Consider the following 95,768-nt stretch of genomic DNA (forward strand, 5'->3'; position numbering starts at 1 on the left):
CACAGCTACGAGCTGCAGAAAGATTGGGTGATAACAATTCGCGACCTGTTCGGCGAGGACGATGCCCGCAAGACGGCGATCGGGTTCGGTTGGCCCGTCGCAAAGAAGCGCCGTTCGCTCGTGAAGGTGACAGACGACGACATTCTGCTCGGCCAGCTGACGCGCGCGGCGATCCCCCTCGCCCGAGCCTCCCGCTATGGCTTCTCGCCCGACGAGCTTTGCCGTCGGGCCGATGTATCGCCCGCACGGATCACGCCGCGCATGTGGGAGAGCTTCGCCCTATGGGCGCAGGCCGCAGGCTTGCACCGCAGCCATGCGCGCCCCGGTGGGGGAATGCCGGTCGACGTGTGGCGGTTGCCGGCCGTTTGAATGCTTAGCGCCTAGCGTTCAGGCCACCCGTCGCGTATAGCGCACTGGCTGCTCCACCAATTCTAACCGGCGACGCCGGATGGTGGGGGCATGTCTGCATATCATGCTGATCGTTCGTTCGCCTCTGCGATGGGGGGCGAGGACGAATGAAGCTGTTCCGTGAAGTCGTGCAGGATCGGTTCGGCAATGTCCGCGCCCTCGTGCCCGTCGAAATCCGGCTGGCCGGCACGACGACGAAAGCCACGCTGTACGCGACCGATGACGTCGGGGGCGATGTTCTCGTCAATCCCCAGGCGACCGACAACAACGGCTATCTCGAGGCGTACATCGCCGACGGCACGTTCGACCTCGTGGTCGCGCCGGGTCAGCCCGGATCGTACACCATCCCAGACGTCCAGCACGCCGATCTGATCGGGCTGCGCTCGGCGGTGCTTGCTGACTATGAGGTTGCAGCAGCGAACGCAGCGGACAGCGTTGCCGGCAATCTGCAGCCAATCGTTGGTGAAGCACAGGCGGGTGCCGCGCAGGCGCAAGCGTGGGCGACGAGCGCGGGCGCGCCCGATCCTGCAACGCCGACGATCAAGTCTGCGCGGGGCTACGCGATCGAGGCTGACGCCAAGTCTCAAGCGGCCGGTGTCTCCGCTGCCGTGGCGTTGACCGCTGCTGGACCCAATTACGCCAACGCGGCGGCCGGTTTGGCAGCAACCAGCGTGGGCCAGTCGTTTGCCGTGTTCGACGGCATCAACACCGTGACGATCTATCGCCACGATGCCGGCCCGGTCGCAACGGTGCTTCGCCGCTATCCCTTCGATCTCGTCCCGCGTCTTGCCGATCAGGACCGCCGGATTGCCGCGACCATTTCGCCCACTGTGGCGGCCCTACGGCTCGGCTGGGAAGGCACCGCTGGCGCCGCTACGGCCGAGGCGAAGATCACCAGCTTTCAGCAGCCGATCGCGCACGCGACTGCTGTGACCGAGCGGTGGCGCGGTATGGTGCGGACTGCTGGCCTGCATTTCCATGCGCCGTACGACGCGACGACGATGCTGATCGACAACCCGGATACGGGGCAGTCGTGGCAGGTCGATTTCGGGCTAGAGCTCTCGGGCACGCAGAAGTTTCGCCAGCTCGTCGTCACGGATAGCGGGCTCATCATCTGCATCCCTTATTCGGCGACCTGGTTTCTGGTGATCGACCCGCGCACGATGGTCGATGGCGATCCGCGCACGATCAAGGGCTGGCGCGAAACCTTCGGCCTGCCGGCGGCGGCGCTATCGGGCGCGGGCAAATACGACGGCGGAACGCTGATCGGGGATACGCTGGTCTGCGCTCCCTTCAACGCAACGTCCGTCCCCTTCATCGACGTGAAGAACATGACGGGCCGGGTGCTGACCGCCACCCAGCTCGGCCTGACCTCGACCGCGCTCAACGGCTCGGCGAAGTATTCGGACGTCGTGAGCATCGGCAGCAAGGCGTATTGCGTCGCCTTCGGTGCAGCAAACTTCCTCGTCATCGACGTGCCCACCGAGACGGCAACGCAGCCGACCTTCGGTCTTACGCTGAGCGACGCCAACAAGTTCTCCAGCGCGATCGTCGTCGGCAAGCTGATCTATCTGTGCCCGTTCACGTCGGCCGATGTGGGCGTGCTCGATACGGTCGCCGGGACGGGAAGCCGGACCGCGATGGGCGCCAGTCTCACCGGCAACAACAAGTGGCGGAAGATCGTGCGCGTCAGCCGCAAGCTGGTGTGCGTCCCCGGCGACGCGAACGACTTCCTCGAGATCGACCTCGATAACACCAGCGGCAGCACATTCGGGACCGCGACGCGCAAGGCGTATAGCATCTATGACGTGCGCGTTCCGGGCACGACGGGCACGCTCCCCAACGGCACCAAATGGTCGGGCGCCCTCGCATATGGGGACGTCATCCATGGTTGCCCCTGCGGCACCACGCAGGCCGGGCAGGACATCCTGCTGCTCGACATGGCGGCGAACGCCGGCGCCGGGCAGGCGATGCACACCGACAGGCGCGTGTTTCTGCCAACGGGCGTTACGGGTAGCACCAAGTGGTTCGGAGCAAACGGCCACCCGAACGGCTGGAACTACTGCTGGCCGGCATCGGCGACCGACTTCCTGATCTTCCGCGATGACGATCCCGACAACGACTTCCCCGTCGCCGTGCGGCACAATCTCGGCCTCACGCTCACCGATGGCGACCAGAAGTTCCAGGGCGGCTTCCTCACCGGCGATCTCAAGCTCGGCTCGTTTCCGCGCAGTCAAGAGACGCGGATGTGCTTCATCGATCCGGCGGACAAGACCGCATCGCCCTACGGCACCGCGATCCTAACCGACTTCGGCGGCGCGACCGATCTTGATACCGGCGCGACGGGCGTTCCGCTCGGCACCGGAGCAGTCGACGAGCAAAAGTGGCATTCCAGCGACGTCGGCATGGACGGCTGCGCCTATGGCATTCCGTACAATGCCGAGAAGGTAATCATCTACGATTACCGCAATCCCGACGCCAGCAAGATCATGCTGACCAACTTCGGGCTCGATCTATCGGGGATCGATAAGTGGGTGGGTACCGTGCTGTACCCGAATGGCTGGCTGGTCTGCGCACCGCGCAGCCACTCCAAGATCCTCATCATCGACACCAATCCACAGTCGCCGACGTACCGGCAGGCGTGGCTCGTCGACTGCGGCAAGGACATCAACGCGCTCAGCCTCGCTGGTCAGACGACGCTGAAATACTCGTTTCCGCAGATCGGCGCGGACGGCCGCATCTATTTCATGCCGCGCACCGCGCGCAACGTGATGGTGCTCGATCCGTCCGACACTAGCGAGCACCCGTTCGGCAAGCTGACCTTCGAGACGGGCGGGCTCGACATGACGCCACTCGGGACGCTGGCTGGCTCGGGCTACACGATCGCCGCGAAAACCGGCCCTGACGGCGTGATCCTCGCAGCCGCGGTTGGCGGCACGCTGGCGGGCGTCGGGCACTTCCTGTTCATCAATACGATGACCGGTGTTTGGCGGTGGAGCGATCTCGGCCTTCAGAGCCAGCTCAACGCGTCGAACAAGGTTGCGGGATGCATGCACACGCTGGCGGGCAAGCTGATCTTCATCCCGCGCTCGGCCAATTTCGCGATCCAGGTGAAGCTCAAAGGCGTGCCACCGCTGCCGGCGGCGGCCGTGCTCGGGCCGTATCTCAACAAGTGCTGAGGCCGCTGTGATGTCGCTCCTCGACGCTATCCCCTCGATGCTCGGTGCCGGCGCCAGCGGCGGCCTGCTGACGGCGTGGTGGGCGCACCAGCGGCACAAGCGCCGGCAGAGCGATAGCGTCGCGCTCGACATGGTGGCGAAGCAGGACGCGCGCATAGCGGCGCTCGAAGCGCGCATCGCGTCCGATCGCAAGGCGGCCGAGGCGCGGGAGGAGCTGTGCGAGGCGCAGCTGTCGCTCGTCCGGCACGAGCTCAAGAACGTCGAGGGGGCGTTTGACGCGCTGTTGCTGGCGCTGCGTCACGCGCCGCCCGAGCGGTTCGCGGCGATCATCGACGAGGTGACGGAGATGCGTCGCGCGCGGCGCGTCGAGCAGGCCGAGCGACGGGGCGAGGTACGGCAAGAGGTTCAGGTCGAAGTGAGCGGGCGAAACCTGCGTGATCGCGCGCGGGCCGACCTGGAAACGTGATCGATTGGGAGTTGGACGCCCTCACGATGGGCGTCCTCTCCCTCGCACTGATTTACGAGGAGGCGGGGATGCAGCTGAGCAAGCACTTCAATCTGAGGGAGTTCACCCGGTCGCAGACGGCGGCGCGGCGGGACATTCCGAACGTGCCGGGCAAGGCCGAGACGGCGGCGCTCAAGCTGCTGTGCGAGAAGGTGCTCGAGCCGATCCGCGAGCAGTTCGGGCCGGTGATGATCTCGTCGGGCTATCGCTCGCCGCGGCTGAACGCGGCGATCGGCAGCGGGCCGATGTCGCAGCACACCAAGGGGCAGGCCGCCGACTTTGAGGTGCCCGGCGTCTCGAATTACGAGGTCGCGCGCTGGGTGCAGCGGAACCTCGCGTTCGACCAACTGATCTTGGAGATGTGGAAGAAGGGCGATCCGAACGCCGGCTGGATTCACGTCAGCTTCCGCGAGCCGAACCGCAACCAGGTGCTAACCTATGACGGCCGGGGCTACTCGACCGGGTTGCGTGCGGCGTGAGGTGGCTCCGCGCCTGCGTGCGCGCGCTGGGCGACCCTGAGGGACGTCGCGGGGCGGCGCTGATCTTCCTCGCGGCCGGCGGCGTCGCGATGACGGCATATGCGTCCTACGCGCTGTGGCTGGTGCGCGCGCGCCCCGACTTCGCGTTCTACCTCGGCGCCGGCGCGCTGATCCTGATCGCGATCGTCCTGACCGGGTTCGCGGGGCTGCTGGTGAAGCGCAGCGTCAAGGGCGGCATCGGTGTCGCCACGTTCGAGGTGACGGACCAACCGGGCGGCACGACGACGAGCGCCCGCATCGAGGGGGAAAGCGCATGAGGCTGTATCTGTGGCTGGGCGGCGCTGTCGTCGCCCTCGCGCTCATCATCGGCGCCTATGCCTATGGCGTCGGCGTCGGCCGCGATCGGCAACTGGCGGACGATCGCGCGGCGATGGATCGCGCCTCGACCGCCATGAAGCACGCCGGCGATGCCTATGCCCTGCGCGACGCCGCCGCTGCCAGCCGCGACGTCGAACGCGAAACCGTCTTTCGGGAGATTGTCCGTGAAGTACCGCGCATCATTGACCGCCATGTCTATCGCAACATCTGCGTTGATGCTGACGGGGTGCAGCTTCTTCGCGAAGCAACTGCCGCCGCAAACGGTGAGCCAGCGCCCCGCCGCTGATCTCATGGCCGAGCCGGGGAAGTTCGCGCCCCCGCCCGTCACCACCGATCCGGCGACCGGGGCGGCTGCGATGTCGGGCGCCGATGCGCTGCCGTGGGCGATCGACACGCTGCGCCTGGGCGGCGACATTCGCGCGCGGCTGATCCGCCTGCAGGACTATGTGCGAACGGCGGTTCTGGGCGAAACGTCTACCCCCGAGCCGCTAAGCGATTGATTCCCAATGGTACGATTTCGAGGCCCGAAGCGGTAAACGCCTCTGAAATTGCACGTCTTTCCGGCTCCACGGCTGAAGCACGGGTTCGATTCCCGTAGGGGTCACCATGGCCGTCCAAGTGGCGGAGTTTGCGGTTTTCTGTTCGTTTACGTCGCGGCGGGTACACCTGATGGGTACACCGGAGACGGACGGATGGCGAAGATCAAGGGGTGTTGGCAGGATCCGCGCAGCGGCATCTACTATATCAGGCGCGAGATTCCGGCGGCACTCAGGCCTTCATTCGCCTGCGGCGACTTCTACAAGGTATCGCTCGGCACCGGCGATCTGCGCGAGGCGGAGAAGCGCTTCGCTGTCGCGAACGGCGAGTATGAGCGCAAGGTTGCAGCCTTCCGCGAGGCGCTGACGAAGAGCGGTGAAGGTCGGCTCACGCTCGAGCAGGCGGCGGCATTCGTAAACCGGCACCTGACCTCACGCTCGCCATCCGGGTTCGCTTCGGGAGGAATGCAGGTCGCATTTATCCTGATCGAGCTCGACAGGGCTGTCGCGGATCTCGCCGGCGCCCATCTGCCAACCGCTCAATCGATGTCGGCGGAGGAATGGGCTGCCTACCGCAAACGATTGGCGGGCAGCGACATCGACGAAGAGTTCTCGCACGAGACTCTGGGGCGTATCGAGGCAGAGCGTGAGGCGCGCCACGCGCCGCCCGGTCACGCCTGGGTCGACCGACCCGTCGTTCCGCATCCGCGAGCGACGGACGGGATCGCTGGCAACGCCCGCGACGGGGCTGACCACGCGGCTCGACCTGACCGGACTGCCGGCCGGGCGCGAGGTCTTCTACCGGGTCGCCTTTGCCGATTTGGATGATCCGCGGCGCGTCAGCGACTGGACACGCGGACGATTGCGGATGCCGGGGCAGTCGACGCGCGCGGTACGCTTCACCTTTGCCGGTGACGAGGCCGGTCAGGGCTTCGGCATCAATCCGGACCTGGGCGGATATCGGCTGTACGAGGCGATGCGCCAGAAGCGGCCCGACTTCTTCATCCACCAGGGCGACCAGATCTATGCCGACGGTCCGCTGAAGGCGGAGGTGGCGCTGGCGGGCGGCGGCGTCTGGCGCAACCTGGTCACGCCCGCCAAGGACCATGTGGCAGAGACGCTCGACGATTTCCGCGGCGCCTATGCCTACAACCTTCAGGACGCGCACAAGCGGCGCTTCCTCGCCGGAGTGCCCATGCTGGTGCAATGGGACGACCATGAGGTGCGCAACAATTGGTGGCCCGGCAAGTCGCTGACGGGGGCGATCCCGATGGCGACGCTGGCGGCCAATGCGCGGCAGGCGCTGGGCGAATACAACCCGCTTCGCTCCATGCCCGGTGCGGCCGGCATCTACCGCAGCTTCAGCCAGGGGCCGTCGATCGAGGTGTTCCTGCTGGACGCGCGCAGCCGCCGCGGGGCGAACCTGCTCGCGGGCGGGCCTTTGCGGCGTGACGGTGACATGTTCGGGCGCGAGCAAATGGCGTGGCTGGAGCGCGCGTTGATGCGGTCTACCGCGACGTGGAAGGTGATCGCATCGGACATTCCGCTGTCGCTGACGGTGCCCGATCTCAACCGTGACGTGGCGAAGGGCGGCATCGAAGGCTTGGCCGACGGCGTGGCCGGCTCGCCCGGCGGACGCGAGCCCGAACTCGCCCGCCTGCTGTCCTTCATCCGGCGGCACCGCATTCGCAACACGGTCTGGCTAAGCGCCGACGTCCATTATGCTGCAGCCATCCGCTACGAACCGGGCCGTGCCGCCTTCACCGACTTCGATCCCTTCTGGGAATTCGTCGCCGGCCCGATCAACGCGGGTACCGGCACGTCGGCCGGCAACCCGTTTGACCCGACCTTCGGCCCGGCGCTCGTCTATGACAGCATGCCGGCGGCGCCCGCCGACCCAAGCCCACGCGGCGGCAATCAGTTCTTCGGGATGGGGGATGTCGATCCGGCGACCGGCGTGCTGACGATGTCGATCCATGACCTAAACGGCCGGGAGCGGTTCCGCATTCCGTTGGAACCCCAGCATTGAGATAGGCCTGATCGTCAGGGCACGTCGGCGGCTGCGAATGTCTCGGCAAGAGGCGTCCATTTCGCCATGCAGCCAGTCGACGAACCGATGCTGAAGCGCAGTCGCCGGACGTTCGGCGCGGTAGAGGCGATATGCTTCGCCGATGCGACGCCACCTGGCGATCGGGATCAGCTTGTGTTCTTTCAACGCTTGCTCGGAAAGCAGCGGAACCGCCAGCGTAGCGCCAAGTCCCGTCGCGGCGGTTTCATAAGCCTTGCGGACACTCGGAAGTTCTCGAACCGTCAGTGCAGGCGGGCGATAGCCACCCAGTGCGAACCAACGTTCCCAAAGGCCTGCCGGAGAGCCGACCCCGAGCAACGATAATCGTGCAAGTTCCTCCTCCCGGAGTGGGGTTTTACGTCCATCGATCGCGTCGGGAGAGGCGACGGGCAACGCGTCGACCTCGAACAGGACGTTCGAATTCAGGCCCGAAATCTCCCCCAATCCGCCCCACATCGCCAGATCGGTCTCACCGGCCCTCAACGCCGCCGGATCGCGCGACACCAGGATCTCGATATTCACGCCGCAGTGCAGGCGCGCAGCGGCGATCCGCGGCTCGAGCCAACAGGACGCCAGGCTGTCCGACGCGGCGATCCGCAACGCCGCGACGCCTTCCCCCGCGATCGTTCGCCCGGCATCGCGGATGGCGCTGATCGCGGGCTCGATCAGATCGAGATAGCGCCGCCCGGCCGCGTTCAGCGCCACCGACTGGCCGCAGCGATCGAACAGTTCGATGCCGAGCGACTGTTCGAGCCCAGCGATGCGCCTGCTTACCGCCGACGGACTCAGCGCCATCGATCGCGCAGCGGCGCGAAAGCTGCTCGTCCGCGCCACCACGACGAACATCTCGACCATCTCGAGCGGCGGGACCTTGCGCAGCATGACGCCGACCTAGCCATATTGTATTCCAAAACGGAGACAGCGCTGCGGGCAGGCTAAGCTACATCGATAATACGGTTACGATGCCTGCTGACACATGAGCCGGGGCAGACATCCGCTCGCCAATATGAACGAGCGTCCGGTACGGCGGATGGGGCGAAGCGGCGGGAACGTCGGCTTTTGGGTCAAAGCGGACCGGCCGCTTAGACCCAGATCCGGACGCTCGCGACCTCTTTTGGGCTACCGACGTTCGGACGTTCATTCACTGTGGCAAACTTAGACGGTTCGTTGCAAAAGCGTACGCAAATAACCCAGGTCATCGTCGCCGCTTTATATCAGCAGCGCCGATGGTGGGCTGGGCGTTACCGCCCGGCGATAGCGGTAGACCGTGTGCGACGAATGCGAACTTGATAGCGTATCGAAGGCGTCAGGCCGAGTACGGGGCACGAGGACTTCAAGCGTCCCTGCGCTATCTTTCCGGCACAAGTCGCCTATATTGGCGCGGCTCAACGTCGCCTGCGACGGATATCGGGCCGCTCAGGCTCCCCTTGTCCCTTTCTAGCCTCACGAAGCCGGGATGCGCCGCTGTCGACGCATGCCCGATGACCCATGGGACAAGGGATACCCATATGATTACCGGCACCGTCAAGTTCTTCAATGCCGACAAGGGCTATGGCTTCATCGCGCCCGAAGACGGCAGCACAGACGCCTTTGTCCATATCACCGCCGTCGAGCGCGCCGGGATGCGCACGCTAAACAAAGATGACCGCGTTTCCTACGAACTCGAGACGGATCGCCGCGGCAAGACGTCGGCGGTAAGCCTTCAGTTGGCCTGAGCCAAGTCGATCGGCGGATGCCCATTGGGGTCTCCGCCAGACCGTCCTTCTGCGCAGGAGCTGTCATGTCCTTACCACTTTTTCGAGACAAAGCTGCTCGTCAGCGGTTGGCCGCCGAGGCATCAACTTCCCAGAACGTGCGCGAGCGGTATGGACATGCAGGTCAGGCCTGGAATGCAGCGGTTCGCCGCCAACGGGGCGGCGCGATGCACATCGGGCCGTTGGCCGGCCTGAGTGAAAAGCAAAATCGCGGACTTGTCGCACCCGTATATCGTGACACTTGATGGCGGCGATTTTCGAAGCGGCAGTCCCCAGCCGCGCTGAAGAACGAGCGGGCTTGCTCGTCGACACGGCCGAGATACCCGGCGGCGGTGAACTACGACTGCTTCGACACGGCACCCATTTCGAGATCATGTTCGGCAACGAGCAGTTGATGGCCAGCTGGTCTTTTCGCTCGGAACAGGCTCTCGCGACGTTGGCGCTCGGCAGCTTGGGCGAACGGCCACGGATTTTAATCGGCGGGTTGGGCATGGGGTTCACCCTAGCGGCAGCGCTAGCGGCACTGTCTGATCATGCCAGCATCGTCGTAGCCGAGCTTGTGCCCAAGATCGTGACGTGGGCCGGCAGCCATCTGCGACATCTGTTCGGCGATTATCTCGAAGACCCAAGAGTTTCGATTGAGGTGAGAGACGTTCACGACCTGATCGTCGAGCAGACTGGCGGGTTCGACGCGATCCTGCTCGATGTCGACAACGGGCCGGACGGACTCATCAGCCTCGCTAATGAGCGGCTCTATTCCCCCTGGGGTTTGCGCGCAGCGCTTGCGGCGTTGCGGCCGGGAGGGGTACTCGCCATCTGGTCGGCGTATCCGGATCACAGTTTCTCCTATCGCCTGCGGGCTTCCGGCTTCGACGTCGAGGAGTTCAGGGTCGACACGGATCGGGACGAGGACAATCCGGATCACACGATTTGGCTCGCCACGGCTGGCTGATAAGGCGAAGCGGCCAGCGGCTTGGATGCCTTCCAACTCGGATTTATATGCAGACCGTTGCGGCAGCGCTTCACGGTCAGTGCGGAGAAGCAGTGCTGAATGTGGCTTTCTCTCAAAGACAAAAGTCAGAGTTCATCATCTCGATCACAACTTCCGTCGTTGATCGTAATTGCGCTGCTCTTTCCGTTGTCTGCGGCGATAGGAGCGTTCGCGTCCGTGATAAGCTCGATACCCGATCAGACCCATCGCGAAGGGCACCATGAATAGGATTATCCCATAGCCGATCATCAAGCGGGGTTCCAATATCGGTCCTTTCAAACAGCTGCAGCCATAGGGCTTGCAGATACGGTCACGTCGATCGTCATGCTTGATGGGGTATCGGCCGCACCAATGAAGCTTCCTTCGATGGGGCTGAGTTGGGCGATATCTCGTGCCACCGCGACGGGTATCAAATGGGCTTCGCCCAGTCGGCCGTTGGTCGGATCGAAGGCGATCCAACCAGCGCAGGGCCGATAAACCTCTGCCCAGGCGTGCGTCGCACCATGTTGCAAGTGGTCATCGCCGGCAGCGTCCGAAAGCGGCGGATCGAAGAGATAGCCCGACACCGCCCTGGCGCCGAACCCGAGATGCCGGACCGTGTCGATGAATAGCGTCGTCAGATCACGGCACGATCCGGCGCCTCGCTTCAGCGTGATCCGCGGCGACTGCGTGCCGAACGCATCACGACGCTCATAGGCGATACCGTTTCGAACGGCGGTGCTGATATCCTGCAGCAAGGATAACGTGTCGGTTTCGGTCGACAGGACAATTGCCTTCGCCCAATTGGACAGCGTGTCGCCGGGATCGGCATGGCCCGGCGTCAGGAAAGCCCCAAGGTCGATCCGGTCGTCGTTCGAATAGTCGAACGGATAGCGATGCGCGTGCGGAGCAATCTTGAAGACCGGCCATTCGGACGCTCGCTGCTCGACGAGGATCCGGTTGGTAATGATGAGCATTCGAGTTGACCCTACGAACGAAGCGGTCGCCACGAGATTGCCGAACACGTCCTGCGTCCATTCGATGCGCGCCGCAGGACGACATTCGAGATCAGAAGAGCGCGGATGAAGCGAATGCGAGCTGCGCGGACTTAGCATGATCCGATGCGGCGACAGTTCGACTGGAGCGCCATACCGATAGGTCGTCACATGTTCGATGTTCAGGCGCATGCAATCTTCGCCGATGGATCAGAAGTCATCAGCCGCCGTCCGCAAACCCGCGATCTGGATTCGCGCTAAGCTGGCGGTGATCGGCCGATGGCAGTTCGACGCGGACCCGCTTCGCTCTCGCCTCGCGGCCGGCTGCCGCCATGCCTTCCTTGGCCCAGGCAGCGGCTGCCGCATCAGCTACCCTGCGGACATTATCCAACGTCGCGGCTGCCGAAAGCTCGCGATGGTGGGCTTCGCGGGAGAGGCATAAGGTGAGCGTCGGGTGCACAGGGACCCCCTATTTTGAATGTGAATGGCGCGATCCGGCTTCGGACCCATCAGGCAAATCGTTTTGTGAAAAGCGAAAGCCTCACTCGTTGGAGAACAGGCGCATGATCACTGGGCTGGCGCCCGTCCTTCTTGATGGCGGTCGCTAATCGCTGTTTCGAACCGGCGAACCGTGAAGGGGATGATAGATTCATCAGACTGCTCCGCATCGGAGCGGGAGCATCAAGCTCTCAGTCGCGGCCATGCTCAAGCGGGCGAGCGCGATGGTAATCATGTGGGGTCGACGGGCGTGATCCGCCATATTTCTTTTTCAAAACAAAAATATGCTGTCGCGGCACTTGCACACGGACGCCTTGCTACCGAAATTGTGCAGCGCAGCATTTCGTTGCATGTCAGGGCAGTTGCCGTGGCTGGGAGAAGCCGTATGCGCAGCCTGAACGATACATTGAACCGCCTGTCAGCACTGAGAAGCAGGGCCGTAGAACTCGGCGGTTCGCCCGATGTCGATCGCCTATCGGATTTGCCTTCGTTCGGATCCAACCCGGGCGCCCTGCGCGCACGCTTCTATGTGCCGAAAGCATTGACCCCGGCACCGGCATTGGTCGTTGTACTCCATGGCTGCACACAGGATGCGACCGGTTACGATCATGGCTCGGGCTGGTCGCGATTGGCCGACGAACAGGGTTTCGCCCTGCTTTTTCCCGAACAGCAGCGCGCAAACAACGCCAATCTGTGCTTTAACTGGTTCAGTCCCGCCGACATCAAGCGTGATAGCGGTGAAGCATTGTCGATCCGCCAAATGGTCGCGTCGATGGTTGCCGAGCATGGCATCGATCCAACGCGCATCTTCGTAACCGGACTCTCCGCGGGTGGTGCGATGGCATCGGTAATGCTCGCGACCTATCCGGACGTGTTCGCGGGCGGTGCGATCATCGCGGGGCTGCCGTTCGGAACGGCAAGCACCGTGCCCGAAGCGTTCGACAGGATGCGTGCGCACGGCGGTCCGCCCGCCGGCAAACTCGCGAGCCTGGTAACCGCCGCTTCGCCTTACAGCGGGCCGTGGCCGACGATTTCGGTCTGGCATGGCGACCGCGATGCCACCGTCAGCCATGAAAATGCTCGACTGATTGTCGAGCAGTGGCGCGAGCTTCACGGCGCCGATGTCGAGCCGATCGAGACTGAAACGATCGATGGTCATCGCCGCCGCCGCTGGTGCGATCGAAACGGGCGGGCCGTGATCGAAGAGTATCACTTGGCCGGGCTTGGCCACGGGACGCCGCTGGCGACGACCGGTAGCGACGCGTGTGGCGCCGCCGGCGCGTATATGCTTGAGGCTGGGATTTCTTCCACCCGAAGGATTGCTGATTTTTGGCGCTTGGGCGACGCGCTCGTTGACCAAAAAGCACGTTTCCGCCCCGAAGGCATTCAAGGACCGTCGGCCAAACTGCTCAAACCGCCATCGCCCGCATCGGTGACCCACGAGAGCGAGCCAAAACGCAAGGGTCCTGCGCGCATCATCGAAGATGCGCTGCGCGTTGCAGGTCTGATGCGTTAGAGATCGCTCGGGCCGCCCGGCGGAACTAATCTTGCACTCGCGTTTAGGGGCAGCATATGGACCGGGTCAGCTGGAGACGCTCCAGCGAAGCTCGCCTTGACGATCTCGGGCCGCGTCATCGCGAGGCGCACGCAGGCGCGCGGCTTCGTTCGGCGTTGTCGATCGACCAACTTTATCCGCGCTGCTTAGTCAGTCCGCTGCGCCGGGACAGGTCCGAACCGTCCAGCCGCAGCCGACTTACTCCCTATTCTTTGTCGCCGACGACGCGAAGGTTGGGAAAGAGCATGCGCGAGCCATTCGCGCGGCGCCAGTCGGCGATCTCGCCAGCAACGTGTTCCACATCCCCTTTCACGAACAACGCTGCGCCCGAGCTTGCGTAGATTACCGTTATGGCCGGTCCGGCTTCGCGGATGTGCCAGATCGTATCCGGATTGACGAACAACCGCGAGCCATCCTGCGCGGCGAGTTCGAGCACTCAGTTAACGCTCAGCAGCGGCGCAGTGGACGCGCCGACCGCCGCACCGAATGCCGCGACGTCACGCGCATAGTCGGCGGCTGCCCGACGATGCATTCGGCGCGCATCATGACAGCGCGCCGCGTCGGCCCGCATGAGTGCGATCTGGTGACGGCGGAGAAGGTCGTTCAATGCCATATGGATTCCTCTAGATTTTACCAGCTCGCGATCAGGGCGATGGTTTCTTGCCGGCGATGTCGGTAGACGCTTTCATCGACGGCGCCGAAGCGTTCGTCTTTGGCGGTGCCGGCTTCTTCGGTTTACGTGCTTCGCGGTTCCCGCATTGCTGACCCTTCGCCATTAGACGATCCTTTCATGAGTTCGTTGGTCACGGTTTGCCGGCCCCATTTGATGCTGAGGCGCTGCCATTCGGCGAATGTCGGACAACGTGCGGCCCAGCGCCGTCGCGATCGCCGATATGTCTTCGACGGCGCGGGCACGTTCCCGCAACGCGGTGATGTCGGCTTGCTTCCAGCGCGGGGGCTGAATTTCGCCGGGGTCGATCAAGGCCGTGCCGGGTTTGCGGCACGCAAGGTCGACGCTCGCTCTACAATCGCTTCGCGAACGCGGCTGAACCCGCTTGCGCTCTGAGTGGCGATCGCCAAGGGACGGCCTTCGAGCGCATCGTTCGGAGCATTCAGGAACGACAGCGCGTGCGAGGAGCCAAGCGCGTCGATCGCCAGGCGAATGGCCGCGCCCTCTCGAGCCGCGGCATCGCCGGATAGGCGCGTCGAATCGTTGGCTGGGCGGAAAAAGCGGCGAACGGGCTTTGCCGGGACCGTGATATTGCCGCCTCGTCTATTACCGCTTTGACCAGTGCGGCTCGTCTGCCTGCTTCGAAAGACGCGAGGCCCTTACAGCGTAACCCTTTGCCAGCGCTGTGTGTGCGACACGCGCTTCGATCGAAGCGGCGCGCGCGGCATTGCCGATCGAAACATCGTGGCGGTTTTGAAGGTCAATAAGAGTCATATGAGGCTCCCTGTGCTGCAAGCGGGAGCGCAATTGTCTCTCAGCTGTCCGCGCTCGCATTCAGGATGCGGACAATGAATTCGATATGGGGCCAATGGTGCGCGCGCACAAGGCGGCCTCGAGTGCACTGCCAGCCCTTTTGACATGAACGAACGGCTGTTTGCGCTATCGGCCACCATTAAGCGGCCGTTCCGCTTTCCACCCAACCTCTCGCTCTCCCGCAAGAAACGAAAGATGGCTTTCGGAATGAGCTGCGATGTTACCGAACGTCCGGGATGTGCATGGACCAACTTCGATAGGTGGATCGAAGTTGACCTTCCTCATCCAATCGGATGCTCGGCCGGTCGAGCTGACCGGTGAACAGGCGGGCGGCTGCTTACTCGAAGCAAGTCGTATGGTCGAGATGGCCATTCCGCTTCATAGGCAGCCTTCGCCAAGTACGTCATTCATGGCGGCGCATGAAATGATGGCGGCTCGAATCATCGAAGCGGTTGTTCGTCGCTATCTGGCGGTGCCAGAAGCGCTTCGCGCTCGGCGCAGGCCCGGACGGCTGCCGCACGGCCGCCCCAGGTGTCATCTTTCCTCACCTTGCAGAAACAGGCGAGCTCATGGTCGAGATACCAGAGCGACGCGGGACAAGTGGCACACGCCGGTAATGGATCGAGCGTCTTGTGCCCGTTTACCGCTGCGACGAGCTCATCCAAGATGCCCGGGCGCTGCTCGAATGTGGCGAGGACGGCCGCCACATCAGCGTCATTCTCCCCCATTGTTTATCTCCTTCGGAATACACGTCTTGGAGCGAGCGGCAGTTTCGCTCATCATCGGCCCCTGCCCGCTGCTGCAGTGCCCGGATGATGCACTCGGGCTGAGGACTGCACGCGTTCGATGCCTTGCCGGCGGCGCTCCCCGCCAAGCTGCTCATCCTGCCGCACGCCGTGGCGGTAGTCGCGAGGATCCCAGTCATCGTCGGCCAGCAGGCGAGCGACGCGTGCCAGGATGGCGCGGCGCTGACGCTCCGGCAGCGGATTGGCGCTAGCGTGGCCTGACACGGCGGGCGCCCCCTCTACAGGCTGACCATGCTCAGTTGCGGTACTCGCAACCGCCGGCACCTTTTGCGGGTGACCGGCGGCAGCGTTCCATCGCCGAACCGTTTCTCGCCGTTGCCGAATTCGTGGTGATCTCTCGCGCGCGGGCTGAGCAGTCGTGATGGTAACACCTTTTTGAACCTCAATGCCAAGCTCCCGCCCCAGCCGCCGCGCCTGCGCCACGAAGGCGGGATCACCATGAGCGGCCACAACACCGTAGCGAGCTTGGGCAACGATCAGCGCGGCACGGACAGCATCATCAGCGCGGTCGTTGATCCAGATGCGGTCGTTGCGTTCGACAAAGGCTGGCGCCCTGCCGCGCAGGTCATCCCGCCAGTATTGTACCGACGCACCCACCGGAACGGCGACGACCCTGTCGGCGGGATGCCGATCGCCGGGCGCGCCGCCCAATCAATCACAAGCGAGCAGTCCGGAGCCGCGAGGTTGTCCAGCGCTTCGAGATTGAGATCGTCCGCTTCGTCAATCTCACCGCGCAACTGGCGAAGTGCCGCGATGCGGTCGTGATACTCGGCGTCAATTGCGCTGATCCTGCGGTGTATCAGCGCGGCGAGCCCTGTACGCAGCATCGCGAGATCGGAGGAATCGCCGGCCAGCCCGCCGAGTTCGGCCCGCTTCACGGCAAGGTCGGCCTTGAGGTCATTCAGCAGCGACTTGCGCTCGAGCCTTAGCCGATTAATCCTTCCCTGTACTGCCGCGTGCAGTGACTCGGCTTTCGCATCGCGCTCCACCCAGCGGCGCGCGCGCTCGAGATCGAGGATCCGGGGCTCGTAAGGCGTCGGCTCGCTGGTCGGCGGCGACCAGTCGCCCCAGCGCTGCGTCAGCTTCGCCCAGCTCAGCGCCCGATCGACCTTGGGCAGGTTTACGTGGTGGAGACCATCGCGGTTCGAAGTTGGCCGCCACTGCCGGTCTTGATGACCTGGGCGCCAAGCGGTGCGAGAAAGGCCTGCGCTTCATCCCAGGATGCCGCGCGCTCGAGTTGCGGCGCGAGCACCTCCTGTGCGTAACGCGTGAAGCTCTCGACACCCGTCTGTTCCTCCGATTGAAGAACATAAGGACCGATCGGCGCACGCTTCTTTGCGCGCGGCGGCATCGACGTGGCCCGCTCAACCCTACCGTCGCGAACCTGGTATCTGGCCTCTGCCTCACGCGCGAACCCATGCGCGTGCTCGACCCGGGCAATCGCCCGCTGCATCGCCTCGTGTGACCGGCCATCGCGGCCAAACGGGGTAGCCGCGCCATGCTCATCGAGCGTGAGGACCAGGAAATGGATGTGACGATTGTCGGTATCGCCGTGCAGCGCCCACATGATGATTCCGGCCTCGCAGCCAAGTTCATCGGCGAGGACCGCTGCCGTATCAGCGCACGCTTCCGGGGTGATGTCCTCCTCGGTATGGACCGATCCGACCAAATGTCGCGCCGGCTTTTTCGATCGGCTTGATCGCTTGGCCATGCGCTGCTTGAGCTGCATAAGCGCCGCATCCCAGGCGACCACCTGACCGCCGACGAGACCGCCGGTCGCCAGCACGCGCTCGGCGTCTCGATCCCGCGCAGCCTGCACGTCGGTCGCCATATAGCGCGACAGGGTCAGTCCATATTCTTCGGCGAGCGCGCCGCGTTTTGCAGTTTCCATGTAGCGAGCCAGCGATCGCACGTAGCGCGATGCATTACCTTCCGCTTCCTTTGCCGGCTTTTCGACGATGACCACGCGGGTAGACTAATCGCGTGCAATCGAGCGCGCAATGTGATCTTGCGTAAACTTAAATGACCCGGACGAACGGACCGGGACAGGCCGTAACATGCGCGACAGCGCGTAACCGGCTGCAAGAAGCGATAGTGCCGAGCGGCCGATCGATGGCTTCACCCTGGGTGAAGCCCCATCCTGTGTCAAAAATCTCCCCCTTAAGCGACTTTGCAGCACGTCATGTGATGCATGATGATCGAACGGCATGTAGCAAGACCGGCCCTCACCCGACATTGCCCGCGGCAACATGTCGTGACCCGACATAACAGCACGATACGCTATGTGTTCAGGTCGATCTCAAGGACCGGCTCCGCCGGTCGCAATGATGGCCGCAGCGCATTGGCCAACCGAGGTTGATTGAACTTTGCTGCGATCCTGTCCAGCCAGGGCGTCGCGTCTCTAGCCACGAGAAAGGCGAACATATCGTCAGAGTCTTCAAATCCAAGCGCCGTGGCATAACGCTCACCGACGCGGTCATGCCGGATGCCGAGGATTTTTGGATCGTAAAGGACGTGGCGCTCGAAATCGGTCAGCGTGGCAGTGCTGCAGCCAGCCTTTTCGGCGACCTGCCGGAGCTTCTGGCCCGAACCACGCCGCGCCAAACGAGCGAGAAAGCCCCACGGCAGGGCATCCCGCGCAGGGAGGTCCCAATCGAGGCCGGGCAAAGGGCCAAAAACAGACGGGTGTGTGAGCGCACGAACTAGCTGGACGCCTGGTTTGGTACGCCCTGCCTCAAGGCGAATAATTGTCTGGCGGGTTACGCCAACGCGGCGCGCAAGCCCCGTCCGCGTCCACTTCTTCGTCTTGCGAGCTCCCTTAACCGCCTCCCCAAATGAGGCGGCCACATCGGTTCGGGGGAAGCGCGTTGGGGGACATGGCATGACACTGCCATAACAGTGAACGTCGATTAATGTATCATATTTCTACGGTTTTGGATGGGCCGTCCCAAAACCTCGGGATGAGCAAACCTATTCAGTCTCCTCCCCCGCGATCGCATTTGTCGAAGCGCCGGCACCTCGATGGAACCGCGCTCAATGCCGCGCTGCGCGCCCAGCACCAACGCGATGCGACTGAGGAGCCGGCCTCGCTGCTCACAACGATGGACGCGGTCAGGCTGCTTAAGCCGCTCATCCTCGACCGGCGCACGCGCAAATGGACCGATCCGATGATCGCGGCATTGCTGGCCGAGCTCGGCGTCGAGATCAGCGCCGAGACCTTGCGGACCTACCGCAGTCGTCTCGCGCGCGAAGCTAGCGCCGATGAACCGGCAGTTGCGCCCTCCGGGCCCGCCGCGCCTGCCGAGATGCCTGCGCCCGCGACGCGATCGGCCACGCCGCTCCCTTCGGACTCATCTGCGCCGGTCATTGCGACGTCGGCGCCTTCCTCCTCGCTCACTCCGCCGCCGGTGAAAGCCGCGGCGGACGCCGAGACCGGCGCGACCCCGCGCCGGTTCAACGCCGCAGTCGATCTCGATGACTGCGTCTGCAAACCACAAGTAGAAGTACGTTGGTAAAATACGAACAGCGCAAGGCCATCATCGGCCTCAAGGACAAAGGCGGCGCGAAGCTGTCGACGGCACTCAACGCCATGGCGACGGTGCTCCGCGCCACCGCCGGCGACAAGTTCCGGGTTCACGTCATCGATGCTGACGGGTTTAACGCGACGCTCACCCAGCGGTTGGGCGAGCGCAATGAGGCAGGTCAGCTCCTGCCCGAGCAAGACGCTGTCCGCGGGGTACTGAAGGCCGATCTGTTCAAGCCCGAGGGCGTCGCACCGCTGTTCGGGGCCCTGGAATCCGACGCGCGCTTCGTCATGATTGACACCCCGGCTGGCGGCCTAACGAAAATCGATGAACTCAGCGAAAATCTCGGCGCCAGTCAGTTCATTCAGCACATCGTCGATTGCGGGCGGCAGCCGATCGTCATGGTACCGTTCTCGCCTGACGTCGCTTCCATCAGGGGCGTCGCCAAGGCGGTGGAGCGGTTCGGCGCCAGCGCGCCAATCATCGCAATGCGCAGCATGGTTGGCGTCAAAGAGAGCGACTACCGCCTGTGGTCCGCCGACAACTTCCAGGACCAGTACGGGCGCCAGGTGGGCGGCCATACCCGGGCGGCATTCGAAGCGGTCGGCGGGCGGATGATCGACATCCCCGCGCTGACGCCCGGCTCGAACGCCATGGCCGAGGCACTGAGCCTCATCTACGCACAGGCGGCCGCCTACATCGGTGCCAGCTGGCAGACCTATGACCGCCTGAATGTTCAGCAGTGGCTGCGCGCGTGGGTGTTTGAACTGCAGAAGGTCGCCGACCTCCTCGGGTTGGAAGACGCCGAATGGAGGGCGTTCTGATGAGCACGCTGAATCCCGACAGAGCCGACAACGATGCCGCCTCGGCTCGGGTGCTGCTCGAGCGCTACTGTTATGGGCACACGCCCGAGGTCGAAGCGATCCTGCGCTTCGCGCACGATCATCACCTCACGGAAGACAACCTCGTCTTCCTCTTGGTCGCCATCCTCAAGGTTAATGAGGGAATTGTCGGAAACCTGCTGACGGCGATTACCAGTGCTGATCGTGTGATCGACAATGCCAAACACGCAGGTCAGGCGCTGCGCACCCTTTCCCAGACCGAGATCGCGCAGATTGAGGCAGCGGGCATCCGAGCCGCCGGTCACCTCAATGTCGCCGCCGATCGCCTGATGCGAACGGCGGCCAAGGCTGAGGGGCTCTGCGCGCAGATGCTGGCGGCCAGTGGCGATCTCAAAGCGGCGCACGGCGCGTTCGAACACGCCGCCGAGCTTACCCATGGCCGTCGGGCACTCGACAGTATGATCGAGATGATCCGCAAACAGGCGCAGGCCGACCTCCGCGGATACCACGTCGAAGTTGTCGAAGGGCTGAAAAGCGAGGTGCGCCGGGAACTCCGGGGGACCCACGCCTACGGGTTGATCGGACTCGGCGGCTGGCTTGTCGCCATTGCCGTCTGGTTGTGGACGTAGCAGTCCGCCAAACCCGCGAGCCCGCGAAGCCCTCCCCGGCATCAGTCCAGCCACTCCTCGCACTTCGTCCCAGCCAAGGCCTGGGCGTGTGCACCTCAATTATCGAAACAATGCACATGACTGAACCATCCGTACGCAACGAGATCGACCCGGGAGCATCGTTCTCGCATGCCGAGACTTGCATCGGGCGGGCCGCGCGAGCAGCGATCAACGACAATCGCGCTGCGGACATTCTGCTAGATCAATATTATACTCGGCAGGTGGTCGCAAAGCACTACTACGATGTCTTTCAGCAGCATTTCGAGCCGGCGGCGTACATCATGGTCGAGCCAAGCGCCGGCACTGGATCGTTCTACCGGCTGCTGCCGCCGAGCCGTCTTGGCTATGATGTCGACCCCAAATATCCGGGCTTGGCGACGGCTGATTTTCTGACAGTCGAACTCCCACGCGATCGCCCGGCCGCGATCATCGGCAATCCGCCATTTGGCAAGAACGCCAGCATGGCTGTTCGCTTCTTTAAACATGCGGCTCGCCAATCGAATGTCATTGCCCTGATCCTGCCGCGGACGTTTCGAAAGGCCTCCATCGAAAATCGCTTGGATCGCGACTTCCACCTCGTTCGAGAGGAGTTGGTGCCCGACGACGCGTTCCTCTTCCGGTCCAAGCCCTACAATGTTCCCGCGATCTTCCAGATATGGGAACGGCGACCCGAGAAGCGCGAGCTGCGTGAGGTTGAACTCCAACATCCGGATTTTGACTTCGCCACAGTGCACCTCGCAGATTTTGCAATTCAGCGCGTCGGGGCGCGAGCAGGCCGAGTGCATCGCGATTTTAACGTCAGTCCGTCATCGCACTACTTTATCCGCGGCGACGTCGAACATATTATGGTCCAGCTTGATTTCTCCGCTGTGACGGGCAACGTCGCCGGCAACCCAAGCCTCTCGAAATCGGAGATCATTTCAGCTTATCGTGCCTTCACGGGCCGTTAGATTATGAGCGGTGCGCGGCCACGTGCATCGGGTAATCGTACGTCCGTCTCCGCAGCTGCCGACGTGACGGGCTTTACGCAGACCCAATGCTTGGCTTAGATGAGGCGTGCCCCAAGATAGTGGGTACACTCGCCGAGTACACCTGCGCCGATCAACGCCGCAGAGAATGGCGGAAAACCGTGGCCTTGAAGGCCTATCGACCCTTCCGGTAGGGGTCACCATCAGCAGAAATATACTGTCTGCGATCACACGTTTTGCGGCGATTGGCCCCACCGTGGCCTCGTCGCCTTGCGGCTAGCGGCGCGGGACCAGCTTCCAAACCTTGGGGCGGCCAGTGGGGCGCGGCGTGCCATCCAATCGCACCGCGCGGACGATGCGGATGGGTTTCAGGATCATCTGCCCGCGCATCGCGCCCGTTCCGCCGCCGGTCGGTACCGCAAGGATGCGCTTGACGGCATCCATCCCGCCGACGACGCGCCCGAAGGCGGCATAGCCCTGATAGCCGGGCCGCGCGTCCATCGCGGGAGCGGCGCCAGCGGTGATGAAGAAGTTGCCGCTAGCCGCCTCGGCACTCTGGCCTCGCGCCATCGAGATCGTGGCGTCGAGATGGCGGATGCCAGTCTTGTCGGTCGTCTCCAGCGGAAAGGGCGGCAGGATGCGCTTGGCGTCAGTGCGGATACCGCCCTGCACGAAGCCCGTCCCCGGCGTTCGCCGACTGCGCGCGGCGCGATAGAAGCTCGTGCCGTCGAGCCGCCCGTCATCGACATAGGCAAGGAAATTGGCGGTGGTCGCGGGCGCGCGCCGCGTATCGAGCGCGACAGTGATCGGCCCCGCGCTCGTTTCGATCCGGACGCGCACCACCGGCGGTTCGCGATTGGGCGGGCTAAATGCCGCTAGCGCGAGCGCGACGACCGAAAAAACTAAAATTGCACCTCACCTTGTTGTACGGTCAAACCCAAGCAAGATCCGACAGCGCTAGGCTGAACAATCACCCCAAAATTACCGCATTAGGTATCAAACGTTTGTCAGCCGACGCAGCGCCCGACGCGTCGATTCCGGGGTTAAGCCCCAACGCTGATCGTCCAGGATCGCCTGTTTCGTCGACCATGTGCCCGCTGAGGCATCAAAGATGTCAAGTCTTAGAACGGTTCGCCGAGGCCCGATCGACCGTTTGGCGCGCACCGCAACGAATGACACCGGTGACCGATCGCCGATACGCGCGGTCTCGACAAATTCAGCAACCGATGTTGTAGAGGCCTCCGCCTGAAGCTCATCGCCTACCTGGCGCCCCGTCACGCACGCGCCGCTGCCGTTGCAGATCGCATCCAGACCTGCGAGGCCCGCAATGATGAACGGTCCGCCGAGCCGACGTTCCAGACCCGTCACAAGCGCCCAACCGTCATCGCTGACCAGCGCGACTTCACCGGATCCGGCTTCGACACCAATCGTTTCGTTACCGGTGGAGGCCATAGAAAATAATGCAGCCAAGGTTACGGCAATCGCCTTACCGATCATGTAGCAGCCCTTCCAATAGCGCTCGGCCAGACTACCCCTTGCCCTCGCCAAGTCAAATTGGCGGATTGCTCAGCGCGCAATCCCTCCCGCAGCGAGTACCGCGAGTGTCACGAGTTCGCTTGCCGTTGCGGTCATCGGGGCGATCTGGACGTTCTTTTCCATGCCGATCAGCATCGGGCCGATCATCGCGTCGCCGCCTAGTTCGCGCAGCAGCTTTGCCGAGATGTTGGCCGATTGCAGACCCGGCATGATGAGCACGTTGGCGGGGCCTGAAAGGCGCGCGAACGGGTAATTCTTCAACTGCTTGGGATTGAGCGCCACGTCGGGCGCCATCTCGCCTTCGAACTCGAAGCCGACCTGCCGCTCGTCGAGCACCTTCACCGCGGCGCGGATATTGTCTAGCCAGCGGCCCTCGGGATTGCCGAAGGTCGAATAGCTCAGGAACGCGACGCGCGGCTCGTGGCCCATGCGGCGGGCTACCTGGGCGGTCTGCTCGGCGATCTCGGCCAGTTCCTGCGCGTCGGGGCGCTCGTTGACCGTCGTGTCGGCAATGAACACCGTGTGGCTCTGGCCGACGAGGATATGGATGCCGAAGGGCGTGCGGCCGGGCTCGGGATCGATCACGCGCTTCACTTCGCGGATCGACTGGGCATAGGCGCGCGTCACGCCGGTAATCATTGCGTCGCCCTCGCCCAGTTGCAGCAGCAGCGCGGCGAAGATGTTGCGGTCCTGGTTGACCATCCGCTCGCATTCGCGGCGCAGGAAGCCGCGGCGCTGCAGGCGCGCATAGAGGAAGTCGACCATGCGCGGCACCAGCGGCGAGTTGCGGCTGTTGTGCACCTCGAACCCCGAAGGATCCTCGATGCCGAGCGCCTTCAGACGGTCATACACGTCGTCGCGGCCGACGAGCACCGGCGTGCCATAACCGCCGTCGCGGAACGAGATCGCGGCGCGCAGCACCACTTCCTCCTCGCCCTCGGCGAAGATCACGCGCTTGGGCCGCGCGCGCGCGCCTTCATAGGCGAGGCTCAGCACCGAAGTGGTGGGATTGAGCCTCGCGCGCAGCGACTGGCGATAGGCCGCCATGTCGAGGATCGGCCGCGTCGCCACGCCCGAATCCATCGCCGCCTTGGCCACCGCCACCGACACCAGCTCCATCAGCCGCGGATCGAAGGGCGCGGGGATGATATAGTCGGGGCCGAAGCTGTGCTGCACGCCGTAGGCGAGCGCCACTTCCTCGGGCACGCGCTCGCGCGCCAGCTCGGCGATGGCGTTGGCAGCGGCGATCTTCATGGCGTCGTTTATCCCCGTCGCGCGCACGTCGAGCGCGCCGCGAAAGATGAACGGGAAGCCGAGCACGTTGTTAACCTGGTTGGGATAGTCCGAGCGGCCCGTGGCGATGATCGCGTCGGGGCGTGCGGCCTTCGCCAGTTCGGGGCGGATCTCGGGTTCGGGATTGGCCATCGCGAAGATGATCGGCGCGGGCGCCATGTCCTTGACCATCTCGGGTTGGAGCGCGCCGGCGGCCGAGAGGCCGAGGAACACATCGGCGCCGTGCAGCGCCTCGACCAGCGTGCGGCGATCAGTGACGGCGGCATGCGCAGACTGCCACTGGTTCACCCCCTCGCGGTCGCGGTGGATCACGCCCTTGCGATCGCACATCAGCACATTGTCCTGCCGCACGCCCATCGCCTTGATGAGCTCGGTGCAGGCGATGGCCGCCGCACCCGCGCCGTTCACCACCACCTTGATGTCGGCGAGCCGGCGACCGGTGAGCAGGCAGGCGTTGATGAGGCCTGCGGCGGTGATGATCGCGGTGCCGTGCTGATCGTCATGGAATACGGGGATGTTCATCCGCTCGCGCAGCGTCTGCTCGATGATGAAGCATTCGGGCGCCTTGATGTCTTCCAGGTTGATGCCGCCGAAGCTCGGCTCGAGCAGTGCCACGCAATTGATGAAGGCGTCGACATCCTCGGTCGCGACTTCGAGGTCGATCGAATCGACATCGGCGAAGCGCTTGAACAGCACCGCCTTGCCTTCCATCACCGGCTTGGAAGCAAGCGCGCCCAGATTGCCCATGCCGAGGATCGCGGTGCCGTTCGAGATGACCGCCACCAGATTGCCCTTGGCGGTATAGTCATAGGCGGTAGCCGGATCGTCGGCGATCGCCTTTACCGGCACGGCGACGCCGGGCGAATAGGCCAGCGCCAGGTCGCGCTGCGTCGTCAGCGGCTTCGAAGCGACGATCTCGATCTTGCCCGGACGTCCTTCCGAATGGAACAGCAGCGCCTCGCGCTCGGAAAACTGGACGCTCGATTCGTCGGACATGCGCTACTCCCGGGGGCAATACTGGCTTTGCTCTAGGGTCGCCCGGCGCACAGGGCAACGCCGGTCAGCCCGTGAGGCGCACCGCGTTGGCGGCGATCCAGCCGCTGGCGCAGGGTCCGGCATAGGTGCGCGGCCGATCGAGACGTGCGTCGACACCGCAGTCGACACCTTCTCGCGGCACCACCACGCCCAGCCAGCGCTGGTCGATAGTACGCGTGCATACGCGCAACGCCGCACCTTGCGGCAAGGCGACCACCATGGCGGCACCGTCGAACGGCGCATCGAGCATCGGCACGGCGCCTGCACCGGCCTGCGGCCCGTCCACGCGTGCCTGCGACTGGCACGCGGCGAAGCCCGGCCCACCCTCGCCCACGCGCACGCCGCGCGCACTGGGGGCGAGCGCTTCGGGCGTCTCCTGCGCATCGGGCGTCTGGACGTTCGATTCGACGGTCGCGAAGTTGCATCCCGCGAGCAGGAACGTGGCAAGTAGTATGCTGCGCATGGCGCGCATCTAGCCACTGTCGCCGATCTTTGCGAGCATCGACGCGCCGCTGCGCAACTCGTCGCTTGCGCCGAACGACTGATCCCGGAGTCGATTGCCGCCCCCTATCGGCCGCGGCGCGGGCATGCTCTGCACCATCGCACGAGTTTCAGGGCCTTGGGGGGTCTCATGCATTTGGGTCGTTTCGCAGCGCGTTTCGCGCTGGTGGTAAGCTGTTGCCTGCTGACTGCGCAACCCGCCTTCGCGCGCTTCTGGCAATGCGCGCCCTATGCTCGCGAGATTTCGGGCATCGCGATCTTCGGCAACGCCAATACCTGGTGGAGTCAGGCCGATGGCCGCTATGCTCGCGGCGCGACGCCGCGTGTTGGCGCGGTGCTGGCAATGGCGTCGAGCCGGCGGATGCCGATGGGCCACGTCGCGATGGTATCGAAGGTCGTGAGCGACCGCGAAGTGCTGCTCACCCACGCCAACTGGTCGCGTCGTGGCGGCATCGAGCGCGACGTGCGCGCGATCGACGTATCGGCGGCGGGCGACTGGAGCTCGGTGCGGGTATGGTACGGCCCGATCGGCGATCTGGGCACCAGTGCCAACCCAGCGCACGGCTTCATCTACCCCGACGACGCGCCGGCAGCGGCACCGCTTGACGCACCCGTGCTGATCGCCACCACCAGCCCGGCTCCCATCACGGCCGCCGCGCTTGCCGACTAGGTCGCGCTGAACGTCATCGCCGCACCGTTCATGCAATAGCGCTTTCCGGTCGGCGGCGGGCCGTCGTCGAACACATGCCCAAGATGGCCGCCGCAGCGGCGGCATAGGACTTCGGTCCGGCGCATTCCCAGACTGTTGTCGGCCTCGAGCGCGATCGCCTGCGGGCGCGGCGCGTAGAAGCTCGGCCAGCCGGTGCCGCTGTCGAACTTGGTGCGCGACAGGAACAGCGGATGATCGCAGCCGGCGCAGCGAAAAACGCCCTCGCGCTTCTCGCGATCGAGCGGCGAGCTGAACGGGCGCTCGGTTCCGCCTTCGCGCAGGACGCGATACTGCTCGGGCGTGAGCTTGCGCTTCCACGCGGCATCGCTCAGCCGATAGGGAAAGCGTTGCGCCGCCTCGGTTCGACCTGCGCCGCCAAATGCGAGTGCGACCAGCCCGCCGCCTGCAAGAAACAACAAATGGCGACGATCTGCGCGGGGGTTCGGCTGCTGCATTTCCACGATATAGGGCAACGCCACGCGCCATAAAGGGTCGCGTCGGGCGAGCGGCGGAACATCGTGCCGTTCCAAGCGGTTATGCCGAACCATACAGCAGGTGTTCCCATGGCATTCACGCAGCTCGACCCACCCCTGCCCGTTCATGTCATCGATCGCGGCGCGGGGCTTGCCTTTGCCGTCATCGACTATGGACCCGAGCACAATCTGATCTGGGTCACCGCGCTCGATGCCAATGGCGAAATCTGGTGCGCGCCCAATCCGAAAGTCAGGATGCAGGGCAACTGGACGATGGGGCGCGCAAGGGCGGCGGCAGTATCGAGCGAGCGCGACGCTTGCATGGGCGACAAGGCCGCCTGACACGCGCTCGGGTCAGCGCATGCTGCCGAGCGCCTCGATCCGCGCGCGCTCCGCCACCGGGACGAGCGCCTCGAGCACGGCCCAGAAGCCGCTGACCGCACCCTGCCCAGCCTGCGCATAGGCCGCCGAGAGTCGCTCGCGCAAACCATCGAACAACTGCGCTTCGAGCGCGGCGCCTTCGGTCGTCAGATGCAGCAGGCGCTGCCGGCGGTCGCGCTGGCCGACCCGTATCTCGACGAACCCGCGAGAGGTAAGGTCGCCCAGCACCCGGCCGAGCGACTGTTTGGTGATCGCCAGCAACGCCAGCAGATCGGACACGCTGAGTCCGGGGCTCCGCGCGACGAAGTACAGCGCGCGATGATGCGCGCGGCCGAGGCCATGCGCCGCCAGTTCGCCATCGATCGACCGCGTGAGATGGCTGTAGCCGAAATACAGCAACTCGATGCCGCGACGGATCTCGGGTTCGCGCAGGAACAGCGCCGAGGCGGTGCGTGGCGCGGAAGTGGTGGGCGTTGGGCCAGCCATGTTGACCTGTTTTGCAAGCGAACCTACCGTCACGCAACCCCTTCGACCCGCCGGAGCCATGATGACGCACGCCGACCAGCCGCCTGCCTTCCCCCTGACGACGCGCGCCGACCCGATGCCCGAGGATGCAAGGATGGCGCTGCTCGCCGATCCCGGCTTCGGGCGCGTGTTCAGCGATCACATGGCGATGGCGCGCTGGAGCACCGAAAAGGGCTGGCACGACATGGGCGTCGTGGCGCGCCGGCCCATCGAACTCGATCCGGCAACGTCGGTGCTGCATTACGCGCAGGAGATCTTCGAGGGGCTTAAGGCCTATCGCGCCGGCGATGGCGCGATCACGCTATTCCGCCCCGATGCGAATGCGCGGCGCTTCCGCCAATCGGCGGTGCGCATGGCGATGCCCGAACTGCCCGATGCGCTTTTCCTCGAATCGGTACGTGCGCTGGTCCGCGCCGATCGCGAGTGGCTGCCCGCGCTCGAGGGCGGGTCGCTGTACCTGCGCCCCTTCATGTTCGCGAGCGAAGTGTTTCTGGGCGTGAAGCCTTCGGCCGAATATCTCTATCTCGTCATTGCCTCGCCGGCGGGGGGCTATTTCAAGAGCGGTTCGCCGTCGATCAGTGTTTGGGTGTCCGAGGACTTCACGCGCGCCGCGCCCGGCGGCACCGGTGCCGCGAAGTGCGGCGGAAACTATGCCGCGAGCCTGCAGGCGCAGGCCGAGGCGATCCGCGAGGGCTGCGACCAGGTGGTGTTCCTCGACGCCGTCGAGCGCCGGCAGATCGAGGAGCTTGGTGGCATGAACCTGTTCTTCGTGTTCGACGACGGCAGCCTCGCCACGCCACCGCTGACCGGCACCATCCTGCCCGGCATCACGCGCGATTCGATCCTCACGCTCGCGCGCGACGAGGGCCTCGTGGTGCGCGAGGAGCATTACGCGATCGATGCGTGGGAAGCCGATGCGCGAAGCGGACGCCTGCGCGAGACCTTCGCCTGCGGCACTGCCGCGGTCGTGACGCCGGTAGGTCGCGTACGCGGCCGCACGCATGATTTCGCCATCGGCAATGGCGGCCCCGGCGAGATAACGAGCCGGCTGCGCGACCGCCTTGTTGCGATCCAGCGCGGCGAGGCGCCCGATACGCATGATTGGGTGCAACGGATCACCTGACCCCTTCCCTCGCGGGCAGTCGCCGCTATAAGCGCGCGTCTGCCCGCACGGGCAGCGCTGGGGCGTCGCCAAGTGGTAAGGCAGCGGCTTTTGGTGCCGCCATTCGCAGGTTCGAATCCTGCCGCCCCAGCCAGCTCATTTCGGTCACTCGGTATACGAGCGCGTTTCGAGCATCTGCCGAATGTGGCGTAGTGTCTCGGCGACTTCGTGGCTGAACGCCTCGTGCAGTTCTACCGGGAGGCCGCCCGCGTCCCCCGCCTGTTCGATCGCGCCCAGCGCCTGCGCCAGACCATGTGCCCCGACGCTCATCGCCGCGCCGCGCAGCGCGTGCGCTTCGCTCGCCAATGCCGCCGCATCGCGTTCCGCCATTGCGGTAGCGATGCGCGCCGCGCCGGTGGACAGATTCTCGACGAACATGCCAAGCAGCTTCGCGCGCGCGCCGTCGCCCAGCACCGACAGGGCTTCGAAATCGGAGCACACAGTTGCTCGTGGCGGTCGCTCGATGTTTGGCTGATTCGATCGGCCGCCGCGCAGCAGCCGATCGAGCGTCCGCAAGTCGACAGGCTTGGCTAGCACAGCGTCGAAACCGGCATCGGCTGCGCGCGCCATCTTCTCGGAACCCGTGCCGGCGGTCAGCGCATATACCGGCAACCGCCCCACAGGGCCAAGCGCGCGTACGCGGCGACATGCCTCGAATCCGTCCATCACCGGCATTCTGAGGTCGAGCAGCAGGCAGTCGACAGGCGTGGCCGTCGCCTCGCCGCGCAGAACCGCGTCGAGCGCCGCGGCGCCATCGGCGACGGTATCGACCCGGTGGCCGAGCGAACGGATCATCTCGGCGAGCAGGAACCGATTGGTGGGATTGTCCTCCGCCAGCACCACATGCAGCCCGCGGGGCGCGGCCGCGCCGGCTTCGTCCGCCGCAGCGACGGGGCGCAGGGGTAGCTTGAACCAGAAGCGCGACCCCCGGCCGGTCTCGCTTTCCAGCCCGATCGTGCCGCCCATCGCTTCTACCAGCCGGCGACAGATCGCAAGCCCCAAGCCCGACCCGCCATAGGTGACCGCGACGCGGGCGTCGGCCTGCGTGAACGGCTCGAAGATCGCCGCGGCGCGATCGGCAGCGATGCCGATGCCGCTGTCCTCGACGGTGAAGCGCAGCCTGCCTGCTTCAGGCTCGGTCGCGATGCCGATGCTGACCGAACCGCGATCGGTGAACTTGATCGCGTTGCCCACCAGGTTGGTCAGTACGCGCTCGACGCGGGCCGGGTCGCCGATCTGAAGCGGCATCGGGTGCGCATAGTCGGTGACGAGCGACAAACCGCGCTCGTCGGCAGCCTGCGCGAACATCGCGGCCACGGCCTCGACCACGGCTGCCGGTTCGAAAGGCCGCTCGTCGAGAACGAGACGGCCCTCGTCGAGCCGCGAGAACAGCAACACGTCGTCGACGATGTCGGCCAGCAACCGGCCTGCATGCTCGATGGTGGCGATGCCGCGTTCGATCGCCGCCTCGCCACGCGAGCGGCGGAGCAGCGCGACCGCACCGAGGATCGAGGTGAGCGGCGTGCGGATCTCGTGGCTGATCGTCGCGGTGAAGTTGGCCTTGGCCTCGAGCGCGCGTTCGGCCGTGCGGCGAGCCTCGCGCAGTTCGTCCATCGCTGCCACCTGCTCGGTGATGTCGTGCACGACGCCCCAAAGCCCCATGATCTTCCCGTTGGGCGCGCGCTCGGCCCGACCGCGGATCGACGCCCAGCGACCCGATCCGTCGGCATGGTTAAGGCGGGCTTCGCAGGCGAAAGGCACTCCCTCGGCCAGCGCCCGCTCGACATGCGCGCGCACCATCGCGCTATCCTCCGCGCGCATACGCGTGCCGAGCGTTTCGAGGCTGGGTTCGTAGGCCGTAGGCAACCCATAGATGCGATAGACCTGCGGGGACCAGAACAACTGCTTGCTCGCCGCATCGAGCCGCCAATGCCCCAGCCGCGCCACAGCTTCGGCCATCTCGAGCACCCGCTCGCGCTCGACGATCAACGCGGCCGAACGGATTGCCTGCTGCTCGGCGTCGCGCCGCTCGGAGATGTCGCGAATGTCGGCGATGATCTCGGGCGAGCCGTCGTCAGCTACGAACCGCAGGCTGGCCTCGACCCAGTAGTAGCGGTTGTCTGACGCCCGGACCCGATAGGCAGCTCCCGCTTCGCCCTGTTCGGCCAGCACCAAGCCGATGAGCGCGTCGACGCGCGGACGGTCGTCAGGATGCGCAAGCTCGGAGAATGGCAGCCCTTCGAGCGCAGCGGGCGCATGCCCGAGTACGCGCTGCATCGCCGGCGATATGTATCGCTGCGTGCCGTCGGCGGCGACGCGCACGATGATGTCGGAGGAATGCTCGGCGATCAGCCGGAAACCGCGGCGCGCGGCCTCGACCGCGCGCAGGCCCTCGCGCCATTGCTCGATCAGCATCGCGGCGGGGAATGCTGTGAGCGACACCACTCCGACGAACAGGTGCAGCGTCAGTATCTGATCGGCGCGTTCGCCCGCTATCGCGCCGATCGGGCCGCTGTCGTTGAAGGTGGCGATCGTAGCCACCGTCGCGATCGAGAGCGTCGACAGCGCGGCCCCGAGCGTCCGCAGCCGGAACGCCGCGAACACCCCAAGCGGTGTCAGGAGATAAAGCCCGTTCTGACGCTCGGTTGCGAATATGGCGAGCGCGAGCGCGGTCGTCAGCGCGACAATCCCGGCCCCGCGCGCGGCCACGGGGCGATGCCCCAAACGGGCAATATCGCTGCGCGAGACGGCCAGCAGGCCCGGTAGGATGATGACGGGACTCAGCAAGTCGACTATCAGCCATTTGACCGTGGCGCGCGACGTATCGATCGGCACGCCCGCCGCGATGGTCGCGATGGTCGCGAGCGCGGTGCTCGCGACGGCACTCGCCGTGACGCACGCGACGATGATCGCAAGCGCCCGCAGATCATGCGGCGGAGCCCCCCAACGCAGCAGCAACGCCGCGGCAATCGCGACCTCCACGCCATTGGCCGCTGCATAGGCTGCGGGAAGCACCGCCGCCTCGCCCAAAACGGCGAATGCCGCGCCGGCGGCGGCTGCGACGCCCGCGAAAATAGCTCGCGCCGGCGCCGATCCGTTGTGCACGAGAATTACGATCAGCAGCGCATTCGCGGGCCAGATCAGCGACAGTTCGCGCGCAGCCGGCGCGACGGCGATCATCGCCAGCGCGTTCAGAAAAGCGAGCAGCGCGACCAGCGCGCGATGGCCGCGCTCGCTCCGCCTCATGTTCACGCCCCAGGCCCCGCTCGGCATCGCGTGCTGCCCCACGGGCGCAGAATGCGCCCTGCCCAGGTCAGGCTATCACAGCAACGAGCGGTCCGTCACTCCACCGTCACGCTCTTGGCAAGGTTGCGCGGCTGATCGACATCGGTGCCCTTGGCGACCGCTACGTGATAGGCGAGCAGCTGCACCGGTACGGCATAGACGATGGGCGCAATCAGCGGGTGCACGCTCGGCATCTCGATGGTCGCGACGGCGTCTTCGCCCGCCTGCGCCAGCCCGGCAGCATCAGAGATCAGCACCACCTGCGCGCCGCGTGCCTGCGCTTCGGCCATGTTGCTCACCGTCTTGTCAAACAGCGGGCCCGACGGTGCGAGTACGATGAGCGGGACCTGATCGTCGATGAGCGCGATCGGCCCGTGCTTCATTTCGCCCGAGGCATAGCCTTCGGCGTGGATGTAGCTGATTTCCTTGAGCTTCAGCGCGCCTTCGAGCGCCAGCGGATAATCGGGACCGCGCCCGAGATACAGGACGTCGCGTGCGCCAGCGATGGTGCCCGCCATCTCGGCGATCTCGTCGTCATGCGCGAGAGCGGCATTGATCGCCGCCGGCACTTCGGTGAGGTGGCCGACGATCTCGCGCTCCTCTTCCGCATCCAGCTTGCCCTTGGCGCGCGCCAGATTGACCGCGAGGCATCCCATCACCGCTAGCTGGCAGGTGAAAGCCTTGGTCGAAGCGACGCCGATTTCGGGGCCGGCATGGGTGGAGAGCAGCAGGTCGACCTCGCGCGCCATCGAGCTTGTCGGAACGTTGATGATGCCCGCGGTCGTCACGCCATTGGCCTTCATGTGGCGCAAAGCCGCCAGCGTATCGGCGGTCTCGCCCGACTGGCTGACGACGACGCCGAGCGTATTGGGCAGCAGCACCGGATCGCGATAGCGGAATTCCGAGGCGACATCGACTTCGACCGGCAGCCGCGCGAAGCGTTCGATCCAGTATTTGCCGATCATCCCCACATAGCCGGCGGTGCCGCAGGCCACGATGGTGACGCGCTCGATGCGCGAAAGGTCGAAGTCCATGTCCGGCAGCGCGACCTGCTGCTCGATCGGGCGAAGATAGCTGCGCAGCGTCTGCGCCACCATCACCGGCTGCTCGTGAATTTCCTTGAGCATGAAGTGGCGATAATTGCCCTTGTCGATCAGTGCGGGCGACACGCCCGAGGGCACGATCGCACGCTCGACCGGTGCGTTGTCACGATCGAAGATGCGCACCGCTTCGCGGGTAAGCACCGCCCAGTCGCCTTCCTCGAGATAGGCGATGCGATCCGACAGGCCCGCCAGCGCATGTGCGTCAGAGCCCAGGTAATTCTCGCCGGTGCCATAGCCGATGGTGAGCGGCGCGCCGAGGCGAGCGGCGATCAGCATGTCGGGCGCACTGGCGAACAGGAAGGCGATCGCGAACGCGCCGTGCAGCCGCGGCAGCACCGCCTTTACCGCCGACTCGGGGGTGCGCCCGCGCTTCAATTCGCGATCGACCAGATGCGCGACGACTTCGGTATCGGTCTGGCTGAGGAACGTGCGGCCATCGGCGATCAGCTCGTCGCGCAGCGGCTTGAAATTCTCGATGATGCCGTTGTGGACGATGGTCACGTCGCCCACGATGTGCGGGTGCGCATTGTCTTCGGTCGGCGCGCCATGCGTCGCCCAGCGGGTATGCGCGATGCCGAGATGGCCCGGCAGCGGCGATTCGGCCAGGCGGGCGGCCAGATTGGAAAGCTTCCCCTGTGCGCGGCGCCGCTCGATCGCGCCATCGACCAGCGTGGCGATGCCCGCCGAATCATAGCCGCGATATTCGAGCCGCTTGAGCCCTTCGAACAGCCGCTCGGCGACGGGTGCGGCCCCGACGATGCCTACGATACCACACATGCTATTTCGTCGCCTTTCGTGCCTTCATGGTCGCGCGGAAGCGTGCCGCCCATCGCTCGCGCGTTTGCTGTTCGCCACGCGCCAGCGCAAGCGCATCAGGCGCGACGTCGCGCGTCACAACCGATCCCGCCCCCACGATCGCGCCGTCGCCGATCGTCACCGGCGCCACGAGCGCAGTGTTCGACCCGATGAACGCGCCAGCGCCGATATTCGTACGATATTTGAAGAAACCGTCGTAATTGCAGGTGATCGTGCCTGCGCCGATATTCGCGCCAGCCCCGACCTCGGCATCGCCCAGATAGGTGAGGTGGTTGGCCTTTGCGCCTTCCCCCAGCACCGCCTTCTTCATCTCGACGAAGTTGCCGACCTTGGCGCCGCGTTCGAGTACCGCGCCGGGGCGCAGCCGCGCATAGGGGCCTACTTCGCACCCCTCGCCTACGCTGGCGCCTTCCAGATGGCTGAACGCGCGGATCGTCGCGCCATTGGCGACGCGAACGCCGGGGCCGAACATCACGCTCGGCTCGATCGTCACGTCGCGGCCGAGCGCCGTGTCGTGCGCCAGCCAGACAGTTTCGGGCGCCACCATGCTGACGCCGGCGGCCATCGCCGCGGTGCGTGCGGAGACCTGCCAGCGTGCCTCGGCATAGGCCAGTTCGGCGCGGCTGTTGATGCCGATCACTTCGTCGGCCTCGGTTTCCACAACGATGGCGGTATCGCCGTCGGCCAAGGCCAGCATCACGATGTCGGGAAGATAATATTCGCCCGCCGCATTGGCGTTGCCGACGCGATCGAGCAATGGCCAGAGGTCGGTCGCGCGGACAGCGGTAACGCCCGAGTTGCAAAGGTTTATCGCCCGCTCTTCGTTCGTCGCGTCCTTGAACTCGACCATGCGGGCGATATGGCCATCGGCATCGGCGATGATCCGGCCATAGGTCTTGGCGTCGTCGGGCCGGAAGCCGAGCATGACGATGCGTGGCGTGTCGGCCGCGACCAGCCGATCGACCATCGCGGCGATCGTACCGGCCTTCAGAAACGGCGTGTCGCCGAAGCACACGATCGCCACACCGTCGAAGTCTGCGAGCGCCGATCGCGCCTGCAACGCCGCATGCGCCGTGCCGAGCTGCTCGGCCTGCAACGCCGTGCGAACACCGCGCGGGCGAACGGCGTCTTCCACCTGATCGGCGCCCGCGCCCACCACGACGACCGACTGTGCGGCCCCCGCCGCGTCGAGGCTGTCGAGGAGGTGGAACAGCATCGGTTGCCCGGCGATCGGGTGAAGCACCTTGTGCAGATCGGATTGCATCCGCGTGCCCTTGCCGGCGGCAAGCACGATGGCGGCGATCGGTGGCGTGGTCATGGCTCCCCTTCTTCGCGGCGCTCGTGCCATGAAAGCCTTGCCATTTCCATAGCGGCGCGATGCGCTTACCCGATGGGGCGGTAGCCCTTGCGCCATTTGGTCCACAGGTGCCGCGCCAACATGGGCGGCGGCATCCTGAGCAGGTGGCCACGCAAGTAGAAAGCCTGCTCGCTGGCCTTTCGGCGCTGCACGCCCCAGCCATCGCGCCCCGTCACGCGGCGTACGAACCATCGGTCGGCAGCGGTCAGCTTCGCGCCGGCGCCGTATAGCGCATCGCTGAGCCGCATTGCCCGCGCAATCGCTTCGCCAAGGCCGTGATGCCGCGCGCGTGTTGAGACGTGCTCGCGAAAGCCCGGCGCGTCCCATTCGTCGAGCAGGCAATGGATGTCCCACAGGTTGCGCAAGCCTCCCGCCAGATCGCCATCGGCAAAGAGGTGCGCGGCGGCATGCACAAGCATGTCCTCGCGGCTCAGCACGGACAGGCCATTGCCCAGCGGCATGGCGTCGGCGATCAGCAGCGCGGCGTCGGGCGTGGGGCGGGCAGTTCGCGGAAGGATCGTGTGGTGCACGTCGATCATGCGATCACGGCTGCGGTGGATGAGCGGCGGCAGCTCGTGCATCCAGCGCCGGTAATAGGCATCGTCATAGGGGTCGGGCTTCACCCATTCCCAGCCGGCGGCGAGCAGCGCGTGCTCGACGACATCGAGCACTGCGTGCGGTACGAGAATGTCGAGATCGCCAATCGAGCGGCCCGCGCCGGCCGACAGCCCCGCCGCGACGAACGCCGTGCCCTTGAGTAGCACCACCGGCACCCCCAACGGCGCAAGCGCGCGGCGGGCCATCTCGGCTTCCCACAAGGCGGCGATCCGCCCCTGCCCGGCAGAGGCGCGCGCATCGGCGAGAATGCGCGCCGCCGCCGCCGGCATCGCGAGGCCTTCGAGCCGATGCGCCAGATTGCCCAGCATCTGTTCGGCGCGCGCGGCGCCGATCAAGGCCGTCCAGCCCGCTGCGTCGAGCGTCGCGATCTGCGCGGGATTGCGCATCGTTCGTGCCAGCAGCACGCCGCTCATGCCGCAAATTCCTCGACCATCGCGCAGGCGGTGGCTGCATCGGGATAGTCGATCGCGGTTGCCGGCACGTCGCGCACCAACCGCGTCAGTGTATCGAAGCCCCGCTCGCCGAGCGCGACGTAGTTGGTTGAGGCCTGTGTCAGCCGCACGAAGCACTCGCCCGGCGCCACCTCGCGGCGATCGGGTGCATGGCCGTAGGCAGGGAACAGGATCGCGGCTGCGCGCGCGGGCTCGGCCATCGCCGCGATCGACGCGCCGTCGGGCACCAGATGGCGGATATCGCCCTTGGGCGTGTCGCGCTGCCACGGCCCGAACCGCGCGCCGCGCAGCGCTTCGCCCACTACCCCGACACTCTGGTTCTTGAGGCTGACGAGGCGCGGAAAGCTGTAGATAAGCCCCGTCTCGGGTTCGACGAGCGCGAACTCGTCGCCCATCAGCCGCCAGCCACGCGCCATCATCAATGCCGCAAGCGTCGATTTGCCCGCTCCCGATTCGCCGGTCATCAGGATCGCGCGCCCATCGCGCTCGATGCACGAGGCGTGGAGCAGCAGATAGCGGCGTTGCGCGAGTGCCATCTGGAGATTCATGCCCATCTCGGCGGCAAGCAGGCCCAGCGACAGCGGCAGCGGCGCGGCATCGGGAATGGTGTAATCGCCGCCGATCATCACCTGCGGACGCAGTACGCGTCGCCAGGGCCGCCGCGCGAACAGGCGCACGCTGAAATCGGGAATGCCGTCTTCGGGCGCGGGATAGTCGCGATACAGGTCGGCGAGCGTATCGATCGGCGCGCGCCAGTCGGAGCCGACGCGGAACCCGACGGGGCCGATGCGTACTGCGAAGACGTGGTTCACAGCTGTTCGACCAAACCGGTCGCGACGAGTTCTTCCAGCCGCTCGCCAAGCGCCGCAGCATCACCCTCGATCGCATAATCGCGCGCGAGACGGTCGAGCAGCGCCACCTCGTCGAGCGGCTCATCGGCCAGTGCCGCAAGGATTTCGGGCACCGGCTCGGAGACCAGATGCGTCCGGCCCGACGCGCGGTGATACACCGCGCGCATCAGATCGAGCGAGACGATCGAAAGCGTGGCTGCGGGCGCCGCGCGATAGCGGGTCGCGGGCATCGCAGGCGGCGGCTCAGCCGCGCGGCATCTGGAGCGATGCGAAGCAGGTGAAGCCGCTGGTGCCCTGCTGGAGCCGACGGATATAGTTGGTGTAGGCGCGGCTCTGCTCGGCCGTGGTCCCCGGCAACCTGCCGCCCGCCATCGCGCGCTTTACGTCCTCGCCGGTAAAGGGTCGTCCAGCCGGCGGCACGGCGCCCTGTGTACCGGGCGCGACGAGCGTGCCATCGGCTGCCACATAGCTGCCCGCACGACCGGCATCGGGCACGGGGATCTCGCAGGTCGAGATCGACGCGGCGGTCTGCGCCAGCGCCGGGCGGATCGAGACTATCGCCGACGCACCCACGGCGCCGAGCATCAGCGCACGGCGTGAACGATCGGGCTGCGAGGGGGGCTGATCGGTCATGGCGCAGTCATTCTAGCCTTTGCCGCCTTACGCAATGGTAAAAGAGGGTTAAGCGCCTTCCATTGTCGCTTTCGCGCGGTTCCTCGGCGTCCTACAGCATGCGCGATGCTGCACAATTGGGGGATTCGCGCCACGCTAGCGCTTTCGCTCGCCGCGATCACCGCGATCGCCGGCCTGATGATCGGCGCCAGCATCGAGGCGGTCGTGGTGGCGCTGGTCGGCGGCGTCGCGGCCGTGCTGATGGCGATCGGGAACGGCGACGCCGAGGGGGAACCCATGCCGTCGGCACAGCCCGCCTCGACGCCCGTCGCCTCCGCCACCCTGCTGGGCGAGATCATCGCGGCGATCGCCGAGCCGGTGCTCGTCATCGCCGACCGGCGCGTGCTCCACGCCAACGCAGCGGCACGTGCGCTGCTCGGCGAGCATATTCCGGGCGGCGACGTGCGTCTCGCGATCCGGCATCCGGCCGCCGCCGAGCGGCTGGTAACGCCCGGCGGGGCCGATGGCGCGCAACCTATTCATCTGGTGGGGCTCGGCACGCGCGACCAACGCTGGGAAATGCGCGTGCACGATCTTTCGACCGGCGAGCGCATCGTCCATCTGCTCGACCGCAGCGGCGCCTATGCTGCCGATCGCATCCGCGTCGATTTCGTCGCCAATGCCAGCCACGAGCTGCGCACGCCGCTCGCTTCGATTCTAGGCTTCATCGAGACGCTGCGCGACGAGGCGGGCGAGGATCCGCAGATTCGCGATCGCTTCCTGAAGGTGATGTACGATGAGGCGAACCGCATGCGCCGGCTGGTCGACGACCTCATGTCGCTGTCGCGCATCGAGGCCGAGAAGTTCCGCGAGCCGCACGAATCGGTGGATCTCGCCGCGCTGGTCGAGGAGGTGCGCGGCGAGATCGCCGCTGCCAGCAACGGGCGCGGAGCCGATCTGTGCACCGTCGTTGGCGATGTGCCGGCGGTACGCGGCGACCGCGCGCAACTAAGCCAGGTGCTCCACAACATCGTCGGCAACGCGATGAAGTACGGCCGCCCCGGAACGCCGGTGACGATCGCGTTGCAAGGCGACGGGCGTGCGATGGTGCGGCTTTCGGTCACCGACGAGGGCGAAGGCATCGCGCCCGAGCATCTGCCGCGATTGACCGAGCGCTTCTACCGCATCGATTCGGGGCGCAGCCGCGCGATGGGCGGCACGGGGCTCGGCCTGTCGATCGTCAAGCACATCGTCGAGCGTCATCGCGGTCGCCTCGATATCGCCAGCGTGCAGGGCGCGGGAACGACGGTCAGCGTGCTGCTGCCGACGGGCACCATGTCATCAAACCGCAACACCGCTGCAACAAAGGCTCCGTGAACGGCCGCTAGCGCCGATGACACGCCTTACCCGTCCCGTTGCGCACCGGATCATCATGCCACGCATTGCCTTTCCGCTCAGCCTGATCGCGCTCGCGCTTTCCGCGTGCAGCGACAGCGGCGCCGCGCGCGAGGAAATCCGGGTGGTGGGATCGTCGACGGTCTATCCGTTCACCACCGCCGTCGCCGAATCGTTCAACAACAGCCGGCCCGACATGCGCGCGCCGGTTATCGAGTCGACGGGCACTGGCGCGGGCATCAACCAGTTCTGCGCTGGCATCGGTCCGCAGCATCCCGATCTGCTCAACGCATCGCGGCGGATGACGATCGGCGAGTTCGAGCAGTGCGCCGCCAACGGCGTAACCGAGATCATGGAAGTGCAGGTCGGCGCCGACGGTCTTGCGATCGCGCAGGCGGCGCAGGCGCAGCCGCTGTCGCTGACGCGCGCGCATCTCTACCGCGCGCTTGCCGCCAATCCGATGGGCCGGCCCAACACCGCGCGGACCTGGGCCGATGTCGACCCCGCGCTGCCCGCCATCCCGATCACGGTGTTCGGTCCGCCCTCGACGAGCGGCACGCGCGATTCGTTCAACGAGCTGATGATGGAGCCCGGCTGCGAAGCGGCTTGGCCCGCCGCCGCCGAGCTCGAGGGCGACGCCTATGACGAGGCATGCGTGCTCATCCGCTCCGACGGCCCCTATGTCGATGCCGGCGAGAACGACAATCTCATCGTGCAGAAGCTGGTCGCCGATCCCAGCGCGATCGGCATTTTCGGTTTCAGCTACCTCGAGGAGAACGCCTCGCGCGTGCGCGGCCTGCCGATCGACGGCACCACGCCGACCTACGAGACGGTGGCGAGCGGCGCCTATCCCGGCGCCCGCCCGCTCTACATCTACGTCAAGAAGCGCCACATCCGCGCGGTGCCGGGGCTCGCTGCATTCCTCGAGGATTATGCAGCGGCCTGGGGGCCGGACGGTCCGCTGGTGCGACGCGGCATGATCGCAGCACCCGCGCCCGTTCGCGAGCGGTCGGCCGCGATCATCGCGCGCGGCATGACGCTCTCGGCGGACGCGCTGCGATGACATTGTTTCCCCTCATCCTGCTCGCATTCGGCTTGGCGCTCATCGGCTGGCTGGTCGCGCGCGCGCGCGCTGCGCGGCTCCAGTCGAGCGGGCGCGAGCGCCTCCACTCGCTGCCCGGTCAGCATGGCTGGTACGTCGCGATGTGGATCGCGGCGCCGACGCTGATCTTCATCGCCTTCTGGTCGTGGTTGAGCCCGGCGCTCGTCGTCGATGCGGTGCTTGCGACGCCTGAGGCGGCGCAATTGCCCGCCGCCGGCTTCGAGCGGCAGGCCATTCTCGGCGAAGCGCGCGCGCTGGCGGGCACCGAAGGGCTTGGCGCGTTCAACCCGCTCGCCGAGACGCTGGCCCCCGCGTTCGAGGTCTATATCGCACGCTATGCGTGGATCGGCACCGGCATTGCCGTGCTGCTCGCGTTCGCCGGCGGCGCCTATGCGTTCACGCGCATCGCGCCCGCCTTTCGCGCCCGCACGCAAGTCGAGCGCGGCGTGATGCTGATGCTGCTCGTCGCGTCGCTCATCGCGATCCTGACGACGCTCGGCATCTTCCTGTCGCTGCTGTTCGAAAGCGCACGCTTCTTCTCGATCGTCTCGATCACCGATTTCCTGTTCGGCACCGTGTGGAGCCCGCAGGTCATCAGCGAGCGCGATCCGGGTGCGACGCTCGGCGCGGTGCCGCTGTTCTGGGGCACCTTCTTCATCGGCGCGGTGATCGCGATGGCGGTGGCGATCCCGCTGGGGCTGATGAGCGCGATCTACCTCACCCAATATGCAGCACCCGCGGTGCGCCGCTGGATGAAGCCGCTGCTCGAGATTCTCGCTGGCGTGCCGACCGTGGTTTATGGCTATTTCGCCGCGCTTACGGTGGGGCCGGCGCTGCGCGACTTCGCCGCGCTGTTGGGCTTTCCGTACGCCAGTTCGGAAAGCGCGCTCGCGGCGGGGCTGGTGATGGGGGTGATGATTATACCCTTCGTCTCGTCGATGGCCGACGATTCGATCGCCGCGGTGCCGACATCGATGCGCGACGGCAGTCTGGCGATGGGTGCCACCACTTCGGAAACGATCGGGCGCGTGCTGCTGCCGGCGGCGCTCCCCGGCGTAGTCGCCGGCATCCTGCTCGCGGTCAGCCGCGCGATCGGCGAGACGATGATCGTCGTCATGGCCGCATCGGGTGCGGCGAACATCACGCTCAACCCCATGGAGAGCGCCACCACCGTCACCAAGCAGATCGTCGATCTGCTGACCGGCGAGGCCGAGTTCGACAGTCCCAAGACGCTTGCCGCCTTCGCGCTCGGGCTCACGCTGTTCGTCATCACCTTCCTGCTCAACATCGTCGCGCTGCGCGTGGTGAAGCGCTATCGCGAGGCCTATGAATGAGTAGCACCCTCGTTCCCGAAGTTCCTGTCACCAACGGCCGCGAGCCGGCCGAGCGCGCGCCGACCGACTGGAAGACGCACGCGATGCAGTCGCGCATCCGCAAGCGCTATGCCGCCGAGCGCCGCTTCCGGCTGCTCGGGCTCGGAGCCGTCGCATTGTCTGCGGCGTTTCTCGTCTTCCTGCTCGGTACCATGCTCATCAACGGCGCGGGCGGCTTCGTGCGCACCGAGATCGCGCTCCCGCTCGATTTCCCCGCGCTGTCGCTCGATGTCGAGCGCGAGCAGCTCGCGCAACGCGGCGCCGATCTGGCGCTGGCGGGTGCTGGCCTCCAGAACGCCGTCGGCGTCGCCGCGGTCTCGGCATTCGGCGACGAGGGCGAGGACTATCTGGCCGACAATGCCTGGCTGACGGTGCGCGAGGCGATCAAGGACGATCCCTCGATCCTCGACCGGCGCGTCACCATCGCGGTGCCGGCGTCGAGCCGCATCCATCTGGCCGCCACCGACGATGCCGAGCCCGCCATCGAGGCCGCCGCCGCGCGTCTGAATGCGGCGGGTGCGCTGACGCGCGGGTTCAACTGGAGTTTTCTCACGGGCTCCGATTCGACCGATCCCACCAGCGCGGGCATCTGGGGCGCGCTCAAGGGTTCGCTGCTGACCATGGCGGTCACGCTAGCGCTTGCCTTCCCCATCGGCGTGCTATCAGCGATCTATCTCGAGGAATATGCGCCCAAGAACCGCTGGACCGACCTGATCGAGGTATCGATCAACAATCTGGCGGCAGTGCCCTCGATCATCTTCGGGTTGCTCGGCCTCGCGGTGTTTCTCGGCACGTTCAACATGCCCCGCTCGGCACCGATCGTGGGCGGCCTCACGCTGGCGCTGATGATCATGCCCGTCATCGTCATCGCCGGGCGCAACGCCATCAAGGCGGTGCCGCCCTCGATCCGCGACGCGGCCCTTGGCGTCGGTGCCAGCCGCGTGCAGGTGGTGTTCCACCATGTCCTGCCCCTCGCGCTGCCGGGCATCCTTACCGGCACGATCATCGGCATGGCGCGCGCGCTAGGCGAGACGGCACCGCTCCTGATGATCGGCATGCGCGCCTTCATCGGCTCGGCGCCCGAGGATCTCGCCAGCCCCGCAACCGTGCTGCCGGTGCAGATCTTCCTGTGGTCCGATCAGGTGAGCAGCGGCTTCGTCGAGAAGACCTCGGCCGCGATCATCGTGCTGCTCGTCTTCCTGCTCGCGATGAACGCGCTCGCCATCTATCTTCGCAACCGCTTCGAGACCCGCTGGTGATGACCGATAATTCCCTGCCCGCGACCAAGATGTCGGCGCGCGACGTGCACGTCTATTATGGCGCCACGCACGCCATCAAGGGCGTGTCGATCGACGTCGATCAGGAGAATGTAACGGCGTTCATCGGTCCCTCGGGCTGCGGCAAGTCGACCTTCCTGCGCACGCTCAACCGCATGAACGACACCATCCCCATCGCGCGTGTCGAAGGCGACATCACGCTCGACGGCGAGAACATCTATTCGCCCGCGATGGACGTGGTGCAGCTGCGCGCGCGTGTGGGCATGGTGTTCCAGAAGCCCAATCCCTTCCCCAAGTCGATCTACGAGAATGTCGCCTATGGGCCGCGCATTCATGGCCTTGCGCCGGTCAAGAGCGACATGGATCGTGTGGTCGAACAGTCGCTGCGCCGCGCGGGGTTGTGGGAGGAAGTGAAGGACCGGCTGCACGATTCGGGCACCGCGCTTTCGGGCGGCCAGCAGCAGCGGCTGTGCATCGCACGCGCGATCGCTGTCGATCCCGAGGTAATCCTGATGGACGAGCCCTGCTCGGCGCTCGATCCCATCGCGACCGCCAAGATCGAGGAGCTGATTCACGAGCTGCGCGGCCGCTACGCCATCGTCATCGTCACGCACAACATGCAGCAGGCCGCGCGCGTATCGCAGCGCACCGCCTTCTTCCACCTGGGCCATCTGGTGGAATATGGCGTAACTTCAGATATCTTCACCAATCCGAGGCAGGAACGCACCAAGGATTACATCACCGGTCGCTACGGCTAACGGCACCGGTCGGGAACTTCGCATGAACGAACATACCGTAAAGGTCTTCGACGACGAACTGGGGCAGCTGCGCGGTCTGATCGCGCAGATGGGCGGGCTTGCCGAAGCCGCGATCGAAGGGGCGATTCAGGCCCTGGTGCGCCACGATCTCGAAGCCGCCGCCGAGGTGGTGCAGGGCGACAAGCGCATCGACGCGCTCGAGAGCGAGGTCGAGCGGCTTGCCGTCCAGCTGATCGCGCTGCGCGCGCCGATGGCCGACGATCTGCGCGAGGTGGTGGCCGGCATGAAGATCGCCAACGTCCTCGAGCGCGTGGGCGACCATGCCAAGAACATCGCCAAGCGCGTGGTCGAGGTCGAGCAAGCCAATCACATCGAGCCCTTGTCGGTGCTGCCTGCGATGGCGACCGTCGCCAGCGACATGCTGCATGACGTGCTCGACGCGTTCGCCGCGCGCGATGCCGAGCTTGCCGCCTCGATCGGCGAGCGCGACCGCGCGGTCGACGATTTCTACAACTCGCTGTTCCGCGCGCTCGTTACCTTCATGATGGAAAACCCCAAGAGCATCACGCAGGCGACGCATCTGCTGTTTATCGCCAAGAATCTCGAGCGGATCGGCGACCAGGCGACCAACCTCGCCGAGATGGTCTATTACGCCGCGACGGGCGAACAGCTGGGCGAGCGCGACAGGATGGATACGATCTCGGGCAAGTAAGGATCGCTACGATGGCGCGGGTACGCATGTTGCTGGTGGAAGACGATGCGGCGCTCGCCGAATTGCTCACCTGGCATTTCAAGCGCGAGGATTTCGAGGTCAAGCACACGCCCGATGGCGAGGAAGCGCTGCTGCTGGCCAAGGAGGCGACGCCCGATATCGTGCTGCTCGACTGGATGGTCGAGGGTCTTTCGGGAATCGAGGTCTGCCGTCGCCTGCGCCGGATGAGCGAGACGGCGAACGTACCGATCATCATGCTCACCGCGCGCGGCGAGGAGGAAGACCGCGTGCGCGGGCTCGAGACCGGCGCCGACGATTATGTCACCAAGCCCTTCTCGCCGCGCGAACTCGTCGCGCGCGTGGGCGCGGTACTGCGCCGCGTGCGCCCGGCGCTCGCGGGCGAACAGCTTACCTATGCCGATATCGAGATGGACACGGTAGGCCATAAGGTGCGGCGCGGCGGCGCCGTCGTACCGCTCGGCCCTACCGAATTCCGGCTGCTTAAGCATTTCCTCGAACATCCGGGCTGGGTGTTCTCGCGCGAGCGGCTGCTCGATGCGGTATGGGGCCATGACAGCGATATCGAGAGCCGCACCGTCGACGTGCATATCCGCCGCTTGCGCAAGGCGATCAATCACGGCGACCGACCCGACATCATCCGCACCGTGCGCTCGGCGGGCTACGCGCTCGATTCGGGGGGCTGAGCCGCCAGGTGCGGCGACCGGGTACGGATTCGGAGACGAAACGACGGAAAGAATTGGCAGGACGGGCGTTCCCCTAGCCTCAGCACGCATCAATGCGTGCAGTTTCGAGGAGCGTTTCACGATGAAGTTCATCGCCATGAGCACCGCCCTGCTGCTGAGCAGCGCGGCCTTCGCCCAGACCATGCCTGCCCCCACAACGCCGCCCGCCGGCCAGATGCAGGGCGATACCACGATGCAGGAAACGCCGACGCCGATGCAGCCGGTGCAGGACGAGCCGGTCGAGCAGACCGCGCCCGATCAGTCGATGCAGAGCCAGCCGATGCAGCAGCCGATGCAGAACTCGACCATGCCGATGGCGGGTCAGTCGGGCATGAGCGGCGGCAACATGACCGAAGGTGGCTACATGCCCGCGCAACCGCCCATCAGCGGCACGCCGGCAGCCGGCGCCAACGTCCGCTTCGTCCCCGCGCCGCCGCCGTCGCAGGTCTATCCCGCGCCGGCACCGCTCGCCGAATATCCGGTGTGCAAGCGCGGCCAGACCGACAAGTGCCGCAATCCCGGCGGCGTCTGATCGTCTGACCCCATAATGCTGAAAAAGGGGCGTGGCAGCGATGCCGCGCCCCTTCTTTCGTATCCGAAAGCTTTGCCCTAGGCACCATGCATAGGATGTTTGGGGAGGCCGAATTGGCGATACGTTTCGATGGAAGGACCGCGATCGTCACCGGCGCGGGCGGCGGGCTGGGCCGGGCCTATGCGCTCGAATTGGCGCGGCGCGGCGCCAATGTGGTGGTCAATGATCTGGGCGGCGCGCGCGACGGTGCGGGTACGTCGGACACCGCGCAGCGCGTGGTCCACGAGATCGTGGCCGAAGGCGGAAGCGCGATCGCCAACGGTGGCAGCGTGACCGACGCTGCCGCGATGGAGGCGATGGTCGCCGAGGCGCGCGAACGCTTCGGGCGGGTCGACATCCTCATCAACAATGCTGGCGTGCTGCGCGACAAGAGCTTCGCCAAGATGAGCCACGAGGATTTCGCGTTCGTGGTGCAGGTGCATCTGATCGGATCGGCGATCTGCACCTCGGCGGTGTGGGAGGCGATGCGCGACCAGCGATACGGCCGCATCCTGATGACGGCATCGTCGACGGGCCTGTACGGCAATTTCGGCCAGGCGAATTACGGCGCCGCCAAGCTCGGACTCGCCGGCTTGGCGCGAACGCTGCATCTCGAGGGCGCTAAATATAACGTGCGCGTCAACACCATCGCCCCGACCGCAGGCACGCGCATGACCGAGGATATCTTCCCCGAGGCCGCCTATGCGCTGTTCACGCCCGAAAGCGTGGCCCCGGCGGCGCTCTATCTCGTCAGCGAGGATGCGCCGAGCAACGTGATCGTCGGGGCGGGCGCCGGCGTGTTCCAGGCAACGAACATCACGCTGACCGACGGCGTGCGCCTGACCGGCGACGACCTCAGCCCGGAGGGCGTCGCCGCGAACTGGGCCGCGATCATCGACCGGGCGGGCGAGATCGTGCCGCAATCGGGCAGCGAACAGGCGCAGGCGATCTTCCGCAAGCTGCAAGGTTGAGCGCCTAAGCCGTATTGCATGAGCAATACACTGGTGTCATACTTCCCCAATACAGGGAGGTGACCGATGTATAGCGAAAGCGATCTGAACGGCGCGGTCGAGGCCGGCATCCTGCCGCGCAAAACCGCCGATGCGTTGCGCAACCATGTCGCGGCGCAGCGCCGCACGCCCGCCGTCGACGAAGAGCATTTTCGCCTTCTCACGGGCTTCAACGATATTTTCGTGGCAGTCGCGCTGGCGCTGCTGCTGGCCGCGATCAGCCAGATCGGGGCGGCAATCACGCCCGCCGCGGGCGGTCTCGGCGTGGCAGTGGCGGCGTGGTTTCTCGCTGAATATTCCACGCGGCGCCGGCGCATGGCGCTGCCGAGCATCCTGCTGATGCTCGCTTTTGTCGGCGGCGTCATCGCAACGCCTGTGGCCGCGCTGGCTGCCGCCAACCCCATGCTGCCCGATCGCATTGACGCGCTCGTCATGGGGGCGATCGCACTGGGCGGGGCTGCCGCTGCATGGGCGCATTGGCGGCGCTTCATGGTGCCGATCACCGTTGCCGCAGGCGCGCTGGCGATCGTCGGCACCGCAATTGCGCTGCTGGTAGCCGCATTTCCCGGAATCGGCGACATGGCGTTTCCGTTCGTACTCCTGGGCGGCCTCGGCGTGTTCGCGCTCGCAATGCGCTGGGACATGAGCGACACCGCGCGGCAGACTCGGCGCAGCGACGTGGCGTTCTGGCTGCACCTAGCCGCCGCGCCGCTCATCGCGCATCCGATATTCCAGATGCTCGGCGTGCTCGACGGCACGATCGGCGTGCCGGTAGCAGTGCTTGTACTGGGCCTCTACGTCGCCTTCGGCCTCGTCGCGCTGGCGATCGATCGGCGCGCGCTGCTCGTATCGAGCCTCGCCTATGTCCTCTATGCACTCTATGCGATGTTCGTCGCCGTCGGCGCGGTCGAGCTCGGCGCGGCGTTCACCGGGCTGCTCATCGGATCGGCGCTGCTTACGGTGTCGGCCTTCTGGCAACCGATGCGGCAGCGCGTGGTAGCAATGCTTGGCAGCCTCGGGCGGCGCCTGCCGCCGGTCGCCGCTACGGCCTAGTCGGCGATCAACTTCATCAGCCGGCGCTCGATGGGTGCGAGGACCGGGGGAAGGTCATGGCCGCGGCGCAGCACATGGCCGCCCTCGCCCACCAGCGCCCACATGCCCTGCCGGTTGCGCAGCGCGGGGCGCTTCTCGATACGATATTCGGGATGCTCGGCGGCGCGACGAAAGGCAGCGAATACCGCCGCGTCGCGCCCCAACTGCATCGCATAATCGCGCCAATGCCCTGCGGCGACCATCCGACCGTAGAGGTCAAGAATGCGCATGAGTTCCTCGCGCTCGAACCCTACCTGCGACGGCGCGCCGGTGCCGCCACGCAACGGAATGACGATACCGCTCACGCGCGATCGCGGCGCTCGGCTTCTTCGGCCATCAGCGCATCGAGCCGTCCGCGCAGCGTCTCGAGCTCGCAGCGCAGCAGCTCGATCTTCTGCGTCGCGGGGTCGAACTGCTGCGCACAGGGCGTGCCATAGGGCACGAACGCGCGCTGATACGTCTCGGCCTCGACGGGAACGGGCTTGGCGGGAATGCCTACCACCGTCGCCCCTTCGGGCACGTCCTTCGTGACCACGGCATTGGCACCGACACGCGCACGCGCGCCCAGCGTGATTGGCCCGAGCACCTGCGCGCCCGATCCGACGATGGCCCCATCGGCCAGCGTCGGATGGCGCTTGCCCGCGACGCCGTTGTCGGGGCTGGTGCCGCCCAGCGTCACGCACTGATAGATCGTCACATCGTCGCCGATCACCGCCGTCTCGCCGATGACGGTGAAACCATGATCGATGAAGAAATTGCGGCCGATCGTGGCGCCCGGATGGATGTCGATCGCGGTCATCCAGCGCGACCAGTGATTGACCAGCCGCGCGAGGAAGAACAGGCGCCAGCCGAAAAGCCGGTGCGCGATGCGGTGGTAGAAAAGCGCCCAGACGCCCGGATACAGCAGGATCTCTGCGCGCGAGCGAGGTGCCGGATCGCGCGCGCGAATCGAATCGAGATAGGCCAAAAGACCGTTCATGGTGGCGCTCCCTGGCCGCTGGCAGCAATCTAGGTAGCTGAACAGCCGATTTCCAGCACTGCGCGACCATCGCTTCGCATCGCGAAAGCCGATGTATCTTGTAGGATTTGCTACGATCGCGCAGACCGGCGCACCGATCGCCGGAAGGACGAGCATGCTGCCCTTCGAGTTCTCCGACTTGTTGCCCTATATCGCCGTGGGGCTCGCCGCGCAGATCGTTGACGGCGCGCTGGGCATGGCGTTCGGTGTCATATCGAGCACGCTGCTCGTCAGCGTGCTCGGCGTGCCGCCCGCTACGGCATCGGCGGGCGTGCATCTTGTCGAGTGCTTCACCACCGGTGTTTCGGGCATCAGCCATGCGCTGCACCGGAACATCAACTGGCGGCTGTTCTTCCGGCTGCTGATACCCGGCGTGTTCGGCGGCGTGACGGGTGCCTATCTGCTCACATCGCTCGATGCCGACGTGACGCGCCCGTTCGTGATGACCTATCTGGCCGCCATCGGCATTTATCTGCTGGTACGCGGCCTGCGCTTTCCGCCCAAACGCGATCGCGAGCCCAAGGTGATCGAGCCCCTGGGGCTTGCCGGCGGCTTTCTCGATGCCGCAGGCGGCGGCGGCTGGGGGCCGGTGGTGACGTCGAACCTGCTGATCCAGGGCGCGCAGCCGCGCACGACGATCGGCACGGTCAACTCGGTCGAGTTCTTCCTCACCGTCTCGATATCGATCACCTTCCTGCTGTCGCTCGGCTTTGCCGCCTTTTCCGAGGCGGTGGTCGGCCTGCTGATCGGCGGCGTGATCGCCGCACCCTTCGGCGCGCTCGTCGCCAAGCGCGTGCCGACGCGCGCGCTGCTGGTCATGGTCGGTATCGTGCTGACCGCCACCAGCAGCTTCGCGGTGTATCAGGCGCTGACGCGTTAGCCGTGCGGGCGCTGGAAATCGGTCGCACAACGGCGTAGCAGCGCGTTGATGGCGGTCTATCTTCCTACGCTCAAACAGCTGCAATATCTGGTTGCACTGCACGAGGCAGGGCATTTCGGCCGTGCCGCCGAAGCGTCACACGTCACCCAATCGACGCTGTCGGCGGGTCTGCGCGAGCTCGAGACGCTGATCGGCGTCACGCTTGTCGAGCGCACGCGCCGCGTCGTGCGCTTCACCCCGCTCGGCGAACGGATCGTGGCCAAGGCGCGCCGCGTGCTGCGCGAGGCCGACGAGCTCGGCGATATCGCACGCTCGGCCGGGCGGCCGTTGACGGGCGAACTGCGCATGAGCGTTATCCCCACGATCGCGCCCTTCCTGCTGCCGCGCGTGCTGCCTGCGTTGCGCAGCGCCTATCCCGACCTCAAGCTCTTCCTGCGCGAGGAACCGAGCGGGCAGGCCTGCGAGGGATTGAACCACGGACGGACCGATTGCGTGCTGCTCGCGCTGCCCTGGGCGTGCGGCGACGTCGAGGCCGAGATCCTGTTCGGCGACCGGCTGCTCGTCGCCTTCCCGCGCGATCAGGCGCTGCCGGGTCATGGTCCGGTGATGGCCGAGGATATCGACGAGACGCGGCTGCTGCTGCTCGAGGACGGACATTGCCTCAAGGATCACGCGCTGGCACTCTGCACGCAGCCCGAACTGCGCGGCCACGCGGCGATGCTCGGCACGTCGCTCCACACGATCGTGCAGATGGTCGAGAACGGGCTGGGCGGCACGATGCTGCCGCAGATGGCGATCGACGCCGGCATTCTCGAAGGCACGCAGATCGTCGCGCGCCCGGTCGAGGCCGATCGCGCGTACCGCCGCGTGGCGTTGATATGGCGGCGCGCAAGTCCCCGCGAGCGCGATTTCCGGTTGCTGGCCGACCTGCTGCGATCGCAGGCGCCCGCCAATTGAACCGCGTTACAAGAGGCGACCAAACGGCATCGTCGGCGACGCACTACAGCTTTTAGACCGGGTACGAAACCAATCGCCCTGTTCAGGCGTATGTCAGGCGATGTCGTCTAGATCAGCGCGACATTCCCAATTCATTTCGATCGGAGAAACCAATGCTTCGTATCCACGCTATTGCCGCCGCTGCGCTGGCGGCCACGTCGTCCATCGCCATCGCGCAGACCACACCCGCAGCTGCCCCGACCGCCATGCCGCAGACCATGGACCACTCGCAGCATAACATGACGGGTGCGACGGCGACGACGCAGACGGCGACCACGACGCCCGCCACGTCGACCTCGACCAACACGATCGTTGAGACCGCCGTCGCCACTCCCAGCCTCTCGACGCTGGTCACCGCAGTCCAGGCGGCCGACCTTGCCGACACGCTCTCGGGCCCGGGTCCCTTCACAGTGTTCGCCCCGGAGAACGAGGCTTTCACGCGGCTCGCGCCGGGCACGCTCGACACGCTGCTGAAGCCCGAGAACAAGGCGACGCTCGCCAAGGTGCTCACCTACCATGTCGTGCCCGGCAAGGTGACGCTCGAGCAGCTCAAGGCGCAGATCGCCGCCGGTAACGGCACCGCGACGCTCACCACCGTCGAGGGCAGCCCGCTGACCGTGGCCGAGGAAGGTGCCGCGATCGTGCTGACCGATACGAGCGGCAACAAGAGCTATGTGGCCAAGCCCGACCTCGAGCAGTCGAACGGCGTCGTGCATGTGGTCAATGGCGTGGTCGTGCCCAAGCTGACCTGAACCGGGTCGAAGTTCGCGTAAGCGTAAGCGTATCGATGGCGCCGTCGGGGCAACCCGGCGGCGCTGTTGCATTAGCACCGTGCGATCAGGCTCGGCCGTCGCTCCATTTCGCGGCGGCTGCATCGTCGCCCGCACGCGCCTCGACCCAGCGGGCACCCGCAGCGTGCTCCTCACGCTTCCAGAACGGCGCCTCGGTCTTGAGCAGATCGATGCACTGCGCCGTCGCCGCCAGCGCATCGTGGCGATGCGGCGCAGCCGCCGCCACCATTACGATGCGCTCGCCCGGCAGCATGGTGCCGACACGGTGGTGTATGGCGATCGCCGACAGCCCGAACCGGCGCGTGGCATCGGCAGCGATGTGGTGCAGCGCGGCCTTGGTCATCGCCGGATAATGTTCGAGCGTGAGCGCGCGCACGCCGTCGTCGGTGCGCACGATGCCGACGAAGGTCGCTACCGCGCCTGCGCCGTTTCCCTCGACCAGCGCGTGGACTGCCGCAACGTCGATTGCTGCAGTATTAACGCTAATGTCGATCATCCGCCCGTCACCGGCGGGAAGATCGCAACCTCGCTGGCCCCCGATATGGTTGCTTCGAGCGGGCGGAACTGCTGGTCGACCGCCGCGCGCAGCCGTTCGGGCTCGCCGAACGCGGCGGCATGGCCGGGGCTGCGCTGAGCGAGCCATCCGATGAGCTGCGCGACCGTGCCGATGTCATCTGGCGGCGTCAGTCGTTCCTCGGCAAGTCCCACGCGCTCGCGTACCCAGGCAAAATAGAGGATCGTCAGCGCCATCAGCTGTCCATGTGCCGAAAACCGACGCGCAGATAATCCCAGCCCGTCGCCAGCGTCAGCACCGCCGATCCCCATAGACAAGCGAGCCCTACGATCTGCACGAACGGCCAGCCGGGCGTCGCTCCGGCGAGGATGAGTGCTCCCAGCGCCACCAGTTGCAGCGCGGTCTTCCACTTCGCCAGCTTGGAGACGGGCACTGATACGCGCAGCCCCCCGAGGAACTCGCGCAAGCCCGATACCATGATCTCGCGCAACAGGATGACCAGCGCGGCGATCACGTGCAGCCCGGCAATGTCGCGCGTGGCGACGAGGATCAGGATCACCGCCGCGACCATGATCTTGTCGGCGATCGGATCGAGGAAAACGCCGAGCCGCGACACCGTCCCCTGCGAGCGCGCGAGATAGCCATCGAGATAGTCGGTGAAGCCGACGATGCAGTAGAGCACGAAGGCAAGCAGATAGCCGAGCTGCCAGCCAGGCCACCACAGCAGCGCGACGAGCAGCGGCACCGCGAAGATTCGCGACAGCGTCAGGATGTTGGGAAGCGTCAGCATCGTACCTCCCCCTAACAGCATGGGGCGGCCGGGGGGAAGATTCATCGATTGAGGGCGCGTGCCGCCTCGGCTAAGGCGGGGCGGCGATGACGGCGCTGCCACCTCCGCATGTTGCGGCCCTCCGTGGCGCGCGTTCCCACGGTCTCCGACCCAACCATCCCACCAGGCGATTCCCGGTATGATCAATGCGCTTGGGCTTTTGAAGGAGCGCCGCTTCCTGCCGTTGTTCGTCACCCAGTTTCTGGGCGCGTTCAACGACAATCTGTTCAAGACCGCGATGGTGCTGTTCGCCACCTACACGGTGTTCAACGATCCCGCAGTCGAATCGAACTTCAATGCGCTGGCGACGGGGCTGGCGCTCATCCCCTTCTTCCTCCTGTCGGCGCTCTCGGGCCAGCTGGCAGATACCTATGACAAGGCGCGCATCATCCGGCTGGTGAAGGCCGCCGAGATTGCGATCATGATCTTCGGCGCGAGCGGATTGCTACTGGCGCGGCACGGCTATGCGACGATCGGCATCGCGATGATGCTCGCCGCGGTACTGATGCTGGGGACGCACTCGACCTTTTTCGGGCCGATCAAATACGCCATCCTGCCGCAGCACCTGCAGGATGACGAGGTGCTGGGCGGCACCGGACTGGTCGAGGCGGGCACGTACCTGTCGATCCTGATGGGCACCGTGCTGGCAGGCTGGATCAGCGTCGAGGGCGCGGCGGCGACGGTGGTCGTGGTAGCGCTGATAGGGTATCTCAGCGGGCGCCAGGTGCCGCCGGCACCCCGGCTCGGGCCGCCGCTTGCGATCAACTGGAACCCCGTCACGGCATCGTGGCGGCTCATATCGGCGACGATGCACATCCCGCGCCTTTTCCTAGCGATCTGCGCGATCAGCTTCTTCTGGACGATCGGCTCGGTGCTGATCGTCATCTTCCCGCCGCTGGTGAAGAACGTGCTCACCGCCGACGAGCGTGTCGCCAGCCTGACGATCGCGATCTTCTCGGTCGGTGTGGCGATCGGCTCGGTGGTCATCAATTCGATGCTCAAGTCGCGCATCTCGGCGCAATATTCGCCCATCTCGGTGATCCTGATGGCGGTGTTCGTCGCTGCCTTTTCGGTCGAGGCGCGGTTGTGGCGGCCGGCTGCGCCGGGGCTGCTCTATGGCATGGTCGATTTCGTCACGATGCCGCAGGCGCTCGTCGTGCTCGCGACGTTGATGGCCATCGCGATCACCGGCGGCATGTTCGTGGTTCCGCTCTACGCGTTCCTGACAACTACCGTGACCAAGGATCAGACCGCGCGCACCGTCGCGGCGAACAATGTGGTCAATGCCGGGGCGATGACGGTGGGGGCATTGTCGGTGATCGGGCTTACTGCGCTCGGTGTCAGCCCCGCCGACATGCTGCTGGTGGTATCGGGCATGTGCCTCGTCGCGGCGTGGATCGCACGCAAGCTGCACCGCGCCTGCGACTGAAGCGCGCTCAGGCGATCAGCGTATAGAAGCACACGAAGAACGCGGTGAAGCTCAGCACGAACAGCTTCATGTCGCCATCTTCCTCGCGCACGCGCAGCGGTCGTACGCGGCCACGCAGCACGCTGCGGCGGAACGGATGCCCGGAGGCGGCGGAGTGGCTGCGTTGCATCATGCGGATGTTAACGCGCCGTTAGCCATCGGGTCGCGTGCGATGCTTGGTTAACGCCGTCCCGCGTCGGGACGCGTCCTGGCGCCCTTCGCGCCATAGCCCGCGGCGAAGACCGCGTCATAGGCTGCGAACGTGATCGAATTGGCGGCAAGGTCGATGCGCGGTCCGGGCGGGGCGGCCGGCCTTGGCGAAGCGACGATGGCAGCGACGGCAGCGCCCATCGGAGGGGTTGCGACCTTTGTCGGCACGGACGGTGCACTCGTCACGGCCGCCGCGGTCACGCGTTCGTCGCGCAGCGTGGCGGCCTTCAGACCTGCATCGGCAACGAGCACCGGCGGCAGCGCCGGCTTGGGCGCCGGCAGCGTCGCGCCCGGTAATGCGGTGTCGATCACCCGCACCTCGCCACCCATGTCGGTCAGGTCGTAGAGCTTCTTGGCGAAGGCGGCGGGGAAGCGGATGCAGCCATGTGATGCCGGATAGCCGGGCAGATCGCCCGCATGCATCGCGATACCCGTCCAGGTCAGCCGCTGCATGTACGGCATCGGCGCATTCGAATAGAGGTTCGAGCGGTGGAACACCTTCTTCTGGAGGATGGTGAAGCTGCCGACGGGCGTGCGCTTGCCCGCCTTGCCCGTCGATACCGTCGATACGCCCAGGAGCTCGCCGCCGCGATAGATATAGGCCATCTGCGCCGGCAGGCTGATGACCACTGCGACGGGACCCGCGCGCGACACGTCGTCGCGCCAGACGAATTCGCCGGGCTTGAGCGAGGCGGCGCGAACTTCAACCGACTGCGCATCGCCAGCCTGCGCCGATACGGGCGCGGCGAGTAACAGCGCGGCGGCGACTGCCCGCGCCCAGCCGTTGCGACGCGGCGACGAAGCGCAACACGATATGATCGGCGTCGTGAATGCGTTGCGCGACATATGCTATAGCTCCCGCCTGTCGACTCCCGTCAGACGAGGTCTAGCGTATAGTGAACCCGATGTTAACCGAAGCGGCATCGCGCCGCCGATTCCTGCGCATCGGCGCGGGGCTGGCGGCGATGGCGGTCGTCCCGGGCTGCGTGTCGACAAAAGGCGTGCAGACAGCGGGGCGCACGCCGCCGCGTCCCACGCCGCCCGCCGAAGCGACGGTCATGGCCCCGCCGCCTCCCCGCCCGGTCATCACCCACGCCTCGGGCGTAGCGCAGCCGCTGTTCGAGCGGGCGATGGCGGCCCGCGCAGGCAACAAGGCGATCACGCAGCAGGACCGTATCGCGATCATCGATTTCGCCCCCGCCTCGTTCCGCTCGCGCCTCTACCTCATCGACGTGACCAGCGGACGCGTGCAGCGGCATCTGGTGAGCCACGGCTCGGGCTCGGACCCCGGGCATACCGGCTTTCTCCAGCGCTTCTCGAACGAGGACGGATCAGAGGCTACCTGCGAGGGCGCCTTCGCCACCAGCGACTATTATGTCGGCCAGCACGGTCGTTCTCAACGGTTGCTCGGCCTCGATCCCACCAATTCGAACGCCTTCACCCGCGCGATCGTCGTGCATGGCGCCTGGTATGCCGAAAAGGACATGCTGGTGAAGCACGGCAAGCTCGGCCGCAGCCAAGGCTGCTTCGCGGTCGGCGACAGCGAGTTGCAGCGCGTGTTCGATCATCTGGGCGAAGGCGCACTGATCTACGCGGGGAAAGCGTGACGCCAAGCGCCTTGGCGAGCCGGTGAAGCGCGCGTAGGAAGCGCCATGCCCGATGCGCTTTCCGCCGATCCCGTCACATTGATCGACGCTCGCACTTCGATCTGGCGGTTTCGATGAGCCATCGTTTCTGGTCACACCACGCGCACGGTTTCGTGCGTGTCGCTGCCGCGACGCCCGCAGCGTTTGTCGGCGATCCGGCGGCTGCGGCGCAGGCCGCGATCGATTGCGCGCATCATGCCGATGCCGAGCGCTGCGATCTCGTCGTGTTCCCCGAGCTCAACCTGCCGGGCTATGCGATCGACGATCTGCACATGCAGGACGCGCTGCTCGATGCCGCCGAGCAGGCCATCGCCACAGTCACCGATGCTTCGACCGATTTGCGCCCGGTGCTGCTGGTCGGCGCGCCGGTGCGCCGGAACGGACGCCTCTATAACTGCGCGATCGCCATCGCGCGCGGCCGTATTCTCGGCATCGTGCCCAAATGCTTCCTGCCCAATTATCGCGAATATTACGAAAAGCGCTGGTTCGCCTCGGGCCTCGGCCTTGCCGGGCTGACCGCGACGGTCGCCGGCGAGCAGGTGCCCTTCGGCGCCGATCTGCTGTTCGCCGCCAGCGACCTGCCCGACTTCGTGTTCCATGCCGAGATTTGCGAGGATTTCTGGGCCGCCACGCCGCCCTCGACCGCAGGCGCGCTCGCCGGCGCGCTTATCGCCTGCAATCTCTCGGCCTCGAACATCGTCATCGGCAAGGCGCGCGAGCGGGCGATGCTGTGCGAATCGCAGTCGTCGCGCGCGATCTGCGCCTATGTCTATTCGGCCACTGGCCCTGGCGAATCGACCAACGAGGTCGCTTGGGACGGCCAGGGGATGATCTGGGAAGCCGGCACGCTGCTCGCCGAATCCGATCGCTTCGATCTCGCTGCCGAGCTTGTGATCGCCGATGTCGATGTCGGACGCTTGCGGCTCGAACGGATGCGGATGGGCAGCTTCAACGATGCCGGCGCTGCCGCCGGCCATCCCGAGACGCGCTTCCGCCGCGTGACGTTCGAGCATCAGACCGATTTCGGCGATGCGGGTCTGCGCCGCAGCGTCGCGCGCTTCCCGTTCGTGCCCGACGCGCCCGCGACGCTCGATGCCGATTGCTACGAGGCGTTCAACATCCAGGTCGAGGGTCTGCGCAAGCGCGTGACCGCGAGCGGCGCCGAACGGCTGGTGATCGGCATCTCGGGTGGGCTCGATTCGACGCACGCGCTGCTCGTAGCGGCCAAGGCGTTCGATCGCCTTGGGCGACCGCGCACCGACATTCTGGGCTTCACCATGCCCGGCTTCGCCACCGGCGAGCGCACCAAGGCCAGCGCATGGGCGTTGATGCGGGCGCTGGGCATCACCGGCGCCGAAATCGATATCCGCCCCGCCGCGCGGCAGATGCTGGGCGACATGGGACATCCCTTCGCCGAGGGCGAGCCGCAGTACGACGTGACGTTCGAGAATGTGCAGGCGGGACTGCGGACCGATTATCTGTTCCGCCTCGCCAACCAGCGCGGCGGACTGGTGGTGGGCACGGGGGATTTGTCCGAACTGGCGCTCGGCTGGTGCACTTATGGCGTTGGCGACCAGATGAGCCATTATGCCGTCAACGCCGGCGTGCCCAAGACGCTGATTCAGCATCTGATCCGCTGGACGATCCGCACGCTGCAATATGACGAGGCGACCAACGCGGTGCTGGGCGATATCCTCGCCACCGAAATCTCGCCCGAACTGGTGCCCGCCGATGCCGAGGGGCGGATGCAGTCGACCGAGGATCGGATCGGCCCCTATGCGCTGCACGACTTCTTCCTCCACCATGTCGTGCGCTTCGGCATGGACCCCGCCAAGATCGCGTTTCTCGCATGGCACGCCTGGCACGATGCGAGCGCGGGCCGCTGGCCGGCGGGCGTGCCCGACGATGCGCGCGTCGCTTACGACCTGCCGACGATCGCGCGCTGGCTCGAGACGTTCCTCGACCGCTTCTTCCGCACCAGCCAGTTCAAGCGCAGCGCGATGCCCAACGGTCCGAAGATTTCGACCGCCGGCGCATTGTCGCCCCGCGGCGACTGGCGCGCGCCGTCGGACGGCACCGCACGGCCATGGATCGAGGCGCTGAAGGCAGGGCTGCCCTGACGGCCCTCTCCTTCTCCGTCACCCCGGACTTGTTCCGGGGTCCACCGTACCGCGAGAGCCATGAGCCGTTGTTTGGCGTGCGCAGTGGACCCCGGAACAAGTCCGGGGTGACGAACAGGGTCAGATTGCACGACAGCGCCCCCCCATTGCCAAACCCCGCCCCAGCCCCGATTTCCAGCCCATGCCATCGCTCCCCTCGCTTCTCGCCCGTCAGGCAAAGTCCCGGCTGGTGCGCGAGGTGCGCGCCACGTTCAACGATATCGATCGTGGAGAAAAGCCGGTGCCGCGCAGCGCCGATGCGCTGTTTCCCGCCGGTAGCCCGATCGCGCGCGTGCACGGCGACGTAACCTCGATGATGGCCGGCGGCGTCGCGGCGCTGCTGCTCCAGATGCTGCATCCCAAGGTGCTGGCAGGGGTCTGGGATCACAGCAATTTCCGTACCGACATGCTCGGGCGCCTGCGCCGCACCGCGCGCTTCATTGCCGTCACGACCTATGGCGCGCGCGCCGATGCCGAGCGGGCGATCGCACGCGTATCGGCCATCCACGCACATGTTGGCGGAACGCTGCCCGACGGCACGCCCTACCGCGCCGACGATCCGCGGCTGCTCGCCTGGGTACACGTGACCGAAGCGACGATGTTCCTGGCAGCGTGGCAACGGTACGGCCGGACGCCGCTGACCGCTGCGGAGCAGGACGCATATTTCGATCAGTTCGCGACGATCGCCGAGCGGCTCGGTGCCGATCCCGTGCCGCGCAGCCGTGCGGAAGCCGATCGTCTTATCGGCGCGATGCGGCCCGAACTGATGGTCGACGAGCGCACGCGCGAAGTCGCCGATCTCGTGCTGGGCCAGCGTGCCCGCACGCCGCTGGCAGCGCCCGTGCAGCAGCTGACCTTCGCCGCCGCCGTCGATCTGCTGCCCGACTGGGCGCGCGCGATGCACCGGCGCCGCACGCCGGCGCTCGCATTGCCGATCGTGCGTGGCGGCACCGCCGGCGTCGCCCGCACACTGCGCTGGGCCTTCGGCTAAGCCGCTTTCTCGCGCGCCCCTTCCCACCGTTCGCACTGAGCTTGTCGAAGTGCCGTCCTTTCCCGCCGCCACAGGAAAGCTCAGTGCTTCGACAAGCTCCAGCACGAACGGTGAAAGATCAAGCGCACGCCCCCTGCAACTACGCCGCGCTCAGCGCATAATCGTAGCGGCCCGTCCGCTGCGCCTCGGCGGGCACCCAGCAACCGTGAAAGGTCGAGCGCACGCGCACCGGCAGCTTGATCGTCGCCACCGGCCCCGCCGCGAGATCGAGCGCATCGAGCACAACGAGATCGCTGCGCCCCTGCGCCACCCGCGCCACCGGCACCAGCAGCCAGCCATCGCCTTCGGCGCTGTCGGGCGTGCGCGGCACGAACTGGCATTCCTGCACGCTGTCGCCCGGCCCCGGCGACCAGCTCTCGAACGCGCCGGTCGCGAGGTCGAGATGGCCGGTGCCGCTCGATCCGTCGGCCGATCGCGCGGCGATCATGTATCCGTGCCGATAGGGCCGGCCCTGATAGCGATCGTCGGTACGCGGCATCTCGCACGGCACGTTAAGCAACCGTTGCTTGTCGAATCCGCCGTCGTTGCGCGTCAGGTCCATCGTCATGCGCGTCAGGAACGGCGGTACGCCCGGCACATGCTCGCCCGTTGGCGTGGGGAAGAAGGGGAAGCAATTGCCTTCGTACAGCACGACGTCGAGATGGATCTTGCTGCCGTCACGATGCGCGTTGAGCATGTGCCCGGCACTCGTCGTCGGCCCTTTGAACCAGCGGATGTCGGCCGCCGTGCCGTAGCGTGGCACCAGCGCGACATGCGTTTCCTCATCGGGGCACCAGCGATAGAAAGTGCCGCCCGCATTGGCGTGCTCCTCGTCATGGATGAGCGGGAAGAACGGAAAGACGATCCATTCGTCGGTAATCGCGAAATCATGGACGCACGCCGCATAGGGCATTTCGAACCAGATCTCGTTCTTCTTTCCGCCATGCTCGTCGAACAGATAGAAGACGATGTCCTTCGATCCGTCGCCACGCGCCTGGTAGGAAAAGGCGAGCAGCTCGTTGGTGATCGGATCGACCTTGGGGTGCGCGGTGAAGCTGGTCGAGGTGATCTGGCCGTTCAGATCGGTGCGACCGATTGTCTCGAGCGTGTCGGGATCGACCTCATAGGGGTGGTCGTCCTCCTTCAACGCATAGAGATGGCCGGCATGGAACATCGCCGTCGTGTTGGCGGTGCCCATATGCGTGTCGCCCGCTTCGGGATCGTTGGTGAAGCGGTTGCGATAGCGGCCGAACAGCTGGCGTTTGGCCTCCTTCTGCTTCTTGTAGCGCGCCGTCTCCACCCAGCGGCTGCGATAGCTCACCTGCCCGCCCTCGAAGCGGAACATGTGCATCATCCCCTCGCCGTCGATGAAGATGTCGTCGTTGCGCTTCGAGGGATATTGCCAGTCGGCGCCGTTGCGATAGAGCGTTCCCTCAAGCCCTTCGGGGATCGCGCCCTGGATGATCTCCAGCCCCTCGATCGCGACCTCGGTGCGCATCGGCTCGCCCCAGCCCTTGAACAGATCGTTTTCCGGAAAGCGCAGCGGTTCCATCGTCTCTCTCCTCAGGCCCCGTGGGCCGCAATGAACTCGAGTATCTCGCGGCCGACACCATCCTCGCTCGATCCCAGCGAGAGGCCGGGAGACAGATGGTTGTGGCCGGTCAGCCGCAGCATCGGCGGATACGTGCCCTTCGCCGCGCCCCATGCCGCCACCATCGCAGCGGCCTGCTTCTGGAAGTCGGCGACGTCGTGTTCGGAGACCGTCATCAGCAGCGGCACGTCGGTGGCGATCAGGCCATGGGTGGTCGAACAGGCGGCATAGCTGGCACTGTCCTCGCCATAATAGGCCTTGTGGAACTGGTTGGCGTGCGCGGTGGCTACATCGTACACGCACGACAGCAGGATCGCCCCGGCGATCCCGCCGCCTGGTTCCGCATGGAATTGCAGATGCGCCACATAGCTCGCAACATGCACCGCGCCCGCCGATTGCCCCGCCAGATAGATGCGCGTCGGATCGCCGCCATGCTGCGCAGCATTTGCGCGCAGCCCGCGCACCACCGCCGCCAGATCCTCGGGTCCCGAAGGCCATTGGTGGCCGGGCGCCAGCCGATAGGTGACGGTGACGCCGAGCATACCGTTGCGCGCCGCGAAATCGCCGACATTCTGGTAGAAGGGCAGCCCCACGGGCGACCTTTTGTCACCCTGCACGAACCCGCCGCCGTGCAGATAAACGAGGATGGGCGCGCCTTCGACGCCGGGCTTGCGAAACAGGTCCATGCGATTGCGCGGATCGTCGCCATAGCGCACGTCCTCAGTCACCTGCACCTCGGGATCGAACCCCAGATGCCGCTCGGCGAACAGCGCCTGCGTGCCCTGCATCATCGGCAGGCTCAGATCGGTGCCAAGGGCGGCGATCGCGTCTCGAAGGTCGGGGCTCATGCGTCGCTCACCATCAATACGGGCTTGATCGTGCGGCCATGCTGGACATCGTCGAAGGCTCGGCCGATCTCGTCGAAGCGATAGGTTTCAATCATCCGATCGAAGGGGAAGCGGCCCTGCCGCCAATAGTCGATCAGCTTGGGCAGAAAGGTACGCGGATTGGCGTCGCCGCCCAATATGCCGCGCAGCTGCCGGCCGCCCGCCAGCATCGGGAACATCGCTGGTGCCCACTGCCCCATCGGCGCCGCGACGAAGGCCGCAGTGCCGTTCATCGCCAGACATTCGAGCGCCTGCGTATGGACCGCGGGCGCATTGGTGGTGTTGAGCGTGTAGCGCACGCCGCGCCCGGTGAGCGCGCGAATCTGCGCCACCACGTCGTCGCCCGCCAGCAGCGTGTCGGTGGCCCCCAGTTCGCGCGCCAGATCGAGCCGCGAGGCCTCGCGATCCACCGCGACGATGCGCGCGGCGCCCACCAGCCGCGCCGCCATCACCGCCGACAGCCCGACGCCACCGACGCCGAAGAACGCGATGGTATCGCCGAACCCTACCTTCAGCGCCTCGATCACCGATCCCGCGCCCGTCACCACACCGCAGGCCAGCGGCCCAAGCAGGTGCAACGGCACATCCTTGTCTACCTTCACCGCAGTGCGCTCGGGCACGATCGCATGGCTCGCGAACGAGGACTGGCCGAAGAAATGCGAATGCAGCGGCTCGCCCGCAGCGTCGGCAAGCGCGGTCGATCCGTCCAGCCGCTTGCCGCCGAAGGTCATCGGCATCGCCAGGTCGCAATAGGTCGGGCGATTGTCGAGGCAGGCGGGGCACTGGCCGCACGACGTGCCGCTCATCACCACATGATCGCCCACCGCGAAGCCGCGCACGCCCTCGCCCAGTGCCTCGACCACGCCGGCGCCTTCATGCCCCAGCACGATAGGCTGCGGCGAATGGCGGCCGGGATGTTCGTGCACGTCGGTATGGCATACGCCCACCGCGACGATCCGCACGCGCATCTCGCCGGCGCGCGGCTCAGCCAGCTCGACCTCCTCGATCGCGGGCGCGGGTGCGCCGGGGCGGCTAACCGCGGCGGAAATTCTCACTTCAATACCTCGGCGACGGGCGGCGGATTGTTCCGCGGCTTGGGCTTCATCACCATCTGGCCCTTCCACGGCACCTGGTCGGCCGCGGTCCAAGCGTTGACCCACAAGGACTGGAAGCGCCAGACGCCCTCTTTCTTGGTCAGGTGATCGCGGCGCGTGCCGATGCCGAAGACGAAGTTGTTGTTATAGTCGACATTATACTGGATGATCTGGAAGAAGCAGCGGCTGTCGACTTCGCCCTCCTCCTCGCGCGGCTCCATGATGATCGTGTTCATCAGGTGCTGGCGGCCGTACCACCAGTGCTGGCGGTCGTTCCACAGCGAGCGCAGGTTTTCGAGGATCGCCTCATGCCCCTGCACGCGGCCCTGCCACAGATGATCGAACCAGCCGTCCTCGACGAAGGCCGAGCGCACCATCTCCTCGTCGGCAAGGTCGATGCCCCACGCATAGCGCGAATAGGCTTCCTGTATCTCGAGCCGGTCGAGGGCGGAAAGTTGCCAGGCCATGTTGCTCTCCCTTGCAGGCCGCCGACGCTCAATGCGCGCCGGGCTTGCCTAGATGATGATCGTTCAGGATGTCGGCGGGTTCGCCATGCTGCACCAGCAGCGCCTTGCGCCGGACGAAACGCAGGATCGATTCAGGTCCAGTCCGCGAACCGCCCAAGCCGGAAAACCCGAAGCTGTTGGTGCCGACGGTGCGGTTCTTGGCGAAGGTCAGGAACGTATCCTGCACGAACACCGATCCGGCGTTCACGCGCTCGGCGATCGCCAGCGCCTCTTCGGCGTCGCCGGCGATCACCGATGCGGTAAGCCCGAAATCGGTATCGTTGGCCAGTGCCACCGCCTCGTCGATCGAGACGAAGGACATGACGGGCGCGATCGGGCCAAAGGTTTCCTCGCGCATGATCGCCATGTCGTGCGTCACGCCCGTCAGCACGGTGGGGCGCATGTAGAGCCCGCCGTCGATCGTTTCGACGGTGCCGCCGGTAAGCACGTTTGCGCCTTTCGCCACGGCATCGGCGATATGCGCTTCGACGATCGCCGCCTGCGGCGCGAAGGTGAAGGGATGCAGGTGCCCGGCGCGCGGATCGTCGCTGTTGACCCGCACCTCGGCGGCCTTTTCCACCAGCCGCGCGACGAAGGCGTCGTGAATGCTTTCATGGACATAAACGCGCTCGATCGAGAAGCAGACCTGCCCGGTAGCGTGCACCGCTCCGCGCAGCACCGCGGTTGCCGCGCGCTCGATATCGGCGCTTGCCGTCACGATCGCCGGGTCCTTGCCGCCGAGTTCGAGGAACACCGGGATCAGTCGCTCGGCGCAGGCGATGGCGATCTTGCGTCCTGTGGGTACGCTTCCGGTGAAGCAGATGAGGTCGGCCTCAGCGATCACCGCCTGCCCCGTCTCGCCGTCGCCCATCGCATGGTCGAATACTGCCGCCAGCTCGGGCACCGCGCGCACACTTTCGAACAGCGGCGCGATGAAGCGCGGGGTGATCTCCGACGGCTTGAGCAGCACCGCCGATCCCGCGAACAGCGCCGGCACCGCATCGAGCAGCGCCAGCATCATCGGCGCGTTCCAAGGGCTGATGACGCCCACCAGCGGATAGGCGACGAGCTGCGTGCGCACATCGACCGAAGGCATCGCCTTCGAAGGCCCAGCGAACTGCGCCCTGTCGAGCGCGGCGGCGGCGTCCTCGATCCAGCCGCCGATATTGCCCATCGTGATGAAGCCCTGGAGATACGATGTATGGCACCCGCCGGTGTCGACCGCATCGGCCTCGGCGATCGCGTTTGCGCGCTTCGCGACTTCGCCGAGCCAGCGCCGCATTACGGCGATGCGTCCTTCGAGCCCCAGCGCTTCCCATGCCGGCTGCGCCGCGCGCAACGCTGCCGCCTTGGCGGCCACCGCCGCAGCGGGCTCGACCGCCAGCGAGAAATCGGTCGCGCCGGTACGCGGATTGCGTACCGGCAGCAGGCGCGTATCGGCGTCGGCCATCGCTCTCTCCCCGGCGCTCATACCGCGCCTCTATTCGTCCGACGTCGTTGTATATTGTGGTAGTGCGAAGTCAAGCGACCCTTTGGCCGGTATCCCTAGGCGAGACTGGCCGGTAGAAATCCCGGAAAACGCAGCCGGTGGCTGTGCACGCCGACGATGCGACGTAGCTGCTCGACCAGCCAGCGGATATCGCCGTTCGTTTCGCCGCGCATCGCGGCGCGCTCGGAACGCTCGGCCTGCGCCTGCAACGCGCCCAACGCGATGCGGCCGGCCTCGGTCAGCCGGTGTATCCGCTCGCGCCCGTCGTCGGGCGATACCGATGCTGCAAGCAGCCCGCGTTTGGTCAGCGCGCGGACGATGACGCCGCAGGTCGACGGGTCGAGGCCGTAGAGCCGGGCAAACGCCATCTGCGTGATCGACTCGCGGCGGCTCAGGATGAACAGCAGCGAGAATTGGCGCAGCGTCGTCCGCGACCCGCGGCTCGCCTCGGCAAAGCTCGCCTGAAGGTGCTGCAACGCCCGCCGCGCGAGGAAGCTCGGCGCGGTGTCGAGCACGCCGGCCTCGGGCGCGCAGGCAGGGCGCCAGGGTGGCGCCGGGCTCAGTGCATTCGATCCCAGCCGATGCAGCATGGCGATGAGCCGTGTGCGATCTTCGGGCGCGAGCGGCGCGACAAGCTCGTCCTGCAAAGCGGCGAAGCTGGTCGCGACATCCTCGATCGCCGCGTTCCCCGCTTCGGTCAGCGAGACCTGTGCACGCCGCCGGTCGCTTTCGCACGCCCCTCGCTCGATCCAGCTACGTGCCTGGAGGTTGTCGAGCACCAGTCCGGTGGTCGACTTGTCGACCCCCGCCGCCCGCGCCAGCGCGATCTGCGGCATCGCGCCGAGCCGGTCCAGCACCAGCAGGAACTCGGCCTGCGCAAGCGTCGTCGCCGGTGAGCGTGCGGCATGCAGCGCGGTGGTGATCTGGTCTACCCGCGCCAGCAGGAAGCCGGGCTTGCGGAACAGCACCGCCATGATCGCCGCGTCGGGATCGGCAGACGTCGTGGCGGTTGGCGAAGGCGCGTGCATGGCGCAGGTGTAGCGCCATGCACGCCGATGCCAACCCCGCCGGCGTTACAGCCCGATCGTCACGGCCTTCAGTTCGGTATAGGCCTCGACACCGGCGCGGCCGTTTTCGCGCCCCCAGCCCGATTGCTTGTAGCCACCCAGCGGCATCGCCGGATCGACGCCGCCGCCGCCGTTGATCCGCACCGTCCCCGCACGCACGCGCTTGGCGAGCTTGAGCGCGGTCGACAGATCGCGCGTCCAGATCGCCGAGGACAGGCCGTACTCGCTGGCATTGGCCGAAGCAGCGATCCCTTCCAGATCGTCGTCGCCGAACCGCATCGCGCAAAGCACCGGGCCGAAAATCTCTTCCTCGACCACCTTCATGCCGCTGGCGGTGCCCGTCAGCACCGTCGGCTGGACGAAATACCCCTCGCCTTCGATGCGACTGCCGCCCACGCCCACCGCAGCACCCTCGTCCATGCCGCTCGCAACATAGCCCAGCACGCGATCGAGCTGTTCCTGGCTCACCAGCGGCCCCATCTCGGTGCCCGGCACCAGCCCCGCGCCGACGCGCAGCGTGCGCGCACGCTCGCTGATGCCCTCGATAACCTCATCATACACGCGCTCGTGGACGAACAGGCGCGATCCTGCCGCGCATACCTGCCCCGCATTGCCGAAGATGCCCATCGCAGCGGCGGGGATCGCCTTGGCGAGATCGGCATCGGCGAAGATCATCGTCGGCGACTTGCCGCCCAGTTCCAGCGTCACGCGCTTGAGGTTGCCGGTGGAGGCGCGGACGATTGCCTTGCCAACGCTCGTCGATCCAGTGAAGCTCACCTTGTCGACGTGCGGGTGATCCACCAGCGCCGCGCCCGCGGTCTCGCCGAAGCCGGTGACGATGTTGACGCTGCCAGCGGGGAACCCTGCCTCTGCCACCAGTTCGGCCAGCAGCGCGGCGCTGAGCGGCGTCTGTTCGGCGGGCTTGAGAATCACCGTGCAGCCCGCCGCCAGCGCGGGGGCGATCTTGGCGACCGCCATCACGAAGGGGAAGTTCCACGGCACGACCGCGCCCACCACGCCCACCGGCTCGCGCAGGCTCATCGCCTGCCATTCGCCCGGCCACGACACCTGCATCGTCTCGCCGGTGATCTTGGTCGCCCAGCCGGCATTGTAGCGCAGCGCATCGGCGGCGCCCATCACGGCGGCGAACTTCGCCATCATGAAGGGCATGCCGTTGTCGAGCGTCTCGGTCAGCGCGATGCGCTCGCCTTCGCGCTCGATCAGGTCGGCGAGGCGCAGCAACAGGCGCGCGCGCTGCGACGGCGGCGTCGCGGCCCAGCCGTCGAACGCGCCGCGCGCGGCCTTCACCGCGCGATCGATATCCTCGCGACCGCCCGAGGCGGCGCTGGCGAACACCTTGCCCGTCGCCGGATCGACCACCTCGAACGTCTCGCCGCTTGCAGCGTCAACGAACTCGCCGCCGATGAACAACTGCCGCGACTTGGCAGCGAGGTCGGCGCGCAGCGCATCGAGGCTGGCGGGAGCGAAAGGTGCATTCATGGCGATCAACCCTTGGAACGTGCGCTGCGGATGCGCGTGAACTTGCCGTCGGGACCGATATCGTAGATCACGATGCTCTCGATGAAGAGTGACTGGCCCTTGGTCATGGGGCCGGCAATGAAATCGGGCCAGTCCTCGAGCGCATGGAACTCGGTGCTGATGATGCCCGCCAGCCCCTCGTCGTCGAGCACGACCTTCTCGACGGTCAGCGTCTCGCGCACGCGCGCGAACACGCCGGTATAGAAATCGCGGATCGCCTGCTTGCCGTGCAGCGTCTTCTTCTGGCCGAGCTGGAGCACGACGTCGTCGGCGTAGAAAGCGGTGAACGTATCGAAGTCGCCGCGGTTGAAGGCGCCTATATAATTGTCGATCCAGTCGTCCTTGGTCATGCGGCGTTCCTCTGGCGGGGATCTTCGGCGGGCAAGGCAGGCAGGCCGAGGATCATGTCACTGGCCTTTTCGGCGACCATGATCGTGGGGGCATTGGTGTTGCCGCCGGGAACGGTGGGCATCACCGAGGCGTCGACCACGCGCAGTCCCTCGATCCCGTGGACGCGCAACTCTGGGTCGACCACGCTCATGCTGCCCGTTCCCATCGAACAGGTACCAACGGGATGCTGTGTAACCTGCGCCGTCGCGCGGATATGCGAGTCGAGCTCGTCGTCGGATTGCAGCGCGGCACCCGGCAGCAGCTCGTCGCCGGTAATCTCGCCCTGCGGGCCTGCGGCATAGATGTGCCGCGCGAGCCGGATGCCGTCGCGCGCGGTGCGCAGATCGGCGGGATCGGCGAAATTGTTGAGCAGGATCGCAGGATGCGCGCGCGGATCGGCCGAGCGCAGCGTCACGCGGCCGCGGCTGTTGGGGTGCAGCAGGATGACGTCGGCGGTGATCCGGTCGTCCTGGCGCGGTTTGATGCCGGGAAACCATATCTGCGCGTCCATGCGCACGGGGTTCGCCCAGAGCTGGATGTCGGGCTGCGCCAGTTCGGGGCGCGTGCGCAGGATGATGTTGCAGCTGTTGACCTGGCTGGCGAACGCGCCCTTCCCCGTCAGCGCCCATCGCACGACCGAACGCGCGACGCGATCGGCACGCAGCTCGTTCAGGAAGCTGATCCTGTCCTTCAGCTTGAAGTGGACCGGCACGCGCGGATGTTCGGAAAGATTCGCGCCTACGCCGGGCAGCACCTGCACCGGCGCGATGCCGTGCCGCGCCAGCTCGTCGGCGGGGCCGACGCCCGACAGCATCAGCAGCTGCGGCGAGGCGTAGGACCCGCTCGACAGGATGACTTCGCGATCGGCACGTGCCACCTGCACCGCGCCGTCGCGGACATATTCGACGCCGACGGCGCGCTTGCCCTCGAACAGCACGCGATTGGTCTCGGCGCCCGTCAGCACCGTGAGATTGGGCCGGTCGATCGCCGGTTCGAGATAGGCGCGCGCGGTGCTGGCGCGGCGGCCCTTGGCGTCGATCGTCAGCTCGCCGCGCGCGAAGCCTTCCTCCTGCTCGGCATGCAGATCCTGCGTGATCGGCAGGCCGAGCTCGGCGGCGGTTTCCATCAGCTGATAGTGCAGCCGCGAGCGCGTGTCGTTCGCTACCACCGACAGCGGCCCCTCGGTGCCGTGCCACGGTCCGGCGCCCTGCCAGCTATTCTCCATGCGCTTGAAATAGGGCAGCACGTCGGCAAAGCCCCAGCCGGTGCAGCCCATCTGGCGCCATGTATCGAAATCGAGGCTGTGGCCGCGCATGAAGAACAGCCCGTTGATCGACGACGATCCACCCAGCACGCGCCCGCGCGGCAGGAAGATGCGGCGATCGTTCAGATGCGGCTCAGGCTCCGACCAGTAGCTCCATCGATAGCGTTCCTTGGTCAGCGCGCGCAGGAAGCCGAGCGGCATCGTCAGGAGGAACTTGCGGTGCGTGCCGCCTGCTTCGAGCAGCAGCACCCGGTTTGACGGGTTAGCGCTCAGCCGGTTGGCGAGCACGCAGCCCGCCGATCCGGCCCCGACGATGACGTAATCCCAGCTCATGCCGCGCGCGCGAGCGGCCCGCGGCCAAGGATCATGTCGGCGGCCTTTTCGGCGATCATTATGGCGGGCGCATTGGTGTTGCCGCCAACGATCGCCGGCATCACCGAGCAATCGACGACACGCAGCCCCGCGATCCCGTGAACGCGCAGCTCGGGATCGACGACGGGGCCGATCGAGCAGGTGCTGGTGGGATGCATCGCGGTGCCGATGATGCTGCGCACGAAGGCGTCGATCTCGGCATCGGACTGCACGTCGCTACCGGGCTGCAATTCCTGCCGCACCAGTGCGGCGGCCTCGGGCTGCGCGAACAGCTCGCGCGTGAAGCGCACGATGCGGCGGAACGTGGCACGATCGCCTTCGGTCGCAAGCAGGTTGAAGCGGATCGCGGGCTTCTCGGCAGGATCGGGTGACTTGATGAGCACGGTGCCGGTGCTTTCGGGATGCAGCAGCACGCTCGCCACCGCCAAATAGTCGCCGCGGCGCTTGCGGATGCCGGGGAACCACACCTTGGCATCCATCGCCACCGAACTGACCAGCAGTTGCAGATCGGGCCGGTCGAGCCCCTCACGCGTCCGCACGAAGCCCTGCGCGCCGATCGGCATCTGCGTGAGCGGTCCGGTGCCGGTCAGCTGCCACCGCACCGCCGCCAGCGCCATCCGGTCGAAGCGCAGTTGCTGGTCGAAGGTGAACGGCCCCGAAGCCTCGTACAGCCCGCGGATCGAAGCATGGTCCTGGAGATTATGGCCCACCGGCAGTTCGGCGACGACGTCGATGCCAAGCTCGCGCAGATGATCGGCGGGGCCGATGCCCGACAATTGCAGCAGATGCGGCGAGTTGAACGTGCCCGCCGACACGATCACCTCGCCGGCGTGGACGCGCACCGTCTCGCTATCGCGTACATAATCGATGCCCGTCGCGCGCCCGCGCTCGATCACGATGCGCGTCGTCAGCGCCCGGTCCACCACCGTCAGGTTCGGCCGCGTCATTGCCGGACGCAGGAAACGCGCCGCGCTGCTGCCACGCCGCCCGCCATGCGTGGTGATGTCGACCGCGCTGAACCCTTCCTGTTCGCGCCCATGAAAATCGTCGAGATGCGCAAAGCCCATCCGCCCCGCCGCCGCGACGATCGCAGGGTAGATGGTCGGATGCGGATCGTTGCGGCTGACGGTGAGCGGGCCCGAGCCGCCATGATGCTCGCTCTCGCCGCGCCAGTTCGCCTCGGATTTGCGGAAATAGGGGAGAACCTCGCTCCAGCTCCAGCCGCGCGCGCCCATCTGCGCCCATTGATCGTAATCGGCGGGGCTGCCGCGCGAATACATCATGCCGTTGATCGAGCCCGAGCCGCCGATCACCTTGCCGCGCGGCGCCGGGATGCGGCGGTCGTCGGCATGGGGTTCGGGTTCGGACAGATAGCCCCAGCCGATCTGCTGCGCCATCATCGCGCGGAACCATGCAAGCGGCATCTCGGTCAGATGCCCCTTTTCCGACCCGCCTGCCTCGACCAGCAGCACGCGATTGGCGGGATCGGCCGAAAGCCGATCGGCAAGCACGCAGCCCGACGATCCGGCGCCGATAATGACGTAATCGAAGTTCCGGGCCATCACGCGTCTTTCGGGATCACCGGCACCAGCAGATGCGAGTCGTACCGCCCGCCGGTGCGCAGCACATGGATGCCACGATTGCGCGTGTCCTCGTGCCGCATCATCGAGGGGCCGGGCTGCGGAATTTCGGTATAGATATCCTCGCCCTGCACCAGCACGCGCAGCCCCTCGCCCGCGCGGAACAGCGTGCTCGACGGCCAGATCTCGATCTCGAGCGGCACCGCCACGCCGGGTTCGAGCGGCTCCTCGTGCGTGTGCGGATGCACCGGCTGCCACGGCGTCGACTTTTCCGCGTCGAGCGCGCGGTGGCTGGCGCGCAACCAGCCGAGCGCGACCGGCCCCTCCTCGCTGGTGGCGTAGAAGGTAAAGGGCACGATATTGCCTTGGCCATCCAGCTTCTGCAGCGCGACGAAGATATCCATGTCGTCATGCTCGGGCGTCTCGACCCACAGGCGCAGCTTTGCATGGCCCGTCAGCTCGGTATCTTCGTCGAACCGGATGTCGAAATGCGCCGACCCGCCAGCCTCGCTGTCGTAGCGGGCTTCGCTCTCGTCGGGCACCGGCTCGCGCGACAGCGAATGGCTGGCGGCGTCGAGATGGAGCGGCATATATTCGGTGCGCGCCAGCGGCCATTCCTGCTCGTCGCGCCACGTCCCCACGCCGCTGCGCTCGCGCACCTCGATGCGTACCGGCGGCCAGTCCAGCTTGCCCTCGCCACGCAGATTCGTGTCGAAGAATGCGCGCAGCAATTCGACATTGGCAGGGTCGTAATAATGCGCCCATTTCTTCTGGCCATGCACCAGCAGATATTTGTGCGGCGACGATGCCGCCTTGTACGCCTCTAGCGTCCCGCGCGTGTGGAACCCCTGGTCGGACCAGCTGGCGACGAAGAAGGCGGGACATTCGGTGCCCGCCAGATCGACGTCCTTGCTGCGCCAATATTCGTCGATCAGCGGATGCGCGAGCATGTTCGCCATCGTGTCCTCGGTGCGCGTCGTCGACCAGCGCAGCCCCATCGTCGCCTTGGGCACGAAGCCGGTGTCGCGGATGCCGCCATGATAGCCGAATTCGCGATACCAGTCCGAAAAGGCTTCCCACGGGTTGATCGCGGCGAGATGCGGCGGCTTGAGCGGCGCGACCTGATATTGCGAGGCAGCGAGATAGGAGACACCGCTCATCCCCACGCGGCCATTGCACCATGGCTGCTCGGCGCACCATTCGATCAGGTCGTAGGTATCCTCGGCCTCCTGCGGGCCGCCATGGTTCATCTCGCCCTGGGAATACCAGCTGCCGCGCGGATCGGGATAGACGACGGCATAGCCATGCGCGCACCAATAGGCAGGATCGGGCGCCTCGAACGCGGTATGTTTCGAGATCCAGCCCGGCTCGATGCCTGCCGACGGCCAGAGATTGTCGGCCAGATTGTGTTTGCCATAGGGCGACCAGCCGATGATCGCCGGCACCGTCGCGCCTTCGGGAAGGTCGGCGGGCAGATACATATCGACCAGCATCTCCACGCCGTCGCGCAGGCGCACGGGAATGTCGCGCTCGAAGCGAAGGCCATCCTCGACGCGGACGATGCGCCCGACGCCGGGATGCGGCTGCGCCTTGAACACCGCTTGCGCGGGGTCGGCGCCCTCGCGCATGATCGGCTGGAACCGCTCGGTCATCGAACCTCCGGTGCTTGGTACAGATCGCCGCGCAGTGTGCGCGCCGCGATCAGATAGTGGATCGCCGACCACAGGAACGCGAGCGTCACGCTGGCCAGCGCATAGCGGATACCCGTGGCCGAAGCCTCGGCACCGCCGACGCTCGCGGCGATACGATCGCTGGCGAAGCCCAGCCATGTCGGCCCCAGCCCCGACCCCACGAGCCCGCAGCACATCGCGATGATCGCCACCGCGGTCGCGCGCATCCGCGGGCCGACGAGGTTCTGCGCGGTGGCATAGGTCGGCGTGTAGAACAGGAACAGCAGCATCCCGCCCAACAGCAGCGCGCCGATAGACACCGGCAGCGAGGTGGCGAGGAAGCCCACACTATAGGCGATCGCCGCGCCCGTTACGCCGATCGCCGGCATCCACAGGCTCCAGCGCTTGTCGCGCTTCGCCGCCCAGTCCGATCCGAAGCCGCCGATCAGCGTGCCGAGGCTCAGCGCCACGAACACCGAAGCTCCTTGGATCAGCCCCGCATCGGTGAGGCTGAGCGCATAGGCGCGGACGAAAAAGACCATCTGGAACTGGCCGATCGCCACCAAGCCAAACGTTGCTAGCGTCGCACCGGCAAGCGCGTGGATATAGGTCCGCTTGGCGAACACCGTCCGCAGCACCGTGCCGAAGCTCTCGGCCGGGCGGCGCTCGGGCGGGGCGCCCTCGGCCAGCCCGCGCGGCGGCTCGCGCAGCAGAATGAGCAGCAGCGCCGCCACGACGATGCCCGGCGCGCCCATCGCGTAGAAGGCGACGCGCCAGCCCCATTCGTCGGCGATCCAGCCGCCCGCGATCGCACCGATCGCGTTGCCGATCGGCGACCCCAGCATGATGACCGACAGCGCCGAGGCGCGCTGGCTGGCGGGATAGTGATCGCCGACGAGCGAGGATGTCGGCGACATGAACCCCGCCTCGCCCACGCCCACCGTCATGCGCAGCAGGAACAGCTGGAGGAAGCCCGTCGCCAGGCCGCACAGCAACGTCGCCACCGAAAACACGGTGATCGAGATCGCGAGGATCCACAGGCGCGAATGACGTTCGGCAAGCCGGCCGATCGGCACGCCCATCGTTGCATAGAGCAGCGCGAAGCTGAGCCCCTGCAACAATCCGAGCTGGAAGTCCGAGAAACCCAGATCGAGCTTGAGCGGCTGTGCCACAGCGGAGAGCACCGCGCGATCCATGAAGGTAAGCGTGCATACCGCCAGCAGCAGCGCGAGGAAACGCGCGCGATAGCGCCGGCTCAGCAGCCGCTCGGCGGCGTCGCGATGATCGGCGGCCAGGCTCGCCACGGCTTCAGAGCACCTGGAAATAATGGATGCGGTTGGCGCCGGGTATCTTCTCGGCGACGCCGACGAACACGTGGCGGTTGAGCCACTCGTGCGGCCCCGCCGGCGCATCGAAGCGCGGCGATGCGCGCATGTAATATTCGTCGGGGCCCACTTCCTCGTTGCGGCGCTGGCGCTCCATCACTTCGGGCGAGGCCCAGCGGTAGCCGCGATTGTGGATCATGATGTGCGCGCCATCGTCGAGGCGAAGCAGATATTTGGCGTCGAAATCGAGCACGCCATCGGCGCGTACCAGCGGAAAGTCGCCGCCGCTCATCGGCACGACGATGCCGTTGATACGGCCCTCGACGGTGCCGCTCGCGGCATAGACCGCCGCGCGCGTCTGGCCGATGCCCGATGGCTCGATATAGGTCGCCTTGGTCAGCTCGATCGCGATCGTGAAGGCGTATTCCATCTTGGGGAAGAAGGGATGGGGCGCATCGGCCAAGGGTCGTCTCCCGCGAAAACAGGTGCGGCGACGCTCCCCGGGGAACGCCGCCGCAAGGTGGAGGCTCAGAAGGTCAGGCGGACGCCCGCACGATAGGAACGGCCGAGCACGTCGTAGAGCACGGGGTTGGTCGGCCCGAAGCTCGACGGCAGGTTGTTCGGCGGATCCCTGTCGAACAGGTTGTTGACGACGCCGAAGAACTCGAACTGGTCGTTGGCGCGGATCTGGAAGTTGAGGTTCACATAGGTGACGGCTTCGACGCTATTGTCGTTGATCGAGTTGGGCAGCGCCGGGCTGTAGCCGTCCTCGTCGGGACCGATGTTGGTCACCTGGTAACGGCCCGCCGAGATGTGGCGCAGCTGCACCTGCGCGCCGAACGCCGGGCTCTGATAGGTGATGAAGCCGTTGATCGTATAGTCGGGCAGACCCGAGGGCTGCGACACGCCCGACCCGTTCTGCCCCGCACGATCGATCGCCACGCCGGCGGTATCGACGGTGATGAGATCCTTCACGAACGTGCCGAGTGCGCGGAAGCCGATCGACTGGCCGTCACCCAGCGGCAGATTATAGTCCACCTCGGCATCCCAGCCGCGCGTGATGAGCGTGTTGAGGTTGAGGTTGGGGTTGATGATCTGCGTGAGGATGCCGTTGGCGTCGCGCGTGACGAAACCGCACAGCTCGGTCACGCCGCTCTGGCAGCGCGAGACGATCACCTGCGCGCCGAGCTGGCTGATCGCGCCGTCGAGCGAGATGTCGAACCAGTCGAGCGAGGCACGCAGCGTGCCCGCGCTGCCGAAGCGACCCGTAAACACGGCGCCGGCGGTGTAGGTATCGGCGACCTCGGGCGTGAGGTTGACGTTGCCCTGCAACAGCGTCGGCACCAGGTTGCGCGCACCGCCGTTGGCCGGATCATCGACCGTCTGGAACGAGGCGATCGGCGCGTTGTACAGCTCGAACAGGTTCGGCGCGCGAATGTCGCGCGAGCGCGTGCCGCGCACGCGCAGGAACTCGAACGGCTGCCAGTCGAGCCCGACCTTCCACGTCTCCACCTGCCCGCTGAAGCTGTAATCGGTCACGCGCGCCGCAGCGTTCAGGTCGAGGCTGCGCAGCAACGTCATGTCGCGTGCAAGCGGCAGCGCAACTTCGACGAAGCCTTCCTTCACGTTCAGGCTCTGGTCGTTGCCGATGATGCCGCCACCCGGGCTGGTGAAGAAATCATTGGCGGCGGAAATGGCGTCGATCACCGTCGAGATCTTGTCCTCGCGATACTCGCCGCCCACCGCGAAGCTCAGCGGCCCCGCCCAAAGTTCGATGAGATCGCCGCGCAGCGTAACTGCCGCGACATGCTGTTCGAGCACGGTATCCTGCGTGGCGGTGCCGGTGACATAATCGATCGCCGAAGCCGAAGGCGCGCCCTGGCCAAACGGGTTGATCGGAACGCAGCCCGCGGCGGCAGGGCTGAACCCCGCGCCCGGCAGCGTTGCGCGACACACGATCTGACCCGTCGTCGGGTCGCGCACCGCGTCGACCGCAAAGCGCATGCGGCTGTTGATCGTCGTGTTCTCGCCGCGCTGCTGATAATCGGTGCGGCCGTACTGGTAATAGGCGTCGAGCTTGAGCGCGCTGGTGACGTCATATTCGAAGCCGCCGACCACGCGGAACGTCTCGCGCACCACGTTGCCGCGCTGCGGGCCGATATCGTTCCAGATGCGGCCGAACGGCAGCGTCTGGACATTCGCCGCGACCATCCGGGCTACGACATCGGCGGGAAGGAAGGGGTTGTCGCGGCGGATCTGATAAGCGCCAGCGGGCGAGATGTCGCGGCGCGCCGAGCCGAGGACCGATCCCTCAACACGACCATAGGAGCCCTGAACGAACAGCCGCAGCCCGTCGTTGACCTCGAAATCGAGATTGCTGAACAGGTTGATGCGCTCGGCGGGAGCCGCGATCGGGAAGAACTGGTAGAACGCGTTCTGATTATCGGGACCGCCACCGCTCTGGAACAGGCCGGCGCCACCATAGACGCCGAAATCATGCTGGAACGTGCCGCCACCCGGCAGGAACGACGTGCCGCGCAGCGGGCCGTTGATGACAAGGCCGTTGAAGGACGCCGTCGAGGTACGCGTGTTCGGCAGGATGATCGTGGCCGGTTGCCCCGCAATCACGCGCTCGGTCGTGCTGCCGGGGCGGAAGGGGTTGCTGACGGTGTTGAAGCTCTCCGCGCACCACTCGCGCGTGTAGCAGTCGCCGGTGCCCTGATTGTCGACATATTCGGCGCCGATCACGAAGCGAGCGCGCCCGTCGGCGAAGCGCGTGCCGAACGCGAGCGAGCCGAGGAACTCCTGCGCGTCGCCACGCTCGGTAATGCCGTACTGCGCCGTCGCGCGCAGGCCTTGCAGATCGCGGTTGATGATGAGGTTGGTCACGCCGGCGACGGCGTCCGAACCATAGGCCGCCGAGGCGCCGCCGGTCACGACTTCGACGCGCTGGAGCAGCGAGGCGGGCACGAGGTTGAGGTCGACCATGTTGGCGGGCGTGAACGAACTGCCCGCGACCGTCGACGCGACGACGCGGCGCCCGTCGATCAGCACCAGCGTGCGGTTGCCGCCAAGGCCACGCAGATCGGCGGTGGCGGCACCCAGGTTCGACACGAAGATCGCGCTGGTGGTGGGCGAGCTTTGCGCGCGGAATGCCGGGATTTCGGCGAGCACCTGCGCGACGTTCGCCACGCCCTGCCGCTCGAGCTGCTCGCTGCCGAGCACCGTCACCGGCGTCGGCGTGTTGAAGCCCGAGCGTGCGATGCGCGAGCCCGTTACGATGATCTCGCCCGGCTGCTCGTCGGCAACGGGCGTCTCGGCCTGCGGCTGCGTCTCGGTCGTGCCCGGCGCTTCCTGCGAGGGCGAGGCTTCCTGCGCGGCAGCGTAGGAAAGCGGCAGCATCGTCAGCGACAGCGCCGCGAGGCTTGAGCCGATGCGCAAACGGCGGGCGGTAACGATGCGCGTGGAATGAGCCATGATTCCTGCCTCTCCTGGTTTGACACCCGTGGTCCGGGTTTTCATTGATTGTTCAACCAGTCGTTGATTACTCAACAGAAACCCTGCTGCCAAGAGCAAATCGTCGTGGCATAGCTGGAACGATAAGAAACGGGGGACGGGATGGAGACGGAGGAAGGCCCGGTAAGCGACCGGATGCGCAGGCTTTGGGAAAGCTATGGCATGCTGCACCTGCCCTACCGAATGATGATGGTGACAAAGATGCTCGATCGTGTCACCTCGGCAGCGATCCAGCGCGAAGCCTCGCTCTCGCTGGCGCAGTGGCGCGTGATCGCCAACCTTGCGCGACTCGGCCATTCGACCGTCAACGCGCTCGCCGAACATGCGCATGTCGATCGCGCCGAAGTCAGCCGATCGGTAGGCGCACTCGAGGCGCTGGGCTTGATCCAGCGCGACGCGCATCCGGCGAGTCGCGTTAAGAAGCAGCTGTCGCTCACCCCCGCCGGCGTGGCGATGGCCAAGCAGATCGGCCGCGATCGCCGGCGATTCTACGAATATCTGCTCGCCAATTTCGACGCCGACGAGCAGCGCGTGTTCGACCGGCTGTTGCTGCGCCTAGCGCAGCGGATCGAGGCCTATGAGCCGCCCGGCGAGGCCGGCGAACCTAATGTGCCGCGCGCTGTCGGGCCGGCAACGCGGGCGAACTCTCGGCGCGCACGAGTCGATCGACCAGCCGGCTGAACAAGGTCACCGCCTTGTCGGCAGTGGTCGGCATGATCCGGGGATCGGGAGTCCGGTCGATCACGCGCTGCTGCGCCTCGATGATGGCCTTGTCCTCGGCAAAGGCCTTGGCCGCGATGCCCATCAGCTTTTCGGCGAGTGCCGCGTCGCCCATGTCGGTGCGTGGCCCCCACGAGAAGAAATAGCGCGCCTGCCCCGGCCGCGTCGGCGTCACTGCCTGACTGGTGAAGGTCACGCCCGACAGCGCATCTTCCAGATCGGGCGGCGCATGACCCAGCCGCGCGGCAGTGCCGACGGGATAGTTGCCGCCCGTCATCAACAGCACGCCGGGGAGGAGGAAGTCGTAGGTCGACCAGCGATCATTGGGCTCGGGCGAGTGCATGCCCTGCTCGTTTTCGATCCACCGTTCGATCCGCACGCCGCGCTCGAGCGTGCTGATCTTCGGGCGGCTGCGCGCCCAGGTCTCACTGGCGCCGAAGCTTGCCGTGTGCACATAGCTCAGATGGCTGAAATCGAGCAGATTGTCGTTGATGAGCCGCGCCTCGGCGGCATAGTCGAGCTGGCCGCGTCCCAGAATATAGCGCGGATTGTCGAAGCCTACCGCGGGCGGCACCAAGTCGGCGTCGGCGAGCGCGGGGTCGCCCATCCACACCCACAGCCAGCTATGGCGAACGATGACGGGGTAGCGCCGCACGCGCGCATCACGCGGAATGAGGTCCTGCCCCGGTATTTCGACGACCTGTCCTTCGGCGTCGAACAGCAACCCGTGATACATGCAGCGCAGCCGATCGCCCTCGCACCGCCCGAGCGACAGCGGCGCCAGACGGTGCACGCAGCGATCCTCGAGCGCCGTCACCGTGCCGTCGGCAGTGCGCCAGATGACGATCAGCTCGTCGAGAATCGAGATCGGGGTCGGTGTGGCGGCAGGCAGATCCTGTTCCCAGCCGGCGACGTACCAGGCATTGCGGACATAGTGCATGTTGGCGTCCCTGTCGGCTGCTCTCCGCCATTGATCTTGATTTAACACCGTTAAGGAGTCAAGCGCCCGCCATGGCCACCCGCCCCGCCCCCGCACTTGATCGCGAGCGCCTCACGACCGCGGCGTTTGCCGAACTTGCCGAAGCCGGCATCGACAAGCTCAGCATGCGGCGCGTGGCGGCGCGGCTCGATGTGCAGGCACCCGCGCTCTACTGGCACGTCGCGGGCAAGGACGAACTGCTCGGCCTGATGGCCGCCGAGATCTATTCGTCCGCCGAAGCCGTTGCGGCGGCCGACTGGCAGGGCTGGCTAACCGGTTTCGGACGCGGGCTGCGTGCCAGCCTTGCCGGGCATCGCGACGGCGCGCGTCTTTGCGCAGCTGCCCGCCCGAAAGCCGGCGCCGATGCGGCCCGCAATGCCGAGCGGATCGCCGCCCCGCTGGTGGCGCTCGGCCTCGATCGTGACACCGCGCTTTCGCGGCGCGCATCGGTCACGTCGTTCACGCTCGGCTGGGCGATCTTCGAGGCCAATGGCCCGATGCACGATTTCCTCGGCCAGATGCTCGATTTCGATGCGAGTTTCGAAGCCGGCCTCGCCGCGCTCGTGCAAGGCTTCGCGGTGCCGCGTTGACTTTGGTTTGTTGATTCGTCAACGTTATAGCCGTCACGTCGCGGTCGCGTATCCGCCGGCGGGCGGCGGCGAGAGGACGGCCAAGGCATGACGACGTTCCGCATTCAGGACTTCATCGACGCGCAGCGCACGCGGCCGATCCACTACCGCGTACTCGCGATCTGCACCTTCGTGATGTTCGTCGACGGGTTCGACATCTTCCTCGTCGGCAAGATCGCCCCCGCGATCGCACGCGGCCTGGGCGAGGAGCCGGCGGCGATGACGCTGGTGTTCCTGCTCCAGCAGATCGGCCTCGCAATCGGCGCGTTCGTGGCGCCGCCGCTTGCCGATCGCTTTGGGCGCAAGCGCATGCTCGTCTGGTGCTCGATCATCTTCGGGCTGCTGACGCTCGCCACCAGCCTCGCCACCTCGATCACGCAGTTCGCGGTGATGCGCGGCATCGCCGGCGTGTTCCTGTCGGGTGGCCTGCCAATGGCGGTTTCGCTGCTTGCCGAGCACAGCCCGCGCGCGCGGCGCGGTACGTTCATCTCGATCGCCTTTGCCGGCTACAGCGCAGGCGGCGCCGCCGGCGGCGCGGTGGCGGCATGGATGATCGACGACTTCGGCTGGCAGAGCGGCTTCTGGCTGGGTGGCCTCATGCCGCTTGCCGGCGCGTTCCTGATGCTCGCCTTCCTGCCCGAATCGCTTCAGTTCATCACCAGCCGCAACCCCGCCGACCGCCGCATCGCGCCGATCCTGCGCCGACTCGACCCCGATCTCGAGCTGACCGGGCAGGAAGCGTTCGTCGCCGCCGACGGTTCGCAAAGCGCCGAGAAGGCGAGCCTGTTCGACATCTTCCGCGGCGGGCGCGGGCGGGCGACGACGATCCTTTGGATGGCGTGCGTGCTCTCGATGGGCACCATCGCGCTGATGGCGGCGTGGCTCCCGACCTTCTTCCAGGAGATGGCCGGCATTCCCATCCAGCGCTTCGCGGTGCTGGCGATGCTGGGTTTCTTCGGCGGGCTGTGCGGTACGCTCACCATGGGCTGGCTGTTCGACCGGGTGCGCGCCTCGCGGCTGATCCCGAGCTATTACCTCGGCCTGTCGGCGATGATCTTCATGCTCGCGCTGGTACCCTTCGAGGCGCCGTTCTTCCTCGGCGTGCTGCTGGCCTACAATTTCTTCCAGACCGGCGGGCAGACGGGCCTCAACACGATGATGACGCGCATCTATCCCGCGAGCATGCGCTCGACGGGCATCGGCTGGGCGGGCGGCATGGGGCGCATCGGCGGCATCATCCTGCCCTTGTTCGGCGGGTTGGCGCTGGCGTCCGAATTCTCGCTGCAGCTCACGCTCGCGATGATCGCAACCATGCCGCTGGCGGTCGCGATCCTCGTGCTGCTCATCCCCGACCTCACGCGCGAGGCGCCGCAACCCGTCGGCCGCCCCGCCACCGCCTGAACCATTCCAAGGAGCATTCGCGCATGACCGACGACGGACTGACGCTGAACTACGAACATGCCTTCGACGTGCGCATGAACTTCGACAAGCGCTGGACGACGGGGGCGATCCATCGCGGCGGCCCGAACCACGGCTATACCTCGCTCGCCGCCGGATCGACGGTGTCGGGGCCGCTGCTCAACGGCATGCTCGTCGATTACAGCGGCGCCGACTGGCCGGTGATCCGCACCGACGGCGTGGTCGAACTCAATGCGCATTACATGATCCAGGCCGATGACGGCGCGCTCATCTACATTCGCAACATGGGCTATGTGCACGGTCCGCTGCGCACGCCGGATCAGGGGCCCGACGAGGAACCCGCGATTGGCCGCTACTTTCGCTGCACGCCCTATTTCCGCGCGCCCGAAGGCAAGCATGACTGGATCAACCGCACCGTGATCGTCGGCATTGGCAAGCGCGTCCCCAAGCTGACGCCCGAGGACGAGCCCGATCATTCGATCGTGCGCTACTACGCCATCCGCTGAACGTCAGGCTGGCAGGCTAGTCGTCGACCAGCTTGCCGAGCTTGCGCGCAATCTGGCCGAGGAGCTGGTCGAGCATATCGCGCTCGGCCTCGCTCATATCCTCGGTCAGGCCGCCGTGAAACTTCGCGCGGATCGGTAGCAGCCGCTCATATTCGGCATTGCCCGCGGGCGTCACGAACAGGATGGGCGCGCGCCGGTCGCCGGGATTGTCGCGCCGCCCGACCAATCCGCGCGTCTCTAGTGCAGACGCCGCGCGGCTGACCTCGGCCCGATCGACCCAGGCCATCTGCGCCACCTGCCGCACCGTCGCCCCATCGATCGGTGCGAGGCGGCTCAAGACACGCCATTCGGCAATCGTCAGATCGCAATGCTCGTCGAGCATGCGCAGCGTCAGCCGGTCGATTGCCTTTGCGAGAAGGACCAGTCGGAACGTCGGATAGTCGAGGCCGGTATAGGTCCAGCCGCGAATGGCCTCGTCGTTTTCGCCTGGTCTCTGGTCCGCAGACGTCGTCGCGTCGCGTTCTGTCTGCACTGCTACACTTGCCATTGCATGAGGCGTATCGCCTTTCACTGCGACTCGCCAGCCTCTGTTTCGCCACAATCGAGCAGCTACCGCGCGCTGGGTGCCGTGCGCAGCCGCACCAGCGCCACCGCGATCCCTGCGATGGCAAGCGGCACGGCATAAACGAGCGCGATCGGCGTCTGGCCATAACCCTCGGCCAGCATGAACCCGCCCACCGCCGGCCCCATGATCGACAGCAGCCGGCCGATGCCCGAGGTCCAGCCGAGCGCCGTCGCGCGTATCTGCGTGGGATAGGCCGCGGCGATCAGCGCATAGAGGCCGCTGATCGCACCAACGACGAACGCGCCATAGGATACCGAGAGGAACACCGCCCAGGCCGGCGTGAATGGCGTGACCATGAAACTGAGCATCGCGGCGAAGCCAAGCGCGTAGCACAGCACCACCGCGTTTTTGAGGCCGATGCGCTCGATCAGCACGATCATCACGAATGGCCACGCGATCGCGCCGATCGACGAGGTGGCGAACAGCGCCGCCCCCTGCTGCATCGAATAGCCCGCCAGCGCATTGAGGTAGGTGGGCGTCCACGAAGCGACCAGATTGCCCACTAGCATCATCATTCCGCCCGCCAGCGTCAGCAGGAGCGTGTTGGCGAAGCGCCCTTCGGCGAACAACGCCGCCACGGGCACCTTTTCCGATCGCGGCTCGATCGTGGTGAATTGCTCGATCCCCGCCGCCTCGGGCACGATGCGCACCAGCGATCGGCGGACGCGCTCGGGCGAGCTGCCCTTCACGATCAGGAAGCGCGGCGATTCGGGCAGGAACGCGTAGAGGATGGGCAGCAGCACCAGCGGCGCGATGCCGCCGGCCCAGAACGCCCCCTGCCAGCCGAAGCCGTTGACGAGCAGGGGTGCAAGCGCACTGCCCGATGCCGCGCCGAAGGCGAGAAAGGCACTGAGCAGCACCACCATCCGCTCGCGCAGCCGCAGCGCCGCAAGCTCGGCGACGAGCGAAATCGTATTGGGCACCACGCCGCCGAAGAAGATGAACGCGACGAGGCGCAGGATCATCAGATGCGTCAGCGTCGTCGCCAGCACCGTGGCGAGCGTCACCAGCCCGAAACCCGCGACGCAAAGCAGGATCACCGGGCGCCGGCCATAGCGATCGGCAAAAGGTGACAAAGCGGTATAGCCGATCGCGAGCCCGATGCCCTGCGCCACGAACACCCCGGCGATCGCCGCAGGGCTCACGCCGACACCGGCGGCGAGCGCCGGCACGATCGCGCCGAGCATGTACATGTCGAAGCCTTCGACCGCCATGATCGCACCGCACATGAGGAACACGGCCAGCCGCCAGCCGCCGAACGGACGATCGAGCAGGCTCTCGATATCGGCGCTACGCCCGGTCGTCGCTTCGTTCACGCGCTACGCTCCCCAACCCTCGTATCAGTCGTTGACCTATCAACAACCTTTGGGGGTGGCCAGCCGTAAAGCCTAGGCCTTGCGCGTGCCGTCAGCGTGGAAGAAGCGCGGCGCGCCTTCGGATCCAGCCCGGCCGACGCGGATGTGGCGCACCAGCCCGCCTTCCAGTTCGTAATGCACGAACACGCGCACCTCGATATATTCGCCCGCCGCGATCGGCCCCACGACGAAGTCGGGCGCATCGGTCTGCGCGGTGAAGCGCGCCGTCGCGTCGAGCGCGATGCTGCGGTCGTCGGCGAGCACCGAATGCACGGTGATGTTCTCGCGCACCACCGCGAACATCTTGCGATAGAAGCCGGTGATACCGTCCTTGCCGTGGATCGGCGGCACCGATCCGAGTTCGAGCACGACGTCATCGGTGTAGAAGCTTGAGAACCGATCATAATCGGCATTGCTGAACGCGGCGCAATAGGCGTGGAAAGCCGCGATCTGGCTGGGATGGCCGCCCAACTTGGGCAATTTGGTCACGCCCTTTTCGGGTGGCCACGTCATCGATTTCAGCTCGACTATCTTGTCGTTCGCGATGCGATAGCTGACGAGGAACTTCACCGTCACGCTGTCGCCGGGATCGAGATCGCCGAACGGAAAATCGCGGCGCTGCTGGGTGGCGTGGAAATCCATGTCGATCTCAGCGAGGATCAGCTCCTCGCTTTGCAGGAAGCTCTGCACGCGCGGCACTTCACGCACGCCGCCATGCGCCCATTTAAGAAACGACCGCAGGCCTTCCTTTCCGTGATGCTGGCGCGTGCCGCCAGTGAACGTCACATCGTCGGCGAAATAGGTATCGACCAGCCGGTCGTCCTCGCCGGTGCAGAAGGTGGCGATGTATTGGGCGTAGTCGAGCATGTAGCATCCCCTCGCGTATATCGCGTATGTAAGGCTACCTTATATTCCGTCGTGGTGCGTCGTCTAGATCAGGCTCGTCGCGACGCGCATCAGCAGCGCATGCAATTGCACGCGCTCGGCGGGCGACAATGCTGCCAGCAACGATTCCTCGACCTCGGTGGTCGAACGGCGGATGTCGGCCAGCAATGCGCGGCCTTCATTCGCAAGCCGCAGCAGCACGCGGCGGCGATGCGTCGGATCGGGCGTGCGTGCGATCAGACCGCGTTCGGCGAGCGGCTTGAGCAGGGTGGTCATCGCCTGTGGGGTCAACTGCATCGTGCGCGCAAGCTGTGCCGAGGTCGCCTCGCCCAGTTCTTCGAGCATCACCAGCAGCAGCAACTGCACCGTCGAGACCGGATGCGGCCGGATTGCGCGATCGACGCGCGCGCGCACCGCCATCTCCACCCATTTCACCAGATGCGGGAATGCCGGCGGCCGCTCGGCCCAGCGCGGCGCGGGGCCGCTCATGCCCCGCCCGCCCGCGCCGCCCATCCCGCGACAAGCACATCGAGCGCGGCGAACAGCGGCGCGTCGCCGCCGCCCTCGCCCGCCGGCAGCCGGCGCAGCGTGCTCCAGCCGGTGACGAGCGCCTGTACCGATCGCTGCGCCACCAGTGCCGTTGCCGCATCGAGCCCGCGCGACACCAGCGCCCGCGTCACCTCATCGCGCAATTCGCGCCATACCGCATCGTCCTGCGCCCGTACGCGGATCAGGTCGAGCACGCCGGGCGTGCCGCTCTGCCCGGCCCATAGCGCGTGGCCGAAGCCACGCAGCCACGCCGCCCAGTCGCCGCCTTCGGGCACCGCGGCCAGACAATCGCGAAAGATGCGCTCGGACATCAGCGCGTGCAGCGCTTCCTTGTCGGCGATGTGGCGATAGAGCGAGGGCGCGCGCGCATCGAGCCGGGCCGCGACAGTGCGCAGCGTCACCGCCTCCAGCCCCTCGGCACGCATCAGCGTCAGCGCCTCGTCGACGATTTGCGGGCGGCTCAGCTTGGCGAAGGGCATCGCACCGATGTGCCGGGCTGCGTCGCGCGGATCAAGCCGTGGCCGCCTCCCGCGCTTCGGCGTCCATCATCGCCTGTAACATGCGGCGTCCCAGTACCGCATTGTGATCGCTCTTTATCATCAGCTCGGGCGGATTGCCGCCCACCAGCGCGATCATCTTCTCAATCTCGACCGAAGCGAAGATATCCTCGTCGATCACCGGCGCCAGAAACTTGGCCGATCGCTCGGCATGGTCGGGGTCCATGGTGGCGATGCCGAAGAAATAATAGGTGCTCGTGGGTGTCGACGGCGTGATCGCGTGGAACGGGCGCGATCGTGCCAGCGGCTCGCCCCAGCTTTCGGCATCGCCGGTGGCGACAAAATGATCGCCGATGCCGGCGTGCAATCCCGGCAGGTGGAAATCCATGCCCACCACCTGATCGACCAGGCCCGTCACCCCCCGCCGCGCCATCGCCGGCGTCGGTTCGCAATCGCGGATATAGCGCCGGCTGCGCAGCACGCGCGGTTCCTGCGTGACCGTTTCGGGGGTGCGCGCATTCTCGATCGTGCCGATGCTCGAACTGTGCAGGAAGGCGAGGTGCGACAGGTCGAGCAGATTGTCGTTGAGCAGCTGGTAGCGGCACGCGACCTCGTGCGTGAACAGCGGCTCGGGATAGAGGCCGGGCGTGGTAAAGCCGATATCGTCGAGATCGGGCAGCAGCGCGGGATTGGCAGCCGCGTCGCCCATCCAGATCCACAGCCACATGCCATGCTCGACCAGCGGATAGGTGGGAATGCGGTAGCTGCGCGGCACGTGCGCTTGCGCGGGAATGTCGACGCACGCCCCGTCGGCGCCGAACGCGATGCCGTGATAGCCGCAGACGATGGTATCGCCTCTCAGGCATGAGGCGCCGAGCGGAAAATGGCGGTGGGGGCAACGCCCGCCCACTGCCACCGCAACCCCGTCCTCCTTGCGATACAGCACCACCGGCTGGTTGAGGATGATGCGCGACACCAGCGCCCGCCCCACGTCACGCGCGAACGCCGCGACATACCAGGCATTGCGCACGGCGAACGAGCCTTCGCGGAACGGATACATCGCGCTCTCCCACAAAGCGAACTATGTTAGCTTTGTGGGAGAGCGGCTTATGGTTGTCAATCGCCGATCGCCGCCGGTGCTTCGACAAGCCGCACCAGATCGGCGAGCGTGGCAGTGACCGGTACGTCGCGGCCCTGTGCGCGCGCGATGCGCTCGATCGCGCCGTTAATCGATTCGATCTCGGTGCGGCGACCCGCTTCGCGATCCTGAAGCATCGACGCCTTGTGATGCAGATGGTGCGCCAGCGCATGATCGATCCGCGCCTCGATCGCCGCGGGATCGACGGCGACGCCCTCGCCCGCCGCGGTCTCCACCGCTTCGCGCACCACGGCGCTGGCGATGCGCCGTGTCGCCGCGACGTTCATCTGCCCTACGCGCAGCCCGGTCAGTGCCGCCAGCGTGTTGAGCGCGGCGTTGAACGCCACCTTCTCCCAGATCGCGGTGCGCACCGTCGGATCGACGCTGGCGGCCAGGCCTGCGGCAGCGAGCAGGTCGGCAACGGCCCGAAGTGCAGCGTCGGGCGCGTCGGCGAACGCGCCGAGCTTGATCGTGCCCGCGCCGTGCGTCGAAACGCTTGTCGGCCCTGTCAGGTCGGCGGGCCAGTCGGTCGCGCCGATCAGGATGCGGTCGGCTGCGAACACGCCGGCAATCGCTTCGGCATTGCCCAGCCCGTTCTGCAATGTCAGCGCCAACGTGTCGCCCGCCGCCAGATGCGCAACCGAGCGGATCGCCGCCTCGCTGTGCATCCCCTTGGTGAACAGGATCACCAGGTCGGTAGGCGGCGCATCGCCGGCCAGGCATGCCGAAACGCGCGCATGATGCTCGCCTTGCTCGTCACGCACGGTCACGCCGTCGCGCGCGAGCGCCGCGACGCGCGCGGTATCGCTATCCACCAGCATTACCTGCCGGCCTGCGGTGGCGATGCGTGCCGCGAACAGGCAGCCCATTGCCCCCGCACCGACGATCGTGACATGCGCAAGGCGGGTCATTCGGTCTCTCCTGAAATCAGCGGTAGCAAGTCGATAAAGGCCCGCGCCGCCGGCGGCAGCGAGCCGCGTGCGCGCTGGAGCAGGAAGAAGCGGCGCGACACATGCAGTTCGGGCACCGCGATCACGCGTACCTGCCCCGCTGCCAGCGCGTCGGCGATCAGCGACTGCGGCAGCCAGCCGAGCAGTCGCGTCTCGGCGACGAAGCGCAGCATCGCATCGTGCGATGTCGTCTCGAGCGCGATGCGCGGCGTGACCCCCGCACCCGTCGCCGCGACGGTCTCCAGAAACATCCGCCGCGGCGCCATGGCTTCCAGCGGCATCACCCAGTCGCATGCCAGTACCGCTGCCAGACTGGTGTCCGACAAGGGGTGATCGGCCGCGGCAAACACCGTGAAGCGATCATCATGGCGGCACTCGCCGATCGTCGCCAGCTCGCCGTCGTCCACCGCCGCCGAACCGATCACGAGGTCGATCTCGCGCGCGCAGAGTTGCGCCTGCAACTGTTCGTCGGGCGCCTCGATGATGCTGCACGAAAGCCCCGGCGCGTTGGCCAGCAGCGTCCGCACGACGCCGGGCAGCAGCCCGCGCACGATCGTGCCCACCGCCCCCACGCGCACCACGCCGCGCTCGAGCCCGTCGAGCGCATCGAGCGCGCGACGCGCCTGCTCAGCCTCGAAGATCATCAGTCGGGCATAGGGCAGCAGCGTCTCGCCCGCCGCTGTCGGCGCCATGCCGCGGGCGTGGCGCTCGAACAAGCGATGCCCCAGCCGTCGCTCCATCTCGGCGAGCGTGCGGCTGATCGCCGGCTGCGTCAGATGCACGCGCTCGGCGGCGCGGCCGATGCTGCCCGTCTCGGCAATCGCCAGGAAGGCGCGAAGCTGGCGAATCTCGATAGCCATGCAACCTTCGTATGGCTTTTGCGGAAATAGGCAATGGACGGCATGGCCGCCATCGGCGATAATCCGCCGCGAAAAGAGGAGAGAGGATGACCACCGTCCGCGACGCCACCATTGCCTTGATGCGTGCCCATGGCATGACGCGCATCTTCGGCAATCCCGGCTCCACCGAGCTACCGATGTTCCGCGATTTCCCCGCCGATTTCGACTATGTGCTGGGGCTTCAGGAATCGGTCGTGATCGGCATGGCCGATGGCTATGCGCAGGCGACGCGCAACGCCGCGCTGGTTAATCTCCATTCGTCGGCAGGCACTGGCCATGCGCTCGGCAACCTGTTCACCGCGTACAAGAACCGCACGCCGCTGGTGGTGACGGCGGGGCAGCAGGCACGCGGCATCCTCCCGTACGAACCGTTCCTCTACGCGGAGGGCGCCACGGAATTCCCCCGCCCCTTCGTCAAATGGGCCTGCGAACCGGCGCGCGCCGAGGACGTGCCGCACGCCATCGCGCGCGCCTATCATGTCGCGATGACGCCGCCCTGCGGCCCTACTTTCGTGTCCGTGCCCGTCGACGATTGGGACCGGCCATGCGCGCCCCTCACCCCACGCCGTGTGGCAAGCCGAGCCGCCGGCGACCCCGCGTTGATCGCCGAGATCGCCGAAGCGCTCGCCAGCGCGCGCAATCCCGCGCTAGTCTATGGCGCCGGCGTCGCGCGCGACGGTGCGTGGGACGCGGCGATCGCGCTCGCCGAGCGCCACGCGGCGGCGGTCTGGATCGCGCCCTTCGCCGCGCGCAACCCGTTCCCCGAGGATCATCGCCTGTTCCGGGGTTTCCTGATGCCGATGCGCGACCGCATCCGCGAAGCGCTTGGCGGCCATGACGTCATCGTCACCGTGGGCGGCCCGCTGTCGCTCTATCATGTCGATGGCGAGGGTCCGCATCTGCCCGATGGGGCGCGCCATTTCCTGTGCGTCGACGATCTGGGCAGCGCTGCCTGCGCCCCCGCCGGCGACGCCGTCGTGGCCGATGCGCGGAGCTTCCTGAGCGCGCTGCTCGACGGCCCGGCGCCCGAAGCGCGCACCCCGCCCCCGCCCGCTCCCCCGCCACCATCGCTCGATCGCACATCGCTGACCGATGCCTGGCTGCTCGCACGGATCGCGGCGCTGCGCCCTGCCGGCAGCATCATCGTCGAGGAAGCGCCCTCGAGCCGCGGGGCGATGCACGATCGCCTGCCGATCACGCTGCGCGACGGCTTCTATACATGCGCCAGCGGCGGCCTGGGCCACGGCATGCCCGCCGCCGTGGGCATCGCGCTCGCGCGGCCGGGCGAAAAAGTCATTGCGATCATCGGCGACGGATCGGCGATGTACGCCATCCAGGCGCTGTGGAGCGCGGCCGACCGCCGCCTTCCGATCAGCTTCGTCATTGTCAACAATCGCCGCTACCAGGCGCTGCACGGCTTCGGGCGACTGTTCGGGCTCGCCAAGCCCATCGGCACCGAGCTTCCTGGCCTCGATTTCTGCGCGATCGCCGAGGGCCAGGGCGTGCGCGCCACGCGCGTTGACAACATTGCCGGGATAGACGCCGCGCTCGCCGCGTCGTTTGCCGCCGATCATCCCACACTGGTCGACGTGCAGGTCGCGCAAGGAGCATGATGATGGATCTCGCAAGCCTCATCGACGATCGCCCCGAAGACGGCGTGTTCCGCGTCCACCGCGCGATCTTCGACGATCAAGCCGTGTTCGAACTGGAAATGGCGCGCATCTTCGAGCGCGGCTGGGTATTTCTCGGCCTCGAATCGCAGGCGCCCGGCCCGCACGACTTCTTCACCACCACGATCGGCCGCGTCCCCATCCTCGTCACGCGCGACGGCGACGGCAAGCTCGCGGGTTTCGTCAATTCGTGCCCGCACAAGGGATCGCGGCTGGCGCAGACGCAGACGGGCAATGCGCGCCTTTTCGTGTGCCCCTATCACAGCTGGACCTTCGACAGCGCGGGTCGCAACAAGAACGTCAAATGGAAGAAAGCGGGCTGCTACGCCGCCGCCTTCGATGCCGACGGCCATGACCTGGCGCGCCTGCCTGCCTTTGCCAGCCATGGCGGCTTCGTGTTCGGCAGCCTAAGCGCCGACGTGCCGCCGCTTGCCGAGCATCTGGGCGACGCCGCGCGGCTGATCGACCTGATCGCCAACCAGAGCGAGCAAGGCGTCGAACTGGTCCCCGGCGGCGTCACCTTTACCTATGACGCCAACTGGAAGCTCCAGCTCGAGAACTGCTCGGACGCCTATCACTTCACCTCGGCGCATCCGAGTTACATTCGCATCCTCGAACGCCGTCGCGAGGCCCCCGATGCCAGCGTCACGCGATCGGTCTGGGAAAAGGACGCCGCGTGGAGCGAGGAGACCAAGGGCGTCGCCGGCGGCAGCTACAGTTTCCCCCACGGCCATGTGCTCAACTGGGGCCGCATCGCACCTTCGGATGCGCTGCCGCTCTACGAAAGCGTCGATCGCCTCGCCGCCGCGCATGGCGATGCCGTGCGCGACTGGATGTTCAACATGCGCAACCTCACCATCTTCCCCAATCTCCAGATCGCCGAGAACGCATCGAGCCAGCTGCGCGTGATCCGGCCGATCTCGGCCGGGCGCACCGAGATGCGGACCTGGTGCATCGCCCCCAAAGGCGAAAGCGCCGCCGCGCGCCGCCAGCGCATCCGCCAGTATGAGGATTTCTTCAATCCCAGCGGCATGGCGACGCCCGACGACACCGTGTCGTACGAGAATTGCCAGCGCGGCTTCGCCTCGCGCGTCGAGCCGTGGCTACAGGGATATGCGCGCGGCATCGGCGCCAGCGTGGCGGGCGGCAACGCGTTTTCCGATCCCATCGGCCTGTCGCCCGAACGCAGCGTGCTCGCCGACGCGCAACTGTGCGACGAGACGCTCTATCACGGCTATTACCGCGAATGGGCGCGCCGCATGGCGGGCGCCGGAGCCGCATGATGGCCGCCCCCCTCACCCGCGCCGACGCCGAAGAGCTTCTGTACCGCGAGGCGCTGTATCTCGACCGCCGCGACTGGGACGCATGGCTCGCGCTCTATACCGAGGATTGCGTGTTCTGGATGCCCGCGTGGCGCGACGAGACGACACCCACCGCCGATCCCGATGCCGAGCTCTCGCTCATCTATTATCGCGGCCGCCGCAACCTCGAGGATCGCGTCTGGCGCGTGCGCTCGGGCCAGTCGGTAGCCTCGACGCCGCTGCCGCGCAGCGTCCATGCCGTCACCAACGTGCTGATCGAGCACGCCGATGCAGCCAGCGCCGATGTCGCCGCGAGCTTCACCGTCCATCGCTGGGACCCGCGCAGCGAGCGCCAGCATGTGTTCTTCGGCACCTACCGCCACCGGCTGGTGCGCGACGGCGACGAATGGCGCATCGCCGCCAAGACGATCACGCTGATGAACGACGTCATTCCGACGGTGGTCGACTTCTATTCGATCTGACGCGGCCCGATTGCATCGCGGGCATCGCGACACCAGCTACGGGCGACCAGCCCGAGGAGCGCCCGATGTCCGATACGCAAGCCTATCAGCCGCCACGCGTCTGGACGCCCGGCAAGGAGAATGGCGGCCGCTTCGCACCGATCAACCGCCCGACCGCCGGCGCGCGCTTCGACGCCGAGCTGCCCGTGGGCGAGCACCCGCTGCAACTCTATTCGCTGGCGACGCCCAACGGCGTCAAGGTGACGGTGATGCTCGAGGAGCTGCTCGAAGCCGGACACGCCGGTGCCGAATATGACGCGTGGCCGATCCGCATCCAGGACGGCGAGCAGTTCGGCAGCGGCTTCGTCGCCGTCAATCCCAACTCGAAGATTCCCGCGCTGTTGGATCGCAGCGCACCCGGCGGCGCGCAACGGGTGTTCGAATCGGGCGCGATCCTGTTGTATCTGGCCGAGAAGTTCGGCGCGTTCCTGCCCGCCGATCCGGCAGCACGCACCGAAGCGCTGTCATGGCTGTTCTGGCAGATGGGCAGCGGTCCGTTGCTCGGCGGCGGCTTCGGCCACTTCTATGCCTATGCTCCCGACAAGATCGAATATGCGATCGATCGCTATGCGATGGAGGTCAAGCGCCAGCTCGACGTGCTCGATCGCGCGCTGGCGGATCGGCCGTTCGTCGGCGGTGCCGACTACAGTATCGCGGACATCGCGATCTGGCCGTGGTACGGCGCGCTGGCGCTCGGCGAACTGTACGATGCCGCGACTTTCCTGTCGGTCTCCGATTACGCGCATGTCATGCGCTGGGCCGAGACGATCGCCGCACGCCCCGCCGTCCGCCGCGGCCGCATGGTCAACCGCACGTTCGGCGATCCCGCCGAGCAGCTCCACGAACGCCACGCGGCCAGCGACTTCACGACGCGCACGCAGGACAAGCTGACGTCCGACTGACCAGCCCCCCGCATCGCTTTACGCTTGCACGCGCCCGCCCGCACCCCCTAAGGGCACCCCGTCGGGGAGTGGCGCAGTCTGGTAGCGCGCCTGCTTTGGGAGCAGGATGTCGCAGGTTCGAATCCTGTCTCCCCGACCATTGCGCAAGCGCCCCCTTCTCGCATCCAGTCACGCGGCGGCGCTGCGCGAAGCTCGGATTTGCCAATGCCGCACACCCACGATGATCGAGCGTGCTGCGTTCGATGATATCGGCTATGCGGCGCAGATGACTGCGGCCTCATCCAACCACGCCCGCGCGCTCACCGATCTCGAAATTGCGATGGCGCGAAGCGTGTTCGGTGATGCGATCGACTATGCGGCGGTCAGGCTCGTCAATCGCAAATGGGCGTTCTTTCAGCCGCGCAAGGTCACGATGGCGCCGCGCGGCAACATCCATTTTCACCCTAGGGGTGACGCCTATTGCGTGTGCTTCGCCAGCAACAGCCGCTATTGGCAGGGGCATCTGATCCACGAGTTGGTACATGTCTGGCAGCACCAGCGGGGCGTGAACCTCGTGCTAAAACGGCATCCGTTCTGCCGCTACAGCTACACGATCAAGCCCGGCTGGACGCTTGATCGCTACGGCATCGAGCAACAGGCCGAGATCGTGCGGCATACTTTCCTGCTGCGCCAGGGTACAACCGTGCCGGGCGCGCCTCCCTTACCGACGCTGGAGAGCATCCTGCCGTTTGGACGACCGTGATGCGAAGCGCATGAGCGGTATTCGACGGGCAGCGCCGCTTGTCTCGCACGGCACCACGGCATAGGCCTATCGGATGCCGCTAGCAGCCCGCTCCCCGTCTGCGCCACGCGACGCGATGCGCACGACACCGCCGCGGCGGGCCGTTGAGGTAGCGAATGGCGCCGCATAGCCATCATCACGCCGGCGAGCGATCGGCACCCACGGCTTCCGGCGGGCACATCTGCCATTCGCCAGCCGATGTGCTCGGCAGCAACCACGACGCGAATGCCCGGCGCACGCGCTGGGTCGTCGGCCTCACGCTGGCGATGATGATCGTCGAGATCGCCGCCGGCTGGTGGACGGGTTCGATGGCGTTGCTTGCCGACGGCCTGCACATGGCGACCCATGCCGGCGCCCTCGGCGTCGCGGCGCTCGCTTATGGTTATGCGCGCGCGCATGCCGACGATCCGCGATGGACGTTCGGAACGGGCAAGGTGGGCGATCTCGCCGGATTCGCGTCCGCGGTGGCGTTGCTATTGTTCTCGGGCGGTATCGCGGTCGAATCGGCACGACGGTTGGTCGAACCCGGCGCGGTGGCGTTCGGCGAGGCGGCGCTGGTCGCCGTGGCTGGACTGCTCGTCAATCTCGCAAGCGCGTGGCTGCTCGCCGGTGGCGGCGGTGGCCATCACGGGCATGCGCATCATCACGACAATAATCTGCGCGCCGCCTATCTGCATGTGCTCGCCGACGCCTTGACGTCGGTACTCGCAATCGTCGCGCTGGTTGCGGGGCGCTATCTCGGCTGGGGCTGGCTTGATCCGGCGATCGGGATCATAGGCGCCGTCATCATCGCGCGCTGGTCGTTGACGTTGATGCGCGACACCTCATCCATGTTGCTCGATGCCAGCGCCCCGCGGCTTGCCAACGAGATCGAGCGGCTGGCGGCGGCGCATGGTGCGCATCTCCTCGACCTGCATGTGTGGCGCATCGGCCCGCACGCCCACGCTGCGATCGTCGAGATCGACAATGCGGACGCGGTGCGCGCGTTGCGCGATGCGCTCGCCCGGTTGCCGGCGCTGGCGCATCTCACCGTCGCCAGCCACTAGGCGGAATACGAACTCAACGCTCGCGCCGTGCACCACCGCCGCGCCGTTCTGCGCGCGCGAGTTGCTGGCGACTCGACTGCCGCCGCTCGGCGACGCGCGCCTGTCGTTGTTGCGAGCGTGCTGCCTGACGCTGTGCCGGGCGTGCCTGCGTCCGACGCTCGGCAACGCGACCCTGCCGCTGCTGCGAGCGTGCCGCCTGACGCTGCG

Annotated in this window: 100 protein-coding genes, 3 tRNA genes and 1 pseudogene (1 of these 104 running past the window's edge); 49 read left to right on the forward strand and 55 right to left on the reverse strand. The window is 66.4% G+C overall.

Annotation, left to right across the window (positions count from 1 at the left end):
- From FBR43_RS07270 to FBR43_RS07310, 10 genes are all read left to right on the forward strand, one after another.
- On the forward strand, positions 1 to 369 hold the final stretch of the coding sequence (locus FBR43_RS07270; protein WP_136942531.1) for a hypothetical protein. 384 nt of this gene lie to the left of the window's left edge; 369 of the gene's 753 nt are visible here — the last part of the coding sequence; its start codon lies beyond the left edge, outside the window; it ends in the stop codon at positions 367 to 369.
- 146 nt (positions 370 to 515) lie between these two features.
- Positions 516 to 3,587: a hypothetical protein gene (locus FBR43_RS07275; protein ID WP_136942532.1), complete on the forward strand. Its 3,072-nt coding sequence runs from the start codon at positions 516 to 518 to the stop codon at positions 3,585 to 3,587.
- Positions 3,588 to 3,624: 37 nt separating this feature from the next.
- Positions 3,625 to 4,053 (forward strand): hypothetical protein, encoded by a 429-nt coding sequence (locus FBR43_RS07280; RefSeq protein WP_136942533.1) that lies wholly within the window; start codon positions 3,625 to 3,627, stop codon positions 4,051 to 4,053.
- Positions 4,050 to 4,571, forward strand: coding sequence for a D-Ala-D-Ala carboxypeptidase family metallohydrolase (locus FBR43_RS07285; protein WP_212611904.1), 522 nt, complete (start codon positions 4,050 to 4,052; stop codon positions 4,569 to 4,571). Before FBR43_RS07280 ends, FBR43_RS07285 begins: the two co-directional genes overlap by 4 nt.
- Before the next feature lie 17 nt (positions 4,572 to 4,588).
- Positions 4,589 to 4,888, forward strand: coding sequence for a hypothetical protein (locus FBR43_RS07290; protein ID WP_136942534.1), 300 nt, complete (start codon positions 4,589 to 4,591; stop codon positions 4,886 to 4,888).
- The gene (locus tag FBR43_RS07295) at positions 4,885 to 5,235 is read left to right on the forward strand and encodes a hypothetical protein (RefSeq protein ID WP_136942535.1); all 351 of its coding nucleotides are present in this window, start codon (positions 4,885 to 4,887) and stop codon (positions 5,233 to 5,235) included. The genes FBR43_RS07290 and FBR43_RS07295 overlap by 4 nt, the downstream gene beginning before the upstream one ends.
- Positions 5,213 to 5,449: a hypothetical protein gene (locus tag FBR43_RS07300; protein WP_136942536.1), complete on the forward strand. Its 237-nt coding sequence runs from the start codon at positions 5,213 to 5,215 to the stop codon at positions 5,447 to 5,449. Before FBR43_RS07295 ends, FBR43_RS07300 begins: the two co-directional genes overlap by 23 nt.
- A gap of 21 nt (positions 5,450 to 5,470) precedes the next feature.
- Positions 5,471 to 5,556: transfer RNA gene (locus tag FBR43_RS16125), tRNA-OTHER, on the forward strand.
- Positions 5,557 to 5,641: 85 nt separating this feature from the next.
- Positions 5,642 to 6,313: a DUF6538 domain-containing protein gene (locus FBR43_RS07305; protein ID WP_136942537.1), complete on the forward strand. Its 672-nt coding sequence runs from the start codon at positions 5,642 to 5,644 to the stop codon at positions 6,311 to 6,313.
- A 40-nt stretch (positions 6,314 to 6,353) separates the two neighbouring features.
- Complete coding sequence (locus FBR43_RS07310) at positions 6,354 to 7,514, forward strand: alkaline phosphatase D family protein (RefSeq protein ID WP_212611905.1); 1,161 nt, start codon at positions 6,354 to 6,356, stop codon at positions 7,512 to 7,514.
- On the opposite strand, the gene FBR43_RS07315 is transcribed toward FBR43_RS07310, so the two are convergent.
- Complete coding sequence (locus FBR43_RS07315) at positions 7,467 to 8,435, reverse strand: LysR substrate-binding domain-containing protein (RefSeq protein ID WP_136942539.1); 969 nt, start codon at positions 8,433 to 8,435, stop codon at positions 7,467 to 7,469. The genes FBR43_RS07310 and FBR43_RS07315 overlap by 48 nt on opposite strands.
- A gap of 626 nt (positions 8,436 to 9,061) precedes the next feature.
- On the opposite strand from FBR43_RS07315, the gene FBR43_RS07320 reads away from it, so the two are divergent.
- Positions 9,062 to 9,268: a cold-shock protein gene (locus tag FBR43_RS07320; RefSeq protein WP_136942540.1), complete on the forward strand. Its 207-nt coding sequence runs from the start codon at positions 9,062 to 9,064 to the stop codon at positions 9,266 to 9,268.
- Positions 9,269 to 9,551: 283 nt separating this feature from the next.
- A complete protein-coding gene (locus FBR43_RS07325) occupies positions 9,552 to 10,259 on the forward strand; it encodes a spermidine synthase family protein (protein WP_136942541.1) in 708 nt (235 codons plus the stop codon).
- A 314-nt stretch (positions 10,260 to 10,573) separates the two neighbouring features.
- Here FBR43_RS07325 and FBR43_RS07330 read toward each other — a convergent pair whose 3' ends face one another.
- Positions 10,574 to 11,464 carry a transglutaminase family protein gene (locus FBR43_RS07330; RefSeq protein WP_136942542.1) on the reverse strand — a complete coding sequence of 297 codons (891 nt, stop codon included), beginning with the start codon at positions 11,462 to 11,464 and terminating at the stop codon, positions 10,574 to 10,576.
- Positions 11,465 to 12,020: 556 nt separating this feature from the next.
- On the opposite strand from FBR43_RS07330, the gene FBR43_RS07340 reads away from it, so the two are divergent.
- The gene (locus FBR43_RS07340; protein WP_317128317.1) at positions 12,021 to 13,286 is read left to right on the forward strand and encodes an extracellular catalytic domain type 1 short-chain-length polyhydroxyalkanoate depolymerase; all 1,266 of its coding nucleotides are present in this window, start codon (positions 12,021 to 12,023) and stop codon (positions 13,284 to 13,286) included.
- Positions 13,287 to 13,530: 244 nt separating this feature from the next.
- Here FBR43_RS07340 and FBR43_RS07345 read toward each other — a convergent pair whose 3' ends face one another.
- From FBR43_RS07345 to FBR43_RS16610, 9 genes and pseudogenes are all read right to left on the reverse strand, one after another.
- Positions 13,531 to 13,761, reverse strand: a complete 231-nt coding sequence (locus FBR43_RS07345) for a flagellar FlbD family protein (protein WP_136942544.1) — start codon at positions 13,759 to 13,761, stop codon at positions 13,531 to 13,533.
- A complete protein-coding gene (locus FBR43_RS16130; RefSeq protein ID WP_169542533.1) occupies positions 13,762 to 13,938 on the reverse strand; it encodes a hypothetical protein in 177 nt (58 codons plus the stop codon).
- Positions 13,939 to 14,100: 162 nt separating this feature from the next.
- Entirely contained in the window at positions 14,101 to 14,307 is a 207-nt protein-coding gene (locus FBR43_RS16300) for a hypothetical protein (RefSeq protein WP_136942545.1), read from the reverse strand.
- A gap of 941 nt (positions 14,308 to 15,248) precedes the next feature.
- Positions 15,249 to 15,536 (reverse strand): hypothetical protein, encoded by a 288-nt coding sequence (locus tag FBR43_RS07355; protein WP_136942546.1) that lies wholly within the window; start codon positions 15,534 to 15,536, stop codon positions 15,249 to 15,251.
- 51 nt (positions 15,537 to 15,587) lie between these two features.
- The gene (locus FBR43_RS16605; RefSeq protein ID WP_394344043.1) at positions 15,588 to 16,178 is read right to left on the reverse strand and encodes an LPD7 domain-containing protein; all 591 of its coding nucleotides are present in this window, start codon (positions 16,176 to 16,178) and stop codon (positions 15,588 to 15,590) included.
- Positions 16,091 to 16,603 carry a hypothetical protein gene (locus FBR43_RS16435; protein ID WP_136942547.1) on the reverse strand — a complete coding sequence of 171 codons (513 nt, stop codon included), beginning with the start codon at positions 16,601 to 16,603 and terminating at the stop codon, positions 16,091 to 16,093. The genes FBR43_RS16605 and FBR43_RS16435 overlap by 88 nt, the downstream gene beginning before the upstream one ends.
- A 131-nt stretch (positions 16,604 to 16,734) precedes the next feature.
- Positions 16,735 to 17,580 carry a relaxase/mobilization nuclease domain-containing protein gene (locus FBR43_RS07365; protein WP_136942548.1) on the reverse strand — a complete coding sequence of 282 codons (846 nt, stop codon included), beginning with the start codon at positions 17,578 to 17,580 and terminating at the stop codon, positions 16,735 to 16,737.
- 314 nt (positions 17,581 to 17,894) lie between these two features.
- The gene (locus FBR43_RS07370) at positions 17,895 to 18,281 is read right to left on the reverse strand and encodes a hypothetical protein (protein ID WP_249276493.1); all 387 of its coding nucleotides are present in this window, start codon (positions 18,279 to 18,281) and stop codon (positions 17,895 to 17,897) included.
- 33 nt (positions 18,282 to 18,314) lie between these two features.
- Positions 18,315 to 18,497 (reverse strand): annotated as a pseudogene (locus tag FBR43_RS16610) (helix-turn-helix transcriptional regulator); the annotation flags it as partial.
- 29 nt (positions 18,498 to 18,526) lie between these two features.
- Between FBR43_RS16610 and FBR43_RS07375 the strand changes: the two are divergent.
- From FBR43_RS07375 to FBR43_RS07390, 4 genes are all read left to right on the forward strand, one after another.
- The gene (locus FBR43_RS07375; protein WP_212611906.1) at positions 18,527 to 19,129 is read left to right on the forward strand and encodes a hypothetical protein; all 603 of its coding nucleotides are present in this window, start codon (positions 18,527 to 18,529) and stop codon (positions 19,127 to 19,129) included.
- On the forward strand, positions 19,123 to 19,962 hold the full coding sequence (locus tag FBR43_RS07380) for a hypothetical protein (RefSeq protein ID WP_136942551.1): 840 nt from the start codon (positions 19,123 to 19,125) through the stop codon (positions 19,960 to 19,962). Before FBR43_RS07375 ends, FBR43_RS07380 begins: the two co-directional genes overlap by 7 nt.
- Positions 19,962 to 20,609, forward strand: coding sequence for a hypothetical protein (locus FBR43_RS07385; protein WP_136942552.1), 648 nt, complete (start codon positions 19,962 to 19,964; stop codon positions 20,607 to 20,609). Before FBR43_RS07380 ends, FBR43_RS07385 begins: the two co-directional genes overlap by 1 nt.
- Positions 20,610 to 20,725: 116 nt before the next feature.
- Positions 20,726 to 21,598 (forward strand): SAM-dependent methyltransferase, encoded by an 873-nt coding sequence (locus tag FBR43_RS07390; protein WP_249276494.1) that lies wholly within the window; start codon positions 20,726 to 20,728, stop codon positions 21,596 to 21,598.
- 294 nt (positions 21,599 to 21,892) lie between these two features.
- Here the strand turns inward: FBR43_RS07390 and FBR43_RS07395 are convergent, their stop codons facing one another.
- From FBR43_RS07395 to FBR43_RS07410, 4 genes are all read right to left on the reverse strand, one after another.
- Positions 21,893 to 22,459, reverse strand: a complete 567-nt coding sequence (locus tag FBR43_RS07395; RefSeq protein WP_394344014.1) for a peptidylprolyl isomerase — start codon at positions 22,457 to 22,459, stop codon at positions 21,893 to 21,895.
- A gap of 153 nt (positions 22,460 to 22,612) precedes the next feature.
- The gene (locus FBR43_RS07400) at positions 22,613 to 23,113 is read right to left on the reverse strand and encodes a hypothetical protein (protein ID WP_136942554.1); all 501 of its coding nucleotides are present in this window, start codon (positions 23,111 to 23,113) and stop codon (positions 22,613 to 22,615) included.
- A gap of 69 nt (positions 23,114 to 23,182) precedes the next feature.
- Positions 23,183 to 25,441 (reverse strand): NADP-dependent malic enzyme, encoded by a 2,259-nt coding sequence (locus FBR43_RS07405; RefSeq protein WP_136942555.1) that lies wholly within the window; start codon positions 25,439 to 25,441, stop codon positions 23,183 to 23,185.
- Positions 25,442 to 25,505: 64 nt separating this feature from the next.
- Positions 25,506 to 25,943, reverse strand: a complete 438-nt coding sequence (locus tag FBR43_RS07410) for a hypothetical protein (RefSeq protein ID WP_136942556.1) — start codon at positions 25,941 to 25,943, stop codon at positions 25,506 to 25,508.
- Positions 25,944 to 26,111: 168 nt separating this feature from the next.
- Between FBR43_RS07410 and FBR43_RS07415 the strand changes: the two genes are divergently transcribed.
- Positions 26,112 to 26,651 carry a CHAP domain-containing protein gene (locus tag FBR43_RS07415; protein ID WP_136942557.1) on the forward strand — a complete coding sequence of 180 codons (540 nt, stop codon included), beginning with the start codon at positions 26,112 to 26,114 and terminating at the stop codon, positions 26,649 to 26,651.
- Here FBR43_RS07415 and msrB read toward each other — a convergent pair.
- The gene (gene msrB, locus FBR43_RS07420) at positions 26,648 to 27,145 is read right to left on the reverse strand and encodes a peptide-methionine (R)-S-oxide reductase MsrB (RefSeq protein ID WP_136944084.1); all 498 of its coding nucleotides are present in this window, start codon (positions 27,143 to 27,145) and stop codon (positions 26,648 to 26,650) included. The genes FBR43_RS07415 and msrB overlap by 4 nt on opposite strands.
- A 108-nt stretch (positions 27,146 to 27,253) precedes the next feature.
- On the opposite strand from msrB, the gene FBR43_RS07425 reads away from it, so the two are divergent.
- Entirely contained in the window at positions 27,254 to 27,505 is a 252-nt protein-coding gene (locus tag FBR43_RS07425) for a hypothetical protein (protein WP_136942558.1), read from the forward strand.
- 12 nt (positions 27,506 to 27,517) lie between these two features.
- Here the strand turns inward: FBR43_RS07425 and FBR43_RS07430 are convergent, their stop codons facing one another.
- The gene (locus FBR43_RS07430; RefSeq protein ID WP_136942559.1) at positions 27,518 to 28,030 is read right to left on the reverse strand and encodes a MarR family winged helix-turn-helix transcriptional regulator; all 513 of its coding nucleotides are present in this window, start codon (positions 28,028 to 28,030) and stop codon (positions 27,518 to 27,520) included.
- A gap of 58 nt (positions 28,031 to 28,088) precedes the next feature.
- Here FBR43_RS07430 and FBR43_RS07435 point away from each other — a divergent pair, with 58 nt between their 5' ends.
- Positions 28,089 to 29,192, forward strand: coding sequence for a branched-chain amino acid aminotransferase (locus FBR43_RS07435; protein ID WP_212611907.1), 1,104 nt, complete (start codon positions 28,089 to 28,091; stop codon positions 29,190 to 29,192).
- A gap of 58 nt (positions 29,193 to 29,250) precedes the next feature.
- Positions 29,251 to 29,325 (forward strand) — tRNA-Gln (locus FBR43_RS07440).
- An 11-nt stretch (positions 29,326 to 29,336) separates the two neighbouring features.
- On the opposite strand, the gene FBR43_RS07445 is transcribed toward FBR43_RS07440, so the two are convergent.
- From FBR43_RS07445 to FBR43_RS07475, 7 genes are all read right to left on the reverse strand, one after another.
- Positions 29,337 to 32,477 (reverse strand): ATP-binding protein, encoded by a 3,141-nt coding sequence (locus FBR43_RS07445; RefSeq protein WP_169542536.1) that lies wholly within the window; start codon positions 32,475 to 32,477, stop codon positions 29,337 to 29,339.
- A 95-nt stretch (positions 32,478 to 32,572) separates the two neighbouring features.
- Entirely contained in the window at positions 32,573 to 34,396 is a 1,824-nt protein-coding gene (gene glmS / locus FBR43_RS07450) for a glutamine--fructose-6-phosphate transaminase (isomerizing) (protein ID WP_136942562.1), read from the reverse strand.
- 1 nt (position 34,397) lies between these two features.
- Positions 34,398 to 35,753 carry a bifunctional UDP-N-acetylglucosamine diphosphorylase/glucosamine-1-phosphate N-acetyltransferase GlmU gene (gene glmU / locus FBR43_RS07455; protein WP_136942563.1) on the reverse strand — a complete coding sequence of 452 codons (1,356 nt, stop codon included), beginning with the start codon at positions 35,751 to 35,753 and terminating at the stop codon, positions 34,398 to 34,400.
- Between the two features lie 65 nt (positions 35,754 to 35,818).
- On the reverse strand, positions 35,819 to 36,823 hold the full coding sequence (locus FBR43_RS07460; protein ID WP_136942564.1) for a nucleotidyltransferase domain-containing protein: 1,005 nt from the start codon (positions 36,821 to 36,823) through the stop codon (positions 35,819 to 35,821).
- Positions 36,820 to 37,674 (reverse strand): HprK-related kinase A, encoded by an 855-nt coding sequence (locus FBR43_RS07465; RefSeq protein WP_136942565.1) that lies wholly within the window; start codon positions 37,672 to 37,674, stop codon positions 36,820 to 36,822. Before FBR43_RS07465 ends, FBR43_RS07460 begins: the two co-directional genes overlap by 4 nt.
- Entirely contained in the window at positions 37,671 to 37,943 is a 273-nt protein-coding gene (locus tag FBR43_RS07470; RefSeq protein ID WP_136942566.1) for an HPr-rel-A system PqqD family peptide chaperone, read from the reverse strand. The genes FBR43_RS07465 and FBR43_RS07470 overlap by 4 nt, the downstream gene beginning before the upstream one ends.
- Before the next feature lie 13 nt (positions 37,944 to 37,956).
- Positions 37,957 to 38,346 carry a hypothetical protein gene (locus tag FBR43_RS07475; protein WP_136942567.1) on the reverse strand — a complete coding sequence of 130 codons (390 nt, stop codon included), beginning with the start codon at positions 38,344 to 38,346 and terminating at the stop codon, positions 37,957 to 37,959.
- A gap of 105 nt (positions 38,347 to 38,451) precedes the next feature.
- Between FBR43_RS07475 and FBR43_RS07480 the strand changes: the two genes are divergently transcribed.
- The 10 genes from FBR43_RS07480 to FBR43_RS07525 all read left to right on the forward strand — a co-directional run bounded on the left by FBR43_RS07480 (position 38,452) and on the right by FBR43_RS07525 (position 48,319).
- Complete coding sequence (locus FBR43_RS07480) at positions 38,452 to 39,702, forward strand: ATP-binding protein (RefSeq protein ID WP_136942568.1); 1,251 nt, start codon at positions 38,452 to 38,454, stop codon at positions 39,700 to 39,702.
- Between the two features lie 55 nt (positions 39,703 to 39,757).
- Positions 39,758 to 40,783, forward strand: coding sequence for a substrate-binding domain-containing protein (locus FBR43_RS07485; protein ID WP_136942569.1), 1,026 nt, complete (start codon positions 39,758 to 39,760; stop codon positions 40,781 to 40,783).
- The gene (gene pstC / locus FBR43_RS07490) at positions 40,780 to 42,156 is read left to right on the forward strand and encodes a phosphate ABC transporter permease subunit PstC (RefSeq protein WP_136942570.1); all 1,377 of its coding nucleotides are present in this window, start codon (positions 40,780 to 40,782) and stop codon (positions 42,154 to 42,156) included. Before FBR43_RS07485 ends, pstC begins: the two co-directional genes overlap by 4 nt.
- Positions 42,153 to 43,454: a phosphate ABC transporter permease PstA gene (gene pstA, locus FBR43_RS07495; RefSeq protein WP_136942571.1), complete on the forward strand. Its 1,302-nt coding sequence runs from the start codon at positions 42,153 to 42,155 to the stop codon at positions 43,452 to 43,454. The genes pstC and pstA overlap by 4 nt, the downstream gene beginning before the upstream one ends.
- Positions 43,454 to 44,230, forward strand: a complete 777-nt coding sequence (gene pstB / locus FBR43_RS07500) for a phosphate ABC transporter ATP-binding protein PstB (protein ID WP_136942572.1) — start codon at positions 43,454 to 43,456, stop codon at positions 44,228 to 44,230. Before pstA ends, pstB begins: the two co-directional genes overlap by 1 nt.
- Positions 44,231 to 44,252: 22 nt before the next feature.
- Positions 44,253 to 44,942, forward strand: a complete 690-nt coding sequence (phoU, locus tag FBR43_RS07505; protein WP_136942573.1) for a phosphate signaling complex protein PhoU — start codon at positions 44,253 to 44,255, stop codon at positions 44,940 to 44,942.
- An 11-nt stretch (positions 44,943 to 44,953) separates the two neighbouring features.
- A complete protein-coding gene (gene phoB, locus FBR43_RS07510) occupies positions 44,954 to 45,646 on the forward strand; it encodes a phosphate regulon transcriptional regulator PhoB (protein ID WP_136942574.1) in 693 nt (230 codons plus the stop codon).
- A 121-nt stretch (positions 45,647 to 45,767) separates the two neighbouring features.
- Entirely contained in the window at positions 45,768 to 46,217 is a 450-nt protein-coding gene (locus FBR43_RS07515; RefSeq protein WP_136942575.1) for a hypothetical protein, read from the forward strand.
- A gap of 113 nt (positions 46,218 to 46,330) precedes the next feature.
- Positions 46,331 to 47,227, forward strand: coding sequence for an SDR family NAD(P)-dependent oxidoreductase (locus FBR43_RS07520; protein WP_136942576.1), 897 nt, complete (start codon positions 46,331 to 46,333; stop codon positions 47,225 to 47,227).
- A gap of 66 nt (positions 47,228 to 47,293) precedes the next feature.
- Positions 47,294 to 48,319, forward strand: a complete 1,026-nt coding sequence (locus tag FBR43_RS07525) for a hypothetical protein (RefSeq protein WP_136942577.1) — start codon at positions 47,294 to 47,296, stop codon at positions 48,317 to 48,319.
- On the opposite strand, the gene FBR43_RS07530 is transcribed toward FBR43_RS07525, so the two are convergent.
- Together FBR43_RS07530 and epsC are read right to left on the reverse strand one after the other, a co-directional pair.
- Positions 48,316 to 48,663 carry a DUF2794 domain-containing protein gene (locus FBR43_RS07530; RefSeq protein ID WP_136942578.1) on the reverse strand — a complete coding sequence of 116 codons (348 nt, stop codon included), beginning with the start codon at positions 48,661 to 48,663 and terminating at the stop codon, positions 48,316 to 48,318. The two genes, FBR43_RS07525 and FBR43_RS07530, sit on opposite strands and share 4 nt — an antisense overlap.
- Positions 48,660 to 49,337 (reverse strand): serine O-acetyltransferase EpsC, encoded by a 678-nt coding sequence (gene epsC / locus FBR43_RS07535; protein WP_136942579.1) that lies wholly within the window; start codon positions 49,335 to 49,337, stop codon positions 48,660 to 48,662. Before epsC ends, FBR43_RS07530 begins: the two co-directional genes overlap by 4 nt.
- Positions 49,338 to 49,491: 154 nt before the next feature.
- Between epsC and FBR43_RS07540 the strand changes: the two genes are divergently transcribed.
- The 3 genes from FBR43_RS07540 to FBR43_RS07550 all read left to right on the forward strand — a co-directional run bounded on the left by FBR43_RS07540 (position 49,492) and on the right by FBR43_RS07550 (position 52,004).
- Complete coding sequence (locus FBR43_RS07540) at positions 49,492 to 50,256, forward strand: sulfite exporter TauE/SafE family protein (protein ID WP_136944085.1); 765 nt, start codon at positions 49,492 to 49,494, stop codon at positions 50,254 to 50,256.
- 48 nt (positions 50,257 to 50,304) lie between these two features.
- Complete coding sequence (locus FBR43_RS07545; RefSeq protein ID WP_136942580.1) at positions 50,305 to 51,213, forward strand: hydrogen peroxide-inducible genes activator; 909 nt, start codon at positions 50,305 to 50,307, stop codon at positions 51,211 to 51,213.
- A 245-nt stretch (positions 51,214 to 51,458) separates the two neighbouring features.
- Entirely contained in the window at positions 51,459 to 52,004 is a 546-nt protein-coding gene (locus FBR43_RS07550) for a fasciclin domain-containing protein (RefSeq protein ID WP_249276496.1), read from the forward strand.
- Positions 52,005 to 52,089: 85 nt separating this feature from the next.
- On the opposite strand, the gene FBR43_RS07555 is transcribed toward FBR43_RS07550, so the two are convergent.
- From FBR43_RS07555 to pgsA, 3 genes are read right to left on the reverse strand one after another with little or no spacing between them, the layout of a single operon-like run.
- Positions 52,090 to 52,539, reverse strand: coding sequence for a molybdenum cofactor biosynthesis protein MoaE (locus FBR43_RS07555; protein ID WP_136942582.1), 450 nt, complete (start codon positions 52,537 to 52,539; stop codon positions 52,090 to 52,092).
- Positions 52,536 to 52,793, reverse strand: coding sequence for a molybdopterin converting factor subunit 1 (moaD, locus tag FBR43_RS07560; RefSeq protein WP_136942583.1), 258 nt, complete (start codon positions 52,791 to 52,793; stop codon positions 52,536 to 52,538). The genes FBR43_RS07555 and moaD overlap by 4 nt, the downstream gene beginning before the upstream one ends.
- A complete protein-coding gene (gene pgsA, locus FBR43_RS07565) occupies positions 52,793 to 53,347 on the reverse strand; it encodes a CDP-diacylglycerol--glycerol-3-phosphate 3-phosphatidyltransferase (RefSeq protein WP_136942584.1) in 555 nt (184 codons plus the stop codon). Before pgsA ends, moaD begins: the two co-directional genes overlap by 1 nt.
- Before the next feature lie 178 nt (positions 53,348 to 53,525).
- On the opposite strand from pgsA, the gene FBR43_RS07570 reads away from it, so the two are divergent.
- A complete protein-coding gene (locus tag FBR43_RS07570) occupies positions 53,526 to 54,815 on the forward strand; it encodes an MFS transporter (protein ID WP_136942585.1) in 1,290 nt (429 codons plus the stop codon).
- 7 nt (positions 54,816 to 54,822) lie between these two features.
- Here the strand turns inward: FBR43_RS07570 and FBR43_RS16140 are convergent, their stop codons facing one another.
- Together FBR43_RS16140 and FBR43_RS07575 are read right to left on the reverse strand one after the other, a co-directional pair.
- Positions 54,823 to 54,987: a hypothetical protein gene (locus FBR43_RS16140; protein ID WP_212611972.1), complete on the reverse strand. Its 165-nt coding sequence runs from the start codon at positions 54,985 to 54,987 to the stop codon at positions 54,823 to 54,825.
- 47 nt (positions 54,988 to 55,034) lie between these two features.
- Entirely contained in the window at positions 55,035 to 55,910 is an 876-nt protein-coding gene (locus tag FBR43_RS07575) for a L,D-transpeptidase family protein (RefSeq protein WP_136942586.1), read from the reverse strand.
- A gap of 59 nt (positions 55,911 to 55,969) precedes the next feature.
- On the opposite strand from FBR43_RS07575, the gene FBR43_RS07580 reads away from it, so the two are divergent.
- From FBR43_RS07580 to FBR43_RS07590, 3 genes are all read left to right on the forward strand, one after another.
- Positions 55,970 to 56,671 carry a murein L,D-transpeptidase catalytic domain family protein gene (locus FBR43_RS07580; protein WP_136942587.1) on the forward strand — a complete coding sequence of 234 codons (702 nt, stop codon included), beginning with the start codon at positions 55,970 to 55,972 and terminating at the stop codon, positions 56,669 to 56,671.
- 113 nt (positions 56,672 to 56,784) lie between these two features.
- Entirely contained in the window at positions 56,785 to 58,830 is a 2,046-nt protein-coding gene (locus FBR43_RS07585; protein WP_136942588.1) for an NAD(+) synthase, read from the forward strand.
- Between the two features lie 181 nt (positions 58,831 to 59,011).
- Positions 59,012 to 59,860: an oxygenase MpaB family protein gene (locus FBR43_RS07590; protein ID WP_136942589.1), complete on the forward strand. Its 849-nt coding sequence runs from the start codon at positions 59,012 to 59,014 to the stop codon at positions 59,858 to 59,860.
- Positions 59,861 to 59,999: 139 nt separating this feature from the next.
- Here the strand turns inward: FBR43_RS07590 and FBR43_RS07595 are convergent, their stop codons facing one another.
- From FBR43_RS07595 to FBR43_RS07660, 14 genes are all read right to left on the reverse strand, one after another.
- Positions 60,000 to 61,451: a carotenoid oxygenase family protein gene (locus FBR43_RS07595; RefSeq protein ID WP_169542538.1), complete on the reverse strand. Its 1,452-nt coding sequence runs from the start codon at positions 61,449 to 61,451 to the stop codon at positions 60,000 to 60,002.
- Positions 61,452 to 61,462: 11 nt separating this feature from the next.
- Positions 61,463 to 62,338, reverse strand: a complete 876-nt coding sequence (locus FBR43_RS07600; RefSeq protein WP_136942591.1) for an alpha/beta hydrolase — start codon at positions 62,336 to 62,338, stop codon at positions 61,463 to 61,465.
- The gene (locus FBR43_RS07605) at positions 62,335 to 63,432 is read right to left on the reverse strand and encodes an NAD(P)-dependent alcohol dehydrogenase (RefSeq protein ID WP_136942592.1); all 1,098 of its coding nucleotides are present in this window, start codon (positions 63,430 to 63,432) and stop codon (positions 62,335 to 62,337) included. Before FBR43_RS07605 ends, FBR43_RS07600 begins: the two co-directional genes overlap by 4 nt.
- Positions 63,429 to 63,938 (reverse strand): nuclear transport factor 2 family protein, encoded by a 510-nt coding sequence (locus FBR43_RS07610; RefSeq protein WP_136942593.1) that lies wholly within the window; start codon positions 63,936 to 63,938, stop codon positions 63,429 to 63,431. Before FBR43_RS07610 ends, FBR43_RS07605 begins: the two co-directional genes overlap by 4 nt.
- A 28-nt stretch (positions 63,939 to 63,966) precedes the next feature.
- Positions 63,967 to 65,427 carry an aldehyde dehydrogenase family protein gene (locus FBR43_RS07615; RefSeq protein ID WP_212611908.1) on the reverse strand — a complete coding sequence of 487 codons (1,461 nt, stop codon included), beginning with the start codon at positions 65,425 to 65,427 and terminating at the stop codon, positions 63,967 to 63,969.
- Positions 65,428 to 65,522: 95 nt separating this feature from the next.
- Complete coding sequence (locus tag FBR43_RS07620; RefSeq protein WP_136942595.1) at positions 65,523 to 66,494, reverse strand: MarR family winged helix-turn-helix transcriptional regulator; 972 nt, start codon at positions 66,492 to 66,494, stop codon at positions 65,523 to 65,525.
- Between the two features lie 45 nt (positions 66,495 to 66,539).
- Entirely contained in the window at positions 66,540 to 68,033 is a 1,494-nt protein-coding gene (locus FBR43_RS07625; RefSeq protein WP_136942596.1) for an aldehyde dehydrogenase family protein, read from the reverse strand.
- 5 nt (positions 68,034 to 68,038) lie between these two features.
- On the reverse strand, positions 68,039 to 68,422 hold the full coding sequence (locus FBR43_RS07630; protein WP_136942597.1) for a YybH family protein: 384 nt from the start codon (positions 68,420 to 68,422) through the stop codon (positions 68,039 to 68,041).
- Entirely contained in the window at positions 68,419 to 70,059 is a 1,641-nt protein-coding gene (locus FBR43_RS07635) for a GMC family oxidoreductase (RefSeq protein WP_136942598.1), read from the reverse strand. Before FBR43_RS07635 ends, FBR43_RS07630 begins: the two co-directional genes overlap by 4 nt.
- Entirely contained in the window at positions 70,056 to 71,660 is a 1,605-nt protein-coding gene (locus tag FBR43_RS07640; protein WP_136942599.1) for a GMC family oxidoreductase, read from the reverse strand. Before FBR43_RS07640 ends, FBR43_RS07635 begins: the two co-directional genes overlap by 4 nt.
- Entirely contained in the window at positions 71,660 to 73,330 is a 1,671-nt protein-coding gene (locus tag FBR43_RS07645) for a CocE/NonD family hydrolase (RefSeq protein WP_169542539.1), read from the reverse strand. The genes FBR43_RS07640 and FBR43_RS07645 overlap by 1 nt, the downstream gene beginning before the upstream one ends.
- On the reverse strand, positions 73,327 to 74,652 hold the full coding sequence (locus tag FBR43_RS07650) for a spinster family MFS transporter (protein WP_169542540.1): 1,326 nt from the start codon (positions 74,650 to 74,652) through the stop codon (positions 73,327 to 73,329). Before FBR43_RS07650 ends, FBR43_RS07645 begins: the two co-directional genes overlap by 4 nt.
- 4 nt (positions 74,653 to 74,656) lie before the next feature.
- Positions 74,657 to 75,136: a DUF3237 family protein gene (locus FBR43_RS07655; RefSeq protein WP_136942602.1), complete on the reverse strand. Its 480-nt coding sequence runs from the start codon at positions 75,134 to 75,136 to the stop codon at positions 74,657 to 74,659.
- Between the two features lie 65 nt (positions 75,137 to 75,201).
- Positions 75,202 to 78,150 carry a TonB-dependent receptor plug domain-containing protein gene (locus FBR43_RS07660; RefSeq protein WP_169542541.1) on the reverse strand — a complete coding sequence of 983 codons (2,949 nt, stop codon included), beginning with the start codon at positions 78,148 to 78,150 and terminating at the stop codon, positions 75,202 to 75,204.
- 141 nt (positions 78,151 to 78,291) lie between these two features.
- Between FBR43_RS07660 and FBR43_RS07665 the strand changes: the two genes are divergently transcribed.
- Positions 78,292 to 78,870 (forward strand): MarR family winged helix-turn-helix transcriptional regulator, encoded by a 579-nt coding sequence (locus FBR43_RS07665; RefSeq protein ID WP_136942604.1) that lies wholly within the window; start codon positions 78,292 to 78,294, stop codon positions 78,868 to 78,870.
- Here the strand turns inward: FBR43_RS07665 and FBR43_RS07670 are convergent.
- Positions 78,794 to 79,849: an aromatic ring-hydroxylating dioxygenase subunit alpha gene (locus FBR43_RS07670; protein WP_136942605.1), complete on the reverse strand. Its 1,056-nt coding sequence runs from the start codon at positions 79,847 to 79,849 to the stop codon at positions 78,794 to 78,796. The two genes, FBR43_RS07665 and FBR43_RS07670, sit on opposite strands and share 77 nt — an antisense overlap.
- A 71-nt stretch (positions 79,850 to 79,920) precedes the next feature.
- On the opposite strand from FBR43_RS07670, the gene FBR43_RS07675 reads away from it, so the two are divergent.
- From FBR43_RS07675 to FBR43_RS07685, 3 genes are all read left to right on the forward strand, one after another.
- Positions 79,921 to 80,478 (forward strand): TetR/AcrR family transcriptional regulator C-terminal domain-containing protein, encoded by a 558-nt coding sequence (locus FBR43_RS07675; RefSeq protein WP_136942606.1) that lies wholly within the window; start codon positions 79,921 to 79,923, stop codon positions 80,476 to 80,478.
- An 87-nt stretch (positions 80,479 to 80,565) separates the two neighbouring features.
- Positions 80,566 to 81,918 (forward strand): MFS transporter, encoded by a 1,353-nt coding sequence (locus FBR43_RS07680; RefSeq protein WP_136942607.1) that lies wholly within the window; start codon positions 80,566 to 80,568, stop codon positions 81,916 to 81,918.
- A 23-nt stretch (positions 81,919 to 81,941) separates the two neighbouring features.
- Positions 81,942 to 82,442 (forward strand): DUF3237 domain-containing protein, encoded by a 501-nt coding sequence (locus FBR43_RS07685; RefSeq protein ID WP_136942608.1) that lies wholly within the window; start codon positions 81,942 to 81,944, stop codon positions 82,440 to 82,442.
- Between the two features lie 16 nt (positions 82,443 to 82,458).
- Here FBR43_RS07685 and FBR43_RS07690 read toward each other — a convergent pair whose 3' ends face one another.
- From FBR43_RS07690 to FBR43_RS07725, 8 genes are all read right to left on the reverse strand, one after another.
- On the reverse strand, positions 82,459 to 82,989 hold the full coding sequence (locus tag FBR43_RS07690; RefSeq protein ID WP_136942609.1) for a MarR family winged helix-turn-helix transcriptional regulator: 531 nt from the start codon (positions 82,987 to 82,989) through the stop codon (positions 82,459 to 82,461).
- Positions 82,990 to 83,051: 62 nt separating this feature from the next.
- Positions 83,052 to 84,383: an MFS transporter gene (locus FBR43_RS07695; protein ID WP_136942610.1), complete on the reverse strand. Its 1,332-nt coding sequence runs from the start codon at positions 84,381 to 84,383 to the stop codon at positions 83,052 to 83,054.
- Between the two features lie 72 nt (positions 84,384 to 84,455).
- Entirely contained in the window at positions 84,456 to 85,289 is an 834-nt protein-coding gene (locus FBR43_RS07700; protein WP_136942611.1) for a nuclear transport factor 2 family protein, read from the reverse strand.
- Between the two features lie 63 nt (positions 85,290 to 85,352).
- Complete coding sequence (locus FBR43_RS07705) at positions 85,353 to 85,796, reverse strand: MarR family winged helix-turn-helix transcriptional regulator (protein WP_169542543.1); 444 nt, start codon at positions 85,794 to 85,796, stop codon at positions 85,353 to 85,355.
- Positions 85,793 to 86,335 (reverse strand): TetR/AcrR family transcriptional regulator, encoded by a 543-nt coding sequence (locus tag FBR43_RS07710; RefSeq protein ID WP_136942613.1) that lies wholly within the window; start codon positions 86,333 to 86,335, stop codon positions 85,793 to 85,795. Before FBR43_RS07710 ends, FBR43_RS07705 begins: the two co-directional genes overlap by 4 nt.
- Positions 86,336 to 86,366: 31 nt before the next feature.
- A complete protein-coding gene (locus FBR43_RS07715) occupies positions 86,367 to 87,413 on the reverse strand; it encodes a Rieske 2Fe-2S domain-containing protein (RefSeq protein WP_136942614.1) in 1,047 nt (348 codons plus the stop codon).
- 56 nt (positions 87,414 to 87,469) lie between these two features.
- Positions 87,470 to 88,402 (reverse strand): ketopantoate reductase family protein, encoded by a 933-nt coding sequence (locus FBR43_RS07720; RefSeq protein WP_136942615.1) that lies wholly within the window; start codon positions 88,400 to 88,402, stop codon positions 87,470 to 87,472.
- Positions 88,399 to 89,301, reverse strand: coding sequence for a LysR family transcriptional regulator (locus FBR43_RS07725; protein ID WP_136942616.1), 903 nt, complete (start codon positions 89,299 to 89,301; stop codon positions 88,399 to 88,401). Before FBR43_RS07725 ends, FBR43_RS07720 begins: the two co-directional genes overlap by 4 nt.
- 86 nt (positions 89,302 to 89,387) lie before the next feature.
- Here FBR43_RS07725 and mdlC point away from each other — a divergent pair, with 86 nt between their 5' ends.
- The 7 genes from mdlC to dmeF all read left to right on the forward strand — a co-directional run bounded on the left by mdlC (position 89,388) and on the right by dmeF (position 95,561).
- On the forward strand, positions 89,388 to 90,953 hold the full coding sequence (gene mdlC / locus FBR43_RS07730) for a benzoylformate decarboxylase (RefSeq protein ID WP_136942617.1): 1,566 nt from the start codon (positions 89,388 to 89,390) through the stop codon (positions 90,951 to 90,953).
- Positions 90,953 to 92,293, forward strand: coding sequence for an aromatic ring-hydroxylating oxygenase subunit alpha (locus tag FBR43_RS07735; RefSeq protein WP_249276497.1), 1,341 nt, complete (start codon positions 90,953 to 90,955; stop codon positions 92,291 to 92,293). The genes mdlC and FBR43_RS07735 overlap by 1 nt, the downstream gene beginning before the upstream one ends.
- On the forward strand, positions 92,290 to 92,793 hold the full coding sequence (locus tag FBR43_RS07740; RefSeq protein ID WP_249276498.1) for an aromatic-ring-hydroxylating dioxygenase subunit beta: 504 nt from the start codon (positions 92,290 to 92,292) through the stop codon (positions 92,791 to 92,793). The genes FBR43_RS07735 and FBR43_RS07740 overlap by 4 nt, the downstream gene beginning before the upstream one ends.
- Positions 92,794 to 92,858: 65 nt before the next feature.
- A complete protein-coding gene (gene yghU / locus FBR43_RS07745) occupies positions 92,859 to 93,734 on the forward strand; it encodes a glutathione-dependent disulfide-bond oxidoreductase (protein ID WP_136942619.1) in 876 nt (291 codons plus the stop codon).
- Between the two features lie 62 nt (positions 93,735 to 93,796).
- Positions 93,797 to 93,873 (forward strand) — tRNA-Pro (locus tag FBR43_RS07750).
- Between the two features lie 126 nt (positions 93,874 to 93,999).
- Entirely contained in the window at positions 94,000 to 94,476 is a 477-nt protein-coding gene (locus tag FBR43_RS07755) for a vgr related protein (RefSeq protein WP_136944087.1), read from the forward strand.
- 155 nt (positions 94,477 to 94,631) lie between these two features.
- Complete coding sequence (gene dmeF / locus FBR43_RS07760) at positions 94,632 to 95,561, forward strand: CDF family Co(II)/Ni(II) efflux transporter DmeF (RefSeq protein ID WP_136942620.1); 930 nt, start codon at positions 94,632 to 94,634, stop codon at positions 95,559 to 95,561.
- A gap of 13 nt (positions 95,562 to 95,574) precedes the next feature.
- Here dmeF and FBR43_RS16305 read toward each other — a convergent pair.
- Positions 95,575 to 95,768: hypothetical protein (locus FBR43_RS16305; protein ID WP_212611909.1), on the reverse strand; the 194-nt coding region annotated here is incomplete at its 5' end.

The sequence above is a fragment of the Sphingomonas baiyangensis genome (genome assembly GCF_005144715.1).
Taxonomy (GTDB): Bacteria; Pseudomonadota; Alphaproteobacteria; order Sphingomonadales; family Sphingomonadaceae; genus Sphingomonas; species Sphingomonas baiyangensis.

Bases quoted from the DNA above. Each gene is read 5' to 3' on its own strand.
- FBR43_RS07275 (WP_136942532.1), top strand. From the start codon at position 516: ATGAAGCTGTTCCGTGAAGTCGTGCAGGATCGGTTCGGCAATGTCCGC.
- FBR43_RS07280 (WP_136942533.1), top strand. From the start codon at position 3,625: ATGCTCGGTGCCGGCGCCAGCGGCGGCCTGCTGACGGCGTGGTGGGCG.
- FBR43_RS07295 (WP_136942535.1), top strand. From the start codon at position 4,885: ATGAGGCTGTATCTGTGGCTGGGCGGCGCTGTCGTCGCCCTCGCGCTC.
- FBR43_RS07305 (WP_136942537.1), top strand. From the start codon at position 5,642: ATGGCGAAGATCAAGGGGTGTTGGCAGGATCCGCGCAGCGGCATCTAC.
- FBR43_RS07310 (WP_212611905.1), top strand. From the start codon at position 6,354: ATGCCGGGGCAGTCGACGCGCGCGGTACGCTTCACCTTTGCCGGTGAC.
- FBR43_RS07315 (WP_136942539.1), bottom strand. From the start codon at position 8,435: ATGCTGCGCAAGGTCCCGCCGCTCGAGATGGTCGAGATGTTCGTCGTG.
- FBR43_RS07320 (WP_136942540.1), top strand. From the start codon at position 9,062: ATGATTACCGGCACCGTCAAGTTCTTCAATGCCGACAAGGGCTATGGC.
- FBR43_RS07325 (WP_136942541.1), top strand. From the start codon at position 9,552: ATGGCGGCGATTTTCGAAGCGGCAGTCCCCAGCCGCGCTGAAGAACGA.
- FBR43_RS07330 (WP_136942542.1), bottom strand. From the start codon at position 11,464: ATGCGCCTGAACATCGAACATGTGACGACCTATCGGTATGGCGCTCCA.
- FBR43_RS16130 (WP_169542533.1), bottom strand. From the start codon at position 13,938: ATGGCATTGAACGACCTTCTCCGCCGTCACCAGATCGCACTCATGCGG.
- FBR43_RS07355 (WP_136942546.1), bottom strand. From the start codon at position 15,536: ATGGGGGAGAATGACGCTGATGTGGCGGCCGTCCTCGCCACATTCGAG.
- FBR43_RS07375 (WP_212611906.1), top strand. From the start codon at position 18,527: ATGTATCATATTTCTACGGTTTTGGATGGGCCGTCCCAAAACCTCGGG.
- FBR43_RS07385 (WP_136942552.1), top strand. From the start codon at position 19,962: ATGAGCACGCTGAATCCCGACAGAGCCGACAACGATGCCGCCTCGGCT.
- FBR43_RS07390 (WP_249276494.1), top strand. From the start codon at position 20,726: ATGACTGAACCATCCGTACGCAACGAGATCGACCCGGGAGCATCGTTC.
- FBR43_RS07400 (WP_136942554.1), bottom strand. From the start codon at position 23,113: ATGATCGGTAAGGCGATTGCCGTAACCTTGGCTGCATTATTTTCTATG.
- FBR43_RS07405 (WP_136942555.1), bottom strand. From the start codon at position 25,441: ATGTCCGACGAATCGAGCGTCCAGTTTTCCGAGCGCGAGGCGCTGCTG.
- FBR43_RS07410 (WP_136942556.1), bottom strand. From the start codon at position 25,943: ATGCGCAGCATACTACTTGCCACGTTCCTGCTCGCGGGATGCAACTTC.
- FBR43_RS07415 (WP_136942557.1), top strand. From the start codon at position 26,112: ATGCATTTGGGTCGTTTCGCAGCGCGTTTCGCGCTGGTGGTAAGCTGT.
- msrB (WP_136944084.1), bottom strand. From the start codon at position 27,145: ATGCAGCAGCCGAACCCCCGCGCAGATCGTCGCCATTTGTTGTTTCTT.
- FBR43_RS07425 (WP_136942558.1), top strand. From the start codon at position 27,254: ATGGCATTCACGCAGCTCGACCCACCCCTGCCCGTTCATGTCATCGAT.
- FBR43_RS07430 (WP_136942559.1), bottom strand. From the start codon at position 28,030: ATGGCTGGCCCAACGCCCACCACTTCCGCGCCACGCACCGCCTCGGCG.
- FBR43_RS07435 (WP_212611907.1), top strand. From the start codon at position 28,089: ATGATGACGCACGCCGACCAGCCGCCTGCCTTCCCCCTGACGACGCGC.
- FBR43_RS07445 (WP_169542536.1), bottom strand. From the start codon at position 32,477: ATGAGGCGGAGCGAGCGCGGCCATCGCGCGCTGGTCGCGCTGCTCGCT.
- glmS (WP_136942562.1), bottom strand. From the start codon at position 34,396: ATGTGTGGTATCGTAGGCATCGTCGGGGCCGCACCCGTCGCCGAGCGG.
- glmU (WP_136942563.1), bottom strand. From the start codon at position 35,753: ATGACCACGCCACCGATCGCCGCCATCGTGCTTGCCGCCGGCAAGGGC.
- FBR43_RS07460 (WP_136942564.1), bottom strand. From the start codon at position 36,823: ATGAGCGGCGTGCTGCTGGCACGAACGATGCGCAATCCCGCGCAGATC.
- FBR43_RS07470 (WP_136942566.1), bottom strand. From the start codon at position 37,943: ATGCCCGCGACCCGCTATCGCGCGGCGCCCGCAGCCACGCTTTCGATC.
- FBR43_RS07475 (WP_136942567.1), bottom strand. From the start codon at position 38,346: ATGACCGATCAGCCCCCCTCGCAGCCCGATCGTTCACGCCGTGCGCTG.
- FBR43_RS07480 (WP_136942568.1), top strand. From the start codon at position 38,452: ATGCTGCACAATTGGGGGATTCGCGCCACGCTAGCGCTTTCGCTCGCC.
- FBR43_RS07485 (WP_136942569.1), top strand. From the start codon at position 39,758: ATGCCACGCATTGCCTTTCCGCTCAGCCTGATCGCGCTCGCGCTTTCC.
- pstC (WP_136942570.1), top strand. From the start codon at position 40,780: ATGACATTGTTTCCCCTCATCCTGCTCGCATTCGGCTTGGCGCTCATC.
- pstA (WP_136942571.1), top strand. From the start codon at position 42,153: ATGAGTAGCACCCTCGTTCCCGAAGTTCCTGTCACCAACGGCCGCGAG.
- pstB (WP_136942572.1), top strand. From the start codon at position 43,454: ATGACCGATAATTCCCTGCCCGCGACCAAGATGTCGGCGCGCGACGTG.
- phoU (WP_136942573.1), top strand. From the start codon at position 44,253: ATGAACGAACATACCGTAAAGGTCTTCGACGACGAACTGGGGCAGCTG.
- phoB (WP_136942574.1), top strand. From the start codon at position 44,954: ATGGCGCGGGTACGCATGTTGCTGGTGGAAGACGATGCGGCGCTCGCC.
- FBR43_RS07515 (WP_136942575.1), top strand. From the start codon at position 45,768: ATGAAGTTCATCGCCATGAGCACCGCCCTGCTGCTGAGCAGCGCGGCC.
- FBR43_RS07525 (WP_136942577.1), top strand. From the start codon at position 47,294: ATGTATAGCGAAAGCGATCTGAACGGCGCGGTCGAGGCCGGCATCCTG.
- epsC (WP_136942579.1), bottom strand. From the start codon at position 49,337: ATGAACGGTCTTTTGGCCTATCTCGATTCGATTCGCGCGCGCGATCCG.
- FBR43_RS07540 (WP_136944085.1), top strand. From the start codon at position 49,492: ATGCTGCCCTTCGAGTTCTCCGACTTGTTGCCCTATATCGCCGTGGGG.
- FBR43_RS07545 (WP_136942580.1), top strand. From the start codon at position 50,305: ATGGCGGTCTATCTTCCTACGCTCAAACAGCTGCAATATCTGGTTGCA.
- FBR43_RS07550 (WP_249276496.1), top strand. From the start codon at position 51,459: ATGCCGCAGACCATGGACCACTCGCAGCATAACATGACGGGTGCGACG.
- FBR43_RS07555 (WP_136942582.1), bottom strand. From the start codon at position 52,539: ATGATCGACATTAGCGTTAATACTGCAGCAATCGACGTTGCGGCAGTC.
- moaD (WP_136942583.1), bottom strand. From the start codon at position 52,793: ATGGCGCTGACGATCCTCTATTTTGCCTGGGTACGCGAGCGCGTGGGA.
- pgsA (WP_136942584.1), bottom strand. From the start codon at position 53,347: ATGCTGACGCTTCCCAACATCCTGACGCTGTCGCGAATCTTCGCGGTG.
- FBR43_RS07570 (WP_136942585.1), top strand. From the start codon at position 53,526: ATGATCAATGCGCTTGGGCTTTTGAAGGAGCGCCGCTTCCTGCCGTTG.
- FBR43_RS16140 (WP_212611972.1), bottom strand. From the start codon at position 54,987: ATGATGCAACGCAGCCACTCCGCCGCCTCCGGGCATCCGTTCCGCCGC.
- FBR43_RS07575 (WP_136942586.1), bottom strand. From the start codon at position 55,910: ATGTCGCGCAACGCATTCACGACGCCGATCATATCGTGTTGCGCTTCG.
- FBR43_RS07580 (WP_136942587.1), top strand. From the start codon at position 55,970: ATGTTAACCGAAGCGGCATCGCGCCGCCGATTCCTGCGCATCGGCGCG.
- FBR43_RS07585 (WP_136942588.1), top strand. From the start codon at position 56,785: ATGAGCCATCGTTTCTGGTCACACCACGCGCACGGTTTCGTGCGTGTC.
- FBR43_RS07590 (WP_136942589.1), top strand. From the start codon at position 59,012: ATGCCATCGCTCCCCTCGCTTCTCGCCCGTCAGGCAAAGTCCCGGCTG.
- FBR43_RS07595 (WP_169542538.1), bottom strand. From the start codon at position 61,451: ATGGAACCGCTGCGCTTTCCGGAAAACGATCTGTTCAAGGGCTGGGGC.
- FBR43_RS07600 (WP_136942591.1), bottom strand. From the start codon at position 62,338: ATGAGCCCCGACCTTCGAGACGCGATCGCCGCCCTTGGCACCGATCTG.
- FBR43_RS07610 (WP_136942593.1), bottom strand. From the start codon at position 63,938: ATGGCCTGGCAACTTTCCGCCCTCGACCGGCTCGAGATACAGGAAGCC.
- FBR43_RS07615 (WP_212611908.1), bottom strand. From the start codon at position 65,427: ATGGCCGACGCCGATACGCGCCTGCTGCCGGTACGCAATCCGCGTACC.
- FBR43_RS07620 (WP_136942595.1), bottom strand. From the start codon at position 66,494: ATGCACGCGCCTTCGCCAACCGCCACGACGTCTGCCGATCCCGACGCG.
- FBR43_RS07625 (WP_136942596.1), bottom strand. From the start codon at position 68,033: ATGAATGCACCTTTCGCTCCCGCCAGCCTCGATGCGCTGCGCGCCGAC.
- FBR43_RS07630 (WP_136942597.1), bottom strand. From the start codon at position 68,422: ATGACCAAGGACGACTGGATCGACAATTATATAGGCGCCTTCAACCGC.
- FBR43_RS07635 (WP_136942598.1), bottom strand. From the start codon at position 70,059: ATGAGCTGGGATTACGTCATCGTCGGGGCCGGATCGGCGGGCTGCGTG.
- FBR43_RS07640 (WP_136942599.1), bottom strand. From the start codon at position 71,660: ATGGCCCGGAACTTCGATTACGTCATTATCGGCGCCGGATCGTCGGGC.
- FBR43_RS07645 (WP_169542539.1), bottom strand. From the start codon at position 73,330: ATGACCGAGCGGTTCCAGCCGATCATGCGCGAGGGCGCCGACCCCGCG.
- FBR43_RS07660 (WP_169542541.1), bottom strand. From the start codon at position 78,150: ATGGCTCATTCCACGCGCATCGTTACCGCCCGCCGTTTGCGCATCGGC.
- FBR43_RS07665 (WP_136942604.1), top strand. From the start codon at position 78,292: ATGGAGACGGAGGAAGGCCCGGTAAGCGACCGGATGCGCAGGCTTTGG.
- FBR43_RS07670 (WP_136942605.1), bottom strand. From the start codon at position 79,849: ATGCACTATGTCCGCAATGCCTGGTACGTCGCCGGCTGGGAACAGGAT.
- FBR43_RS07675 (WP_136942606.1), top strand. From the start codon at position 79,921: ATGGCCACCCGCCCCGCCCCCGCACTTGATCGCGAGCGCCTCACGACC.
- FBR43_RS07680 (WP_136942607.1), top strand. From the start codon at position 80,566: ATGACGACGTTCCGCATTCAGGACTTCATCGACGCGCAGCGCACGCGG.
- FBR43_RS07685 (WP_136942608.1), top strand. From the start codon at position 81,942: ATGACCGACGACGGACTGACGCTGAACTACGAACATGCCTTCGACGTG.
- FBR43_RS07690 (WP_136942609.1), bottom strand. From the start codon at position 82,989: ATGGCAAGTGTAGCAGTGCAGACAGAACGCGACGCGACGACGTCTGCG.
- FBR43_RS07700 (WP_136942611.1), bottom strand. From the start codon at position 85,289: ATGCTCGACTACGCCCAATACATCGCCACCTTCTGCACCGGCGAGGAC.
- FBR43_RS07705 (WP_169542543.1), bottom strand. From the start codon at position 85,796: ATGAGCGGCCCCGCGCCGCGCTGGGCCGAGCGGCCGCCGGCATTCCCG.
- FBR43_RS07710 (WP_136942613.1), bottom strand. From the start codon at position 86,335: ATGCCCTTCGCCAAGCTGAGCCGCCCGCAAATCGTCGACGAGGCGCTG.
- FBR43_RS07715 (WP_136942614.1), bottom strand. From the start codon at position 87,413: ATGTATCCGTTCCGCGAAGGCTCGTTCGCCGTGCGCAATGCCTGGTAT.
- FBR43_RS07720 (WP_136942615.1), bottom strand. From the start codon at position 88,402: ATGACCCGCCTTGCGCATGTCACGATCGTCGGTGCGGGGGCAATGGGC.
- FBR43_RS07725 (WP_136942616.1), bottom strand. From the start codon at position 89,301: ATGGCTATCGAGATTCGCCAGCTTCGCGCCTTCCTGGCGATTGCCGAG.
- mdlC (WP_136942617.1), top strand. From the start codon at position 89,388: ATGACCACCGTCCGCGACGCCACCATTGCCTTGATGCGTGCCCATGGC.
- FBR43_RS07735 (WP_249276497.1), top strand. From the start codon at position 90,953: ATGATGGATCTCGCAAGCCTCATCGACGATCGCCCCGAAGACGGCGTG.
- FBR43_RS07740 (WP_249276498.1), top strand. From the start codon at position 92,290: ATGATGGCCGCCCCCCTCACCCGCGCCGACGCCGAAGAGCTTCTGTAC.
- yghU (WP_136942619.1), top strand. From the start codon at position 92,859: ATGTCCGATACGCAAGCCTATCAGCCGCCACGCGTCTGGACGCCCGGC.
- FBR43_RS07755 (WP_136944087.1), top strand. From the start codon at position 94,000: ATGACTGCGGCCTCATCCAACCACGCCCGCGCGCTCACCGATCTCGAA.
- dmeF (WP_136942620.1), top strand. From the start codon at position 94,632: ATGGCGCCGCATAGCCATCATCACGCCGGCGAGCGATCGGCACCCACG.